This is a genomic window from Microbacterium sp. SLBN-111 (assembly GCF_049739645.1).
Lineage (GTDB): Bacteria > Actinomycetota > Actinomycetes > Actinomycetales > Microbacteriaceae > Microbacterium.
The window spans coordinates 2,447,590-2,562,932 of sequence record NZ_JBMGQH010000001.1 but is presented as its reverse complement, the minus strand read 5'-3'; the positions used below and the strand labels follow the sequence as shown (position 1 = coordinate 2,562,932).

97 protein-coding genes, 3 tRNA genes and 2 pseudogenes (2 of these 102 only partly in view) are annotated in these 115,343 nt (G+C 69.4%); 43 read left to right on the top strand and 59 right to left on the bottom strand.

Features of this window, described 5'->3' with window-relative positions; genetic code table 11:
• The 3 genes from RKD05_RS11830 to RKD05_RS11820 all read left to right on the top strand — a co-directional run.
• On the top strand, nucleotides 1–304 hold the 3' end of the coding sequence (locus RKD05_RS11830; protein ID WP_424710243.1) for a FecCD family ABC transporter permease. 746 nt of this gene lie to the left of the window's left edge; the window shows 304 of its 1,050 coding nt (coding positions 747–1,050); the start codon falls outside the window, past its left edge; the stop codon is at nucleotides 302–304.
• Nucleotides 301–1,308 (top strand): FecCD family ABC transporter permease, encoded by a 1,008-nt coding sequence (locus tag RKD05_RS11825; protein ID WP_424710242.1) that lies wholly within the window; start codon nucleotides 301–303, stop codon nucleotides 1,306–1,308. The genes RKD05_RS11830 and RKD05_RS11825 overlap by 4 nt, the downstream gene beginning before the upstream one ends.
• 73 nt (nucleotides 1,309–1,381) lie before the next feature.
• Nucleotides 1,382–1,454, top strand: a tRNA-Lys gene (locus tag RKD05_RS11820).
• Nucleotides 1,455–1,838: 384 nt separating this feature from the next.
• Here RKD05_RS11820 and RKD05_RS11815 read toward each other — a convergent pair.
• The 3 genes from RKD05_RS11815 to RKD05_RS11805 form a co-directional block, all read right to left on the bottom strand.
• On the bottom strand, nucleotides 1,839–2,246 hold the full coding sequence (locus RKD05_RS11815; protein WP_424710241.1) for a hypothetical protein: 408 nt from the start codon (nucleotides 2,244–2,246) through the stop codon (nucleotides 1,839–1,841).
• Between the two features lie 179 nt (nucleotides 2,247–2,425).
• A complete protein-coding gene (locus RKD05_RS11810; RefSeq protein WP_424710240.1) occupies nucleotides 2,426–8,599 on the bottom strand; it encodes an RHS repeat-associated core domain-containing protein in 6,174 nt (2,057 codons plus the stop codon).
• A gap of 204 nt (nucleotides 8,600–8,803) precedes the next feature.
• A complete protein-coding gene (locus tag RKD05_RS11805; protein ID WP_424710238.1) occupies nucleotides 8,804–12,133 on the bottom strand; it encodes a LamG-like jellyroll fold domain-containing protein in 3,330 nt (1,109 codons plus the stop codon).
• A 287-nt stretch (nucleotides 12,134–12,420) separates the two neighbouring features.
• Between RKD05_RS11805 and RKD05_RS11800 the strand changes: the two genes are divergently transcribed.
• Together RKD05_RS11800 and RKD05_RS11795 are read left to right on the top strand one after the other, a co-directional pair.
• Nucleotides 12,421–14,319 carry an AAA family ATPase gene (locus RKD05_RS11800; protein ID WP_424710236.1) on the top strand — a complete coding sequence of 633 codons (1,899 nt, stop codon included), beginning with the start codon at nucleotides 12,421–12,423 and terminating at the stop codon, nucleotides 14,317–14,319.
• A 202-nt stretch (nucleotides 14,320–14,521) separates the two neighbouring features.
• Complete coding sequence (locus tag RKD05_RS11795) at nucleotides 14,522–14,881, top strand: KTSC domain-containing protein (protein ID WP_424710234.1); 360 nt, start codon at nucleotides 14,522–14,524, stop codon at nucleotides 14,879–14,881.
• A 674-nt stretch (nucleotides 14,882–15,555) separates the two neighbouring features.
• Here the strand turns inward: RKD05_RS11795 and RKD05_RS11790 are convergent.
• Complete coding sequence (locus RKD05_RS11790; RefSeq protein ID WP_424710233.1) at nucleotides 15,556–16,680, bottom strand: DUF5677 domain-containing protein; 1,125 nt, start codon at nucleotides 16,678–16,680, stop codon at nucleotides 15,556–15,558.
• Between the two features lie 167 nt (nucleotides 16,681–16,847).
• On the opposite strand from RKD05_RS11790, the gene RKD05_RS11785 reads away from it, so the two are divergent.
• From RKD05_RS11785 to panB, 3 genes are read left to right on the top strand one after another with little or no spacing between them, the layout of a single operon-like run.
• Nucleotides 16,848–17,609, top strand: coding sequence for a DUF2520 domain-containing protein (locus tag RKD05_RS11785; RefSeq protein WP_424710231.1), 762 nt, complete (start codon nucleotides 16,848–16,850; stop codon nucleotides 17,607–17,609).
• Nucleotides 17,606–18,496, top strand: a complete 891-nt coding sequence (panC, locus tag RKD05_RS11780; RefSeq protein ID WP_424710229.1) for a pantoate--beta-alanine ligase — start codon at nucleotides 17,606–17,608, stop codon at nucleotides 18,494–18,496. Before RKD05_RS11785 ends, panC begins: the two co-directional genes overlap by 4 nt.
• Nucleotides 18,493–19,356 carry a 3-methyl-2-oxobutanoate hydroxymethyltransferase gene (panB, locus tag RKD05_RS11775; protein ID WP_424710228.1) on the top strand — a complete coding sequence of 288 codons (864 nt, stop codon included), beginning with the start codon at nucleotides 18,493–18,495 and terminating at the stop codon, nucleotides 19,354–19,356. Before panC ends, panB begins: the two co-directional genes overlap by 4 nt.
• Before the next feature lie 286 nt (nucleotides 19,357–19,642).
• Here the strand turns inward: panB and RKD05_RS11770 are convergent, their stop codons facing one another.
• A complete protein-coding gene (locus tag RKD05_RS11770) occupies nucleotides 19,643–19,906 on the bottom strand; it encodes a ribbon-helix-helix domain-containing protein (protein WP_424710227.1) in 264 nt (87 codons plus the stop codon).
• A 71-nt stretch (nucleotides 19,907–19,977) separates the two neighbouring features.
• A complete protein-coding gene (locus tag RKD05_RS11765; RefSeq protein WP_424710225.1) occupies nucleotides 19,978–20,415 on the bottom strand; it encodes a VOC family protein in 438 nt (145 codons plus the stop codon).
• A gap of 181 nt (nucleotides 20,416–20,596) precedes the next feature.
• Here RKD05_RS11765 and RKD05_RS11760 point away from each other — a divergent pair, with 181 nt between their 5' ends.
• Nucleotides 20,597–21,535, top strand: a complete 939-nt coding sequence (locus RKD05_RS11760) for a 3,4-dioxygenase subunit beta (protein WP_424710224.1) — start codon at nucleotides 20,597–20,599, stop codon at nucleotides 21,533–21,535.
• A gap of 68 nt (nucleotides 21,536–21,603) precedes the next feature.
• On the top strand, nucleotides 21,604–22,314 hold the full coding sequence (locus RKD05_RS11755; RefSeq protein ID WP_424710222.1) for a TetR/AcrR family transcriptional regulator: 711 nt from the start codon (nucleotides 21,604–21,606) through the stop codon (nucleotides 22,312–22,314).
• 59 nt (nucleotides 22,315–22,373) lie between these two features.
• Here the strand turns inward: RKD05_RS11755 and RKD05_RS11750 are convergent, their stop codons facing one another.
• Nucleotides 22,374–23,756 (bottom strand): MFS transporter, encoded by a 1,383-nt coding sequence (locus tag RKD05_RS11750; protein WP_424710220.1) that lies wholly within the window; start codon nucleotides 23,754–23,756, stop codon nucleotides 22,374–22,376.
• Nucleotides 23,757–23,914: 158 nt separating this feature from the next.
• On the bottom strand, nucleotides 23,915–24,907 hold the full coding sequence (locus RKD05_RS11745) for an MBL fold metallo-hydrolase (protein ID WP_424710218.1): 993 nt from the start codon (nucleotides 24,905–24,907) through the stop codon (nucleotides 23,915–23,917).
• Between the two features lie 63 nt (nucleotides 24,908–24,970).
• On the opposite strand from RKD05_RS11745, the gene RKD05_RS11740 reads away from it, so the two are divergent.
• Nucleotides 24,971–25,795: an acyl-CoA thioesterase gene (locus RKD05_RS11740; RefSeq protein ID WP_424710216.1), complete on the top strand. Its 825-nt coding sequence runs from the start codon at nucleotides 24,971–24,973 to the stop codon at nucleotides 25,793–25,795.
• A 48-nt stretch (nucleotides 25,796–25,843) separates the two neighbouring features.
• A complete protein-coding gene (locus RKD05_RS11735) occupies nucleotides 25,844–26,659 on the top strand; it encodes an enoyl-CoA hydratase/isomerase family protein (RefSeq protein ID WP_424710214.1) in 816 nt (271 codons plus the stop codon).
• A gap of 57 nt (nucleotides 26,660–26,716) precedes the next feature.
• Here the strand turns inward: RKD05_RS11735 and RKD05_RS11730 are convergent, their stop codons facing one another.
• Genes RKD05_RS11730 through RKD05_RS11720 form a run of 3 tightly spaced genes read right to left on the bottom strand, consistent with a single transcriptional unit; the run spans nucleotide 26,717 to nucleotide 30,966 of the window.
• Nucleotides 26,717–28,837, bottom strand: coding sequence for an acetate--CoA ligase family protein (locus RKD05_RS11730; protein ID WP_424710213.1), 2,121 nt, complete (start codon nucleotides 28,835–28,837; stop codon nucleotides 26,717–26,719).
• Nucleotides 28,838–28,864: 27 nt separating this feature from the next.
• Complete coding sequence (locus RKD05_RS11725) at nucleotides 28,865–29,836, bottom strand: acyl-CoA dehydrogenase family protein (protein WP_424710211.1); 972 nt, start codon at nucleotides 29,834–29,836, stop codon at nucleotides 28,865–28,867.
• Nucleotides 29,833–30,966 (bottom strand): acyl-CoA dehydrogenase family protein, encoded by a 1,134-nt coding sequence (locus tag RKD05_RS11720; protein WP_424710210.1) that lies wholly within the window; start codon nucleotides 30,964–30,966, stop codon nucleotides 29,833–29,835. The genes RKD05_RS11725 and RKD05_RS11720 overlap by 4 nt, the downstream gene beginning before the upstream one ends.
• Nucleotides 30,967–31,141: 175 nt before the next feature.
• On the opposite strand from RKD05_RS11720, the gene RKD05_RS11715 reads away from it, so the two are divergent.
• The 3 genes from RKD05_RS11715 to RKD05_RS11705 are packed head-to-tail and all read left to right on the top strand — an operon-like array spanning nucleotide 31,142 to nucleotide 33,578.
• Nucleotides 31,142–31,918, top strand: a complete 777-nt coding sequence (locus tag RKD05_RS11715) for an enoyl-CoA hydratase/isomerase family protein (RefSeq protein WP_424710208.1) — start codon at nucleotides 31,142–31,144, stop codon at nucleotides 31,916–31,918.
• Between the two features lie 54 nt (nucleotides 31,919–31,972).
• On the top strand, nucleotides 31,973–33,160 hold the full coding sequence (locus tag RKD05_RS11710) for a thiolase C-terminal domain-containing protein (RefSeq protein ID WP_424710207.1): 1,188 nt from the start codon (nucleotides 31,973–31,975) through the stop codon (nucleotides 33,158–33,160).
• A 4-nt stretch (nucleotides 33,161–33,164) separates the two neighbouring features.
• A complete protein-coding gene (locus RKD05_RS11705) occupies nucleotides 33,165–33,578 on the top strand; it encodes a Zn-ribbon domain-containing OB-fold protein (protein ID WP_424710205.1) in 414 nt (137 codons plus the stop codon).
• 54 nt (nucleotides 33,579–33,632) lie between these two features.
• Here RKD05_RS11705 and RKD05_RS11700 read toward each other — a convergent pair whose 3' ends face one another.
• Genes RKD05_RS11700 through RKD05_RS11690 form a run of 3 tightly spaced genes read right to left on the bottom strand, consistent with a single transcriptional unit; the run spans nucleotide 33,633 to nucleotide 37,415 of the window.
• Entirely contained in the window at nucleotides 33,633–34,808 is a 1,176-nt protein-coding gene (locus tag RKD05_RS11700; RefSeq protein ID WP_424710203.1) for an acyl-CoA dehydrogenase family protein, read from the bottom strand.
• A gap of 52 nt (nucleotides 34,809–34,860) precedes the next feature.
• A complete protein-coding gene (locus RKD05_RS11695) occupies nucleotides 34,861–35,940 on the bottom strand; it encodes an acyl-CoA dehydrogenase family protein (RefSeq protein ID WP_424710202.1) in 1,080 nt (359 codons plus the stop codon).
• A 26-nt stretch (nucleotides 35,941–35,966) separates the two neighbouring features.
• Nucleotides 35,967–37,415 (bottom strand): NAD-dependent succinate-semialdehyde dehydrogenase, encoded by a 1,449-nt coding sequence (locus RKD05_RS11690; protein WP_424710200.1) that lies wholly within the window; start codon nucleotides 37,413–37,415, stop codon nucleotides 35,967–35,969.
• A gap of 87 nt (nucleotides 37,416–37,502) precedes the next feature.
• Between RKD05_RS11690 and RKD05_RS11685 the strand changes: the two genes are divergently transcribed.
• The 5 genes from RKD05_RS11685 to RKD05_RS11665 all read left to right on the top strand — a co-directional run bounded on the left by RKD05_RS11685 (nucleotide 37,503) and on the right by RKD05_RS11665 (nucleotide 42,209).
• Nucleotides 37,503–37,814 (top strand): hypothetical protein, encoded by a 312-nt coding sequence (locus RKD05_RS11685; RefSeq protein WP_424710199.1) that lies wholly within the window; start codon nucleotides 37,503–37,505, stop codon nucleotides 37,812–37,814.
• 8 nt (nucleotides 37,815–37,822) lie between these two features.
• Nucleotides 37,823–38,488, top strand: coding sequence for an alpha/beta fold hydrolase (locus RKD05_RS11680; protein ID WP_424710197.1), 666 nt, complete (start codon nucleotides 37,823–37,825; stop codon nucleotides 38,486–38,488).
• A 79-nt stretch (nucleotides 38,489–38,567) separates the two neighbouring features.
• Nucleotides 38,568–39,443 (top strand): AAA family ATPase, encoded by an 876-nt coding sequence (locus RKD05_RS11675; RefSeq protein WP_424710196.1) that lies wholly within the window; start codon nucleotides 38,568–38,570, stop codon nucleotides 39,441–39,443.
• Nucleotides 39,440–40,786 carry a VWA domain-containing protein gene (locus RKD05_RS11670; RefSeq protein ID WP_424710195.1) on the top strand — a complete coding sequence of 449 codons (1,347 nt, stop codon included), beginning with the start codon at nucleotides 39,440–39,442 and terminating at the stop codon, nucleotides 40,784–40,786. Before RKD05_RS11675 ends, RKD05_RS11670 begins: the two co-directional genes overlap by 4 nt.
• 19 nt (nucleotides 40,787–40,805) lie before the next feature.
• Nucleotides 40,806–42,209, top strand: a complete 1,404-nt coding sequence (locus tag RKD05_RS11665) for a carboxyl transferase domain-containing protein (protein ID WP_424710193.1) — start codon at nucleotides 40,806–40,808, stop codon at nucleotides 42,207–42,209.
• Nucleotides 42,210–42,326: 117 nt separating this feature from the next.
• Here RKD05_RS11665 and RKD05_RS11660 read toward each other — a convergent pair whose 3' ends face one another.
• From RKD05_RS11660 to RKD05_RS11645, 4 genes are all read right to left on the bottom strand, one after another.
• Nucleotides 42,327–43,655 carry a cytochrome b/b6 domain-containing protein gene (locus RKD05_RS11660; protein WP_424710192.1) on the bottom strand — a complete coding sequence of 443 codons (1,329 nt, stop codon included), beginning with the start codon at nucleotides 43,653–43,655 and terminating at the stop codon, nucleotides 42,327–42,329.
• Nucleotides 43,656–43,783: 128 nt separating this feature from the next.
• Nucleotides 43,784–44,755: an electron transfer flavoprotein subunit alpha/FixB family protein gene (locus RKD05_RS11655; protein ID WP_424710190.1), complete on the bottom strand. Its 972-nt coding sequence runs from the start codon at nucleotides 44,753–44,755 to the stop codon at nucleotides 43,784–43,786.
• Between the two features lie 11 nt (nucleotides 44,756–44,766).
• Nucleotides 44,767–45,543 (bottom strand): electron transfer flavoprotein subunit beta/FixA family protein, encoded by a 777-nt coding sequence (locus tag RKD05_RS11650; RefSeq protein WP_424710189.1) that lies wholly within the window; start codon nucleotides 45,541–45,543, stop codon nucleotides 44,767–44,769.
• 133 nt (nucleotides 45,544–45,676) lie between these two features.
• Complete coding sequence (locus tag RKD05_RS11645; RefSeq protein ID WP_424710187.1) at nucleotides 45,677–46,162, bottom strand: MarR family winged helix-turn-helix transcriptional regulator; 486 nt, start codon at nucleotides 46,160–46,162, stop codon at nucleotides 45,677–45,679.
• Nucleotides 46,163–46,222: 60 nt separating this feature from the next.
• Here RKD05_RS11645 and RKD05_RS11640 point away from each other — a divergent pair, with 60 nt between their 5' ends.
• On the top strand, nucleotides 46,223–46,978 hold the full coding sequence (locus RKD05_RS11640; RefSeq protein WP_424710186.1) for an SDR family NAD(P)-dependent oxidoreductase: 756 nt from the start codon (nucleotides 46,223–46,225) through the stop codon (nucleotides 46,976–46,978).
• A 7-nt stretch (nucleotides 46,979–46,985) separates the two neighbouring features.
• Here RKD05_RS11640 and RKD05_RS11635 read toward each other — a convergent pair whose 3' ends face one another.
• Both RKD05_RS11635 and RKD05_RS11630 read right to left on the bottom strand, forming a co-directional pair.
• Nucleotides 46,986–48,476, bottom strand: a complete 1,491-nt coding sequence (locus RKD05_RS11635) for a sensor histidine kinase (RefSeq protein WP_424710184.1) — start codon at nucleotides 48,474–48,476, stop codon at nucleotides 46,986–46,988.
• Nucleotides 48,473–49,196 (bottom strand): annotated as a pseudogene (locus tag RKD05_RS11630) (response regulator transcription factor). Before RKD05_RS11630 ends, RKD05_RS11635 begins: the two are co-directional and overlap by 4 nt.
• 154 nt (nucleotides 49,197–49,350) lie before the next feature.
• Between RKD05_RS11630 and RKD05_RS11625 the strand changes: the two are divergent.
• The 4 genes from RKD05_RS11625 (at nucleotide 49,351) to RKD05_RS11610 (ending at nucleotide 53,376) form a co-directional block, all read left to right on the top strand.
• Nucleotides 49,351–50,814, top strand: a complete 1,464-nt coding sequence (locus RKD05_RS11625) for an ABC transporter permease (protein ID WP_424710182.1) — start codon at nucleotides 49,351–49,353, stop codon at nucleotides 50,812–50,814.
• A gap of 35 nt (nucleotides 50,815–50,849) precedes the next feature.
• Nucleotides 50,850–51,569 carry an ABC transporter ATP-binding protein gene (locus tag RKD05_RS11620; protein ID WP_424711834.1) on the top strand — a complete coding sequence of 240 codons (720 nt, stop codon included), beginning with the start codon at nucleotides 50,850–50,852 and terminating at the stop codon, nucleotides 51,567–51,569.
• A gap of 109 nt (nucleotides 51,570–51,678) precedes the next feature.
• Nucleotides 51,679–52,656 carry a MauE/DoxX family redox-associated membrane protein gene (locus RKD05_RS11615; RefSeq protein ID WP_424710181.1) on the top strand — a complete coding sequence of 326 codons (978 nt, stop codon included), beginning with the start codon at nucleotides 51,679–51,681 and terminating at the stop codon, nucleotides 52,654–52,656.
• A gap of 105 nt (nucleotides 52,657–52,761) precedes the next feature.
• Nucleotides 52,762–53,376, top strand: a complete 615-nt coding sequence (locus RKD05_RS11610) for a hypothetical protein (protein ID WP_424710179.1) — start codon at nucleotides 52,762–52,764, stop codon at nucleotides 53,374–53,376.
• Between the two features lie 327 nt (nucleotides 53,377–53,703).
• On the opposite strand, the gene RKD05_RS11605 is transcribed toward RKD05_RS11610, so the two are convergent.
• Nucleotides 53,704–54,336 (bottom strand): hypothetical protein, encoded by a 633-nt coding sequence (locus RKD05_RS11605; protein ID WP_424710178.1) that lies wholly within the window; start codon nucleotides 54,334–54,336, stop codon nucleotides 53,704–53,706.
• 165 nt (nucleotides 54,337–54,501) lie between these two features.
• Between RKD05_RS11605 and RKD05_RS11600 the strand changes: the two genes are divergently transcribed.
• From RKD05_RS11600 to RKD05_RS11585, 4 genes are all read left to right on the top strand, one after another.
• Nucleotides 54,502–55,002 carry a LuxR C-terminal-related transcriptional regulator gene (locus RKD05_RS11600; protein WP_424710177.1) on the top strand — a complete coding sequence of 167 codons (501 nt, stop codon included), beginning with the start codon at nucleotides 54,502–54,504 and terminating at the stop codon, nucleotides 55,000–55,002.
• Nucleotides 55,003–55,044: 42 nt separating this feature from the next.
• Complete coding sequence (locus RKD05_RS11595; RefSeq protein WP_424710175.1) at nucleotides 55,045–55,983, top strand: helix-turn-helix domain-containing protein; 939 nt, start codon at nucleotides 55,045–55,047, stop codon at nucleotides 55,981–55,983.
• Nucleotides 55,984–56,069: 86 nt separating this feature from the next.
• Nucleotides 56,070–57,656 carry a molybdopterin-dependent oxidoreductase gene (locus tag RKD05_RS11590; protein WP_424711832.1) on the top strand — a complete coding sequence of 529 codons (1,587 nt, stop codon included), beginning with the start codon at nucleotides 56,070–56,072 and terminating at the stop codon, nucleotides 57,654–57,656.
• A gap of 117 nt (nucleotides 57,657–57,773) precedes the next feature.
• On the top strand, nucleotides 57,774–58,895 hold the full coding sequence (locus RKD05_RS11585; RefSeq protein ID WP_424710173.1) for a sensor histidine kinase: 1,122 nt from the start codon (nucleotides 57,774–57,776) through the stop codon (nucleotides 58,893–58,895).
• A 12-nt stretch (nucleotides 58,896–58,907) separates the two neighbouring features.
• Here the strand turns inward: RKD05_RS11585 and RKD05_RS11580 are convergent, their stop codons facing one another.
• The 12 genes from RKD05_RS11580 to RKD05_RS11525 all read right to left on the bottom strand — a co-directional run bounded on the left by RKD05_RS11580 (nucleotide 58,908) and on the right by RKD05_RS11525 (nucleotide 69,942).
• Nucleotides 58,908–59,483 (bottom strand): isochorismatase family protein, encoded by a 576-nt coding sequence (locus tag RKD05_RS11580; RefSeq protein WP_424710172.1) that lies wholly within the window; start codon nucleotides 59,481–59,483, stop codon nucleotides 58,908–58,910.
• A 37-nt stretch (nucleotides 59,484–59,520) separates the two neighbouring features.
• A complete protein-coding gene (locus tag RKD05_RS11575; RefSeq protein WP_424710171.1) occupies nucleotides 59,521–59,916 on the bottom strand; it encodes a hypothetical protein in 396 nt (131 codons plus the stop codon).
• A 160-nt stretch (nucleotides 59,917–60,076) separates the two neighbouring features.
• Nucleotides 60,077–60,152 (bottom strand) — tRNA-Thr (locus RKD05_RS11570).
• A 70-nt stretch (nucleotides 60,153–60,222) separates the two neighbouring features.
• Complete coding sequence (gene deoC, locus RKD05_RS11565; protein WP_424710169.1) at nucleotides 60,223–60,888, bottom strand: deoxyribose-phosphate aldolase; 666 nt, start codon at nucleotides 60,886–60,888, stop codon at nucleotides 60,223–60,225.
• A 74-nt stretch (nucleotides 60,889–60,962) separates the two neighbouring features.
• A complete protein-coding gene (locus RKD05_RS11560; protein WP_424710167.1) occupies nucleotides 60,963–62,510 on the bottom strand; it encodes an alpha/beta hydrolase in 1,548 nt (515 codons plus the stop codon).
• Nucleotides 62,507–63,682 (bottom strand): DNA polymerase III subunit delta', encoded by a 1,176-nt coding sequence (locus tag RKD05_RS11555; RefSeq protein WP_022877764.1) that lies wholly within the window; start codon nucleotides 63,680–63,682, stop codon nucleotides 62,507–62,509. The genes RKD05_RS11560 and RKD05_RS11555 overlap by 4 nt, the downstream gene beginning before the upstream one ends.
• 75 nt (nucleotides 63,683–63,757) lie before the next feature.
• Nucleotides 63,758–64,432 carry a dTMP kinase gene (gene tmk / locus RKD05_RS11550; RefSeq protein ID WP_424710165.1) on the bottom strand — a complete coding sequence of 225 codons (675 nt, stop codon included), beginning with the start codon at nucleotides 64,430–64,432 and terminating at the stop codon, nucleotides 63,758–63,760.
• Nucleotides 64,429–67,137, bottom strand: coding sequence for a type I DNA topoisomerase (gene topA / locus RKD05_RS11545; RefSeq protein WP_424711830.1), 2,709 nt, complete (start codon nucleotides 67,135–67,137; stop codon nucleotides 64,429–64,431). Before topA ends, tmk begins: the two co-directional genes overlap by 4 nt.
• A 389-nt stretch (nucleotides 67,138–67,526) precedes the next feature.
• Nucleotides 67,527–67,859 (bottom strand): TadE family type IV pilus minor pilin, encoded by a 333-nt coding sequence (locus tag RKD05_RS11540; protein ID WP_424710164.1) that lies wholly within the window; start codon nucleotides 67,857–67,859, stop codon nucleotides 67,527–67,529.
• Complete coding sequence (locus RKD05_RS11535) at nucleotides 67,856–68,086, bottom strand: DUF4244 domain-containing protein (RefSeq protein WP_424710162.1); 231 nt, start codon at nucleotides 68,084–68,086, stop codon at nucleotides 67,856–67,858. The genes RKD05_RS11540 and RKD05_RS11535 overlap by 4 nt, the downstream gene beginning before the upstream one ends.
• A 30-nt stretch (nucleotides 68,087–68,116) precedes the next feature.
• Nucleotides 68,117–69,001 (bottom strand): type II secretion system F family protein, encoded by an 885-nt coding sequence (locus RKD05_RS11530; protein WP_424710160.1) that lies wholly within the window; start codon nucleotides 68,999–69,001, stop codon nucleotides 68,117–68,119.
• Entirely contained in the window at nucleotides 68,998–69,942 is a 945-nt protein-coding gene (locus tag RKD05_RS11525; protein WP_424711829.1) for a TadA family conjugal transfer-associated ATPase, read from the bottom strand. Before RKD05_RS11525 ends, RKD05_RS11530 begins: the two co-directional genes overlap by 4 nt.
• Nucleotides 69,943–70,416: 474 nt before the next feature.
• On the opposite strand from RKD05_RS11525, the gene acs reads away from it, so the two are divergent.
• The 6 genes from acs to RKD05_RS11495 all read left to right on the top strand — a co-directional run bounded on the left by acs (nucleotide 70,417) and on the right by RKD05_RS11495 (nucleotide 77,638).
• Entirely contained in the window at nucleotides 70,417–72,384 is a 1,968-nt protein-coding gene (acs, locus tag RKD05_RS11520; protein WP_424710159.1) for an acetate--CoA ligase, read from the top strand.
• Between the two features lie 156 nt (nucleotides 72,385–72,540).
• Nucleotides 72,541–73,182 (top strand): MIP/aquaporin family protein, encoded by a 642-nt coding sequence (locus RKD05_RS11515; RefSeq protein ID WP_424710157.1) that lies wholly within the window; start codon nucleotides 72,541–72,543, stop codon nucleotides 73,180–73,182.
• Nucleotides 73,183–73,343: 161 nt separating this feature from the next.
• Nucleotides 73,344–74,006, top strand: coding sequence for a GntR family transcriptional regulator (locus tag RKD05_RS11510; protein WP_424710155.1), 663 nt, complete (start codon nucleotides 73,344–73,346; stop codon nucleotides 74,004–74,006).
• Nucleotides 74,003–75,529 (top strand): MmgE/PrpD family protein, encoded by a 1,527-nt coding sequence (locus tag RKD05_RS11505; RefSeq protein WP_424710153.1) that lies wholly within the window; start codon nucleotides 74,003–74,005, stop codon nucleotides 75,527–75,529. Before RKD05_RS11510 ends, RKD05_RS11505 begins: the two co-directional genes overlap by 4 nt.
• A complete protein-coding gene (gene prpB / locus RKD05_RS11500) occupies nucleotides 75,529–76,428 on the top strand; it encodes a methylisocitrate lyase (protein WP_424710151.1) in 900 nt (299 codons plus the stop codon). Before RKD05_RS11505 ends, prpB begins: the two co-directional genes overlap by 1 nt.
• 34 nt (nucleotides 76,429–76,462) lie before the next feature.
• Nucleotides 76,463–77,638, top strand: coding sequence for a bifunctional 2-methylcitrate synthase/citrate synthase (locus tag RKD05_RS11495; protein ID WP_424710149.1), 1,176 nt, complete (start codon nucleotides 76,463–76,465; stop codon nucleotides 77,636–77,638).
• Nucleotides 77,639–77,661: 23 nt separating this feature from the next.
• Here the strand turns inward: RKD05_RS11495 and RKD05_RS11490 are convergent, their stop codons facing one another.
• Together RKD05_RS11490 and RKD05_RS11485 are read right to left on the bottom strand one after the other, a co-directional pair.
• Nucleotides 77,662–78,129 carry a RidA family protein gene (locus RKD05_RS11490; protein WP_424710147.1) on the bottom strand — a complete coding sequence of 156 codons (468 nt, stop codon included), beginning with the start codon at nucleotides 78,127–78,129 and terminating at the stop codon, nucleotides 77,662–77,664.
• On the bottom strand, nucleotides 78,126–78,344 hold the full coding sequence (locus RKD05_RS11485) for a hypothetical protein (RefSeq protein ID WP_026095616.1): 219 nt from the start codon (nucleotides 78,342–78,344) through the stop codon (nucleotides 78,126–78,128). The genes RKD05_RS11490 and RKD05_RS11485 overlap by 4 nt, the downstream gene beginning before the upstream one ends.
• 109 nt (nucleotides 78,345–78,453) lie before the next feature.
• Here RKD05_RS11485 and RKD05_RS11480 point away from each other — a divergent pair, with 109 nt between their 5' ends.
• The 5 genes from RKD05_RS11480 to RKD05_RS11460 all read left to right on the top strand — a co-directional run bounded on the left by RKD05_RS11480 (nucleotide 78,454) and on the right by RKD05_RS11460 (nucleotide 84,256).
• Nucleotides 78,454–81,171, top strand: a complete 2,718-nt coding sequence (locus tag RKD05_RS11480; RefSeq protein ID WP_424710146.1) for a transglycosylase domain-containing protein — start codon at nucleotides 78,454–78,456, stop codon at nucleotides 81,169–81,171.
• Nucleotides 81,168–82,091 carry a metallophosphoesterase gene (locus RKD05_RS11475; RefSeq protein WP_424710144.1) on the top strand — a complete coding sequence of 308 codons (924 nt, stop codon included), beginning with the start codon at nucleotides 81,168–81,170 and terminating at the stop codon, nucleotides 82,089–82,091. The genes RKD05_RS11480 and RKD05_RS11475 overlap by 4 nt, the downstream gene beginning before the upstream one ends.
• A 114-nt stretch (nucleotides 82,092–82,205) precedes the next feature.
• Nucleotides 82,206–83,729, top strand: a complete 1,524-nt coding sequence (locus RKD05_RS11470; protein ID WP_424710142.1) for a hypothetical protein — start codon at nucleotides 82,206–82,208, stop codon at nucleotides 83,727–83,729.
• A 98-nt stretch (nucleotides 83,730–83,827) separates the two neighbouring features.
• A tRNA-Pro gene (locus RKD05_RS11465) sits at nucleotides 83,828–83,904 on the top strand.
• A 115-nt stretch (nucleotides 83,905–84,019) separates the two neighbouring features.
• On the top strand, nucleotides 84,020–84,256 hold the full coding sequence (locus RKD05_RS11460; protein ID WP_424710141.1) for a hypothetical protein: 237 nt from the start codon (nucleotides 84,020–84,022) through the stop codon (nucleotides 84,254–84,256).
• Nucleotides 84,257–84,264: 8 nt separating this feature from the next.
• Here the strand turns inward: RKD05_RS11460 and RKD05_RS11455 are convergent, their stop codons facing one another.
• Together RKD05_RS11455 and RKD05_RS11450 are read right to left on the bottom strand one after the other, a co-directional pair.
• Nucleotides 84,265–84,960 (bottom strand): SDR family NAD(P)-dependent oxidoreductase, encoded by a 696-nt coding sequence (locus tag RKD05_RS11455; RefSeq protein WP_424710139.1) that lies wholly within the window; start codon nucleotides 84,958–84,960, stop codon nucleotides 84,265–84,267.
• A gap of 49 nt (nucleotides 84,961–85,009) precedes the next feature.
• A pseudogene (locus RKD05_RS11450) lies at nucleotides 85,010–85,102 on the bottom strand (SDR family NAD(P)-dependent oxidoreductase); the annotation flags it as partial.
• 84 nt (nucleotides 85,103–85,186) lie between these two features.
• Here RKD05_RS11450 and RKD05_RS11445 point away from each other — a divergent pair.
• Both RKD05_RS11445 and RKD05_RS11440 read left to right on the top strand, forming a co-directional pair.
• Nucleotides 85,187–85,771: a TetR/AcrR family transcriptional regulator gene (locus RKD05_RS11445; RefSeq protein ID WP_424710137.1), complete on the top strand. Its 585-nt coding sequence runs from the start codon at nucleotides 85,187–85,189 to the stop codon at nucleotides 85,769–85,771.
• A 169-nt stretch (nucleotides 85,772–85,940) separates the two neighbouring features.
• Nucleotides 85,941–86,714 carry an HAD-IIB family hydrolase gene (locus tag RKD05_RS11440; protein WP_424710136.1) on the top strand — a complete coding sequence of 258 codons (774 nt, stop codon included), beginning with the start codon at nucleotides 85,941–85,943 and terminating at the stop codon, nucleotides 86,712–86,714.
• Between the two features lie 19 nt (nucleotides 86,715–86,733).
• Here the strand turns inward: RKD05_RS11440 and RKD05_RS11435 are convergent, their stop codons facing one another.
• The 7 genes from RKD05_RS11435 to RKD05_RS11405 form a co-directional block, all read right to left on the bottom strand.
• Nucleotides 86,734–87,555 carry a siderophore-interacting protein gene (locus RKD05_RS11435; RefSeq protein ID WP_424710135.1) on the bottom strand — a complete coding sequence of 274 codons (822 nt, stop codon included), beginning with the start codon at nucleotides 87,553–87,555 and terminating at the stop codon, nucleotides 86,734–86,736.
• Nucleotides 87,552–88,286, bottom strand: coding sequence for a FadR/GntR family transcriptional regulator (locus RKD05_RS11430; protein WP_424710133.1), 735 nt, complete (start codon nucleotides 88,284–88,286; stop codon nucleotides 87,552–87,554). Before RKD05_RS11430 ends, RKD05_RS11435 begins: the two co-directional genes overlap by 4 nt.
• 66 nt (nucleotides 88,287–88,352) lie before the next feature.
• Nucleotides 88,353–89,381, bottom strand: coding sequence for a UDP-glucose 4-epimerase GalE (gene galE, locus RKD05_RS11425; protein WP_424710132.1), 1,029 nt, complete (start codon nucleotides 89,379–89,381; stop codon nucleotides 88,353–88,355).
• Nucleotides 89,382–89,421: 40 nt separating this feature from the next.
• Nucleotides 89,422–90,027: a thymidine kinase gene (locus tag RKD05_RS11420; RefSeq protein ID WP_424710130.1), complete on the bottom strand. Its 606-nt coding sequence runs from the start codon at nucleotides 90,025–90,027 to the stop codon at nucleotides 89,422–89,424.
• A gap of 7 nt (nucleotides 90,028–90,034) precedes the next feature.
• Complete coding sequence (locus tag RKD05_RS11415) at nucleotides 90,035–91,507, bottom strand: malate:quinone oxidoreductase (RefSeq protein ID WP_424710128.1); 1,473 nt, start codon at nucleotides 91,505–91,507, stop codon at nucleotides 90,035–90,037.
• Nucleotides 91,508–91,610: 103 nt separating this feature from the next.
• Entirely contained in the window at nucleotides 91,611–92,681 is a 1,071-nt protein-coding gene (locus tag RKD05_RS11410; protein ID WP_424710127.1) for an aspartate-semialdehyde dehydrogenase, read from the bottom strand.
• Nucleotides 92,682–92,904: 223 nt separating this feature from the next.
• A complete protein-coding gene (locus RKD05_RS11405) occupies nucleotides 92,905–94,191 on the bottom strand; it encodes an aspartate kinase (RefSeq protein WP_063256287.1) in 1,287 nt (428 codons plus the stop codon).
• Between the two features lie 172 nt (nucleotides 94,192–94,363).
• On the opposite strand from RKD05_RS11405, the gene RKD05_RS11400 reads away from it, so the two are divergent.
• Nucleotides 94,364–95,761: a threonine/serine ThrE exporter family protein gene (locus tag RKD05_RS11400; protein ID WP_424710125.1), complete on the top strand. Its 1,398-nt coding sequence runs from the start codon at nucleotides 94,364–94,366 to the stop codon at nucleotides 95,759–95,761.
• Between the two features lie 44 nt (nucleotides 95,762–95,805).
• On the opposite strand, the gene RKD05_RS11395 is transcribed toward RKD05_RS11400, so the two are convergent.
• From RKD05_RS11395 to recR, 15 genes are all read right to left on the bottom strand, one after another.
• Nucleotides 95,806–96,627, bottom strand: a complete 822-nt coding sequence (locus RKD05_RS11395; RefSeq protein ID WP_424710123.1) for a hypothetical protein — start codon at nucleotides 96,625–96,627, stop codon at nucleotides 95,806–95,808.
• Between the two features lie 37 nt (nucleotides 96,628–96,664).
• Entirely contained in the window at nucleotides 96,665–98,362 is a 1,698-nt protein-coding gene (locus RKD05_RS11390) for a phosphate ABC transporter substrate-binding protein PstS (RefSeq protein WP_424710121.1), read from the bottom strand.
• The gene (locus RKD05_RS11385) at nucleotides 98,359–99,132 is read right to left on the bottom strand and encodes a phosphate ABC transporter ATP-binding protein (RefSeq protein ID WP_424711827.1); all 774 of its coding nucleotides are present in this window, start codon (nucleotides 99,130–99,132) and stop codon (nucleotides 98,359–98,361) included. The genes RKD05_RS11390 and RKD05_RS11385 overlap by 4 nt, the downstream gene beginning before the upstream one ends.
• 470 nt (nucleotides 99,133–99,602) lie before the next feature.
• Nucleotides 99,603–100,568 (bottom strand): sortase, encoded by a 966-nt coding sequence (locus RKD05_RS11380; RefSeq protein ID WP_424710119.1) that lies wholly within the window; start codon nucleotides 100,566–100,568, stop codon nucleotides 99,603–99,605.
• Complete coding sequence (locus tag RKD05_RS11375; protein WP_424710117.1) at nucleotides 100,565–101,350, bottom strand: hypothetical protein; 786 nt, start codon at nucleotides 101,348–101,350, stop codon at nucleotides 100,565–100,567. Before RKD05_RS11375 ends, RKD05_RS11380 begins: the two co-directional genes overlap by 4 nt.
• Nucleotides 101,347–102,450: a hypothetical protein gene (locus tag RKD05_RS11370; RefSeq protein ID WP_424710115.1), complete on the bottom strand. Its 1,104-nt coding sequence runs from the start codon at nucleotides 102,448–102,450 to the stop codon at nucleotides 101,347–101,349. Before RKD05_RS11370 ends, RKD05_RS11375 begins: the two co-directional genes overlap by 4 nt.
• Before the next feature lie 169 nt (nucleotides 102,451–102,619).
• A complete protein-coding gene (locus RKD05_RS11365) occupies nucleotides 102,620–104,206 on the bottom strand; it encodes a putative Ig domain-containing protein (RefSeq protein ID WP_424710114.1) in 1,587 nt (528 codons plus the stop codon).
• A gap of 29 nt (nucleotides 104,207–104,235) precedes the next feature.
• Entirely contained in the window at nucleotides 104,236–105,393 is a 1,158-nt protein-coding gene (locus tag RKD05_RS11360; protein WP_424710112.1) for a hypothetical protein, read from the bottom strand.
• Between the two features lie 64 nt (nucleotides 105,394–105,457).
• Nucleotides 105,458–108,046 carry a hypothetical protein gene (locus RKD05_RS11355; RefSeq protein ID WP_424710111.1) on the bottom strand — a complete coding sequence of 863 codons (2,589 nt, stop codon included), beginning with the start codon at nucleotides 108,044–108,046 and terminating at the stop codon, nucleotides 105,458–105,460.
• A 147-nt stretch (nucleotides 108,047–108,193) separates the two neighbouring features.
• Entirely contained in the window at nucleotides 108,194–109,780 is a 1,587-nt protein-coding gene (pstS, locus tag RKD05_RS11350) for a phosphate ABC transporter substrate-binding protein PstS (protein WP_424710110.1), read from the bottom strand.
• Nucleotides 109,777–111,117, bottom strand: coding sequence for a phosphate ABC transporter permease PstA (pstA, locus tag RKD05_RS11345; RefSeq protein WP_424710108.1), 1,341 nt, complete (start codon nucleotides 111,115–111,117; stop codon nucleotides 109,777–109,779). The genes pstS and pstA overlap by 4 nt, the downstream gene beginning before the upstream one ends.
• The gene (pstC, locus tag RKD05_RS11340) at nucleotides 111,117–112,136 is read right to left on the bottom strand and encodes a phosphate ABC transporter permease subunit PstC (RefSeq protein WP_424710106.1); all 1,020 of its coding nucleotides are present in this window, start codon (nucleotides 112,134–112,136) and stop codon (nucleotides 111,117–111,119) included. Before pstC ends, pstA begins: the two co-directional genes overlap by 1 nt.
• A gap of 250 nt (nucleotides 112,137–112,386) precedes the next feature.
• A complete protein-coding gene (locus RKD05_RS11335; protein WP_424710104.1) occupies nucleotides 112,387–114,033 on the bottom strand; it encodes a serine/threonine protein kinase in 1,647 nt (548 codons plus the stop codon).
• A 7-nt stretch (nucleotides 114,034–114,040) separates the two neighbouring features.
• Nucleotides 114,041–114,577 carry a hypothetical protein gene (locus RKD05_RS11330; protein ID WP_134128348.1) on the bottom strand — a complete coding sequence of 179 codons (537 nt, stop codon included), beginning with the start codon at nucleotides 114,575–114,577 and terminating at the stop codon, nucleotides 114,041–114,043.
• Nucleotides 114,578–114,762: 185 nt separating this feature from the next.
• A protein-coding gene (gene recR / locus RKD05_RS11325) for a recombination mediator RecR (protein WP_022877805.1) crosses the window boundary here: on the bottom strand, nucleotides 114,763–115,343 show its 3' portion. It continues 13 nt past the right edge of the window; the window shows 581 of its 594 coding nt (coding positions 14–594); its start codon lies off the right edge, out of view; it ends in the stop codon at nucleotides 114,763–114,765.

Below are 115,343 nucleotides of genomic sequence, written 5' to 3'. Positions count from 1 at the left end.
CCCTGCGCTCGTTTTGGCGGCATCCGGGGCCGCGATCACGCTGCTGTGCGCGACGGCGACCTCGGCGGCCGGCCCTCTCGCCTTCATAGGCCTGCTCGTCGCCCATGTCGTCCGCCGCGCGGGTCCGCCGGGTCTTCGCGCCCAGCTTCCCCTGGCTGCACTGAGTGGCGCGACGTTGACGCTCGCGAGCGATGTGATCGGACGCGTCATCGCCGTCCCCGCCGAGGTCGAGGCCGGGATCGTCGCGGCGTTCCTCGGCGCACCCCTGCTCCTGTGGCTCGTGCTGCGGAGGACGGCGTCGTGATTTCCGCCGTCCCGCGCGTGCGGTCCCGTCGCCGCGCGCGCTACGCCGTCGCCGTGGCGGCGACGCTCGCGGTCGCGCTCGCGGCGGCGGTCGTCGGCGTGCTGACCGGTTCGTTCCAGGCGTCGCCGGGCGAGGTGGCATCCGCTCTCCAGGGCAACGGCGATGCGCGCACGTCGCTGGTCGTTCTCGGGATGCGGATGCCACGCATCGCGGCCGCCCTGCTGATCGGCGCCGCGCTGGGCTTGGCGGGCGCGGTGTTCCAGACGCTCGCGCGGAACCCGCTCGCGAGCCCCGACATCGTGGGATTCAGCGCCGGATCGGCCACGGGCGCGCTCGTCGGGCTCACGCTCATCGCCCCGGCCGCCTCCCCCGCGCCCGGCGCCTGGATCGGCGGGCTGCTGACGGTCGCGATCGTGATGCTCATCGCACGGAGCGCGGGGATTTCGAAGGAGCGCACGATCCTCGCGGGCATCGCCCTCGCGATCCTGCTGGCCGCGGTGAACGACTACCTCCTCACCCGCGCGCCGCTCGAGATCGCCCGGAACGCCAGCCAGTGGGTGTACGGGAGTCTCGCGGCCACGTCGGGCAGCGACGTGCTGACCCTCGCGGTGTCGATCGGCGTGCTCGCGATCGGCATCGCGGCGGTGCACCGGGACTTCCGCGCGATCGAGCTCGGCGACGACACGGCGCGGGCGCTGGGCGTGCGGCTGGGGCGGGTCCGGCTGTTCCTCATCGTCGTCGCCGCACTGCTCACCGGCACGGCGACCGCCGTCGCCGGGCCGATCGGCTTCGTGGCGCTGGCCGCGCCGCAGCTGGCGCGACGCGTGACGGGGGCCAGTGGCATCCCGCTTCTCGCGTCGGCGGTGACCGGCGCGACGGTGCTGCTCGTCGCCGACGTGATCGCGCAGCGCGCGCTGGCACCCTTGCAGATCCCGGTAGGGCTGCTCACCGGCGTGGTGGGCGGGGCGTACCTGTTCTGGGTCGTGTCGCGGGGGCGGCGGTGAGGGGGTCTCTGCGCGGGGTTGATGCCGCACGCGGACGCGGGCACCCGGCTACCGCCGGTAGGGTGGATGCCACGGGCCTCTAGCTCAGTCGGTAGAGCATCGGACTTTTAATCCGCGGGTCGTGGGTTCGAGCCCCACGGGGCCCACAGTTGTGGCGGCTACTCGATTGGAAGTTCGCACGTCAGCAATACTCGGCGCGGATGTTGAATTCAGGCTGGGGTCGGCTTATAGCACTGGCGTTCTGACGAGATCCCGACCTCCACGCCAGCCATTGCCGGGCCGCCTACCGGTGCCTGCTGGATCTGGGCACCGAGACGATTCCCATCTGGTGGCGCCATCACCGCGGCTGACCCATGAGCCCACGTGCGGCAACGACACCCCGCCAATTGTGGAGCAAAGGGCGATGTCGTTCGATCGTTCGCGCGTCGAACTCTTAACACAGTTAGGAAGCCTGGCGTGGTCGTGCCTCTTGGGCTGAGTGCGATCGCTATCACTGTCCCCTCGAGTCACCATCGAGGGTCAAGGACAGCTCATCCGGTGAAGAGCAACGCCCATATAATTGAATCGCCGATGACGCGCGCACGCAGTTCGCTTGCGCTGGCCCCATTCGCTACCGCTTGAACATCTGCACGGATACCTGAGATCGAAACTTGCACGACCTCAGTTGAGAGCGCAGCTACGCGACCCCGTTCCGTATTGAGGTCGAGGTCCGGATCTTGCCGAAGTGCCTCAAAGTAGGCAAGTTCGAATACCTGCGTAACGCTCCAGAATGCGTCCTGCGCGCGCCCCTTTAGAGCGACGTCCAACGCGAAGGCGGTCGCCGCCGCCGCGTTCTGCAGGTACGCGGTAGCTGGGGACCAATCACCACCTTCGTCGTCCGGCACGAGCTTCTCAGCAAAATCTCGATCGTTCGGCGAGATGTCGACCTCCGAAGACATCGAGTTCCACAACCTATCTATAAGTCCTGAGAGAGCCTCCACTGTCTTAGCACCAAGGCGGTCAGTGCGCCGCTCAATCACTGCAAAAGTGCGTTGAGCGCTCGCCGCGGAAATTGCCAGGAGCTGTTGAGCGGAGCACCTTTCGAGCTCTAGACGGAAGGTGTCAGTATCAAATTTGATCATTTATCCCACCGGGCCGTGCGAGGGCCCACAATCGTCGCACCCTCGGATTCAAGAAAAGACGTACAGCGATCACAGAAGTTTCGTGTGGCAACTATAACTTGAGGAGTCAACCCCTTGTCCCTCGCATATTCCACCACGGTAACCTCAGCGTGTGCGCCAGAGGATCGTGCGACCTGCGCGCCATCTTGTGTCGCGACCGTGACCTGAGCTGGATTCAGATCTCGGGCGCCTCCACCGACTATTGTCGTGCCCTCTTTCGTCGACAAGGCGGCGGTTGTTCGTTGCTTTGACGCAATCGGATCCAGCACCGCGTGTACATCGTCCGCCTTGGCGGTCAGCTTGGCGGTGGTTTCGACAACAGCCACACGCTCCAGGTTGGCTGCCGCGGTGGTGACCGATTTGACAGCGATGCCTGTTCCTCCGCCGACGAGGCCCAATGCGGCTCCCGTGAGCTGCGCCCCGAACGCGCCCTCCGCGGTCTTCGGGCCTGGCTCAAGTTGGTAGAGCGCGGCTGAAGTTGATGCCCCAACTACTGCGCCAGCAACTGCACCGATCCCCACCCCCACGGCAGCGCAGATACCCGCGGTGGCTACTACGCACGCCCCAATCGCCACAGTGGCGACGACGGAGCCCACGACAACGGCGACGGTTCCGACGCCGCGCCAGGTCTCTTCGTTCCAGGACCAGGGGTTCCACCATTGCTGTTCCGTTTGGGATGCAGCCGGCGGGTTCCCGCCGCCGGTATTGCCAGCGGCGGGTGCGGCTGCGGGGCTCTTGGACCCTGGCTGCGTGTTGTTGGAGGATCCGACGATGATGCCCTTGTGCCCGGGACGTGGCTCGAGGCCGTCCGCGTCGGAGTAGGAGATCGGTGAGTTGAAGGCATAAGCGAAGGGGTTGGTGTGCCGCGGGTTGGACGTGTCCATCAACGGGTCGACGGTGATGAATTGTCCGAGTTCGGCGTCGTAGGCGCGTGCCCCGAGTTGGGTGAGTCCGGTGGAGCTGCGGGGCTGGTTGAGGTATCCGAGGTTGGAGGACCAGGCGGTGCCGCTTCCCCGGGTGAGTCCGAACGGGTCGGTCCATCGGCGGGTGACCGTGCCAGTGGAGGCGTTGATTTCGAGGTTGACGGTGCCGACAGGGTCGGGGGAGGACCACCACAGCCCGCCTGTCGAGCCGGAAACCCGCTCGGCGACCGTGATGCCGGCGACCGCGTAGGTCCGGATCCCGGTCTTCACGCCGGATTTGTCTCTGAGGGTGGTGTCGCCGATGAACAGCGAGGCTCCGTCTGCCGCTCCCCAGCGCATGAGGAGTGCACCGTCCGCGCCGTACAGTGATTTTTCGGTTGTCGAGCCGGTGGCGACGGACGAGAGTCGTCCGGCTTCGTCGTACGCGAGGGTTTGCGCTCCGCGCGTGGTCATGGATCCGCCGGCGTCGTGGGCGTAGCTCGTTACCGTGGTCTGGGTTCCGCTGACCGTCGTGGTTTGCGCGACCGCGTGCGGACGGGTGCCGCCAGCGGCGGGGTAGGTGTAGGTCGCGGTGGTGGTTGTCGACCCCGTCCATGTCTTGACCGAGAGCCTGTTGCCGGTGTCGCGGTCGACGCTGTAGGCGACCCGGTAGGGTGCTGGTCCTCCGCGGGTGGCGGTCGGCCCGGTCGTGCAGTCTCCGGAGGCGGGTGTCCACCCGTTGGAGAGGTTCTGGTTGGCGTCGTATTGGAAGCACTGCGTGTCCGCAGACTGTGAGTCCGACGTCGTGACGGCCTTGGTGATCAGCCCGGCGGCGTTGCGGGTGTACTCACGGTGGGCTTCCTGGGTGAAGACCGTGTTGTTGCGACGGGTGGTTTCATCGAGACTGCTCAACTGTCTCGTTGCCGGGTCATACCCGAGGGTCAGCGCGCTCCATACCGTGCCGGGGCGAACGATCTGCCCGACTTCTCCGGTCGGTTGGTAGCTCACCGCCGACGCGTATGAGGTGCCGAACTGCGCAAGAAGTCCCGCCTGCCGCCCCAGGATGTCGTACGTGGAGATGAGTGTTTCCGCAGGTAGGCCCCCGACTGCCGGTCGGGTGGTGGCATACAGAGTGCCGTCTTCGTTGTAGTAGTTGTTGGTCGCGTACGACGTGCCCCCGAATGCCGGAGCACCCTGCGGGATCGTCAGCGTGGAGCCGGTCGGACGATATCCCGTGTCATAGCCCTTGATCGCAGTTTTGTACTCCAGGCCGCCGTCGAATCGGGACGACGAGCTGACAAGCCCCTTGGCCAGGGTGTCGTAGGTCCACGAAGCAAGGATGGAACCAGATGTGCCACCGGCACGCTCGGTGGTCTTGCGGTTCAGCTTGTCGTACGTGAAGCCGCGGGTGATGCCGCGTCCGTCGGTGGATGTGGTGACGTTGCCGAGTGCGTCGTAGGTGTAGCTCGTCGTCCCGGAGTCGGGGTCAGTCGTGGCAGTGGGAAGTCCCTGCAGAGAGTAGGTCCAGGTCCACTGGTTTCCCTCGCCGTCCGTCAGCCGGGTCCGTTCCCCGCGGCCGTTGTACTGGTAGCTCAGGGACGTCGACGCGACGCCCGTACCGTCGATCGCGCCCATCCAGTCCGTGACGCGGGTGGTCTGACCCCACGCGTCGGTGAAGGTCGATCGGGGGATGCCGCCGGAGGGCGGGGTCTCGTCGATACGGTCACTTCCGCGGTAGACCTGGGTCGTGCGCCGGATCTCTGCACCGAAGGATCGGAGCACCTCGGCGGTGGCGAATCCCGCACCGTCGTAGGTGGTCTCTGTCCTCGACGCGATCTGATTCACGGCCGAAGGAACGAACAGAGCCGTTCCAGGAGTGACGGCCGGTGCGTAATACGCGTCGTTCGTCGCCACTTCGCGGCCTGCGGCGTCGTATTCGGTGTCGGTGATCACGGCACCTCCACCGACGACGGGGCCCTGGGTCTGCACGGGCCGGCCGAGTCCGTCATAGAGCGCGTAGCTTGTCGAGAATCCGTCACCGACGATCGTCGTCGTCTTCACGTACGACGGCTTGTCGGAGAACACACCGTATTCGTAGGCGACGGAGGGCTCGGGGTGCGACCCCTTCGGGCGGTCCGTTCGCCAAAGAGCCGTGAGGCGACCCAGCCCGTCATAAGCCGTGCTGATGACGTTGCCGTTTTCGTCGGTCACTGTCTGCGGGAGACCGCGGAAGGCATCCACAGTTGTCGAGGTGGTCCACCCCAGCGGGTTGGTGACCGTGGTCGTAAGCAGAGGTCCGGATCCGGCCGCGGCCGCGGCGGAGGGTGAGTAAGTCGTAGATACCGTGCGATTGCCGGCATCCGTGGAACTGGTGGGGCGGCCCATCGCGTCGTAGGCATACGTGTTCGAGCGGATCATCGTTGCCGACGCCAGGGTGTTACCCGCGAAACCCGAGGCCTCCTTCGTCTCGCTTGGAAGACCCTTTGACGCTGCAGCGCCCACGGCGCCACCGTCATAAGCGAAGGTCTTGTGCGACGTAACGTTCGTCGGGACAACGGCGCTTCCCAGTTGCGAGCAGGGCAGGTCGTAGTCAGTGACCACGCTCGGAAGACCAATGACCCATGACGAGGTGTTGTCAGCGGCATAGCTTGTGGTGGTGCAGGTCGCGCGCTGACCGGAGCCAGCCTCGGACGACACCTGCGTGACGAACCCTCGGGCGTCCATCGTGCTGATGGTGCTCGTCGTGCGCGTCCCACCCGTAGACAGCGGAGTAGTGATGTTCTGACGCGACACTCCGAGGATCCGCGCCTGCCTCAGGCCGTCGTCCGCCGTGACCGCGGAGGCCCAGGGTGTCGTGGTGGTTTCGCTGACCGTCGCCCCGCCGACTCCACGAAGAACCTTCTCCGAGCGGGTGAGCCCCCCGAACCAGCGGTCATCAGGCACCGACGTTCCTGTCACGGTGACCGACTTTGTGCCGCCCGACGCATTCGCCCGGTCTCCGTTCAGTCCGCGGTAGAACGTGTACTGGGTCGTCTGCTGCGTCGCGGGGTAGTCGGGGTCGCCGACGCGGACTTCAACTTTGTCGTACCCGGCGTACTCGGACCAGGAACGACGGTCGCTGGGGACGAGGGGGTCGTCCACGTATCGCCAGCCGGGTGTCCCGGTGTAAAGGTATTGCGTGCGCTGCGCGGGTGATCCGCCTCCGCCGGTATACGGGTCCTCGATCATCGACGTGACGACGTACTTGTGGAACAGGTCCTGGCGTGCGGGTGCGGCGATGCTGAGATCCGGGGTCCACCACATGGGGAAGCATCGACGGGTGTTGTTCCACGGTGCAGCCAAGATGGTCGGTGCCATGGCTTCCGTGCATTCTTGCGCGGAGTAGTTCACGGAAATCCGGGCACCGGAGGGAAGAGCGATCGAGGAAACTCGGAATTTGTCGAGGGGTGCCAGGCCGTCCACGACCCACACCCGGTTTTGCAGGGACGTCTTGAGGAACGTCGTGGGGTTCTCGACGATCTCACGGTCGGTTCCTCGTGCGCCGGTGCGCTGGACGCTGTCGAGCCAGAGCGCGGCGGCTTGTCCGTCGCCGGGATCCGGGAAGGAATGTGTGAGCGCGTACCTGTCCGCTGCCTGATAGCCGGACGGCGTGTACACCTGAGGGGTGATCGTGGTCAGCCGCGCTGTCGTCCAGAACGACGGCGACGTCTGCCCGGAACACGTGCCAGTCGTGCAATTCAGGTCGAACGGGACGTCCGGGTAGGCGGAAGGCGTTGTCGGGGTGGTCGCGTCGCCACCGAGCGTGACACTCGAGCAGGCGCTCGCATTCGCCGGATTGCATCGGCCTTTAGCGTCATAGCCGAAGAGAACGCGGCCGGTCGCGGCGTTCGCTGCGTACACCGTGCTGCTCTTGAGCCCATACTCGACTCTTATGAGCTGGCCCCCGCGGACGTAGCTCGTGACCGTGCTGTCGTTGGCGCGGTACTTGTTCGTCTCAGCGGCGTAGTAGAAGGCCTGAGCGTTGCCGTTGACGTCGACGACGTAGTCCAGGTTCCATCTCCACCCCTGCTGACACGACGAGGCGGCAAACGTGGAAGCCTTACACGGGTCTCCGTTGTCATTTCCGAACACCGGTACTGTCCACGCCGAGTTCGTGACGGACTTCCCGCTACTCCACCCGGGTAGACGGTTCAGACCGAAGTAGTACTGCGTCCCGTTCGTCGTCGTCAGTCGCCAGCACTCCTGGTTGTACGTCCCGTTGGTGGCGCACCCCTGCGCCTGCCCCGTCAGCCGCTCCACACGAGAATTGTCATCGCCCTGGAGTTTCCAAACCCCCGAGGAGGAATCCTTCACCAGCGCGCCCGACCGTCCCCCGAACGAGATCGTCGCGTTATCAGTGGCCCAGCACAGGTCCGCTTTACCCGCCACCGGGGATCCCGGCGCCTGTTCCTGCGCACACGGAACATAGCGCCGTTCGATAAACCCGCCTCCCGTGAGCGTCCACCCCTCTCCCACCGCGGAGGGCTGATTGTTGGTCGAGGCTGTGGCCCCGTCGACGAGCTGCGAGTTGTACTGCAGAGCGATAGTGGGCGTATCCCCCGCGGGCGCAGCAGGCAGCGCAATGGGGTATGACCACGCGAACGCGCCCGTCTGCGCGGACACGTCCCACGTGCTCGACGGCTTCAACGGCGTCGCCGCATAAGACCCGGTCCCCGAGGACGACGTCGTGGACGATGTCGCCATCAGCACCGACGTTCGGGAGGCAGACATCGTCAACGTCTGCGTGTCTCCCGAACGTGCCTCTGGCACCGCCGTGGGCTTCGATGTCGACTTTCCCGCTTCGTCAGTGGGCACCTGCACCCAGCGCGCCCGACCCGCATAGTCCCCACCAAACCCACCGTCCACGACAGCGTCCGGGATAGTGAAAGACACATCCCCCAGCTCGCCCGTGCGGGGGGTGATCTTCAGAGCAAGGTCGGTGTTTCCCAGTGCGGCCCGGCTCGGCCCATCCAGAACCTCCACAGACAGTTCGCGGCTGTCGGCTTCTCCGGCCGCGACCACCTTGATTCCGGTGTCCCCGACCGTGACGGGGTCAGCGCCGCTCGCCAAGGCCAGATCTTGCTTCTGTGGTGCGACCGGCGCCGTCGTGGAAACTGTCGCCGTCTGGTCAACGGAAGGTTGTTCCTTGACGCCCGCGAGATCGCCAGTGACTTCCGCGATCGTTTGCATCCCCGGAAACCCAGAACGACGCTCCGCTGCCACGGCAGCGGGTACACCCGCAGGCAACGCGTGCCCAATGATCAGGGCGACAACCGTGAGAAGGGGTGCCCCACCCCACCGAATGGGGCGACGACCGAGCACCAAGGAACGGCGTCCGCGGCGGTGACGGGCGGTGGATCGACGCATGAAAGCACTCATTTCGGCGGCCGACGTTCAGCCGTTAAGGGGGTCTTGACCAGTCCGCAGCACACTGAGCTGACTAGACGTCGCGACACCAGCGAACACAGCAGGATCCGCAATCTGACCCGTCCAACGGGACACGACCGAGGAGCCGTCCAAGGTTGCTCCCACATCGAGCGCGGCGCTTCCCAGAGTGGTTCCTGAAGGCCAGGAGTACGAGACCGTGGCAGCCTTTTGACCGTTGATGAACAATCGCATCTCGTTGTTGCCGGCGTCCCACACACCCGCAACGTGCGTCCACACCGAGGTGCTCTGTCGAGCTGTTGTGACGCACTTCTGCGTACCTGACGGGGATGGTCGGAGACAGAAGCGCCATGACGTGGAACTGGATCCCAGGCTCATCCCGGCACCACTGACACTGGTGCTCAGCGCTGCCGCGGTGCCCGAGCCAGGTTTCAGCCATGCCGCTGCCGTGAATGACGCGTTGAAGTTCACGGCGGAAGCGCTGTCTGAGCGAGTGGTGGGTCCCGCGGTGCGCGCCGACGGACTGACGTAACCCAACTGTTCCACGAAGAACACCCTTGCTGCCGCGATACTCTCCGGGCACGGTGTGAAGCTGGTCATGTAGACGTCCCCGCCTCGCCGGGCGGCACGGCACACGATGAGTGGCACCCCGCGCCCGGGCGTCAACTCGGCACTCGTCCACGTGTACCCGAGCAGAGTCGAGTTGCTGGCGCCTGACAGCTCGGTACAGAGCGCAGCGGATCCGACAATCTGTGCCCCGTTGTATACGCACGACCACACTTCTGCGGCACCGCTGCCCGTCGACGCGACCGAAATCACAGCGCTGACATCGTCATCAAGAACCTTGAGACCAGACGGGTCATGGAATCCTAGGACCGGGTTCTTGAGAGGGCTGGTCGGAGAGAGTGGATTAGCCGACAACCGCCGGGACGCGTCCAGCCCAAGGATGAGCGATGAATTGTCCCAGCCTTTGGTGCTCGGGATCCTGGAGTCCAGCGGCCCTTCTTGCGCCTGCGTGAGCCAGACGTTCCCGGAGGCGAAACTCACCTGCGGGTCGTTAGAGGCCGTGAGGCGGTAGGACGCTCCTACTGTGCCGGCCTGACCGGCCGGGGCCCCGGGGACCACACCAGGGTTTCCCGCTACGTCATAAGGAATAGCTACGAGCGTGGAAACTGATTCGGTGGGCGTGACGGAGATGGTTGTCACACCGCTGGCGTTCGGACAGGCGATACGCACGGTGCCCACCGTGCTTCCACAGGCTGGCGGCGATGCGAAGACGTCAAACACGAACCCGCTCGAAGACCCCGCCGGCAGCAAAGCGTATGCAACGAATGCCACCCGATCTGAGGCCGGATTAGCGAGCGTCACGGACGCCGACTTGCCGACAACGAGTGCTGTTGTCGGTGGCGTCAACGTGGGGACGCTCGGCCCTGTGCGATCGATCTCGAACCCGCACCAGGCAGAGAATGACGTTCCGTCGATTATCCAATCGCTACCTCGGGCGATCCAGGCGTACGACTGGCCATCCTGAAGATCGGTAAAGGTGACGGACTTTGCCCCCTGGGCACCCAAGCCCGGCGAGCGCTGCTGGACCGGGGTGGATTCTCCCGTGCGGTAAAGGTAGACGTTCGTGTCCACGTTGCCCGGGTCTGGGTCTGTCTGATTGAACCCGACCGTCACACTCGTCGCCGAGATGTACGCCTGCGCCTGGCTCGTACCGCAGGACCTATTCGGCGAAACAAACCGGAGATTGGTCGGCGTGTCCGGCGGGGTGTTATAGCTCACGTACAGGGTGGCCGCGCGGCTGAAGTGCCGGCGCGATTGAGACGCGTTCGGGTCCTCTGCGGACAGCCCGAATTGCACCCACTCGCCGCCCACCCGCGCTCGAACGCCATCGGTCACTCCCCAGCCGACCGTTACTGCGGGGCCTTGCCATGTGCCTGGGCTCTGTGAGCCGCCCTGTTGAGGTCCCCACAGACTGTTGTTCTGCTGGTAACGATTGAATCCGGCGTCTTGGTGCCCGAAGAGCCGTACGCGAACGGGATTGTTGGGCCATGCTGCGACGGCCAATTGGGTGGTGGACATCTGAGCGTTCAGGATCTGCTTGCCCGCGAGAGCCGCGATCCTGAACTCGAAGAACGCGTCGCCGTTGTACTGGCCGTATCGCCCCATGCCAAGGGTGTCCTGATTGAGGTAGTGCTCCCCCGGGTACGCATCATCGGTGTACCATCCAGCGTTCTGTCCCGTGTTCCAGTCCGGATCGATGAAGACCGGGTATTGCGGCGCTGTCCCCTCGACCGTTGCGCCCACGTCGAGGCTGATGCTGGTCGCATCGGCGCTGTGGTCAACGCCCATAGCTCCGGCTGTGAGGCCCGGGCCCTCCGCCGTTCCCCCGCCCGAGGAATCCCACCAGAGCGGAGACGCCGCCGTGATGGTGTCGCCAGTAGCCGTTTCGGCGATGTATTCACCGGTCGACTCGCGTGTGATCGCGGCGCCTTCGAGCTCGACTGCAAGATCTGTGAGTTCGTGGCTGGCCGCCGCCTGAGGAGTCCGCACGACGTAGACGGAGGCCATGCCTAGTTCGGTCGCGGTGAGACGCAGATCGACGTCCTCGAAGACGTTCGGATACGTCGCGTTACTTCCATCGATGACCGGCTCGGGGAGAGCGCCGTGGGCCCACGTCTCGGTCAGCCACTCCCCGCCCTCCGTACGTATCTGGGTCAGCTCATCTGTCCCTCCGGCGGAAAAGCGCACAGGTCTAGCCGAATCTTGCGGTTCCCACCAGCCATCACGTAGCACCAGATTGGTGTCAATCGGAACCCATTCACCTTCGGACCGCTCCGTACGCACCGGTACGGTGGAGACTTCGTACCCCATCGACCCATTCGGCAATGCCTTCGTCTGCTCCGTGGCTGTCGTCAGCTCCTCGACAACCACCGGAGTATTTGTCACGGCGGCCTCGTCACGAGCGGCCTCGATCGCCTCGCCCTGCTTGTAGCGCGCGACGATCTCGCGAAGCCGCTCGCTCGTCACCGCTCGCTTCCTCGGTCCACGAGCTCGGATCGGCTCCCTCGCCGCTACCAGCAACCGCTGCACCTTGTTCGAGCTGAAGCCATGCCTGCCACCGACGCTTGCAAGCGTCTCCCCCGCTCGGTACGACGCAACGATCTCGTCCCTGACCGCCGGCGGGACGGCGTCCGGATCCTCGCGGGTGAGCTCGAGCCGCCTGATCAAGTTGTCGAGCGTCGTTCGATGAACACCGAGCTTCGTGGCTAGATCCGCGATCGGTTCACCCCGTTCGTAACCCTCAACGAACGCCATCTTCTCGTCGTCAGTCAACTGCCGAGCCTTACGTGGCATGGTTCGCTGCATATCCGGACGCCGGCCAGGTCCTGCTGCGGCTAGCTTACGGAGGTGGGAAGCCCTTCCCGATTTATTCGAGTACCACTGAACGAGCCCCACCCGACGGGACTTAGCCAAGCATCTTCAGCACCGCGGGCATCTGCTGCATTCGTTGGCGGTGGCTGCTCTCGACCGGCGCGAGATGTGCCTGCGTCGCGCGCGGCCGGCGGACACAGCGCTGCGAGGATGGCATCGGCCACGCAGCCCCGATCTAAGGTGTGGAGATGCGCATCAAATCTGTCAGAATCAGGAATTTCCGATGTCTCGAAGACGTCCGCGTCGATATGGATGCGCTGACATCATTTGTCGGACCCAACGGCGCGGGAAAATCGACAGTTCTCCGCGCACTGGACTGGTTCTTCAACGGCGAACCACGCCTAGCCGATGAGGATGTTTACTCTGGGGCCGCCCAGGACCGCCGGATCAGCGTCGAGGTGAACTTCACTGACCTCAACGACAAGGACCGCGAGGCCTTAGGCCCGACCTACGCTCCCCCTGGCTCCACGACCTTCACAGCCTGGCGGATCTGGGACGGCGGTAACGACAAGATGACCGCGCGAGCGCGGTCGTTCCCAGCCTTCGAAGAAATCCGGGCTGCTGGGTCAGCGAAGGACAAGAAGGCCCTCTGGGACGCTCTGATCAATAGCGGTGAAGCGGCGGAACTTCCGAAGTGGACAAACCTCGGCGCTGCTGACCAAGCGATGACGCTATGGGAGAGCGAGAACCCGGATCGGCTTGAAGAAACGGAGAGCGGCGTGACGCATCTGTTCGGCTTCAACGGGCAAAACAAGCTTTCGGGGCTCTTCGACTACGTGCTTGTTTCGGCCGACCTTCGAGCCGGCGAAGAGAGCGTGGAGGGTAAGAAGACGATTATCGGACGCATCCTTGAGCGCGCGATCAACCGCGAGAGTGCGAACGTCGCGTTCGAAGCCCTCGCCCGAGAGGTGGGCGAGAAGCAGACTGCAATCAACGAGGAACACCTCGGACAGCAGCTCAAGGACCTGGCAGAGGCGCTGACGGCCGAGGTGGGTGTCTTCGCCGCTGGCCGAGCTGTTCGGCTCCACCCCCGAACCCCGGACATGCGCCCAAGTCCGGCATCTATCAGCGTCGCCATCAGCGACGCTCTGAGCGAAACTAGCGTGGATCGGCAGGGACACGGCTTTCAGCGCGCGCTCCTTATCTCCTCGCTTAAGTTGCTCGCTGCTCGCGGTGCGCAAGATGACGACGGCAGCGTAATCTGTCTCGCCATTGAGGAACCTGAGCTGTTTCAACACCCCACCCAGGCTCGTGTCTTCTCAAGGGTTCTGCGTGATCTGTCCGAGAGCACGACGGGTGGGCTCCAGGTCATGTACGCGACGCATTCGCCGTACTTCGTCGACCCGAGGTTCTTCGATCAGGTCCGCCGTGTCACTCGTCGTCAGCCTGCCTCGGGCGAACATCCGTCGGTCACCATCCACTTCGCATCCATAGATGCTGTCGCAAAGCGGCTCGATGGCTCGGGCGTGACTGACGCAGCTCTTCGGTCAAGGTGGGATCAGGTCTGCACCAAGAACCTAGCCGAGGCCTTCTTCGCGGCCGCCGTAGTCTTGGTGGAGGGCGACACCGATAAGGGTATCCTCGATGGAATCTCGGCGCGTAAGAGCCAGACGGCCCTGGAGACGGAGGGCGTCACCGTCGCTTACTCTGGTGGGAAACAACACCTATTCACGCCTCACGCAATTCTCGCGGAGTTGTCCATCCCGACGCTCGTCGTATTCGACAATGACAAGGGTTGCGGCGCGAGGCAGCGGGCTGACGGGAAGCCCGAGAAAGAGGCCGCTGCCACTGAGCAGAACGAGATCGGTACGAACCAACGGCTGCTTTCCTATCTGGGTGAGACCGTAGTCGATAACCCTGAAGGACGGGTAAGCGCCAATGTTTACGTTTGGGCAGACCGACTGGAGGACGTGATCGAGAACGAGTGGAGCGGCTGGAACACGACTCGTCAGTCGATCGTGGACAGCGGGCGTGGCGCAGCGGGGAAGAACGCAGCGACATATGCCCTTGCCGCTCAGGAATGCCCTGTTGACCCCACTGGTGCACTGATAGGTGTACTCAATGCTGCTCGCGCACTGGTGACCTGAACGCGCTGACGCCCACGTTTTTGTACCCAGCGTCGGTGAGCTGAAGATGTGCACCGTTCAGGTCGACGAAGATAATCGGGGCCACTTCCGCCTCCTCGGTCGAGTTGACCCGGTCTAGCGATACGGGCGGCGGGGGTCTCGACGCCATCGTCATGCTTGTGGGCGATAGAGCCCCCTCCGCTCTTCGCTCGATAAACCGCTCATGGTAACCAAGGGGGCTGGCTCACGTCCCGACCCCTCACCTCCGGCGCCCGAAGACAGGAGTCCTAGACTGCTATGGACTCAATGGACCACTGTCCGCCATCACGGCCGGGTGGCGAGATGGTTGGGTGACTTAGATGCACTAGGGGGAATTATGCAGATGCAACCAGTCGTCTCCACGAATGTCGCAGCAGTAGGCTACGACGCTATGTCCAACACTCTGCGGGTTCAGTTCCAGAATGGAGGCATCTACGACTACCACGACGTCGATCCAAGCCTCTACGAAAGTATGCTGCAGCCAAATCCCTGGCGGAGAGTCGGAAGCATCGTGCGGCGGCACCGCTACAGAAAACTTGCTTGACCTCCCGGCGATGACGAGGCCAGCGTTCGCAGCTTCGCTCACCTCGTTCGGACCGAATCCGTGCCGACGGCCGATGACCGCGAGCGTCTCGCGGAGTCGGTATGACGCGACGATGACGTCCCTGATCCCAGGACGAACGTCATCGGCACTCTCGCGCAGGTCCGCGTCTGCTCCACGCTCGCGGCGTTGAACGAACACGATCTTTTCTGCGTCCGTGAGCCGCCGCGCCTTGCTGGGCACTCGACGCTGCACTAGTGGAACTCGCCGCCGGGGCGGTGCTGTCATTTTGTGGAGGTGGGCAACTCATCCTGAGTATCCGAGTATGACCGAGCGAGACTCAGAATTGTGGCGGCTACTTGATGGGCGAGTGCGTGCGGAAGCCTTTGTCGAGATGAACGTTCAGTTCCGGATGGTTCGACGGAAATCGTTGGACTTTGGCGAAGGGATCGAGACCGTGCCTGTGCCGACAAGCGAATCGGTCTCGGTCGGACTGAAAGTCGCTGCGCCAAGACACTGCGTTTCGTCGATCCGCAGCGAGAATCGACTCGCGCAGCGGCGTCAGAGCCCTTCGCCAGGGAACGGCACGGTTTTCGCAGAGGTCGATCATGTTCACTGCGCGATGGCCCGAGCCGCGACCCGTCTGGACCGACTGCCTGACGGAGACTCCGGCGAACCTAGTTGACTGTCGTCCCGGAGATCGAGAAACGTTCTCGAAGGTGGCCGGTATCGACCGTATACGGCGAACGCCAAGTATCGGTTGCGGCATCCAGCGCGAACATGTGGGCCGCGTAGGACCAGTAGATCGCCTCCGGGACCCCCTGTCGCCTGTAGACAAGGCTGGCAAGCACATCGTTGATGGCTTGCAGGGTCCACACCGTATCGACTTGAACAATTGAGGCATCAAGGGGCCCACCCACAAATAGTGAGCTAGCTGCTTTACCACGTCTCAGCGTCTTTATCGACGAGAGTCTCTGCGCGTGGACGTGCTGCGAAGCCTCCATGTAGCGCAATCTGCTCGCCTTGGTTTGCACGCGCTCTTCAAGATCACGGAAAGTGACGCGCTTCTGCTTCAGCTGTTTTGCCGCCCATCCGTACGGGTGGATGATCGAAGCATCGTGCCGTTTGACTAGGCGCTCACAGGCGTCGTCGAGCTCACGCAGGCCGTCCTCCGCGGCGACACGGCGCTTTCGATCCTTACGACCGATCGCCTCTATGCGAAGTCGAGTCTCCTTCCTCAGCTCGAACAAGTGACTGCTCTGATACCGGTCGGCCACGTCGTTTGGTGACCGCGCGATGAACTTAGCGATTGTTGACAGTTCGTAGAGGCTGCGCCATCGAGCAGAAGCTCCAGCTGGCGAACCGGCGAGAATCAGCGACACCACATCCTGCGTAACGCCGAGCGCTTGACTATGAAGCTCACACAGCACATCCAGCTTGTGCCTTGAGGCATTGGGCCTCAACCGCCACGCGCCCGAAGCCTCACTGTTGATATGTTCGCTAACCGTCAACAGCGCGAAGGCATTTGTGGCGAAACCGCCAGCCATCGAGTCGAGTTGCTTACTCAGCTCCAGCGTGGCAGCCCGCCGAACGACGCCAAGGTTCCAACCGAGGTCCTCGTTACGCCACTCGAGTGTTTCCCCGAATGCAGCTGTGTATTCCTCGAAGCCGTGCAAGCTACCCAGGCGTCGCCGCGTCAGCGCCACGCTCGAGCGGATGCTCCGTCGCAAGGTCTTCATCATTCGACGCGCGCAGTCCGCGTAGTGATCGATACTGCCGTCTTCCTCGCTGCAACTGTCCACCTAACGATCATGCGCCAGCTAATGCGCCAGTGGTCGGCGAACAACCCCCTGCGTACACGCCAACACTCGCGTCAGATCGTGTGGCCGGATAGCGCAGCCTCTCCCCACCCCCGCCGCGATACCCTGGAATCCGGCGCAGCCGCCCGTGCGGGCCCCGCCCTCACACTATGCAGACCTCCTCGCTCTCCGCCCTGCGTCGCGACGCACCGGTGCTCGTCGTCGGCGACGGCCGCATGGGCCGTGCGCTCGCAGCGTCGCTCGAAACCGCCGGCGTCGACATCATCGGCCCGGCGGGCCGGGGCGAGAACGGCGCGGATGCCGGAATCGTTCTCCTGGCCGTGCCGGATGCCGCGATCGCCGACGCGGCACGTGTGATCGCGCCCGGCCGGCTCGTCGGACACCTGTCGGGCGCGCTCGACCTTTCGGTGCTCGCGCCGCACGAGGCATTCGGCATCCATCCGCTCATGACCGTCACGGGCGCCGGAGCGACCTTCGCGGGGGTGACCGCAGCCCTCGCCGGTACGACCCCGCGCGCGCACGCCGCGGCGGAAGCGCTCGCGGACGTGCTCGGGATGACGGGTGTCACGGTGCGCGACGAGGATCGCGCCGCCTACCACGCGGCCGCCTCGATCGCCGCGAACTTCCTGGTCACGCTCGAGGGCCTGGCCGAAGACCTGGCCGCGACGGCGGGCGTCGACCGGGACGCTCTGGTTCCGCTCGTCCGCGCCGCCGTCGAGAACTGGGCCGAGCGCGGGGCGGCATCCGCCCTCACCGGGCCCGTCTCGCGCGGCGACGACGTCACCGTCGCGCGACAGCGCGCCGCGATCGCCGAGCGACTCCCCGACCGCCTCGCGCTCTTCGACGCCCTCGTCGACGCGACGCGCGACCTGGCCGCAACGCAGCGCGCCGGAACGACGGCCGCCCCGTGAGCCCCCGGATCGTCCGCACCGTCGCCGAACTGCGCGCGGCGCTCGCCCCGCACAGAGCGGACGGCGTCGGGTTCGTCCCCACCATGGGCGCCCTCCACGAGGGGCACCTGTCGCTCCTGCGCGCCGCGCGCGACGACAACGGCACCGTGGTCCTCTCGATCTTTGTCAACCCGACGCAGTTCGGCGAAGCCGCCGACCTCGACGCCTACCCGCGCACCGAAGCGGCCGACGTCGCCCTCGCCGCGGAGGCGGGCGTCGACGTCGTCTTCGCACCGTCCGTCGCCGAGATGTACCCGGCCGGTTTCGCCACGATGGTGTCGGTGGGTGGAGCCATCACCAGCACGCTCGAGGGTGCGAAGCGCGGCCGCTCGCACTTCGACGGGGTCGCCACGGTGGTCGCGAAGCTGCTGCTCGCCGTCCAGCCCGACCGCGCCTACTTCGGCGCGAAGGACGCCCAGCAGGTCGTCGTCGTCCGCCGTATGGTGGCGGACCTCGGCATCCCGGTCGAGATCGTCGCGCGTCCCACGTCCCGCGACGCGGACGGCCTCGCCCGTTCCAGCCGCAACACGCGCCTCTCCCCCGGCGACCGCGCGGTCGCGGCGGCGATTCCGCGAGCGCTCCGGGCGGCACAGGATGCCTTCGCCCATGGCATCCGGGATCCTCGGTCCCTCACGGACACGGTGCGTGCCGCGCTCGCCCGTCTCGACCCCGAGTACGTCGAGATCGTGGATGCCGACAGCCTCGCGCCGATCACGGAGGTCGAGCGGCCCGCGCTCCTCGCGCTCGCCGTGCGCGTGGGTCCGGTGCGCCTCATCGACAACGTGGTGCTGGTCCCGGGTCAGGACGACCGCATCCCCCTTGGCCCGGACGGGAGCACTCACTCATGACGCGTTCGAAAGTCACCCTGCGCTCGCTGCGCGAGCTCGCCGATGCGGGAACACCCCTCGTGATGGTCACGGCCTACGACTTCGTGACGGGCCGCGTCGCGGAGCGCGCGGGCGTCGACATCGTGCTGGTCGGAGACTCCGGCGCGCAGGTCGTGCTGGGCCTCCCGGACACGACCTCGGTGACGCTCGAGGAGATGCTGACGCTCGCCAAGGCCGTGCGCCGCGCGGTGCAGACACCACTTATCGTGTGCGACCTCCCGTTCGGCACGACCGAGCTGAGCGATGAGCAGGCCGTGGCGACCTCGGTGCGGTTCGTGCAGGAGGCCGGTGCCGAGGCGGTCAAGCTCGAGGGAGCGAACCCCGCCCGGCTCTCGCGTCTGCGGGCCATCGTGGACGCCGGCATCCCCGTCGTCGGCCACGTCGGTCTCACCCCGCAGACGGCGACGGCGCTCGGCGGACTCCGCGCGCAGGGCCGCACGACCGACGACGCGATCCGCGTCGCGCGCGACGCTCTCGCGGTTCAGGATGCCGGCGCGTTCGCGCTCGTCATCGAGGCCGTCCCCGCCGACGTGGTCGACGCGATCCGTCAGGCGCTGCGCATCCCGGTGATCGGGATCGGGGCGGGCCCGGCGGACGGGCAGGTGCTCGTGCAGCACGACCTGCTCGGGATCACGGAGGGGCGCACGCCGGTGTTCGTGAAGCGGTACGCCGCGGTCGGCGACGCGATGGTCGAGGCCGTCGAGGCGTACGCGCGCGAGGTCCGCGAGGGCGCGTTCCCCGCCGCGGAGCACGTGTACCCGGCATCCGCCGAGGTCGCCGCGGCCGTGCGCGAGTACGTCGAGGGCCTGGGCGACAGCTGAGGCACGCGCGACCGCGCCGCGCTCCTCGGTTGCCCCGTTCGGTTTGGCTCCTAGGGCAGAAGATCGAGCATCTGCGGGCGAGCTTTCATCGCGTGAATGACGAGTTCGTTGCCACTGTCGAAGACGAGAACCACAGTCTCAAGGAACCGCCCTTGCGTGTCGAAGCCAAGGCGAAGTTGTCTTGCCGGCGAGTCGTCATCGAGGTAGTCAATCCAAACGGGAGAACTCGCCGCCCGCTCCGCATCCTCTGACGAAATGCCGTGCTTCAACGCCGACGCATGAACCCTCACGCAGCGTAAGCCGCGAGCGCGGCCCGGATGAGCTCCGAACGACTCTGGTGGGTCCGAGCTGCCAGTGCGTCCAGCGCCGAGAGTTCCTCGGCGGTCAATCGCAGCGCGACGACCTGACCAGGCTCGGCGCCCCGACCGGGTCGACCTCTCCCCCGCTTCTTGATCGTCGCGATGTCGTAGCCCGCCTCCGCCTCGTCAGCCCATTCCTGGATCTGAGCCTCGGTAACCGGGAGCCCATCAATTGTCTCGCCCATGCTCATGCGAATATCGTAAAACGAAATTGGGGCATTGTGAAGGCCTCACGCCGGGGGCAACAACGCAGCCCGCGGACTCAGTCGGCGGAGCCGCTCTTCGCCCAGCCGTCGGGGGCGGCGATGTTGAACATCCAGGCCACGCCCCACGGGTCGACGAGTTCGCCGTAGAAGTCGCCCCAGACCTGCTTCTCCAGGGCCTGCACGACCTCCGAGCCCTGTTCGACGAACCGGTCGTAGAACCCGGCGACGCGATCGATCTCGTCGCTCATGAACGCGGCGTGCACGCGGTTCTTTCCCCATCCCTCGGCCGGCTCGCCGAAGGCATCCGCTCCCATGACCGTGAACCCCTCGGCGCGGAGCTCCGAGTGCATGACCCCGTCGGCGGGGGCGTCGGGCATTCCGAAGTCGGCGAACGTCGCGATCTGCAGGTCACCGCCGAACACCGACTGGTAGAAGGTCATCGCCTCACGGGCGTGGCCGGCGAACGAGATGTAGACGACGAGCGACGTGGACATGACGGCATCCTTCGCGGAGAGGAGCTATTCGTTCTCACCGTAGACCGGAGAGGGTGCGGTGAGAAGGCCGTGAGCGCATCCGCACCTCTCATAGACCGGACATAGGAACGGTGAGGATGCCATGAGGGCGCGGCCGTGATGCTGACGGAGTCCCCGACCGACCGGCATCCAGGAGTCCGATATGAACCGCATCCCCGAACCCGAGCAGACGCCCTCCGGCCCGGCGTACGAGGGGCGCCCGCTCGACCGGCCCGACGACGAAGTGGTGGACCAGGGCGCCGGGTTCGACCTGCGGACGATGGTGGGCCGCCGCGGACTCCTGGGGCTCGTCGGCCTGGGCGCGGGTGCGACGATCCTCGCCGCGTGCACGCCGCAGAGCGAGGCCGCTGTCACCACAACGCCTTCACCCACGGCCAGCGCCACACCGACGGCCTCGGCATCCCCCGCATCCTTCGCGACGGAGGAGATCCCCAAGGAGACGAACGGCCCCTACCCCGCCGACGGAACCGCGAACGTGAACGTGCTCGAGCGCTCGGGCATGCTGCGCAGCGACATCCGCTCGAGCCTCGACGGGGGTGCGACCGCCGAGGGCATCCCGCTCACCTTCACCTTCACGTTGAGCGATCTCGCGAACGGCAACGCCGCGTACGCCGGGGCGGCCGTATACGTCTGGCACTGCGACGCCGGAGGGCTGTACTCGATGTACTCCGAGGCCATCGTGAACGAGACCTACCTCCGTGGCATCCAGGTCGCCGATGCGCAGGGGCGCGTGACGTTCACGACGATCGTTCCCGGCTGCTACCGCGGGCGCTGGACCCACATCCATTTCGAGGTGTACCCGGATGCCGCGTTGGCGACGAACGTCTCGAATCAGATCGCGACGTCGCAGGTGGCGTTCCCGAAGGACATGCTCGACGCGGTCTATCGCGACTCCGCGTACACCGGCTCGGCCGAGAACCTCGCCGACCTCGGGAGCATCGACAACGACAACGTGTTCTCCGACGGGTACGCCCTGGAGATGGCGAGCTTCGTCGGCGACGCGAGCAACGGCTACGTCGGAACCCTCGCGGTAGCGGTGGATGCCACGACCTCGGCGGCGGTGTCCTCGCGCAAGCCCTGACGCCGCGGTGCGGCCCGACGCTACCGTTACCCCTACTGTTGGAGGGGAATTCGAGCGAAAGGTCCCGCATGGCTGCAACCGCCCCGAGAAAGCGACGCGCGCGAGGCTCCGTCGAGCCCGAGAAGATCCTCGACGGGGCCTTCGAGATCGCCGCCGAGAAGGGTCTCGACGGGCTGTCGATGCCGGACCTGGCGGCGCAGCTCGACGTCGGCGTGACCAGCATCTACTGGTACTTCCGCAGCAAGGACGAGCTGTTGCGGCAGATGAGCGCCCGCGCGATGAGCCAGATGCAGCAAGAGCTGCCCCGGCCCGACGGACGCGACCCGCAGACGTGGCGTCAGTTCATGGAGGAATACACCCTCGCCCAGCGAGAGCTCCACCGCGACCACAACCTGCTCACCGAGCTGCTCATCATCCGGCTGAACACCTACGGCCGCCGGGCGACGATCGCGGCCTTCGAGCGCATCGAATCCATCCTCGGGTTCCTCGTGGAGGCCGGCTTCACTCGCGCCGCCGCGTGGCACGTGATCTCGTCCTACTCCCTGTACATCCGCGGGTTCATCCTCACCGAGTACCACCGCGACGTGAACAAGACCCCGCCCGAGGGCCCCGCCCAGCTGAGCCTGCTCGCCCCCGAGGGCATGCCGCTCATGAGCGAGCTCATCACCGAGGACGACATCCTCCTCGACATGTCGGGCGAGGAATCGCTCAGCGCAGGCATGGCCATGCTGGGCGACGGCGCGGAAGCCCTCCTGCACCGGCTCTCGACGTCGGCCTGACGCGGCTCGGGGCGCCGCCCCCGAAGGAACGGCGCCCCGAGCCCGGTCGGCGACCTCGCTCACGGAGTGTCGAGCTGCCTTCTCATCGCCTCGTTCGCGGGAGAGGCCGCGGTCTCCTGCAGGAGCGCCGCGGTGGCGGCTTCGTCCTCCGCCTTCGTCCCCTTCGGCAGCGTCAGCACGACGATGACGCCGACGACGCACGCTGCGGCGACGAGGTAGGCCGGTGACGCCTGATCGCCGGTCGTCGTCAGCATCAGCTGCGAGAAGTAGGGGGACAGACCGCCACCCAGCACCACGCCGATGTTGAAGCCCAGGGCGGCACCGGTGTAACGGATGGCCGGGGGGAAGATGGCGGCGAAGGTGCCGAACGACGGCGGGCTCTGCGCGTTGGCGAAGAGGTTCCAGATCGCCAGCGCGATCAGCACGACCAGGATGCTCTTGGTGTCCCGCAGGATGATGAAGGCGGGAATCGCGTAGACCCCCAGGAGAATCAGGGACGCGAGAAGCGTTCGCCGTCGGCCGATGCGCTGACTGAGCAGCCCCGAGCCGATCATCGCGGCGAAGGACACGATCGCCGCCCCCGCCGTCACGAAGTACACCTGTCCGGCGGGGAATCCCGCGTTCGCGATCAGCGCCGTCGTGATGTAGGTGGAGCCGACACCGCCGACGATGTTGATCACCATCGCCACCGCGAGCACCTGGAGCACCGGCTTCTTGTAGGAGCGGAGGACCGTCCGGATCGGGGTCTTCTCGATCGCCGAGTTCTCCACGAGAAGCTTGAACTCGGGCGAGTCCTCGAGCTTCAGCCGGATGAGGATCGTCACGACCATGAGGGGCAGGCACAGCAGGAACGGGATGCGCCATCCCCACTCGGTCATCTGTTGCGGGCTCGTGGTGCTGGTCACGATCGCCGCGGTGAGCGCCGCGAGCCCCACCCCGACGGTGGAACCGGCGGGCGTGATGGCGCTGAAGAGACCCGAGTACTTCTTCGGGGCCGCCTCGGCCAGGTACGTGACCGACCCGATGATCTCGCCGCCGGCGGAAAACCCCTGTACGAGGCGCACCACGATGAGCAGGATCGGCGCGAGGACCCCCACCGCCGCGTACGTCGGGAGAAGACCGAGCGCGACGGAGGACAGACCCATCACGAGGACGGTCACCATCAGCGCGGTCCGGCGACCCCGCTTGTCGCCGAGACGCCCGAAGAAGAGGCCGCCGAGCGGTCGGACGAAATAGCCCGTGGCGAAGACCAGGAACGCCGACAGGATGCTGAGCGACTTGTTCTCCGCGGGGAAGAACAGGGGCGCGATGATCACGGCCAGGTAGCCGTAGGAGAGGAATTCGAAATACTCGATGACCGTGCCGAAGAAGCCCGCGAATGCGATGCGCGTCGCAGTTCGCCGGGATACGAGGTCGGTTTCGAGGGGAGGCGTCATTGCCATCTTCCACCTTCTATTTCGCACGTCGATGTGCGGGACCAAGGAACGAGGTTGTCGCTCAGCCGCTTTGGCTGACCGGGTCTGGAGCGGCGTCGGGTGAGACGATGGTTCACTTTACCGTACTTGATTCGGTACGCAATCCCGACTTTGGTTCCTGGTGCCTACTTCCCCGCTCCGGGGTGAGTTCGGGCGGCGTGCCGGACGTACAACTCGACCTGCATCAGGGCGGACGGAAGGTTCACGCTCACGCGGAGGTTCTCCCACCCCGCCGACCAGGTGAGTCGCGGGGCCAGCTCCCACACGGTGAGGGAACCCTCCCGCCGCAGCACGTCCGCGACCTCTCTCGCCCTGCGACGAACGTGACGATCGGTCTGCAGCCGGCGCTCACGCAATCCGCGGAACCGATAGCCGTGGCCGGGGACGACCTCGAAGGCGTCGTACTCGCTCATGGCATCCAGCGAGACGAGGAAGTCCTCGACCGGATCCTCTCCGGGATCGGGAGCCAGACCGATGCCCGGGAACACCGTGGGGAGAATGTGATCCCCCGAGAGCAGGAGTCGATGACTCGGCTCCACGAGGCACAGATGACCCGGCGTGTGTCCGGGCGTCACCAGCGCGCGGAACTCGTGCGGACCGACGGCGACGAGATCGCCGTCCTCGAGCACGCGGTCCGCCCGCGCCGGAACGCCCGGTTCGGGCGCCCGGGACATGGACGTGAGCACGGCGTTCAGCTCGGCGGGCGGAAGCCCCCAGCCGCGCGCACGCTCGGCGAAACCGCGCTGCGGCGCGACCATCGATTCCTGTTCGCGCCGGCTCCACGCCAGCTGCGCGCCCACCGCATCCCGCAGATCGACGGCAAGACCGGCGTGGTCGGGGTGACCGTGGGTCACCACGACCGATCGAACATCCGACAGCGAGAGTCCCTGGCCACGCAGGAACGCATCCCACCATTCGAGCGCCCCCTCGCTCGCCCACCCCGGGTCCACGATCGTGACGGCACCCCGCCCACCCAGATGCACGACGCTGAGCGAATATCGCAGGGATCCGTACGGCATGGACACCGGGACGCACCACAACCCCGCCGCGAACTCCTCCGGCTGCGGCACGACTCCGGCTTGATAGGCCGCATACTCCTGCGCACTGACAACGTCCACGTCGCCTCCTCACCACCCGCGGCACCCGGCGCTCCGAGGAGGCGCCTGCTAACATACTGAAACATGAACGGTAACAATGTCGATATCGAGACATTGCTCACGCTGTCACCCTCGGCGGACCCGTTCCGCACCTCGGGCGCTTCGCAGGGGCGCGACGCCGGGTGGCTCTACGGTGGCCAACTCCTTGGGCAGGCCGTCGCGGCCGCCGGACGGACGGTGCCGAACAAGCAGCCGCACTCCCTGCACGCCTACTTCCTGACACCGGGGCGCTTCGATCGCTCCGTGGACTACGTCGTCGAGGACGTGCGAGACGGCCGCTCCTTCGCGAACAGGCGAGTCGAGGCATTCCAAGGCACGGACGACCCGATCCTGCACGCGAGCGTCTCCTTCCACGCCCGCGAGACCGGCGCCTCGCATCAACGCGGCGCTCCCCCACGGATCCCGGCACCCGAGAGCCTGGACCCCGCGCACGGGAGCACGTATCGATCCGGGCTGGAGTCCTCCTTCGACATCCGCCGCATCCCCGCCGACCTGCTGTCCGATCCGGACACGGCGCGCCGCGGCGTCTGGTTGCGGGCCACCTCTCCGATGCCGGACGATCCGCTCTTCCACGCGGCTGCGCTCGCCTATCTGAGCGACTTCGAGCTCTTCCTCCCCGCACTCCTGCGGCACGACCTCCTCGGTGAGGGCGTGATGGCCACGAGCCTGGATCATGCACTGTGGTGGCACGTCCCCGCCCGCGTGGACGACTGGCTGCTGTACATCTGCGAGAGCCCGCGCACCTCGGGCAGCCGAGGTCTCGCGTACGGGTACTTCTACACGCCCGACGGCACGCTCGTGGCGTCGTCGGTCCAGGAGGGCCTCATGCGTGTGCAGAGGCCGAGGTAGAGCGATATGGTTGGGCTTTCGGTATCAATGACGATATAGGAGGCTCCCATGGCCGGTTCCGACATACTCCGCTACGAGAAATCGAGGCGCGTCGTCACGATCACCCTCGACCGGCCGGAGGCCATGAACGCACTGAGCGTGCGCCTGCGGCACGAACTCGACGAAGCGATGGGCGAGTTCACCCGGGACGACGACGCGCTGGTCGCCATCCTGACCGGCGCAGGAGGACGCGCCTTCTCGGCGGGCGCAGATCTGAAGGAGATGTCGCAGACCGCGGCAACGGCCGACGCGACCACGAGCCCGTGGACGCCCGACCCGGAGACGGCCGTGCGACGGGACATCCCGGGGTTCATCGGCATCGACCGCACGCCCAAGCCCGTGATCGCCGCGATCGACGGCTACTGCCTCGCGGGCGGGTTCGAACTCGCGTTGTACAGCGACATCCGCCTCGCCACGACCTCTTCCAGTTTCGGGCTCCCCGAACCCCGCCGGAGCCTGCTCGCCGGCCCCGGGCTGATCAACCTGTCGCGGATGATCCCGCTCGGCGAGGCCCTCCGGATGCAACTCACGGGCACCCCGATCACGGCCGAGCGTGCGCACCAGATCGGACTGGTGCAGGAGCTGGTGCCCGATCGTGAGGCACTGTTCGACCGCGCGACCGCCATCGCGGAGGAGATCCTCGCGTGTGCGCCTCTGGCGGTGCAGTTCATCAAGCGCATCGTCCGCGGTGGACGCGACCTCCCCGTGGATGCACAGTGGCAGCTCTCCGACATGTACACCCGTGCGATCGCCCAGACGGACGACATGCGCGAGGGTCCGCGGGCATTCGCCGAGAAGCGCGCTCCCCGGTGGACCATGAGCTGAGCGCAGGAGAAGGGGTGGGTGGCCGCACGTTCGCGGCCACCCGCCCCTTCTCGCGGGTCAGTCCTCCTCGTGCAGCAGTGCCAGGCCGTCGACGGCCACCGGGCCGTCCGGCGTGATGATGAGCGGGTTGATGTCGATCGAATCGATCCACTCCCGGCCCGAGGCCGCCAGAGCGCTGGCGGACAGGAGCGTGGCGACGATGGCATCCCGATCCCAGGCCGCCTTCCCGCGATGACCGTCCAGCACCCCGAGATCGTCGAACTCGGCGAGCAACTCCCGCGCGTCCTGCTCGGTGAACGGCGCCATGCGACCGCCCACCCTCTTGAACACCTCGACGAAGACGCCGCCCAGCCCGAAGACCACGACGGGGCCCAGCTCGGAGCGGCCCGTGATGCCGATGAACGCCTCGCCGTGCCCGTCCACCATCGCCTGGATGGCGATCGTCGGCGGGAGACCGTCCGCGGCCGCTATCCGCTGCAGATCGGCGATGGCGTCGGCGATGCCCTCACGGGACACCCGCACGCGCACGGCGTTGTGCTCCGTGCGATGCGCGACGTCCGCGAGCTTGACGACATAGGGACCATCGAACGACGGATCCGCCTCGGCAGCGCTCTCCACGATCTGGTAGGGCGCGACAGCGATTCCCGCCTCCGTCAGCATCCGCATCGTCGCGTCGAAGCCCAGCATGGCCCCCTCGGCGACGGACAGCCGGGTGCCCGCCGGCGCAGCGCTCGGCGCGACCGCGGATGCGGCCGCGACTCGAGCGTCACGGCGGGTGCGCGCGACCGCGCCCATGGTGTGAAGCCCTCGCATGAACCCGCGCGGCCCGTTCGTGACCACGAGGTTGTCGCTCTCGAACGCCTCGAGCCACGCGCCCGGACGTCCCGCGACGGGGGCGACGACGAACAACTTGTCCGACGTGGCGGCGACATCCGCAAGAACGCGCACGGACGGAGGTCCGGCGTACTCGTCCCAGTCCGCGAACTGACTGGGATAGACGAGCGCGTCCACATCATCCTCCGCGGAATAGGTGCGCAGGATCGTCTCCCACAGGCCCGGCTGCATGAGCCCGAAGACGGTCGTGTCCAGGGGGTTCGCCGCATCGCCCCCGGGGATGTTCTCCTTCACGAAGGGCTCGAGCTGCGTGAGCTCCGGCATGTCGACCTGCTCGACCTCGGCGAGGTCGGCCGCCATCTGGGCGAACCCGCCCGTCGCGGTCAGCACGGTCACGCCCTTGACCGGAATCCACCGCTGCGGGGGAACGCGCTCCAGGAGCTGCGCCCGGTCGATCGCCTCATCGATGTCGCCGGCCAGCTGGATCCCGGCCTGGCGGAAGGCGACGTCGTACGTCCACGTGTCGCCCACGATCGCCCCCGTGTGGGAGGCGGCGAGGCGCTGCGCGCGGGCACTGCGCCCGAGCTTGACGGCGATGATCGCCTTCCCGTTCTCCCGCGCGAGCGCCGCAGCTGCGAAGAACTCTTCGGGCCGACGGATCTTCTCCACCACCAGGACGATGACCTTCGTGAGCGGGTCCTCCGCGAGAAAACGGGTGTAGTCGGCCATGTCCGTGACCGGCTCGTTCCCGGCCGAGAACATGAGGTTGAAGCCCGGCCCGCCGGGGCGGGCGGCCGCGCCGCCGAGAGCCTCGATGGTGCCGCCGCTGTGCGTGACCGCGGAGATCCCTCCGGCGCGTGCCGGCCATCGGGGCAGCATCGTCAGCCAATTGCCCTCGTTGACGTTGATCATGCCGACGCCGTTCGGACCGACGATCGGGAAACCGCCCGCGCGAGCGGCATCCACCAGCTGGCGACTGAGCTCGATCCCCTCCCCGCCGATCTCGGCGAATCCGGCGGCGAGCGTCGCGATGCCGCCGATGCCCAGTTCGGCACCCTCGATCGCCGTCTGCACCAACGGCCTCGCGGACGTCGCGCTGAAGACGACATCGATCGGCACACCGATCTCCCGCAGGCTGCGGTACACGGGGTGCCCGAACGCCTGGTCGACCTTGGGGTGCACGAAGAAGAGTTCTGCCGAGGACTCGGCCAGGGTGGCTCGCACGCCCGCCGCGTAGGCGGACGTATCGCTCACACCGACCACCGCGACCGTCCGCGGATGCGCGATCCGGTTCAGGTCGAGATAGCCGGTGCGCGGCTGCTCGGGGATGTTTCCGTCGGACAACGCTGTCCCTTTCGTCGAAAGCGGGAATCAGATGAAGTCGTTGCGCGGGGGCTCCAGGACCACCTCGTAGGTGTCGCGGAGAACGCCGAGCAGCCGGCTGAGGAGGTGGGCGCGCTTGAGGAACAGGTGGCTGTCCTGCTCCCAGGTGAACCCGATGCCGCCGTGATTCTGGATGTTGTCGGCGGTGGACTTCTGTGCGTGGCGAGCGGCGAGAGCGTAGGCGGACGCCGCCTGGAACGACGCGTCCGGCTCACCGGCGTCGAACTTCACGGCGGCGAACGCGACCTGCGAGCGCACGGCGTAGGCGGCGACCGCCATGTCGGCGCAGCGGTGCTTCACAGCCTGGAACGTCCCGATGGGCACACCGAACTGCTGCCGGGTCTGCGCATAGAACGCGGACATGTCGCGCACCGCCTCGATGACGCCGAGCAACTCGGCGGCCGCGTGGATGCGGGCGATGGTCAGGAACGGCCCGTCCACCTCCACGGCGGTCGCGCCTCGCGTCGCACGCGCGACGCGAGTGGTCGGGTCGACGCCGTCGACCGGTTCGGTCGCGGCCACCTCGACGAGGGAGCCGGTCGTCTCGGTCAGGACGACCAGGAGATCTCCGGGCCGAGCGTCGACGACGAGGTCACCCACGGCGATACCGGCGCGGCGCTCCCCCGACACGAGCTCCGCGACGAGGTCCTCCCGCCCGGCCGCGGCGGCGATGCGCGCGGCCAGGATGGTCGTGCGCAGCGGCCCCGGCGCCAGGCGACGGCCGAGTTCGACGAACAGGAGCATCTCCTCGGCGACACCGAGTCCGACCCCGCCCACCTCCTCGGGCACACCGAGGGCCAGCCAGCCGAGGTCGGCATAGCTCGCCCACAGGTCCTCGCTCACGCCGTCGGGCGTCAGCGATTGCTCGCGCACCGTCGCGATCGTCACCGACTTCTCCAGGAAGTCGGAGACGGACTTCGCGATCTCGCGCTGTTCTTCGTCAGGTACCAGGGTGATCATCGCGGCAGTCCCATCACTCGTTCGCCGATGACGTTTCGTTGGATGTCGATCGTGCCGCCGGCGATCGTCGCACTGAAGTCCGCGAGCCACTCGCGGGTGGTGTGCGACCACTCCAGGACGGCGGTGTCGACGATGTCGAGCGCCAGGCGGGCGACCTCTTGCTGCACCTGCACGAAGAAGGTACGGATGGCGGTCGTCTCCGGCCCCGGCTGCGCTCCCTTCGTGGTCGACGTCACCTGGTAGTAGGCCATCGACCTCAGCGCGGCGGTCGCGGCACGCGCTTGCGCGAGCCGATCGGCGATGGCGGGGTCTCGGAGCCGCCCGTTGTCGCGCGCCACCTCGATGAGATCATCGACGGCACGGATGTAGGAGAGACGGTGGTCGAGGAATCCCGGCCCCCGCTCGGCGGAGAGAGTGGACATCGCGACCGACCAGCCGTTGTCCACCCGATCGACCACGTTGGCCAGGGGGACGCGCACTTCGTCGTAGAAGACCTCGCAGTTGTGCGGGAAGCCGTCGATCGAGCGGATCGGCCGGATGTCGATCCCCGGCAGGTGCATCGGCATGATGAGCCACGTGATTCCCTTGTGCTTCTGCGCCTCGGGATTGGTGCGCACCAGCACCTCGCCATAGTCGCCGTATTCGCCGTAGCTCGTCCAGATCTTCGACCCGGTGACCACCAGTTCGTCGCCGTCGACGACGGCCCGCGTGGAGAGCGAGGCCAGGTCGGAGCCGGAACCCGGCTCCGAGAAGCCCTGACTCCACGGCGTCTCGCCGCGGAGGATCCGGGGAAGGTAGAACTCCTTCTGCTGCTCGTTGCCGCGCATGATCAACGTCGGCCCCGCATGCCCGAACGCGACCGCGAAGACGGACTCGCGGGGAGCACCGGCCCGTACGAGCTCTTCGTACCAGACGACCTGCTCCAGGAGCGAGAGGCCACGACCGCCGTACTCGACGTCCCAGTCGATGCCCGCCCAGCCCCCGGCGAACTGTCGTCGCTGCCACTCCTGGTCGAACTCTTTGAGCGCCTCACCTCCGGAAGGGCGCGGCTCGCGAGGGACGTTCTCCTCCAGCCAGGTGCGCGCCTCCTCACGGAAGCGTGCGGAGTCCGCATCGGGAATCAACTTCATCGTCTTCTCCAGTCGTCGGCGTCGTCTCTGACGCCTGCTTCGCGGTGATGCTTATCTAATCATATCCCGTAAGCATTACGATAAGGGTACTATGAGCCGACGCAGGGTTCCACCTGCGGCGCACATGCCGACGTCAACGACGACACAGGGAGAACTGCAGATGTCCGAAATAGTCGTGGATAAGCAGGAGAGCACGACGATCATCACGCTCAACCGCCCCGAGGCGATGAACTCCATGAGCAGCGGTCTGATCAGCGAACTCACGGCCGCGATGAAGGAGTTCCGGGAGGATGCCGCCCAGCGGGTCGCCATCATCACGGGCGCCGGCGATCGTGCCTTCTGCGCGGGAGCAGACCTGAAGGAGATGGCCTCGAGCGCCGCCTCGGGCGGCGGGTTGCCCGTCTCACCCGGCCCCGACATCGCGGGCATCGCCGCGACGGAGAAGCCGGTCATCGCCGCCGTCAACGGCCTCGCGGTCGCCGGCGGCATGGAACTCTCGCTCTGCTGCGACATCCGCATCGCCACCCCCGAGGCCTGGTTCGGCGTGTTCGAGGTCAAACGCGGCATCCTGGCGGGAATCGCCGTCAACGTCCTCCCCCGGGTGCTCCCCTACGGCGTCGCCGCTGACCTGCTCCTGGCCGCGGAACGCCTGCCCGCCGAGCGCGCCTACGCCCTGGGACTGGTGCAACGGATCGTGCCGCGTGAGGAACTGCTCGACGCGGCCCTCGCCAAGGCGCGGGCGATCGCGCAAAGTTCGCCGGCAGCCGTGTGGGGCAGCAAGCAGGTCCTGAAGTACTGGCGCAACCTGCAGCAGGCGGAACAGCAGGCCTACTACGAGGCGGTGGTCCACCGCGTGCTGCTCTCGGGCGACGTCCTGGAGGGGCCGCGGGCCTTCGCCGAGAAGCGAGAGGCGACGTTCTCGGACGGGTGGCCGAAGGTCCCCGGGTTCTGAGGCGCCGGCTCGGTCGCATCCATCACCGCACGATCACGAGAAGAAGGAGAGAGAATGCCATTCCAGAACCGCAGAGCCGCGGTCGCCGGCGTCTATCAGTCGAAGCAGGGGGATCTGTCCGATCAGATCCAGCCGATCGCCTGGATGGAGGCGGCGAAAGCCGCGTGCGTTGACGCCGGCCTCACGCTCGCCGACATCGACGGCCTGATAGGCGACGGCCCCGAGGGCGTCGGCATCCGCGAACAGCTGCCCGGAGCAGCGTTCGGGTACGACCTGCTCGGGAAGCCGCTGCGCTTCCACGCCCGCAACAGCATCGGAGCCGCCGCCGCGGGCGGCGCGATCAACCTCGCCGCCTACGCGGTGTCGGCCGGGCTCGCCGAGGCGGTTCTCGTCGTCACGGCCGCCGCCGGCCAGGCCGAGGGGTACGCCAGCGCGAATCGCGATGAGGCCATCAAGATGATGGCGATGCTCAGCGGGACCTACGAGTTCATCTACGGAACCACGCGGGTGTCGGACTACGCCCAGCTCGCGACGCGTCACATGCACGAGTTCGGCACGACCCCTGCCCAACTCGCGGAAGTGGCGGTCGCGCAACGCCAGGGCGCCGTGCGCCACCCGCTGTCGTTCCACGGCCACCGCGGCGAGATCACCGTCGACGACGTGGTCAACTCCCGACTGATCGCCGATCCGCTGCACATGCTCGACTGCTGCGCGATCAACCAGGGGGCGGGCGCGTACGTCGTCACGACGCTCGAGCGTGCGCGCGACGGGCGGCACGTTCCGATCGAGCTCCTCGGATACGGCGAGGGACACAGTCACATCGACCCGAACGCCTCGCCATCGCTGGCGGTGTTCCCGGCCGCGAAGGTCGCGGCGGACACGGCGTTCGATCTCGCCGGCGTCGGTCGCGACGACATCGACGTCGCCGGCATCGGCGACCACTTCACGATCAACGTGCTGTTCGGACTCGAGGCGGCGGGCTTCTGCGGCGTGGGCGAGTCCGGTCCCTTCGTCGAGACCGGTGCCCTGCGCCTCGACGGTGCCCTGCCCACCAACACAGCGGGCGGATTCCTGTCGTTCAGCCACGCCGGGATGGCGGGCCTCTTCACCCTCATCGAGGTCGTCGAGCAGCTGCGCGGCGAGGCGGGCGACCGTCAGGTCGCCGGTGCCGAACTCGGCTACGTGAACGGCGTCGGCGGCGCCATGCAGAACAACTACTCCGCGATCCTGGGAAGGGCGTGATCTCATGACCGATGCAACGACAGACAAGCTGCTGCCCACCGGTATCCCCAGCTGGCACATGCCCTACTGGGACTCGCTGCGCGAGCACGCCGTAAAGGTGCAGAAGTGCGCGCAGTGCGGCACGTTCCGCTACATCCCGAAGGAGATCTGCAATCGCTGCTTCTCGGGAGAGTGGACCTGGGAACCGATCGAGGGCACCGGCACCGTTTACACCCACACCACCATCCGGCGGGCCCCCACCCCGGCGTATCAGCCGGACGCGCCCTACACGATCGTGCACGTCACGATGTCCGAGGGCTTCCGCATGATCGGTCGTCTGCACGGGGTCGCCCCCGAGGACGTCCGCATCGACATGCCCGTCCGGGTACGGTACGACGAACTCGGCGACTGGACCGTGCTGAACTTCGAAGTGGCCTGACGCCAACGGTGAAGCGCCCGGGGCCGAGGCCCCGGGCGCTTCACTGCGCATCCGTCACTTCGTGAGGAACGCGCGACTCCCCGGCAGCTCCATGCGGGGCAGACCCAGCTCGTGCTGGGCGATCACCGTGCGGAACACCCCGATGGCACCGCCGTAGGTCTTCGTGCCCTGCGCGTAGCGATACGCGAAGTCCGCCATCCCCCCGTCGGCGGCCTCGTCCTCGAGAAGCGCCTCCGGTCCGATCAGCGAGATCAGCTCGGCGCCGATGCGGTCGAGGGCCTCGGCGCCCAGCACGCGCCCACTGGCGCCGTCGGTCGCGTAGGCCGCTTCCGACAGAGCGATGGCATCCGCCAGGCGATCCACGACGGCGCCGTCCCCGATCGACCCCGTCGCCTCGGCCCAGTCGAGCGCGGCATCCAGCGCGTCCCGCGCCTCGTAGAGGAAGGCCGGCCCCATCGGCAGCGCGTCGAGCCCGTCGTTGACCATTCCGCCCAGGCCGTGCTCCGCGTCGAGGGGACCGCGCAGCACCGACCAGCCGCCGTTGACCTCCCCGAGACGGTGCACATCGGAGATGCGCGCATCGTCGTAGAACATCATGTTGGTGCGCTCACCGCTGAACGTGAAGATCCCCTGCGCCTCCACGCCCGGGATCTTCAGGGGCATGAGGAACATCGTCAGCCCCTTGTGCTTGCCGACGGTGGGGTCGGTGCGGGTGAGCAGGAAGCAGTAGTCCGCCTGGTGACCGTTCGTCGTGAACATCTTGGAGCCCGAGATCGTCCACTCGTCGCCGTCCCGCGTGGCACGCAGCCGGGCACTCGCGACATCGGAGCCGCCCTGGGGTTCGGTGAAGCCGAGCGAGAGGCACACCTCGCCCCGCGCGATCCCGTCCAGCACCTGCTCCCGCAAGGGGCTCTGCCCGTACTGCTCGATGGCCGGGCTCACCAGGCGGATCGTGCTCAACTGACGGGTCGGGGCCTTCGCGCGCTCCAACTCGGCCCGCAGGATCGCCACCTCCGAGCGGTCGAGGCCGGCACCACCCCGTTCGCGGGGAAGCTCGGGCCGGATCCAGCCGCGCGAGCCCAAGGCACGGTAGAACTCGCGGTTGTAGCCGTCGCCCGTACGCCGTTCGGTCTCGCGCACCTCCTCGGTGACGTGCTCGGCGAGGAACGCTCGCACGTCCTCGACGAAGGCCCGATGACGACCGTCCGGGTCGAGAGAGCTGAAATCCATGAGGGTCTCCTGGGTGCTGTGCGGTGGGAACGGATCGGTGCGGAGCTGCGCGTCAGTGCGCGAGAACCGCCGGGTCGGGCGCGAGGGCGCGCGCGGCCCGCCGTGCCGCGAGTTCGCTCTCGACGATGTGGCGTCGTTCGGCGCGCAGATCTCCGCCGGCCAGCGCCCACCCGTGCGCACGGAGGAAGTAGGGGGTGGTGGGCGCCTCGTTGGTGAAGCCCAGTCCCCCCTGCACGTGCGCCGAGACGTTGGTGCCGCGGACCGCGACGTCGTGCGCGTATACGAGCGCGGCGGCCGGAAGGTGGGTCTCGGCGTCGGGCTCGTGGTCGAGGAACCAGGCGGCACGCAGCGCGAGGCTGCGAGCACTCACGGCGCCGATGTGGGCGTCGACGAGCGGGAACGCGACGCCCTGGAGCATCCCCAGGGGCACTCCCATGGTCTCGCGGGTCTTCGTCGACTCGGCCCCCAGCGCGAGGCTCCCCGCCGTGAGGCCGGCGAGCGCGGCCGCCGTCAGCACGTTCCACTCGTCGCGCGCCCGACGGTAGGCCGTCGGTGCATCCGGGGACGCCAGACGCAGGTTCCGCTCCGCCGCCGGATCGACCCAGGCCGAGGGGAGATGCGCGCGGTTGCGGACGCGCGCACGCGGCTCGTCCGCGGAGACGACGACGATGTCCGTGCCGTCGAATCCGACCGTGTACGTGGCGATCGCAGCACCGGCGACGAGACGACGGGCGTCGAGCGACCGCGCCGCGAAGGCGAGGATGGTCTCCCCTGCGGCGGCGGCCGCGATGAGCGGCGCCGCGGCGGGGTCGCCGGTTGCGACGAGGAGCCGGGTCGCGACGACGTGGTCGATGAACGGGATCGGTGCGAGGACGCGCCCCGCTTCCCCGGCGACGAGGGCGAGCGCGAAGACGCCGGCGTCGTCGCCGCCGAGGTGTTCCGGCAGCGCCATGGACGTCACGCCCATCTCGACCGCCCGCTGCCAGAGGTCACGGTCGATGCCCTCGGCCTCCGCCTGCCGGACGGAGTCGGCCGACACGACCGACCCGAAGAAGTCGGCGAACGCCTCTGCGATCGTCTGGTCGTCCTCGTCGAGGGACACGTTGCGACGACGGTGTTCGTAAGGGTTCATGCATTCCTCCGCTTCGTCTTCGGGTTTCAGATGGCGATGCCGACGAGCTTGGTGTCGAGGTATTCGTCGATGCCCTCGTAGCCGCCTTCCCGGCCGAGTCCGCTCGACTTGACACCGCCGAACGGCGCCGCCGCCGAGGTCGGGTTGATGTCGTTGACGCCGACCATGCCGAACTTGAGGCGCTCGGTGACGCGGATCGCGGTCGACAGGTCCCGCGTGTACACGTAGGCCGCGAGCCCGTACTCCGTGTCGTTCGCGCGCCGGATGACCTCGTCCTCGTCGTCGAACGGCGTGACCGCCGCGATGGGGCCGAACGTCTCCTCGACCGAGATGAGCATTTCGGGAGTGACGTCGGCCAGGACGGTGGGGGCGTAGAAGGTCGTACCGGCCATGCCGTCGACCGCGACGCGATCACCGCCGACCAGGACGCGCGCACCCTTGTCCCGCGCGTCGCCCACCTGCTCCTGCATCTTCGCGACCGCGCGCTCATCGATGAGCGGGCCGATCGAGACGCCCTCCTGCTCGCCCTGTCCCACCTTCAGCGCGCGGACCCGCTTCTCCAGGGTTTCGAGGAAGGCGTCGTAGAGGGAGCGGTGGACGTAGATGCGGTTCGGGCTGATGCACGCCTGCCCCGTGTTGAGGAACTTGACCAGTGCCGCCCCCTTCGCGGCGTGTTCGGGATCGGCATCCGGGAAGACGATGAACGGCGCGTGCCCGCCCAGCTCGACGGACACCCTCTTGAGAGTCGGCGCGGCCTTATGCACGAGCATCTTGCCGATCGCGGTCGAGCCGGTGAAGGTGAGTTTGCGCACCTCGGGCGATTCCAGCAGCGCATCGCCGACTTCTGCGGCCCGGCGGCTGGTGACCATGTTGATGACTCCCGCGGGCAGCCCGGCGTCGAGGAAGAGCTTCAGCGTCTCCACGGCGAGCAGCGGCGTCTGCGCCGCCGGCTTGAGGATGGCCGTGCAGCCTGCCGCGACGGCCGGGGCGAGCTTGCGCGTGATCATCGAGATCGGGTAGTTCCACGGGGTGATGGCGGCGACGACTCCGACCGGCTGGCGCATCGTGAGGAAGCGCTGATCCGCGCGCGCCGAGGGAATGGTCACGCCGCTGATGCGCTTGGCCTCCTCGGCGAACCAGGCGAGGAAGTCGCCCGCATAGGTGACCTCGGTGCGCGCCGCGCGCAGGGGCTTGCCCTGCTCGCGCGTGAGCAGACGGGCCAGTTCCTCGTGCCGTTCCTGCAGGAGCCGATGGGCCCGCGTGAGGACGGCCGCGCGCTCATAGGCGGTCGTCCGCGACCACGTCTCGAAGGCGGTGGATGCCGAGGCGATGGCATCCTGCACGTCCTGAGCGTCGCCATCCGACGCGTGACCGATGACGTCCGCCGAGGCGGGGTCGGTCACCGGAAACGTCGCTCCGGATCGCGCGGGCCGCCAGACCCCGTCGATCAGAATGGTCGATGCTTCAATTCCCATGGCAGTTCTCCCAAGTGTGCGCACGTCGCTGTATCGCGTTCCGGTAAGCGATACAGTAACACCGTTTCCAATCCTGAGGAGGATGCCATGTCTGCAATCTGGGTCGCCCGTACTCGCCCACGCACCCCCGGCGACGAGGCGGATCTCATCCGCTTCCTGAACACCACGCACACCGACGAGCTGCACGCCGGCCTCCCGGAACTGGCGGAATACCGCACCTTTCGGCGCCAGGACCCCGACGGTCGCATTCAGCTGGTGTCGATCGGACGCTGCCCGAGCCTCTCCGGTGCGGAGTTGATCGAACGCATGGCCGCCCTCGCACCGGGCCTCACCCAGAGCGCCGCCATGTCGTTCGAGCCGGGCGAGGCCCCGTCCCTCGAGTTCGCCGAAGAGGTGTGAGGCGAGACATGCCCTCGCCGCGCCGCGCCCTCATGACGCACGGCTTCGCGTCCTCGTGGGAACACGGCTGGGTCCAGCACGGATGGCCCGACCTCCTCGCCGAGATCGACATCCTGCCCGTCCCGTTCGGACTTCCCGGTCACGTCGACTCGCCGCTTCCCCCCACCGCCGACATCGAGCTCGTGCGGTCCACCGCGCTGGACGAGGCGGCCGGAGCCGACACGGCGATCGGATTCTCCCTCGGCGCGGCGCTCACGCTGCATCTCGCCGCGCAGGAGCCCGAGCGGTTCGAGAGGATCGTGCTCCTGGGGTTCGGCGACCGCGCCTGGCCGAGGCCGGGCGAGAACGCCCGATTGGCCGATCGCCTCGCCGACCCCGCCCGCGACGACGCGGACATCGCGCAATTGCGCCGGGCGGCGCGGACCGCGGGGAACGACCTCTCGCGCATCGAGGCGTTCTTGCGGCACTTCCCCGGACCTCCACCCCCCAGCCGGCTGCGCGCGATCACGGCCGACGTGCTCATCATCCTGGGCGAGAGGGACGACCTGGGGCCGGCGACCATGGCCGCCACCTCGATGACGAACACCCAGCTGCGACTCCTCCCGGACGTCGACCACTGGCGCACCCCCTCGAGCCCGGCGGCCATGCGTGCCGCGGTGGAATTCCTGTCGTGAGCGCAGCCGCCGGCGGGTATTTATGGTATGCCTTACGGTAAGCAATCTCACACGGTAGTGGCCGAGCGATGGAGCAGTGATGATCGACGCAGATCTCCCCCACGGATTCACGTCCCCGGACGACGTGGCGACCGGACTGCGCGCCACCGGGTACCTCCCCGACGCCGACATCTCGACGACGGTGTTCCTCGCCTCCGCGCTGGAGAAGCCCCTTCTCCTCGAGGGGCCGGCCGGGACGGGGAAGACCGACCTCGCGGCATCCATCGCACGCACGACAGGCGCACGCCTGATCCGCCTGCAGTGCTATCACGGGATCGACGAGGCTCGGGCGCTGTACGAATGGGACTACCGCAAGCAGCTCCTCGCGCTCCAGGCCGCGGGGACGGGACCCGACGCGAGCCTCGACGGGGTCTTCTCGGAGGACTTCCTCCTCTCCCGCCCGCTGCTGGAGGCGGTCAGAGCCGAAGACCGCGTCGTTCTCCTCATCGACGAGGTCGACCAACTCGACATGGAGACGGAAGCGCTGCTGCTGGAGTTCCTCGCCGACTTCCAGGTCACGATCCCCGAACTCGGCACCATGCGCGCGGCGCGGGCCCCGCTCGTCTTCCTCACGTCCAACGACAACCGACGCCTGTCCGACGCTCTCAAGCGCCGCTGCCTCTACCTGCACATCTCGTACCCGGACGCCGAGCGCGAGAGCGAGATCATCCGATCGAGGGTGCCCGGGATCGACGAGCGCCTGTCGATGAAGATCGCCGAGACGGTGGCGATGCTGCGCGGACTCGACCTCAAGAAGCGACCGAGCATCTCCGAGAGCATCGACTGGGCTCGCACACTCCTCCTCCTCGGGGCCACGGACATCGACGAGGACCTGCTCGTCGCGCACGCGAACGTCCTGCTCAAGTACGCGTCCGACATCGATCTGGCGCGAGAGACCCTCGGCGTGCGGACATGATCGATGCGGTGCGGGCGCTCGCCGCCGAACTCCGTCGCGTCAACGTCCCCATCGTCACCAGCGACCTCATCCTGGCCGCCGAGGCGCTCGACGCGATCGATCTGACGCAGCGCGAGACCGTCCGCAGCGCCCTCGCCTCCTGCCTGGCCAAGGGAGCGGAGTACCGGGACACGTTCAACGCTCTCTTCGATCTGTACTTCACCGGGACGCCCGTCGACGGCGCGGGCCTGAGCGCTCTGAGCGACGACGCGCTCCGCGCGGCGACGTCGACCGCCCTGCGTCATGGCAATCGGAGCTTGCTCCGCGAGATCGCCGCAGAGGCGGTGCGGCGGTTCGCGAAGATGGAGCCCGGTCGTGCGGTGGCCGGTACCTATTACATCTTCCGGACGCTGCGCGAACTCCACGTCGAGGAGATCCGCGCCACTCTCACGGCTCCGCGCGACGTGGTCCTGCACGGCGGCATGGCGGGCGTCGCGGATCGGTTGCGCGATGCCCGCGCGGACCGTGCGGTCGCGGAGTTCGAACGCACGGTGGAGAGCGAGGTGCGACGTCGCCTCGTGGCCGATCGCGGAGCGGACGCCGTCGCCGCCGTCCTCCGCGCGCCGCTCCCGACGGATGCCGACTTCCTCACCGCATCGACAGCGACGATCGCGAGAATGAACGAGGTCGTGGAGCCTCTGGCGCGTCGACTCTCGCGGGTGCTGGCCGAACAGTCACCCGCATCGGCGCGGTCTCGTCTCGACGTGCGAGCCACCATCCGCGCGTCGATGTCGACGGGCGGATCTCCGGTGTCGTTGCGTCATCTCCCCCCGGACCCCCTGAGACCGCGCCTGGTGGTTCTGGCGGACGTGTCCGGCTCGGTCGCGGCGTTCGCGGGTTTCGCCCTGCAACTGGCCTTCGCCCTCAAGAGCCGGTTCTCCTCCGTGCGCTCCTTCGTCTTCGTCGACGGCGTGGACGAAGTGACCTCGCTCATCGGACGCGCAGGCTCCATCACCGAGACGACGCGGTTGATCAACACCCGCGGCCTGGGCGTCTGGGGGGACGGGCACTCCGACTACGGCAACGTCCTCGCGACCTTCTCGGGACGCCATCTGGATGCCATCGACTTCCGGACGACCGTCCTCATCCTCGGGGACGCGCGGACCAACTACCGCGACCCGAGGCTGGACGTGGTCGAGGAGATCTGCCGCGTCGCCTCCCGCGTCTACTGGCTCAATCCCGAGCGACGGGCGCTGTGGAGCGACGGGGATTCCGCGATGTCGGAGTACGCACCGCTCGTCACCGCCGCGGTGGAATGCCGCACGGTGCGGCAGTTGGAAAGTTTTGTCGAGACGCTGAAATGAGCGACGGAGGAACCGAACGATGACCGATCAGACCATCAGGATCGCGGAGCCGCGGGTCGACCTCCCGTTCGACGGCGCCTGGCGATCGACCGATCCTCTCGGCTTCCCCGGCTACCTCCCACCGGCCACCTCCGATGAGTCCATCCGCGCCGGAATCGTCCACGCTCCGCTGGGCGACTACGTCCTCATCGAGTGCGACTTCCATCGGATGGGCGGAACCATGGGCGTGGTCGCGGGCGAATCCACCGCAGCGGCATTCCTGCGCGCGGCGGACCTCCGCCTCCCGGTCGCGGCCATCATCAGCTCCGGCGGAGCACGCCTGCAGGAGGGCGTCCTGGCGCTGATGCAGATGGGACGGACCACGGAAGCGGTGGCGGTGCATCGACGGGCCGGTCTCCGCTCCGCCGCCGCCTTCCGCAGCCCGAGCACGGGCGGCGTCTTCGCATCGTGGGGGAACGCCGTCGACATGCGCGCCGTCGCGCCGGGAGCCGTGATCGGCTTCGGCGGCCCGCGCGTCGTGGAGGTCGTCACGGGAGAGCGTCCGGATGCCACGTCGCACAACGCCGAGGCCGCCTACCACGACGGCAACGTGGACGCCCTCGTTCCCGAGGAGCAGCAGCAGGAGTGGCTCGAGTGCGCGATCGGCGTCCGTCACGCACCCGAACCGCTGCGGCTGGCCCGCCCGACCGCGCCGCGCCCGTCCGCCACACCCTGGGAGGCAGTCCTGGCGGTCCGCACGGCAGAGCACCCAAGCGGCATGGATTGGGTGAGCTGGCTCGCGGACGAATGGATGGAGCTGCGCGGAGCGGGTCGTTGCTTCCGTGCGGGGATCGCGCGCATCGGCGGTATCGAGACGGCCGTGGTCGCGATGCAGCGCGACAAGACCGGACGACGGAACGCGGGCCCGGTGCCCGCGGACTTCCGGCTCGCGCAGAGAACCATCCGGCTGGCCGATCGCGTCGGACTCCCGGTGCTGACCGTGATCGACACTCCCGGCGCCGACCCCTCCCCCGCCTCGGAGACGGAGGGGCTCGCGCGCGAAATCTCCCACACCCTCGTGGCTCTGAGCGACCTGTCGACCCCCAGCGTCGGACTGTGCGTGGGCGAGGGCGGGAGCGGCGGGGCGATGGGGCTCGCCTGGACCGACACCCTGCTGTTGAGCGAGGGATCGGTCTTCTCGGTCATCGGCCCCGAACCCGGCGCGGCCGTGCTCTACCGGGACGCGGCGCGTGCACCGGAATTGGCGACCGCCTTCCGTTTGCGCGCGGAGGACGTGGTGGCGACGGGCTTCGCCGATGCGATCGTCCCGAACGATGTGGATGCCACGCGGGCCGCCGTCGTCGACGCGCTCCGGCTCGAGAACGCCGGTCGGCGCGTGGTGCGGGCGGATGCCGCAAGCCGCGCCGCGATGCGGATCGGCTGACGCCCGAGTCGACCCCGCGCCTCATCGTCGCCGCTCGGCGGGCGAGGCGGCGGGGTCTCTTCGCGGGCCCTCGGGAACGACGCGCGTGCGAGCGTCCGCCGCGACGACCCGCCGGGGTCAGCGTCCGACGCGACCGAACAGGGATGCCACCTGCGTGGTGACGACCGGACGCAACGCCACAGCGGCGCCGACGATGGCGACCATTCCTATCGCGAACACCGTGAAGCCGGCCCAGCTGCCGTCGTCCTGCGTGCCCCAGTACATGTGATTCAGGTTGCGCAGCGCACCGGTGGCGAACACGAGGAAGACGTGGACGAGGACGAAGAGGACGAAGTAGAGCATCACGGGGAAGTGGACCTTTCGAGCCACCTCGACGGGGAAGATCCGGCTGAGACGCTCGGCGCGAGCCGGCCACAGGGCCGACATCCGCAGACCCGTGATCGCCGCGAGCGGGGCAGCGAGGAAGATCGTCGTGAAGTAGGCCAGCACCTGGAGCGCGTTGTAGTTGACCCAGCCGTCCTCGGTCGGCCACGACAAGGACACGTACTGCAGCGCCGAGGACACCGCGTTGGGAAGGAACTCCCACGAGAACGGAACGACGCGGATCCACTGCCCCGTGCTGAACAACAGGACCACGAACACGATGCCGTTCGCGAGCCAGAACATGTCGAGGAAGACGTGGATGAATTGCTCGATGGGGATCTTCCGTCCGCCGCGACGCGACTGCCAGGATGCCATCGGGCGAGACGTCCGGCGAATGGTCCAGCCCGTCTTGATGACGAGGACCATGAAGAAGGCGTTGAGCCAGTGCTGCCACATCACCCAGGCGGGGAAGCCCTCGGGAGCCCACGCGGGAAGGGGGACCTCGCCGGGGTAGCGCGCGACGAAGTCGCGGCCCGCGGGCGTGCCCCAGAGCAGCACCCGCACGATGAGGACGACGCTGGCCACCAGGACGACGGCGAGCGTGCCGCCGACGATGACCGCGGTCACGGCATCCACCCCGAAGATCCGCCGCCGAGCCGGGCGGACCTCTCGTTCGGCGGCGGCGGGCACGGGTGGGGCCGCGCGGCGATCCTCACGCGGGGCGGGGACGCTCGGCTGTGGATCCGTGTGATCGACCGCGGGCGACTCCTGGAGAGCGCCGCCGGCCGCGGCGATCCACCCCGGCACAGCGGCCTCGAGGAGAGTCCCGGCCGGCGGCCACCCCTCCGCGCCGAGCTGCCGCGGCAGACCGCGACGAGCGGAGGAACGGCGAAGAGTGCGGGCGACCGCCGCGTCGGCATCCCTCCGGGGCGGGGTCGAGGCCGCCCCCGCCGACGCGGCCCGCGCCGACACCACCGGCGGTCGGACGTCGGCCGCGGGCCACGGCGCACCCCCGGACGTCCGGGGCAGGCCACGGCGCACCCGCGGCGCGTCCGCGATCGTCGGCGCGGACCCGGCGGACACGGCCGGGGACGCGGAGGCATCGCTCCCGCCGGGGAGGACGACGGCGACTTCGAGACGATCTGCTGGCCAGGGGTCGCCGCCCGGCGTCCGCGGAAGGCCCCGTCGGACGGGAACCGAATGCGCCACCATCACCGCTGCTTCAGGGTCTCGATCGCCTGCGGGACGATGGTGAACAGGTCACCGACGACACCGAAGTCCGCGATCGCGAAGATGGGAGCGTCCGCGTCCTTGTTGATCGCGACGATGCGCTTGGATGCCTGCATCCCGGCGCGATGCTGGATCGCCCCCGAGATGCCGACCGCGACATAGAGCTCCGGGGTCACCGTCACGCCGGTCTGTCCGACCTGGTGGGCGTAGGGGATGTACCCCGAGTCCACGGCGGCGCGGGAGGCGCCGACGGCCGCGCCCAGCGCGTCGGCCAGCTCTTCGACGAGAGCGAACTTCTCCTTCGACGCGAGCCCTCGGCCCCCGGAGACGACCTTCTTCGCCCGGCGGAGATCGGGGCGGGAACTGCTGATCTCGGCGAGGACGAACGCGTCCGCGCGTGCCGACCGACGCGCCGACGGCTCGATCGACAGCGTGTGCACGGTGGGTGAGTCCACCGCGACCGCGCGCTCGTCCACGGCGCCCTGACGGAGCGTGATGACGGGAGCGCCGGCGGTGGCTGCGGCATCCACCAGGTAGTTGCTCCCGAAGACGGAGTGGTGCGCGATGATGCCTTCTTCATCCACGCCGACCCCCACGGTGTCGATGAGCAGGGCCCGATGAGTCCGCACGGCGAAGCGCGCGGCGGCCTCCCGCCCGTCGATCGAATGCGCGACGAGAACGGCCGCCGGGACGACGAGCCCCTCGGCGGCGGCGAGGGCGTCCACCAGAGGGGTGACGACGCTTCCCTCCGGGATCGACACGCGGATCACCTGCGCGGCGCCCGCGGCGCCCGCGGCCGCGGTCAGCGCGTCCGCATCCGCCCCCGGAGGCACGGGAACAACGGCGACGGGTTCGCCGATCGTGGCGGCCGCGCCCAGAACTTCGGCGGCACTCGGGGCGAGCACGCCCGCGGGAGTCACGTCGAGAAGGGCGAGGATCGGTTCGGCATTCATCGGCGCACTCCTCAGACGAGCTTCTCGGCGATCAGGTATTCGGCGAGGCGACGTCCGCCCTCGCCGTCGTCGGTGATCGTGGTCCCCGCCGCCCGCGGGGGACGCGCCGCAGCGGAGATCACGATGGCCCGCGGCGCGCGCGCACCCTCGGTGTCGGCGCCCAGTTCCTCCGCGCCCAGTCGGGTGAGCGGCTTCTTCTTCGCCGCCATGATGCCCTTGAAGGCGGGAAAGCGAGGGTCCGGCAGAGCGTCCGTGATGCTCGCGACGGCGGGAAGCTCCGCCGCGAGTCGGACCGTACCGCTCTCCGTCATCCGCGTACCGCTCACCATGTCGCCGGCGATCTCGATCTCGGAGAGGTTCGTCAGGTGCGGCAGCTCCAGGTGCTCGGCGAGCATCGCCCCCAGAACACCTCCGCCGCCGTCGGTGGAGACGTTGCCGGTGAGGACGAGGTCGGGGCTCTCGCGCCGAACGGCAGCCGCCAGGACTTCCGCGGTCAGGGTCAGATCGGCGCCGACCAGGCCGTCGTCGCTGATGAGCACCGCGCTGTCGGCTCCCATGGCCAGCGCCTTCCGCACCGCCGTCTCGGCGCTCGCCGGGCCCATGCAGATCACCGTCACGGTCGATCCCTCGCTCGCCGCCTGCAGGGTGAGCGCCGCCTCGACGGCCCGTTCGCCGATCTCATCGGCGACGCGCTCGCTGCCTTCGCGGTCGACGAGTCCGGTCTCCAGGGAGATCCGGCGGTCACCGTAGGTGTCCGGCACCTCTTTGATCAGCACGACGATGTGCACGTGGCGTCCTCTCCTCGACGTCGGCGTCACCGCCGACCGACATACTGAGAGTATTACCGTATCTAATTCAGGTCAATCGGAGCACGCGCGACGACCGTGTCTCCTCGCGACGAACCGCAGCGACGCGGAGGGATCACTCCGGCCCCCGCTCGACCATCCCGCGGGCGGCGGCCGCGAGACGCGTGAGCAGGTGGGCGGCGCGGCGGGCATCGGCATCCGACCAGTCCGCGGTGAGGCGCGCGATCAGGTCGTCCCCGACGCGGTACAGCTCTCGCGCGACGACGCGCCCCTCCCCCGTCAACCCGACGAGGCTCGCTCGCGCGTCGACCGGGTCGGGGACCACCTCGATGAAGCCGCGGTCCGTCAGACGCGCGATCGCCTTGCTGATGCTCGGCGCGCCGATACCCATCACCCGCGCAAGGACTCCCGGTCGCACCCGGCCGCGGAATCCGAGCTCCCACAGCACGCGACCGTCCGTCCCGCCCAGGCCGTCCAGCGCGTCGTTGCTGAGACGGGAACGGAACTCCGCGGCGCTCCAGAGTTCGACCAGCGTCGCCAGCGGGAGGGCGATCGGATTGCGGTAGCCCAGGTCACCGGCATCCTCGATATTCGCGCTCACGGGATCACGCTACCGGGCGTACTGTTTCCTGCAGATAGTTTCCAAAGGAAAGGAAATTCCATGTCATTCGATGGCAAAGTCGCGATCGTCACGGGTGGGGCCTCGGGGATCGGTGAAGCGACGGCGAAGCTGCTGGCCGCGAAGGGCGCGCACGTCCTCATCGCGGATGTGACGGATGCCGCGGGCGCGCGGGTCGTCGGCGAGATCGAGGCGGCGGGCGGATCCGCGCGCTTCCGACACGTCGACGTGTCGCGACCGGGCGATGCCCACGAGATGGTCGCCGAGGCGGTCGCGACGTGGGGCGGCCTGCACTACGCCGCCAATGTCGCGGGCATCGGTCAGGTTCCCTCCCGCCTCCACGACATGGAGGAGGGCACGTGGGATCTCATCATGAACATCGACCTCAAGGGCATGTGGCGCTGCATGGTGGCCGAGATCGAGCACTTCCTCACCAGCGGCGGCGGGGCGATCGTGAACGTCGCGTCCGGCGCGGGGATGCGCGCGACCGTCGGGCAACCGGCCTACGGCATCGCGAAGGCGGGTGTGATCCAGATGACCCGCCAGGGCGCGCTCGAGTACGCCAAGGACGGCATCCGGGTGAACTCCGTCGCCCCCGGCCTCATCGACACGCCCGCCGTGAAGGCGCTGCCGGACGACATCCGCGCCATGTACGCCGCGGGACAGCCCGGCGGACGCATGGGCGAACCCGAGGAGATCGCGGCCACGATCGCGTGGCTCCTCTCCGACGAGGCGTCCTTCGTCTCGGGCCTGAACCACCTGACGGACGGCGGCTGGTTCCAGATGTCGCCGGCGTAGCGCCCACTCAGCCGCGCGGCGAGGGGTGTCCGGCCTCCCTCGCCGCGGGCAGACGCACCTCGAACGTCGTCTCCCCCGGGCGGCTCTCGACCGTGATCGTCCCCCCGTGCGCGAGGACGATCGCCTGCGCGATCGACAACCCGAGGCCCGTGCTCCCCGCGTCGCGGTTGCGCGATTCGTCGCCGCGCGCGAACCGCTCGAAGAGGCGCTCCACCACCGCCGTCTCGATCCCCGGTCCGGTGTCGGACACCCGCAGGACGACGTGCCCTCCGTCGGGGAACACCGATGTCGTGACCACCGTGCCGGGCGGGGTGTGGGTGTGGGCGTTCCGCAGCAGGTTCGCGATGACCTGGCGCAGGCGGTCCTCGTCGCCGGGGACGGTGAGCGGGGCGTCCGGGGCGATCTCGAGACGCCACTCCCGGTCGCGGTCGACGGCCTGCGCGTCGCTCACGGCATCCACCGCGAGGAGAGGCAGCTCGACGTCGTCGTCGCGCAGGCGCTGGCCCGCGTCGAGGCGCGCGAGGAGCAGCAGGTCCTCGACGAGCGTCCCCATCCGTCGGGCTTCGGACTCGATGCGCTCGAGCGAACGGCGCTGGGATGCCGTCATCGGTTCGGTGTCCGCGAGCGACAGCTGCGCGTAGCCGCGGACGCTCGCGAGGGGCGTGCGCAGTTCGTGACTGGCATCCGCAATGAACCGGCGCAGCTCGCTCTCGCTGTGCTCGCGCGCGGCGAGCGCGGACTGCACCCTCCCGAGGAGGTCGTTGAGCGAGGCGCCGACGCGGCCCACCTCGGTGCGGACGTCGGTGTCGGCGGCATCCACTCGATCGGGGATGTCGACGTCACCGCGTTCGAGGGAGCGTTCCGAGACGCGTTGCGCGACACCCGCGACGCGCTCCAGCGGACGCAGGCTCCGACGGACGAAGAGCGACAGACCCGCGACCGCGACGATCAGCGTCACCGCGCCGACGGCGACGAGGATCGCGGTGAGCGCGCGCGTGGTCGCGTCGACATCCGCGAGCGACAGACCCGCGAAGACCGTGGTCCCGCTCGAGAGCGAGCGCGCGACCACCCGGAAGGAGCCCAGGTCACCGCCGAGGTCGACGGTGGTCGGGGCGTCCCCGGGCCGCACCGCACCGGTCAACGCCGACACCTGCGCGTCGGAGAGCGCGACCTCGCTGCCGTCCGCGGCGACGTAGCCGGAGAACCGGGTCGTGCCGTCGCCCGCGACCACCGCCTGCAACGATCCCGCGCGCGGCGCCGGCCGCCCGCTCGGCGCGACGGAACCGGGGGCCGGGGTCGGCTCCGACCTGACGGGCGTCCCGCCGTCGCGCTGCGCCGCGAACTGCAGCGCCGACGTCACCTGCTCGTCAAGCCGGTCGTACACGAACGCGCGGAGCGCCGTCAGGGTCGCGACCGCCATCACCACGATCGCGAGTGCGACGAGCCCGCTCGCCCCGAGGACGAGCACGCGCTGGAGGGTCGGCGGACGGCGGGTCATGACGGCTTGATCGTGTAGCCGACCCCGCGCACCGTGTGGATCAGGGGCTCCCGCCCCGCGTCGATCTTCCGCCGCAGGTACGAGATGTAGATCTCGACGACGCCGCTGTCGCCGCCGAAGTCGTACCCCCACACCGTGTCGAGGATCTGCGCCTTGCTCACCACGCGACGCGCGTTCTGCATGAGGTAGCGCAGCAGCTCGAACTCCTTCGCCGTGAGCTTGACCGGGATGCCACCCCGCTCGACCTCGTACGCCTCCTCGTCGAGCGCGAGGTCCCCGACGCGCAGCACGGTGTCGGCGATCGCGGCCGCGGCGACGTGCCGCCGGGCCATCCCGCGCAGGCGGAGGATGACCTCCTCGAGGTTGAAGGGCTTCGTGACGTAGTCGTCGCCGCCCGCGGCGATCCCGGCGATGCGGTCCTCCACGGCATCCTTCGCCGTCAAGAACAGGACGGGGACGTCGTTCCCGGCGGAGCGGACGCGCGGTGAGCAGCTCGACGCCGTCGATGCCGGGCATCATGACGTCGAGGACCAGCAGGTCGGGGCCGAAATCGCGGATGACCTCCAGCGCCGCGCGCGCGTCGGTGGTCGCGCGCGCCTCCCATCCCTCGTTGCTCATCGCCATGCGCAGCAGTTCGCCGAGGTTCAGCTCGTCGTCGACGACGAGCGCGCGGATGGGCGTTCCGTCGGGACGGGTCAGCGGCGGCCGGGAAGCGGGCATGTGCCTCAGCATGCCGTGTCCGGAGCCGCTCGGCATCCCTTCGGGCCGCTCCCGGCACCGCCCATAACCGCTTCATAGCAACGGTGAGGAATCGGTGAGGGTGCCGTCCCTAACTTCGTGGCCACGGCCGCACCCCGCGCCCGGAAGGAGAACCATGTACTGGACGTACCTGCGGCGCGAACTCGGCGGCCGCAAACGACAGACCGTCATCGTGGCGGTCGGCCTCGCCGTCGCGATCGCGCTCGTCATCGTCGTCAACGCGCTCTCGGCGGGCGTCCGCGACGCGCAATCGGAGGCCCTCGCCTCGGTCTACGGCGTGGGCACGGACCTCACGGTGACGGGAGCCCAGGCCGAGCCCGGGTCGGGCACCGGGCCGCGCTTCGACTTCGGCGCCGACGCCGGCTCGAGCCAGGACGGCACGACCTCCCTCAGCCAGTCCCGCCTGATCACCGACTTCCGACGCCAGACGCTCGACGCCTCGACGGTGTCGACGGTCGCGGGACTCGACGGCGTCGCCTCGGCGACCGGTGCGCTCTCCCTCACCAACACGACCTTCTCCGGACAGGTACCCGACCGCAGCGCGGCCGAGTCCGGCGAACGCGGCGAGCGCAACGGCGGTGGACCCGGCGGCAACGGCGGGAGCAACTTCAACGTCGACGCCTTCAGTGTCCTCGGCGTCGACCCCGCCGCCACGGTCGGCCCGCTCTCCGCGGTGACCGTCTCCGAGGGCCGCGCGCTCGCCGCCTCCGACGCGGGCACGGACGTCGCCGTCCTCGACTCCACCTACGCCGCGAGCAAGAGCCTCGCCGTGGGCGGGACGATCGACGTCGGCGGCACGGCGATGCAGATCGTCGGCATCGTGACCTCGGCCGCGGCCACCGCCGACACGGCCGCGAACGTCTACCTCCCCCTCGACGTGGCGCAGACGCTGTCCGGTGCCGGCGACGTCGTGTCGACCGTGTACGTGCAGGCCACCTCGTCGGATGCCATCGGCACGGTGCAGAGCGAGCTCACCGCCGCGCTGCCGAACGCCACCGTGAGTTCCGAGTCCGAGCTGGCATCCACCGTCTCCGGCTCGCTCTCCAGCGCGTCGTCGCTCATCACCAACCTCGGCACCTGGCTGTCGATCGTCGTGCTCGCCGTCGCCGTCGCCCTCGCGGTCCTCTTTACCCTGTCGGGCGTCGCCCGCCGCACCCGCGAGTTCGGCACGCTCAAGGCGATCGGCTGGTCCAACGGCCGCGTCGTCGGCCAGGTCGCGGGCGAGTCGCTCGTGCAGGGGCTCATCGGCGGCGCCGCGGGTCTGATCCTCGGGCTCGGCGGCATCCTGATCGTCAACATCATCTCCCCGACCATCGCGGTCACCGCCTCTGGCCGGGGCGCCGGCGGGCAGGGCGGGGGCGGGGGCTTCGGCGGCGGGGGCGGCGGATACGGCGGCGGCGGCGGATTCGGCCGCGCGGCGGCGCAGGCCTCGGACGTCGTCCTGCACGCCCCGCTCACCCCGACCATCATCGTCGCCGCGGTCGGCATCGCGATCCTCGGCGGCGTGCTCGCGGGAGCCTTCGGCGGCTGGCGCGCCGCACGACTCAGCCCCGCCGCCGCCCTCCGCGCCGTCGGCTGACCGGCATCCCTCACCCACCAGGAGACATCGTGACCATGACAACTGCATCCACCACCGAAGCCGCAGCTGCGAACGCGGTCGGCTACCGGCTCGAGAACGTCACCCGCACGTACCGTCAGCGCGAGCGCACCGTGACCGCGCTCGCGGGGATCGACCTGGAGATCGCCGCCGGCGACTTCGTCACCATCCAGGGACCCACGGGGGGCGGCAAGTCGACGCTCCTCCAGATGCTCGGGGCGCTCGACCGACCGACGTCGGGGAGCGTGCGCCTCGGCGACCTCGACATCGCGCAGGCCTCGAACGGGAGGCTCAGCCGCATCCGGGCGAGCGATATCGGCTTCGTGTTCCAGGGGTTCAACCTCATCCCCACCCTGACCGCGGCCGAGAACGTCGACATGGGACTCGAGCCCCTCGGGCTCTCCCGCGACGAACGGAAGCACCGCGTCCACGAGGCGCTGGGCCGCGTCGGGCTCGCCGAGCGCCACGACCACCGACCGGGCGAACTGTCGGGCGGTCAGCAGCAGCGTGTCGCGATCGCCCGGGCGGTCGCCAAACAGCCCACGGTGCTTCTCGCCGACGAACCGACCGGCAACCTCGACGAGCACATGCGCGACGAGATCCTCGATGTCCTGGACGCGCTGAACGCCGAGGGACTCACCCTCGTCGTCGTCACGCACGACTCCGCCGTCGCCCGCCGCGCCCGCCGTCGGCTGCGTCTCGCGGACGGGAAGATCACCGAAATCGCCCACGGATGACGCGGGCCGCTGCCGGTGCAGAAGACACCGGCAGCGGTCCGTCGGCTTCTCGAGCCGCCTCCTCGGTCCCTCCCCCGCGGAAAAGTCCGCGTCTAGGCTTCCAGACGTGATGACTTGGACCACCGTGCACCTCGTCGCGACGATCATCGTCAGCGCAGCGTTCCTCGCCAGCGGCATCCTGAAGCTGCGAGCCGCGGAGAGCACCCGTGACACGATCCGCGCTCTGGGTCTCCCCTCGATCCTGCAGCGCGACGGTGTGGCGCGCGCCTACCCGATCGTCGAGATCGCCCTCGGGGTCGGGCTGTTGGTTCTGCCCGCACCCCTCTGGTGGCTCGCCTCCCTCGCGGGGCTGCTCCTGATGGCGGTGTTGACGTTCCTCGTCGTGCGGGTGATCCGATCGGGGGACGCCGTCGCGTGCAACTGCTTCGGGTCCACGCAGCCCATCACCGGCCGGACGGTCGTCCGAAACAGCATCCTCACGGCGCTGGCCCTCCTCACCGTCGTCGTCGATCCAGCGACGACGGCCCCGATTCCAGATGCCATCCGGTCCTGGCCCGACGTGCTCTTCGGGGTCGTGCTGGCAGCCGTGCTCTCCGCCGGAGTCACCGCAGCGATCCTCCTGGGCCCGTCACGGCCACGCGACGCCGAGACGTACGAGGATCGACCGCTCGTCCTCCCCGACCTCCTCCTGCGGGATGGTTCTGGATCCCCCGTGCCCCTCCCGGGCCTCACCGCCGACGGCGCGGTGCTGCTCATCAACGTCAAGTCGGGCTGCGGACCCTGCACCTCGGTCATCGAGGCGTTCTCCGACGGAGACCTCATCGGCGACCGCGTGAGGGTACGGGTGATGGAACGTACGCCGGTGAACGGGATCGCACCCGATGCCGCTCGGCTGTGGGACGACGACGGAGAGGTTGCACGCGTCCTCGGGCTCGCCGCCACGCCCTCGGCCCTGCTCCTGGCCGCTGACGGCACCATTCCAGCGGATCCGGTGCGCGGCAGCGATCAGATCTTCGATCTCGCGCGCGGCATCGAGGAAGCGGTCGCTGCGCTGCGCCCTCGCGGGCTCGACGATGTCGACCTGTGAACTAATCATCGTGTAGACATCCGCGGAGCCTGATCCTCCCCCTCCCTAGCGTCGCGATACCGGTCGAGTTCGGCCGGATCAGACGCACCCCTGGGGGAGAACGTGGTGAACGAGAAATCCGGCATCGACCGTCGAACCGTCCTGAAGGGAGCTGCCTGGTCGACACCGCTCGTCGCGATGGCCGTGGCAGCTCCGGCGCACGCGGCGTCGGGTCCGACGTGTCCGCCGTGTCTGACCGCCGGGGTCCTCGGCGCCGTCACGACGCAGGCCGTCGTCGTAGGCAACAAGGGAGCACTCGCCTTCGCCGGCGCTCTCGGTCTGGACTCGCGCGGGTGCGATCTGACCCTGTTCAAGCCGCTCTACACGATCATCCCCACGAGCGCGACGCTCACGATGAGCGACGGCTCGACGCACAGCGGCACCGGACTCGCCGCCGGTGCCGGCACATTCGGCCAGTTGGGCGCTCTCCCCGGCACGATCCTGTTCAGCAACCTCTCCTTCCCGAGCGGCACGTATGTCCTCAACAGCAACCCGGCACGCCCGACGAAGATCACGGTCAACGCGAACGTCGTCCTCGTCGGTCTCCCGTCGCTCATCGAGATCACGTGCCCGGTCACGCTCACGTACGACCTGAACGTCTGGGGTGCCGGGGTCGTCACTCCGAGCTTCCTCGGCGGAGCCGGGACCATCAACTACACCGGCACGGCGACTCCGGCCTGATCCGCGTGGGGCCCACGCGCTGCATCAGCGTGACGGGCTCCACGCCCGTCCGCGCACCTCACCACCCGTGGAGCATCGAGCGCCCCGCGGCACGCTGCCGCCGCACGCGACAGTTCGCGCCAGACGGCGCAACCAATTCGTGCCAGAAAAGCAGCCGGTCGATGTGGCGGCGATGATCTCCTCACCCTGACGAATCCTGCAGGGAAATGCCTCGAACAGTCGCGGGGCAAGGGATTCTTCAGCGATTCCAAATTCCGGGGGGAATGATGAATCACGTCGTATCGGCGACCCGGGGCAGCGAATGACCGATGCCCGCGATCAATCGTGCTACGCGTCGGCGGCCATCCATCCGCCCTCGATCAGCCGCGCACGCAACTGCTCCCGATTGGTGGCGCCGAGGGCACGTCGCGCCCGCTGGAGATGGGTTCGCACGGAGGACACCGGCAGACCCAGCCACCGTGCGATGCGCTCGGACGACGGGGCGGTGCGACCCGCGAACAGGCACGCCACCTGCAACTGCCGGTCCGAGAGATGGACGTCGGGCAGAATCGGCAGCTCGGGATCGGCGTCCCTCCGCGTCGGCGACCCCCCGCCCACGGCTCGCAGGAGCGCGTCGAGGTCGTCCGACCGCGTGAGCACGACGTACGCACCTGTCGACGTCAAGCGGGCGCGATGCTGCCGGCTGGGACGGTCGGCGACGACGATCGTGCGGGCGCCCGCGGCGCGCAGGGCCCGGACCTTCAGTGCTGACGGCACATGGTCGACCAACTCTGCGCGGAAGACGACGACATCGGCGACCGCTCGGATACGCGCCGCGTACTCGGTCCACGTCGAGGCGATCTCGCGCAGCTCGACATCGGTCCGGCCGCGCGCGATCGCCGCCTGCAGCGCGGGACCGATCGCAAGAAGGTCGTCGACGACATCGATACTCGGGATACCCACGGAACGCCCCACACCCACGGCGCGAGCGTAACAGCGATGCCGTTCCACACAGGTCCGCCCGTCGATGACGTCTGGGCGGCCACATCCAGCCGCATGGCCGGCTCGCTCCTCGCCGAGTACCTTCAGGCGGTCCTGCGTCGCCCCGTCGTCACCGGACCACCGGCAGACCTCCGCCCCGCCCGCGTGACCGTTCTGCTGGCGGCGATGGAAGAGCCGAACACACTCCCGCGCGCCCTGCGTTCCCTGACGGCCGGGTCTTCTCGCGTCATCCTCAGCTACGACGGCACCGGGCGCACCACCGAGCTTCTGGACGCGGCGGATCGGTTCGGGGTGTGGGCCGTCTTCGACGCGCGTTCCGACGTCCGCGGGCTCGTCGACCTCGTGCGGCGGGCATTGTCCGCTCCCGCCTCCTCCTCCCGCCACGCGGCCTCGTCCCTCGGCCGCTGGCACCTGGCAGCCGGTCCCGATAGGTCGGGGCTCACCTCCCGCGAGCAGGAGGTGGTCCAGCTGCTGTGCGCGGACGATCCGGTCGAGACCATGCGTGCAGCCGAACTGCTCGGCATCAGCGTCCACACCATGAACGTGCATTTGAGAAACGTGCGACGGAAACTCGACGGCCACTACACGGGTAACAGGCAGGCGCTGCGAAACGCGTTGATCGAGGTCGGATGGTTGGAATGTTGAACCCATTCATGCGGATTCGAATACTCGCCCGGAATGAGGCGCATGACCTCCTTTGGTAGAAAGGAAGACTGTGCCATCACCGCTGGATCGGAGGATGCAATGCCGAAACAGACGGAGCGCGTTTCCTACATCGACGACATCGTCGTCCGACGACGCGATGGAGGTGAGCCGCGCCCGAGCCGTCTGACGATCCGGCATACCCAGGTGTACCGACTCCGGAACGTGCGGTCAGCGTCGATCGCACACCTCGAACCCGATTTCGATGATCTCTTCCTGCTCGGGTCCATCACCGGCCCCGTCGATGTCGGCGCGGGCTCGGAGACGATGGCGGTCCGGCCCGCAGAGCTCGGGGTGGTCAGTGGCCCGGAGGTCACCTTCTCCGCCACCGAACCCGCCGACATCGTGCTCGCCGTCTCACAGGGCACGGTGATCCGCGAAATGGGCCTCGGCCCGGGTACCGGCCGGGCCATCACCCGCATCCCGGTCAACCGCATGCTGGCGAGCACACTCAACAGCGCGCTGATCCTCGCCTTCGAGCTGGTCGACGCGGACAGCCGCAAGCTGGACCCGCGCGTGATCGACTTTCTGCACCTGATGGCGCGGGGCCTGCTCCAGTTGCCCCGCGACCCGCAGGCGAGCGAGGAGTTCGAAGTCGGGGCGACGGAACGCGCGCGCGTGCTCATCGCCGGTGCACACACGTCTCCCCGCACGAGTCCGACGACCATCGCCGACGCTCTCGGGATACCTCTGCGGACATTGCAACGCGCTTTCGCCGCCGAGGGGTCGTCGTTGGCCCGAGAACTGCGCACGGCGCGAGCCCGAACGGCACATGCGCTCCTCACCTCGGGATCCGCGGTCGCCGGTGGGGCGACCGCGATAGCCCGGGACTCGGGCTTCGGAAGCACCGTCAGCATGCGAAGAGCCCTGTCGGAACTGCACGCGGAAACCGGGCCGACGGACCCGCCACCGCCGGCCGGATGAGGGCCGCGGCATCCATTCGCCCTCCCGCTCCGAATAAGCGGATGACGGCGACGCTTCGCGTCATCGTCGACAGGGAGAGGGATGCCATGACCACCGACACCGCCACCCGTACCGACGAGCCGACCACCGTTCGGCGCCCGCGGGGCTGGTTCTGGGCCGCCCTGGCCGGGCTCGTCTCGGCCGCCGCGCTCCTCGCCGTCGCCGAACTGTTCGCGCTCCTCGTCGCGCGCGCCGCGAGCCCCGTCCTCGCCGTCGGGTCGTTCATCGTCGACATCGTGCCCCGCCCCCTGAAGGAACTGGCGATCACGGTCTTCGGCGAGTCCGACAAGATCGCCCTGCTCGTGGGCGTCGGACTCGGCGCGGCCGTCGCCGCCGCCGTCGCGGGCGTCCTCGAGTACCGGTTCCGCCCGGTCGGCGCGATCCTCCTCGGCGTCGGCGGCGCCCTCGCCACCGCGGCGATCCTCACGCGCGCCGGCGCGGGTGCCCTGGCGTGGCTCCCGCCCGTCCTCGGAACCGTCGCGGGCGTCGTGCTCCTCGTCCTGCTCACCCGGCGCCTGCGGCGCTGGTCGACGGCTGCGGCCGCCGACGACGCCCCCGCCGCCGGGCTCAACCGCCGCGGATTCTTCCTCTTGTCCGGCATCGCCGCGGCGAGCGCGGTCGTGATCGGCGTCGGCTCGCGCGTCCTCAACGCGGCCACGAACTCCGTCGCCGCCGCCCGCGACGCCCTGCGTCTGCCGTCAGCCCGCAGCACCGTCACCGTTCCGCAGGGCGCCTCGCTCGATGTTCCCGGCCTCTCGCCGATCATCACGCCGAACGCCGATTTCTACCGCGTCGACACCGCCCTCACGGTCCCGAACGTCGATCCCTCGACGTGGCGCCTGAGCATCGAGGGGATGGTCGACAAGCCGATCGAGCTCTCGTTCGACGACCTCGTCAACATGGGCCTCGACGAGTACGGCGTGACACTCACGTGCGTCTCGAACGAGGTCGGCGGCAACCTCGTCGGCAACGCGATCTGGCAGGGCGTGCCGATCCGCGACGTGCTGCGCCTGGCGTCCCCCCAGGGCGACGCCGACATGGTGCTCTCCGAGAGCGTCGACGGGTTCACGGCATCCACCCCCCTGTCGTCGCTGACGGACGACGGACTGGATGCCATCTTCGCGGTGGCCATGAACGGCGAACCGCTGCCCTTCGAGCACGGCTTCCCCGTGCGCATGGTCGTGCCGGGCCTATACGGCTACGTCTCGGCGACGAAGTGGGTCACGAAGCTGACGGTCACGCGCTTCGACCAGATGGAGGCGTACTGGACGCCGCGCGGATACTCCGCCGAGGCGCCGATCAAGATGTCGTCGCGCGTGGACACCCCGAAGATCGGCACCCCGGTCTCGGCGGGCAAGGTCCCCATCGCCGGGATGGCGTGGGCGCAGCCGGTCGGAGTGAAGACCGTCGAGGTCAGCATCGACGACGGCGACTGGCAGCAGGCAACGCTCTCCGCCCCCATCAACGACCAGTCCTGGGTGCAGTGGGTGCTCGAATGGGATGCGCAGCCCGGCTCGCACTACATCACGGTGCGCGCGACGGACAAGCAGGGCAACGTCCAGATCCAGGAGGCGGCGGCGATCGCCCCGAACGGCTCGAGCGGGTGGCAGCGCACGCTGGTCACCGTCCGGTGACCTTGCGCATAACGGCCAGCGCACGATGCGTGTCAAGACCTGTTCACGGTGCGGACCCGCGGGGCATGATCGGCTCATGCCTTCAGCAAGCAGCCCGACGTCCCGCGGCTTCACCGCATGAGTGTGGCCGAGGACGACTCCTCCCTGCTCCCCTCCGCCGAGGCGGACACCGCGCCCGACGAAGGGCGACCGATCGCTAGCCTGCGGCGCGCCCTGCCGCCGGACTGGGACGGTCAGGTCGACCAGTTCGCGATCGTGAAGCTCGACAGCGGCGGAGTGGTACGCGGATGGAATCTCGGCGCCGAGCTGATCAAGGGGTACGCCGAGCACGAGATCGTCGGCGAGCACTTCTCGCGCTTCTACCGTGAGGAGGACCGACGGCGCGGCCTGCCGAACCGTCTGCTCGCCGCGGCTCAGCGCGACGGGCACGTCGAGGACACGGGGTGGCGCGTCCGCAAGGACGGCAGCGAATTCTGGGCGCGCGTCACGATCTCGGCGATCCGCAGCGAGTCGGGTCAGGTGCTCGGGTTCGTCAAGATCGTGCGTGACCTGACCAGCGAGAAGGAGGTCCTCGACGAGCAGGCCGCGCTCCAGCGGACCTTCGCCCACGACCTCCTCTCCCCCGTCACCGCGCTCCGCGGATACCTGGATCTCCTGGCGGACGAACTTCCCGCCGATCACCGCCTCCTCCGGCTCGCGGGCGAGGCCAGCGACCACCTCGTCGCGATGGCCCAGGCGCTCCTGGCCGACGCGGCTTCCCGATCCGAACCGGGGCGGCGCCGCGTGACGATGGACCTCGTCGCGCGCGGCGCGGTCGCCCTCGTGCTGCCGGGCGACGCGCCCGATCGGGTGGCCTTCGGACAGATGGATGCCGTTCCCGTCGAGGGAGACGTTCTGGGCCTGCGCCGCGCGGTCGCGAACGTCCTCGAGAACGCGGCGAAGTACTCGGACGACGTCATCGACGTCGAGGTCTACGAAACCGACGAGGGCGCGACCGTGTCGGTGAGCGACCGGGGACGCGGCATCCATCCCGACGATCTCGCCGTCATCCTTGATGAGGGCGAACGCGGGCGGCTCGCCGACCCGCGCGACGGCGGGAACGGGATCGGACTGGCGAGCGTACGCCGCATCGCCGCGCAGCACGGCGGTACCGTGCGACTCTCCAGCGAACTGGGCGTCGGAACGACCGTGCGGCTGACGATCCCGCGGGCCGACGACGAGTTCATCCCGAGCGAGTGACCTCCGCGGCCGTCACTCCGAGCGCGTGACCTCGGCTCCGGCCGCCGCGATCTCGGTGAGCGCCTTGGCGCTGGAGTCGGGGTGCACGCCCGCGACGAGGTCGGTGAACACGCGCACGCCGCGGCCGGCCTTCAGCGCGTCGAGGGCGGACGCGCGGACGCAGTAGTCGGTCGCGATCCCGACCACGTCGATGTCGCTGATGCCATTCTCGTCCAGGATGCCATCGGCCGTGACGCCGTCGTCCGTCACTCCCTCGAAGAGCGAGTAGGCGGGCTTGCCCTGCCCCTTCTTGAGGTGGTGGGTGACGCGGCTCGTGTCGAAGACCTCGTCGTAGTCGGCGCCGTACGTGCCGCCGACGCAGTGCGCGGGCCACGTGTCGATGAAATCGGGCTCCGCCGCGAAGTGACCGCCGTTGTCGTCGTCGCCGTGGTGCCAATCGCGGGAGGCGACGATCACGGCGTAGTCGTCGGCGTGCGCGTCGAGGAAGCGCGAGATGCGCTCGGCGACCGCGTCGCCGCCGGCGACGCCGAGGGCCCCGCGCTCCGTGAAATCGTTCTGGACGTCGACGATGAACAATGCCCGGCTCATGCGTCGAGCCTACGCGCGGGCGCCGACACCGGGTCCGTCATCCCCGGGTGAACAGCAGGACGATCGAGAGCACGAACGCGAGCGCGCCCAGACCCAGCACCCCGGTGGCGAGCAACGTCAGGAACCGCACGTGCGGCGACGACCGGGTCAGCCGCATGCGGTGCCGGGATCCGCGGCGCGCGAAGATGTCGGCCATGTCGGCGTCGCCGATCCGCGCGTCGTCCTGCGGTGAGAGCGGCGCCTCATTGACGCCCCCGTGCTCGTCGAACCAGCGCACCACGCGGTGGTCGTCGATGTCCTCGACCACGGCCCGCACCGGCACCCACGTGCCGTCCGCGACGTAGACGATCATCGCGACGATGGCGAGCAGGAGACCGACTCCCAAGCCCACCCACGTGAAGAGCTCGATGACGACATCTACGACGTTCGACACGGGGGCTCCTGCGGGCGGCGACGTTCTCCACGCCGAAGGGCGGCGGGCGGGGCTCTCAGCCTATCGGGCCGTTCCCTCTCGGGCGGTTTCGCGGTGTGCGGCGGGGGCGACGACCGGGAGAACACGAAAGGCCCGGGGAAACCCGGGCCTTTCGTCGTGCTGGAGCCGCCTAAGGGAATCGAACCCTTGACCTATTCATTACGAGTGAATCGCTCTGCCGTCTGAGCTAAGGCGGCGCGCGCCGCTGTGGCGTGCACGATCATCGATCTTACATGGTCAGCGGGCGGGCTGACGAATCGTGCCGGCTCAGTAGTCGCCGGTCGCGGAACGGTCGGCGAGGATGTCGCGGCTCGACGACAAGCCCAGGCGGGTCGCACCGGCGGCGATCATCTCCTCCGCCGCGGCGCGCGTGCGGATGCCCCCGGATGCCTTGACCTCGGCGCGGTCGCCGACGGTGCGCTTCATGAGCTCGACGGCGTGGACGCTGGCTCCGCCCGCGGGGTGGAAACCCGTGGAGGTCTTCACGAAGTCGGCACCCGCGGCGACCGCGGCCTCGCAGACGGCGACGATCGCGTCGTCGGAGAGCGCGGCGGCCTCGATGATGACCTTGAGGACGGTCGGGGCGGGGACGGCGGTCCGCACCGCGCGGATCTCGGCCTCGACGACCTCGTAGCGGCCCTCGATGGCGGCACCGATGTCGATGACCATGTCGATCTCGTCGGCGCCCTGGGCGACCGACAGCGCCGCCTCGGCGGCCTTGACCTCGGCGTGGTGCTTCCCGCTCGGGAAGCCGCAGACGACGGCGACCTTGAGCCCCTCGGGCACCTCGACGGGGAGGAACGACGGCGACAGGCACACGCTGTATGTTCCGAGTTCGGCCGCGTCGGCGATCGTGCGCTCGACGTCGGCGCGGGTGGCCTCGGGCTTGAGCAGCGTGTGGTCGATGTAGGTGGCCAGGTCGGGCGTGGTCATGGTGCTCCTTCGGGCGGGGACGACCACAAGCCTACGTTCCACGGGTGTTCGCGCGCTCGGCGGGGCGGCGCCTCTCAGCCGCAACGGTGCCCGTCGTCGGGCACCGTTCCGTCGATGAGGTAGGCGTCGACGGCGTCGGTGACGCACGCGTTGCCCTTGTTGTAACCGAGGTGCCCCTCGCCGACGTTCGTGATCAGGACGCCCTGGGACAGCTGCGATGCGAGGCTCTGCGCGCCCTCGTAGGGTGTGGCGGGATCGCCCGTCGTCCCGACCACGAGGATCGGCGGCGACCCGGGTGCGGTGATCTGCTCCCGCTTCCCCGTCGGCGGCGCGGGCCACGTCTTGCACGGGTCACCGCCCGAGCCGCTCCAGTACGGCGCGATGACGGGAGCCGCGGCGTCCAGCTTCTGCTGCAGCTCCGCGACCGCGGCATCCGTCCCCTGATCGGGGTAGTCCATGCAGTTGTAGGCGATGAACGCCTCCATGGTGTTGCCGTCGTAGTGATCGCCCACGCGGCCGTTGTAGAAGTCGGCGAGCTGGAAGGCGACGTCGGCGCGGCCGTTGCTCACGTCGGTCAGGGCGGATCGCAGGTAAGGCCAGCTCTCCTCGCTGTAGAGAGCGGCCGTGATCGCGGTCATGAGCGTGTCGCCACCGAGGCGGCGGCCGTCGGCCGCGGTGATCGGACGCGCGTCGACACGCGCGAGCAGGGACGCCACGTCGGCCATCGCGTCGTCGACGGTTCCGGCGAACGGGCAATCCTTCGTCTTCAGGCAGTCGGCCATGAACGACCGAAGCGACTGCTCGAATCCGACGGCCTGCTGGAGCGAGGTGTCGGAGCCCGAAACGCTCGGGTCGATGCCACCGTCGAGCACCATGCGATCGACCCGCTCGGGGAACAGCCCCGCGTAGGTCGCGCCGAGGAACGTGCCGTACGAGAAGCCGAGGTAGTTGAGCTTGGCGTCACCGAGCACGGCCCGGAGCACGTCCATGTCGCGCGCGGAGTTCTCGGTCGTGATGTACGGCAGGATGCCGTCGCTGTGGTCCTGGCAGGCATTCGCGAAGTCCGCGGCGCGCTGGTCGAGGGCCGCCTTCCGTTCGTCGCTCCCCCGTGCTCCCGGCGGGATGTCGTACAGGAAGGCATCGAGCTGGGCCGGTTCGTAGCAGGTGACCGCGGTGGACTCTCCGACTCCGCGCGGGTCGAAACCGATGACGTCGTAGTCCTGGGTGAGCTTGTCGTCGACGAGGATCGACAGCGCCTGCTTCATCAGCGAGACGCCGGCCGCACCGGGTCCGCCCGGGTTGGTGAGCAGGGAGCCGATCGGCTTGCCGGACGTCGCGCGGTGCCGGACGACGGCGAGGTCGAGGTCGCCCACGCTCGGGTCCGCGTAGTCGCGGGGAACGGTGACCGTGGTGCAGTCGAGGCCCGTTCCGCAGGGCTGCCAGTCCAGCGTCTGCCCGTAGTACGGCAGGAGTTCGGCGGGGACGCCGTCGGTCTGCGGCGCGAGGGACGCACCGTCGGTCGGCGGCACGGGCGGGATCTGGGCGTAGAGGCATCCGGAGAGCGCGACGGCGAGGGCCGCGACTCCCGCCACGACGGTGGCGAGACGCCGACGCAGGCTCACGGCGCGGATCCGTTCGCGACGGTGATCAGGAGGCTCTCGAGCGCGAGCAGCGGAGCCGCGTTCTGCTCGAGATTGCGGCGGGTCTCGGTGATGCGGTCGAGCACCCCGAGGGTGCGGGCCGGGGTCCACTCGGCGGCGAGAGAGCGCAGGTCGTCGATCCTTTCGGCGTTGACGAGATCGCCGTCGCGCCCGTACTGGAGCATGACGACGTCGCGGAAGAGCGATTGCAGGTCGGTGAGCACGCGGTCGATGCCGTCGCGGAGACTTCGGGTGGCGCGGCGCTTCTGATCGTCTTCGAGGGCGTTCAGCTGGCTGCGCACGCTGGGCGGCACCGCCGCGCCCTCGGCGATCCCGAGGGTGCGCAGCAGGGTGCGGCGCTCCTCCTCGTCGCGCGAGGCGGTGAGGGCTTTGGCGTCATCGGTGGCGAGGCGGACGATCTGCCCCGCGACCTCGACGGCGTCGCTGATGCCGCGGACGGCGAGGACCGCGGACAGCGTCTCGGCGCGGCGCGCGCGGGCGTCGTCGTCGGTGGCGAGGCGCTGCGCCATGCCGATGTGCCGCTGCGCGTGGCGCGCGGACTCTTCGGCGACGTCGGCGGGCACGCCCGTGCGCTCGACGATCAGAGACGCCACGTCGGCGACGGAGGGCTCGCGCAGCCGCAGCACCCGGACCCGCGAGCGGATCGTCGGCAGGAGGTCGGCGTCGCTCGGGGCGCACAGCACCCACACGGTCTGCTCGGGCGGCTCTTCGAGGGCCTTGAGCAGGACGTTCGACGTGCGCTCGGCCATACGGTCGGCGTCCTCGACGACGATGACGCGGTGGCGACCCAGCGACGGCGCGAACGACGCGCGCTCGACGAGACGGCGGGCCTCGTCGATGCGGATGACGACCTGCTCGGTGCGCAGGGCCGTAAGGTCGGGGTGGGTGCGGGCGAGCACCTGCCGCTGCGCGGCCTCGTCACCGGGGTCGGCGATGAGCGCGGCAGCGAAGGCGTAGGCGAGCGTCGAGCGCCCCGATCCGGGCGGACCCGTGATGAGCCACGCGTGCGCGAGGGCGGCGGGATCGGCGGCGGCGGCACGGAGCGTCTCGACGGCCTCGGCCTGTCCCCACACCGCATCCCAGGGGAACGGCGCGGCGATCGTCGACGGGGGCGGCTCCACGGCGGTCGACATGGGTTCCACCCTAATCGCGGCCACCGACACCACCACTGCCGATCCGCTGGGTGTCGACGGTGTGAGGGCGGGCTCTCAGACGAGTCGGGATGCCACGGCGGCACGCACCCGTTCGGCGAGCGCGGGCGCCGGCTGGGTGGCATCCAGGACGAGGAAGCGCTCGGGCTCGGCCGCGGCGAGGCCGAGGAAGGCGGCCCGAACGCGTTCGTGGAACTCGGCCTTCTCGGCTTCGAGGCGGTCGAACGGCTTGTCGTCGGCATCGAGCCGGGCCCGCGCGGCGGCGGGGTCGAGGTCGAGCAGCACGGTGAGGTCGGGCAGGAGGCCCCCGGTGGCCCATAGCGACAGTTCCCGCACGTCGTCGGCGTCGAGCACGCGCCCGGCGCCCTGGTATGCGACGGAGGAGTCGAGGTAGCGGTCCTGGATCACGACGTCGCCGCGCGCGATCGCGGGCTGCACGACGGTCTCGACGTGGTGGGCGCGGTCGGCGGCGTAGAGGAGCGCCTCGGCGCGCGGGGCGATGTGCCCGCGGTGGTGGAGCACGATGTCGCGGATGCGCACGCCGACGTCGGTGCCACCGGGTTCGCGGGTGCGCACCACCTCGCGGCCCTGGCCGCGCAGCCAGTCCTCGAGCAGTGCCGCCTGTGTGGTCTTGCCGGCACCGTCGCCTCCCTCAAAGGTGAGGAAGAGGCCGGGTCCCCCGGCCGTCGCCGCGCGGGGGGCGTGCGGGGGGCGGGGGGCGTCGGCGGTCACGACTTCTTCGCCGGGGCCTTGCGCGTGGTCGTCGTCTTCTTCGCCGCGGTGCGCTTGGGGGCGGGGCCCTTCGCGCGCTTGTCGGCGATGAGTTCGACGGCCCGCTCGAACGTCACGGCCATGGCGTCCTCGCCGCGCGGCACCGTGGCGTTGGTCTCGCCGTCGGTGACGTACGGACCGAACCGGCCGTCCTTGAGCTTGATCGGCTTGCCGCTGACGGGGTCGGCCGGGAACTCCTTGAGCGCGCTGGACGCGCGGCGGGCGCCGTACTTGGGCTCGGCGTACTTGGCGAGGGCGTCTTCGAGGGTGATGTCGAAGATCTGGGACTCGGAGTCGAGCGACCGCGAGTCTGTGCCCTTCTTGAGGTACGGGCCGAACCGGCCGTTCTGCGCGGTGATCTCCTCGCCCGTGGCGGGGTCGGTGCCGACGACGCGCGGGAGCGAGAGCAACTGCAGCGCGGTGTCGAGGTCGATCGTGTCGACCGACATCGAGTGGAAGAGCGACGCCGTGCGGGGCTTCGGCGCGGCTTCCTTCTTGGCGCCGCGCTTCTTCGGGGCCTCGACGACTTCACCCGTGGCCTGGTCGACCTCTTCGGGCTCTTCAACCTCGACCTCTTGCACGTAGGGGCCGAAGCGACCGTCCTTCACCACGACGAGCTTGCCGTTCTCGGGGTTCTCACCCAGCACCCGGTCCCCGGCGACGGGCGCATCGATGAGCTCCTGCGCCTTCTCGGGCGTCAGCTCGTCGGGCGCGAGGTCTTCGGGGATGTTGACGATGCGCGGCTTCGCGTCCTCGGGGGCACCGGGCTGGACGACCTCGAGGTAGGGGCCGTACTTGCCGAAGCGGAGGGTCGCGGTGTCAGTGATGCGCGTGGAGTTCAGCTCGCGCGCGTCGATCTCGCCGAGGTTCTCGACGATGTGGCGGAGACCCACCTGCTTCTCGGACCCGAAGTAGAAGGCCTTGAGCCACTCGGTGCGGCGTTGCTCGCCGCGGGCGATGGCATCCAGGTCGTCTTCCAGGGCCGCCGTGAAGTCGTAATCGACGAGGTCGGCGAAGTGCTGTTCGAGCAGCCGCACGACACTGAAGGCGAGCCAGCTCGGAACGAGCGCCTGGCCGCGCTTCGTGACGTAGCCGCGGTCGAGGATCACGCCGATGATGCTGGCGAAGGTCGACGGGCGACCGATGCCCTTCTCTTCGAGCGCCTTGACGAGGCTGGCCTCGGTGTAGCGCGGCTTCGGGGACGTGCTGTGCCCCTTGGGCTCGACGTCGCTGATCGCGAGCTCGTCGCCGACGGCGACGGGGGGCAGCGACTGGTCGGCGTCCTCGTCGTTGCGCTTCTCGTCGTTGCCCTCTTCGTACGCCTCGAGGAAGCCCTTGAAGGTGTACACGGTGCCGGAGGCGGTGAACTCGGCGTTCTTCTCCCCGGCCTTCACCGCGAGGGTGACCGTGGTGGTCTCGTACTTGGCATCCGACATCTGGCTGGCGACGGTGCGCTTCCAGATGAGGTCGTACAGCTTCTGCTCGTCGCGGTCGAGCGACGAGGCGAGCGACGCGGGCGTGCGGAAGTGCTCGCCCGAGGGACGGATCGCCTCGTGCGCCTCCTGTGCGTTCTTGGAGTTGTTGCGGTAGACGCGCGGGTTGGCCGGCACCGCCTTGTCGCCGTACAGCGCCACCGCCTGCTCGCGCGCGGCCTTCACGGCCTGCGTCGAGAGAGCGGTGGAGTCGGTACGCATATACGTGATGAAGCCCTTCTCGTAGAGACGCTGAGCGACACCCATGGCGTGCTTGGCGCTCATCGAGAGCTTGCGTCCGGCCTCCTGCTGGAGCGTGGAGGTCGTGAAGGGGGCGCGGGGGCTGCGGGTGCCGGGCTTGGCCTCGACCTTGGCGACCGTGGCCTTGGCCGCGGCGACGATGTCGGCGGCGAGCGCGCGGGCCTGGGCCTCGTCGAGGACGACGACGGCCTTCTTGAGCTTTCCGTTGTCGTCGTAGTCGCCACCGCGGGCGAGCGGGGCGCCGTCGAGACGGTTGAGGCGCGTCGTGAACGAGGACCCGGACTTGGATGCCAGCGCCTCGACGTCCCAGTACGAAGCCGACACGAACGCCATGCGCTCGCGCTCGCGCTCGACGACCATGCGGGTCGCGGCGGACTGCACGCGGCCGGCGCTGAGCGCTGTGCCCTCGCGGCCGGAGCCGACCTTGCGCCACAGCACGGGCGAGACGTCCCACCCGTACAGACGGTCGAGGACGCGACGGGTCTCCTGGGCGTCGACGAGCGACTCGTCGAGGTCGCGCGTGTGGTGGACGGCATCCTGGATGGCGTCCTTGGTGATCTCGTGGAACACCATGCGGCGGACGGGGACCTTGGGCTTGAGGACCTCGCGGAGGTGCCACGCGATGGCTTCGCCTTCGCGGTCACCATCGGTGGCGAGCAGGACTTCGTCGGCGGACTTCAGGGCGCGCTTGAGCTCGGCGACCGTCTTCGTCTTGCGGTCGTTGACGACGTAGTAGGGGTCGAAGTCGTTCTCGACGTCGATGGAGTACTTGCCGTACGCCGCCTTCTTGTCGGCCGGGATCTCCTTCTTGGAAGCGAGGTCGCGGATGTGACCGACCGAGCTGAGCACCTCGTAGCCATCGCCGAGGTATCCCTGGATCGACTTCATCTTCGTCGGGGACTCGACGATGACGAGCTTCTTGCCGTTTGCCACTGGGGTCCTTTCTTCGTTGCACACCATACACACGCCTTCCTGGTCGGGATCCGGGAGGTCGTGCGCCGTCGAGACATCGGGTGGTCCGGCTCGGGAGCGTGCAGCGAACGGAATCCCACCGTACGCGCTGCCGACCGTCACCGTGGCGACGAGGCCGTCGACATCGCAATCGTTCAGGTTCACGCCACCCGCTTCGGAGACTGCGGCGGCTGCTCCGCACGGCACCCCGGGGACCGCGCCGCTGACGGTGTCGGCGGCGGCGAGGGCCGCGGCATCCGCAATTCCGGCGAGGCGCTGGGCCTGCACCGCGCCGCCGCCCGCGAAGCCGAGGCCGAGGACCGCGAGCGCGATCGCCGCCACGACGCCCACGGCCGAGACGCTCCCGGCCATCACCCACCCCCACCGAGGGCGCACGCGTGAGCCCGAAGCGGTTCGAGCGCGATCGGGAGCGGAACCGGGGCCGAGACATCGACGCACACGAGCGTGTCGGTCCGGTCGAAGGAGAGGTCCGCCCCGGCATCCGCGACCACCGCCCGGGCGCGCTGCTCATCTCCGCGCCCGAGCAGCCGCGCGGATTCGGCCGCAGTGTGCTCGAGTCGCACGGACGCCGCCGCCGCGACCAGGGCGCCCAGGGCCAGCGCGAGCACCAGGATGATCGCGGGGAGGGCCACGGCGAACTCCGCCGTGACCGCTCCACGGTCGTCGAGGAACGGCCGCCTCATTGCACGGAGAGAGCACGCCGGACGAGGTCGGTGAGAATGCCGCGCACCTCATCGGACCGCATGATGACGACGAGGAGACCGGCGAAGGCCACGGCGGCCATCGTGGCGATCGCGTATTCAGCCGTCGCGGCGCCGCGGTCGTCCAGGAACAGGGCCGATGCACGGCGGCCCGTGAGCGGACGAAACGACGCGTGGGGTCGGGCGGGTGTGAGGGAGGGAATGGACATCGGACTCTTCTTTCTAGGGGGAACGGGCGGTCAGAGAGGGATGGACGTGGAGCGGACGACACCGAGGACGGCTGGTACCACCGCGAGAAGGAGGAAGGCGGGGAGCGTGCAGATGCCGAGCGGGATCAACAGCCGGGTCGACAACCGGGCCGCCGCCTCCCGACCGGTCGCCCGGGCGCGGTGACGAGCGAGCCACGCTTCGCCGCGGAGGAGTTCCACGGCGGGAGCGCCGGCCCGCGCCGAGAGCTCCAGCGCCGTCGCGATGTCGGCCGTCGGTTCCGCGTCGACTCCTCGGGCCGCCGCGCTGAGCGCCCACGCTCGTTCGATCGACGCTCCCGACGCCAGCGCCATCGCCACGAGCTCGGCATCCCAGCCCGGGATGCCGTCATCGGGTCGAGCGCGCCGCGCGAGGTGTCGGGTCCAGATCACGCTCGCCCCGAGCAGGACCAGCCCCGCGAGCAGCGCGCACGCGCCGAGCGGTTCGGCGATGACGTGCAGCGGGTCCAGTCCGAGGAAGGAGCCGAGCGGCAGGCCGAGCACAGGGAGCCAGGTCAGCAGCCGCGCCGTGGCAACGGGCTCGGCGAGCGCCACCGCGATCTCGGCCTTCACCTCGCGCGCCTCCCGCAGGGCGATGACCGCGGATCGCAGGGATTCGGCGAGCGGCGCGCCGACGGCCGTCGCGACCGACCACGCGGCTGCGATGTCGCCCCACGCCCCTCCTCCGGAGCGCAGAACCTCCGCGACGTCGCCGCCGTCCTCCGCGGCTCGGGCGGCCTGGACCAGGAGTGTGTCACCCTGCCCGGCGAGGTGCCGCCACGCCGCCGGGGCGGGAACACCCGCGCCCAGGAGCACGGCCAGTCGCATCGCGGTCTCGATCGCGACGTCGTCGCGCGCGCCGCGCGCCGGCGTCCTCACGCGATCGCCTCGACGTCGACTCCGAGCCGATCGCCACGCAGCACCGGCCGACCGATGCCGACGACCCGACGGTGACCCTCCCGACGCTCGACGTGCACGATCGCGTGCACGGCGCTCACGGCCTGGCGCGCGAGGGCAGCGGCATCCATTCCTGCGAGAGCCCCGAGCGCTTCCAGGCGCGCGGGCACCTCCGCGAGGCCGCCCGCATGGAGGGTGCCCGCTCCGCCGTCGTGCCCGGTGTTCAACGCGAGGAGCAGCTCCCGGATCTCGGCGCCTCGGCACTCCCCCAGTACGAGGCGGTCGGGGCGCATGCGCAACGCCTCACGGACGAGTCTCGGCACCTCGATGCCACCGGCCCCCTCCAGGTTGGCCTGTCGGGCTTCCAGGGCGACGTGATGCGGATGGCGCGGGCGGAGTTCGGCGACCTCCTCGATCGTCACGATCCGCTCCGTCACGGGGACGGAGGACAGGAGGGCCGAGAGCAGAGTCGTCTTACCCGCACCCGTGCCGCCGGTGATGAGGACGTTGGATCGCTGGCTGACGAGAGCACCCAGTGCGTCGCGGATCGCCTCCGAGAACATGCCCGCTCGATGCAGATCGTCGAGGTCCGGCGAGCTCCAGCGCGGGACGCGAATCGAGATGGCCGTCCCGCGGGCGGCCACCGGCGCGAGGACGGCGTGCACGCGTACACCGCGCTCCCAGCGCACGTCGACGCACGGGGACGCGTCGTCGAGGTGACGCCCGCCCCGCGCGATCAACCGGACGGCCAGCCGCCGGACCTCCGCCTCGGTCGCGCACCACGACGGCACCCGTTCCGCGCCGCTCCCCCGGTCGACGAACATTCCCTCGTCGCCGTTCACGAAGACGTCGCTGACATCGGGGTCGTCGAGGAACGGCTGGAGGAACGCGAGGGCGGGATCGTCCCACGCGGACGAGAGCAAGGCGAGCGGTGCCGGCGCGGGAGCGGGAAGGGGGAAGAGGCGGGGGGAGGTCACGCCGATGACGGTACGGAGGATCACCCAGCCCGCGCGGCGCCGATGCCACGATCCGTGGATGATTCCGCCGATTCACCGTCTGGGGAGGGCAGGTGCTCTTCGGGGAGAGTCGGGCGCGGAACCGCCCGGAAAAAAGAGAGGGCGGCATCCCATCAATGGGGGGCGAGGGATGCCGCCACGCGCCGGGGAAAAATTGGGGGGCTCCCCCCGACGCGCTTGCCGGAAGCGATGTTCGGGCAGATACAAGAGTACGCACACGAGCGCGCCACGCCAACCCGAATCGCTAGATGATCGAGCGATATATCAGGCGTTTCGCCCAGAGCGGATCCCAACTATCGGAGGTAACCGCCGTTCGCGGCGGAGGGATAGCGTGACCGTGGCGCGAGGACGCGCCGTGCCTCGACCGCGAAGGAGCGCCAGATGAGCAGCCAGATCGATCATCTCCTCAACGAAACCCGCCGTTTCGCCCCGTCGGCGGAGTTCGCCGCGAACGCCGTCGCCGACGCGAGTCTGTACGAGCGCGCGGCCGCCGATCGCGAGGGTTTCTGGGCAGATCAGGCGCGCGAGCTCCACTGGCACACCCCGTTCACGAAGGTGCTCGACTGGTCGAACCCGCCGTTCGCCGAGTGGTTCGCCGACGGCGAGCTGAACGTCGCCTACAACTGCCTCGACCGGCACGTCGAGGCCGGCAACGGCGACCGCATCGCGCTCCGGTGGGAGGGCGAACCCGGCGACCGGCGCAACGTCACCTACGCCGAACTCACCGACGAGGTGAAGCGCCTCTCGAACGTGCTGATCGACCTGGGCATCGAGCGCGGCGACCGCGTCGCGATCTACCTGCCGATGATCCCCGAGGCGATCGCCTCGATGCTCGCCGTCGCCCGCATCGGCGCCGTCCACTCGGTGGTCTTCGGCGGCTTCTCGGCCGACAGCCTCCGCTCCCGCATCGACGACGCCGGAGCCAAGCTCGTCATCACCGCCGACGGCGGCTGGCGCAAGGGCAAGGTCTCCCCCCTCAAGCCCGCGGTCGACCAAGCCCTCGCGGACCGCAACGGGTCCGGCATCCAGGAGACCGTCGAACACGTCCTCGTCGTCAAGCGCGGCGAGAACGACGTCGAGTGGACCGACGACCGCGACATCTGGTGGCATGACGTCGTGCCGCAGGCCTCGGCCGAGCACGAGGCCGAGGCGTTCCCCGCCGAGAACCCCCTGTTCATCCTCTATACCTCGGGCACGACCGGGAAGCCGAAGGGCATCCTCCACACGTCGGGCGGCTACCTCACGCAGGCGGCGTTCACGAACCGGGTCGTCCACGACGTGCACCCCGAGACCGACGTCTACTGGTGCACCGCCGACATCGGCTGGATCACCGGCCACACCTACGTCACCTACGGCCCGCTCGCCAACGGCGCGACGCAGCTCCTCTTCGAGGGCACCCCCGACACCCCGCACCCGGGCCGCTGGTGGGAGCTCATCCAGAACCACGGCGTCACCGTCTTCTACACCGCGCCGACCGCGATCCGGTCGTTCATGAAGATCGGCCGCGACGTGCCGCAGAGCTTCGACCTGTCGTCCCTCCGCCTGCTCGGATCGGTCGGCGAACCCATCAACCCCGAGGCGTGGATCTGGTACCGCGACATCATCGGCGCCGATCGCGCCCCGATCGTCGACACGTGGTGGCAGACCGAGACCGGGGCGATCATGATCTCGGCCCTCCCCGGTGTCACCGAGACGAAGCCCGGCTCGGCGCAGGTGCCGCTCCCCGGAATCTCGATCGACGTCGTCGACGACGCCGGCGAACCCGTCGGACACGGCAACGGCGGACTCCTCGTCATCACCGAGCCCTGGCCGTCGATGCTGCGCGGAATCTGGGGCGACCCCGACCGCTTCGTCGAGACGTACTGGGAGAAGTTCGCCGACAAGGGCTACTACTTCGCCGGCGACGGCGCCCGACTCGACGACGACGGCGACGTGTGGCTGCTCGGTCGCGTCGACGACGTCATGAACGTCTCGGGCCACCGCCTGTCGACCGCCGAGATCGAGTCGGCCCTCGTCGGCCACGAGGGCGTCGCCGAGGCCGCGGTCGTCGGCGCCTCCGACGAGACCACCGGTCAGGCCGTCGTCGCCTTCGTCATCATCAAGAGCCGCTACATGAAGAAGAACGGCGTCGACGGACTCGGCGACGTCCTCCGCAAGTGGGTCGGCGAGCAGATCGGCCCGATCGCGCGTCCGCGAGACGTCTACATCGTGGGCGAGCTGCCCAAGACCCGGTCCGGCAAGATCATGCGCCGTCTTCTCCGCGACGTCGCCGAGGGTCGCGAGGTCGGCGACACGACGACCCTCGCCGACACCGCCGTGATGAGTGTGATCAGCGCCCAGGTGAAGTGACGGGGGGATCGTGGATGCCGCGCCCCTCGGCATCCACGATCCGAGGTGCCGCGCTCAGCCGCGTGACGCGGTGGGGTGAAAACCGGGGTGGGTCGGCCGGACGCGCCGATACGGTCTCGATGGCGGGTCCGCCTGCCCGCCGTCAAGGAGACCTGCATGCCCATCATCGTCCGCACCGGGATCGCCGAATTCGTCGGCACCTTCGTGTTCGTGTTCGCCATCATCGGAGCCGTCGCCAGCGGTAGCCCGCTCACCCCGCTGGCCATCGGTTTCGCGCTGATGATCATGGTGTTCGCGACCGGCCACATCTCCGGCGCCCACCTGAATCCCGCCGTTTCGCTCGGCGCCCTGCTGCGCGGAGCGATCGACCTCCCGCGCTTCGGCGTGTACGTCGTCGCGCAGCTGCTCGCCGGCGCCCTGGCCGGGGTGGCGAGCCTCGCGCTCTTCCCCGTCGCCACGCCCGTCGAGATCCAGACCGGACCGGCGTTCCTCGTCGAGGCGCTCTGGACCTTCGTCCTCGTCTACGTCGTGCTGAACGTCGCGACCACCAAGAGCAACGTCAACAACTCCTTCTACGGTCTGGCGATCGGCTCGACGGTCTTCGTCGGCGCGGTCGCGTTCGGCTCGATCTCGGGCGGCGGCTTCAACCCGGCCGTCGCGCTCGGTCTCGCCGTCACCGGCAACTTCGCCCTCGGCGCCTACTGGCTGTACGCACTGGCGCCGCTCATCGGTGCCGCGGTGGCCGCGGGGGTGTTCCGCGTCCTCAACGCGGACGACCGCCTCCCGGCCCTCGAATGAGTCGCGCCTGACCCCGAAGGTCCCGGATGCCGTACGCGTGGCATCCGGGACCTTCGTCGTTTCGCGCATCTGTATACGCTGCGCGCAACGGCGAGACCGCGAGAGCGCCCAGGCGCCCTTTGTGTATACACTGAAGGAATCAACGGCGAGGGAGGGATGCCATGCGGGCCAGCGACCGCGCGTACTCCGCCCTCCTCGACGACATCCAGACGGGCGTGCTCGCGCCGGGCACCGTCCTCGGTGAGGTCGAGCAGTCCGCCCGCCTCGGCGTGAGCCGGACGCCCCTACGCGCGGCGCTCGCGCGCCTCACCTCGGACGGACTGGTCGCCCAGACCTCCCCGCGCGTCACGGTCGTCACCGCGGTCGACGCGGGTGACATCCGGTCGCTGTTCGTCGCGCGGCGCGCGCTCGAGGAGACGGCGGTGCGCCTGGCCGCCGTGTCCCCTCGCGCAGCCGACTTCGCCGACCTGGCCGCGGCGTTCGACGACGTGCACCTCGACCGCGAGGAGGCCCGCGACGACTACTACCGCCTCATCGCCGACTTCGACGCGGCACTCGACACCGCCGCGGCGAACGATTACCTCACCGCGGCTCTCCGCACGGTCCGCACCCACCTGGTGCGCGTGCGCCGCCTCGCCCGCGACCAGCCCGAGCGGCTGTCGGCCTCGGTCGCGGAGCACCGGCTCATCGCGGCCGCGATCGCCGCGGGCGACGCCGACCTCGCCGCGCACGCCACCCACGTGCACCTGCACAACGCCCTGACGAGCATCCTCGAGTCCCTCGACGACGCCGCGCCCTCGCCCCACCGAAAGGCCCTCGCATGACGATCACCCACCACCTCCGCGTCCACCGCAGCGACGAGAACCTCGCGCGCGAGGGGCAGCTCGCGTGGGCACTGGCGCGCATCGCCGTCGACCCGGTCGCGGTCGACCAGGACGTCGTCGACATGATCATCAACCGCGTCATCGACAACGCCGCGGTCGCCGCCGCTTCGCTCACCCGCCGGCCCGTGAGCGCGGCGCGCCAGCAGGCGCTCGACCACGCCGTCTCGATCGGCGGCGTCGGAGCCACGGTGTTCGGCTGCGCGCTCGAGCGCCGGTCCAGCCCCGAGTGGGCCGCCTGGGCCAACGGCGTCGCGGTCCGCGAACTGGACTACCACGACACGTTCCTCGCCGCGGAGTACTCGCACCCGGGCGACAACATCCCGCCGGTGGTCGCGGTCGCCCAGCACACCGGACGCGACGGCGCCGCCGTGGTCCGCGCGCTCGCGACGGCCTACGAGGTGCAGATCGACCTCGTCCGCGCGATCTCGCTGCACAAGCACAAGATCGACCACGTTGCGCATCTCGGCCCCTCCGCCGCCGCGGGCATCGGCACCCTGCTCGACCTCGACCAGGAGACGATCTACCAGGCGATCGGCCAGGCCCTCCACACCACCACCGCCACGCGGCAGTCCCGCAAGGGCGAGATCTCGACGTGGAAGGCGCACGCCCCCGCCTTCGCCGGGAAGATGGCGGTCGAAGCCGTCGACCGCGCGATGCGCGGCGAGACCAGCCCCTCCCCCATCTACGAGGGCGAGGACGGGGTCATCGCGTGGCTGCTGGGCGGCCCGGATGCCACCTACGACGTGCCGCTCCCCGCGGAGGGCGAGTCCAAGCGCGCGATCCTCGACTCGTACACGAAGGAGCACTCCGCCGAGTACCAGGCGCAGGCGTGGATCGACCTCGCCCGCCGCCTCGGCACGGAACGCCCCGAACTGCGCGACCCGGAGAACGTGGCATCCATCGTCCTGCACACCAGCCACCACACGCACTACGTGATCGGCTCGGGCTCGGGCGACCCGCAGAAGTACGACCCGACGGCGTCGCGCGAGACGCTCGACCACTCGATCCCGTACATCTTCGCGGTGGCGCTGCAGGACGGCGCCTGGCACCACGTCGACTCGTACACGCCCGAGCGGGCCGGCCGCGAGGACACCGTCGCGCTGTGGCACAAGATCACCACGGCCGAGGATGCCGAGTGGACGCGCCGCTACCACTCCGAGGACCCGAACGAGAAGGCCTTCGGGGGTCGCGTGGTCATCACGCTGACGGACGGCTCCGTGGTCGAGGACGAGATCGCCGTCGCCGACGCGCACCCGCTCGGCGCCCGACCGTTCGCCCGCGAGGACTACGTGCGCAAGTTCCGGCTGCTCGCCGAGCCCGTGCTGACGCCCGAGGAGATCGAGCGCTTCCTCGACCTCGCCGAGCGGCTGCCCGAGCTCACCCCGGCCGAAGTCCAGCAGCTCACGATCGTCGCGAAGCCCGGCGTCCTGGCTCTCGCGCCGGCCCCGAAGGGCCTGTTCTGATGCTGTACGCCCAGACCACCCCGGCGCAGAAGCGCCGCGCGCTGCGCGAGAAGCTGGCATCCGGCGAACTCGTCCGCTTCCCGGGGGCGTTCAACCCCCTCTCGGCACGTCTGATCGAGCGGAAGGGCTTCGAGGGCGTCTACATCTCGGGCGCCGTGATCTCGGCGGATCTGGGGCTCCCCGACATCGGCCTCACGACCCTCACCGAGGTCGCCGGCCGCGGGCAGCAGATCGCGCGCATGACCGAACTCCCGGCCATCATCGACGCCGACACGGGCTTCGGCGAACCGATGAACGTCGCCCGCACGATCCAGACGCTGGAGGACGCGGGACTCGCCGGCGCCCACATCGAGGACCAGGTCAACCCGAAGCGCTGCGGCCACCTCGACGGCAAGAGCGTCGTGGATGCCGACACCGCGATCAAGCGCATCCGTGCGGCCGTGGACGCCCGGCGCGACCCCGACTTCCTCGTCATCGCGCGGACCGACGTGCGGGCGGTGGAGGGCCTGGATGCCGCGATCGACCGCGCGAAGGCCCTCGTCGACGCCGGCGCGGACGTGGTGTTCCCCGAGGCGATGCGCGACCTCGGCGAGTTCGCCGCCATGCGCGAAGCCCTCGGCGTGCCGATCCTCGCGAACATGACCGAGTTCGGGAAGTCCGACCTCTTCTCCACCGATCAGCTGCGGGACGTCGGCGTGAACATGGTCATCTGGCCCGTCTCGCTCCTGCGCCTCGCGATGGGCGCCGCCGAGCGGGGCCTCGACGCGCTGGCATCCGCGGGTCATCTCCGCGACCACCTCGGCGAGATGCAGCACCGCGCCGACCTGTACGACCTCATCGACTACGAGCACTACACGCGGTTCGACGCGAACGTGTTCGATTTCACCGTCGAACGCTGACGCCCGACCCTGCCCGAGACTCAAAGGAGAGACGATGACCGACGTCGAGATCAAGAAAGGCCTGGCCGGGGTGACGGTGGACTACACCGCCGTCAGCAAGGTCAATCCCGAGACCAACAGCCTCCTCTACCGCGGGTACCCCGTGCAGGAGCTCGCCGCGACGCAGTCGTTCGAGGCTGTGGCCCTGCTGCTGTGGAACGGTGAGCTGCCGACCGCCGCGGAGCTGCGCGAGTTCGAGGCGTTCGAGCGGTCCCACCGCGCGCTCGACGACGCCGTCCGGACGACCATCGACCTCCTCCCCCTCGACGCGCACCCCATGGACGTCGTGCGGACAGCGGTGTCGGCGGTCGGGGCGCTCGCGCCCGCGGCCGAGGTCGCCGACAACTCCGCGGCCTCCGATCTCGCGAAGGCGAAGCTGCTGTTCGCGAAGATCCCCGCGATCGTGGCCTACGACCAGCGGCGCCGCCGCGGCGAGGCGATCGTCGAGCCGCGAGCCGACCTCGACTACTCGCGCAACTTTCTCTGGATGACGTTCGGCGAGGAAGCCGACGAGGTCGTCGCCCGCGCGTTCGCGGTGTCGATGGTGCTGTACGCCGAGCACTCGTTCAACGCCTCGACCTTTACCGCGCGCGTGATCACGTCGACCACCGCCGACCTCTACTCCGCCGTCGTCGGCGCGATCGGCGCGCTCAAGGGCGCTCTGCACGGCGGCGCCAACGAAGCCGTGATGCACATCCTCGACGAGATCGGTTCCGCGGAGAACGTCGGACCGTGGCTCGACACCGCCCTCGCCGAGAAGCGCAAGATCATGGGCTTCGGCCACCGCGTCTACAAGAAGGGCGACTCGCGCGTCCCCACGATGAAGGCGGCGCTCGACACGCTCGTCGAGCACTACGACGCCCACGACCTCGCCGCACTGTACGACGCGCTCGAAGCGGAGTTCGTGGGACGCAAGGGCATCTACCCGAACCTCGACTACCCGTCGGGTCCGGCGTACCACCTCATCGGCTTCGACACCCCCACCTTCACGCCGCTCTTCGTCGCCGCCCGCATCACGGGGTGGACGGCGCACATCATCGAGCAAGCGGCATCCAATGCCCTCATCCGTCCACTGTCCGCCTACTCAGGCGTGGACGAACGGCACATCGAGGGGTACGTCGCCACCGACGCCGAGCGGGAGGTCGCCGAGCGCGAGGCGGAGGCGCAGTAGCACTCCGCCCGCGCGGCGGGCCGTCAGGCGACGGTGAAGACGACCTCGACCTCGACCGGGCTGTCCAGCGGCAGCACGGGCACGCCGACGGCGGAGCGCGCGTGCGCCCCGGCCTCGCCGAAGACCTCGCCGAGGAACTCGCTCGCACCGTTGATCACGCCGGGCTGGCCGGTGAATTCGGGAACGGATGCCACGAACCCGGTGATCTTCAGGACACCGGTGATGTTGTCGACGCCGCCGACGAGCGATGCGGCGGCCGCGAGGGCGTTGAGGGCGCTCTGACGGGCGTAGGTCTTGGCATCCGCCGGGGACACCAGGCCTTCGCCCTCGCCGACCTTGCCGGTCGCGGGCAGCGACCCGTTCACCATCGGCAGCTGACCGGACGTGTAGACGAGGTCGCCGTGGCGCTTCGCGGGAATGTAGGCGGCGACCGGGGGAACGACACCGGGAACCTCGACGCCGAGCGCGGCGAGGCGCTCCGCGACGCTCACTGCTGACCCTCGAACTGGCGCGCGGCGGTCGCGGCGGCACCGAGGCCCGCGTTGGCCTCTCCCCCGCCGACGGGGCGCTTGAAGTACGCGACCAGGCCACCTTCGGGGCCGGTCACGACCTGGACGAGCTCCCACCCCTGCTTGCCCCAGTTGTTGAGGATTGCGGCGGTGTTATGGATCAGCAGCGGCGTGGTGAGGTATTCCCACGTGGTCATCGGGGCTCCCGGCGGGTCGGCTCGGCGGTCGAGCGAGAGGGTGGACGCGGACGCGTGCGAGCGCACGCCTTCGAGGCATCGCCCAGCAACGTCGCTTAGCATCAAGCCTATGCCTGAGAACAAACGTACGGCCAGCGGCGCCCTCGGCGGCATCGTCGGTCTCGTCGGCCTGAGCGCGGCCGCCGGCGTCCTCGTGACCGCGGCAGTGACCCCGGCGATCGCCGTTTCGGGCCTGGCCGCGTCGAGCGCGATCACGATCTTCGACAACATGCCGAGCTACCTGCAGCCCGACCAGCTCATGCTGCCCACGACGATCACGGCCGGCGATCAGGTGCTCGCCAAGTTCTACGACCAGAACCGCTCGCCCGTGACGTTCGACCAGATCAACCCGGTGATGTACGACGCGATCCTCTCGTCCGAGGATCCGCGCTACTACCAGCACGGTGGCGTCGACCTCATCGGCACCACGCGCGCCCTTCTCAGCAACGCCGCGGGCGGCGAGACCCAGGGCGGTTCCTCGATCAGCCAGCAGTACGTCAAGAACGTGCTCGTCCAGCGCTGCGAGCGCGACGCCAAGGCGACCGACGCCGTCGAGGCCACCGACACCACTCCCGCCAAGCCCGCGATGACCCGTGACGAGGCGCTTCGGGCGTGTGCGGACGAGGCCATCCAGGCACAGGGGGCGGCGGGATACCAGCGCAAGCTGCAGGAGATGCGCTACGCGGTGCAGCTCGAGAAGCAGTACACCAAGGATCAGATCCTCCTCGGCTACCTCAACATCGCGAACTTCGGCGGCGTGACGTACGGCATCGACGCCGCTGCGCGCTACTACTTCAACGTCCCGGCCTCGCAGCTGAACATCGGCCAGGCGGCGATCCTCGCGGGAATGGTGCAGAACCCCAACCGCTTCCGCATCGACCGCGAGGGCGGGTCCATCGTCTACGACGACGGCACCACCGAGAACAAGAAGGCCGACGGGTCCATCGACGACGTCGCGCAGGACACGATCCAGGGCCTCTACACGCTCCGCGACAACGGCGAGATCACTCAGGAGCAGCTCGTGAACGCCGCCGACGGCTACAGCGAGACCAAGGGTCGTCAGCTGTATGTCCTGAGCCGCATGGAGGCCGACGGCAAGATCACGCACGAGCAGTATGTGCAGTACGCGATCGAGCCGATCACGCCGCAGATCACACCGACCGAACAGGGCTGCGGCGCCTCCAAGGCCCCGTACTTCTGCCAGCTGGTGGTCGGGCAGATCCTCAGCGACCCCGCGTTCGGCGCCGAAGACGACGACCGCGTGCGCGCGCTCCGCCAGGACGGTCTGACGATTCAGACGACCCTCGATTGGCGCGTGCAGGATGCCGCGCAGTCGACGATGAACGACATCGTCCCGGCGAGCACCGACGGTCTGGCCCTCGGATCGACCGCTCTGACGCTCGAGGCGAAGACGGGTCGCGTTCTCGCGCTGACGCAGAACACGAAGTTCACGCAGGACCCGACGCAGGCGGCGAGCGACCCGTCCTACAACTCGATCGTCTTCGCCGGAGACAAGGACAATGGCGGGTCCATCGGCTTCAACGCGGGATCGACGTTCAAGATCTTCACGCTCGTCGACTGGCTGGAGAAGGGGAACTCCCTCAACGCACAGCTCAACGGGCGGCTGGGTCCGGTCCCCAACATGAAGAACTCGTGCTTCGGCGACTGGATCAACACGACCAACTACAAGATCAACAACTTCGCCAACAACCCCGGCTATTACGGAACGCCCTTGCGGTTCACGAAGGACTCCCTGAACACGGGGTACCTCGCGATGGCTGCCCAGCTCGACCTCTGCGACGTCGCCAATGTCGCGAAGAAGATGGGCGTCGGCACCACCGGCGATGGCAACCCGATCAAGATGAACGTCGCGAACGAGGTCATCGGTAGCGACAACGTGTCGCCGCTGGCGATGGCGGGTGCGTTCGCGACCGTCGCCAACGGCGGGTCGCACTGCCAGCCGAAGCTGATCGACAAGGTGACGGATGCCGATGGCGCGGAGCGCCCGATCCCCGCGCGGACGTGCGAGACGGTGCTGACCCCCGAGATCGCGGCCACAGCGGCCTACGCGCTGCAAGGCGTCATGTCCGGAGGCGGCACCGGTCAGGCTGCGAACCCCAACGACGGCACCCCGGTCCTGGGTAAGACGGGAACGCACGAAGCGCACGAGACCTGGATGATCGAATCCTCGACCAACGCCACGACCGCCGTATGGGTCGGCAACTGGGACGGTGGACAGGAGACGCTGTTCGGCAAGTACGCCAACGGCTACCAGCTGAGCGACATGCGCTATGCCGTGGCGAAGGGGGTCCAGTCCGCGGCGGACGAGTTCTACGGCGGCGACCGTTTCCCCGACCCCGCGCAGAACCTGCTGCGCACGCAATCGAAGGACGTCCCGAACGTCGTGGGGCGCAGCATCGACGACGCTTGGAACACCCTCCAGAACGCCGGCTTCAGCGTGACGGTCGGCGATCCGGTCGACGCCGAGTTCGGCGGCGACCGCGTGGCCGCGCAGAACCCCAGCGGTTCGGCCCCGGCCGGCGGGAACATCACGATCAACCCGGGCAACGGCCAGGGCGGGACGGTTCCCGACGTGACCGGCCAGAACCTGAACGCCGCTCAAGCCGCGCTGAAGTCGGCCGGCTACAACACCCTGTCGGTCAGTTGTAAGGAAGATGGCGGGGCGCCCGATGACGGTCGCGTCACGGCCACGAACCCCGCGGGCGGCACGTCCGCCAACAAGAGCACCGCCATCGTGCTCGAGGTCGCGAAGAAGAAGTGCCAGTGACCGGTCCGCTCGTGAAGGCCGCCCTCGCGCCCCTCGGGGTCGCGGGGGCGGCCGCCGTCGGGGCCGCGGTGTGGGGCGTGGGTATCGAGCGGTACCTGTTCACCGTCCGCTACCACGCTCTCCGCGTGCTTCCGAAGGGGTCGGACGCGATCCGCGTGCTGCACGTCTCGGACGCCCACATGGCGCCCTGGCAGCACCGGAAGCAGGAGTGGATGGCTCGGCTCGCCGAGCTCTCGCCCGACCTCGTCATCAACACGGGTGACAATCTCGGCCACCGCGACGGGCTCAGCGGCATCCGTGAGGCTTTCGCCCCCCTGCGCGGAGTGCCCGGGTTCGTGGTGCACGGGTCGAACGACTATCAGGGTCCGACACCGCGCAACCCGCTGCGCTACTTCACGGGACCGTCCGGCAACCTGCCCGCGTACACGCACCTCGACGTCGGTGCGCTCGACCGCTTCTTCACCGACGACCTGGGGTGGAATCTGCTCGACGACACCGCGGCATCCGTCGAGGTGAAGGGCATGCGGATCACGGGGTTCGGCGTCGACGACGCCCACCGCAACTGGGACAAGCCCGAGCTCATTCCGCCGGTGCTGTCGACGCTCCCGGATGCCGACGTGACGCTGGGCGTGATGCACGCGCCGTACCGCCGCACGCTCGATCGGTTCATCGACCTGGGCGCCCACGTCCTGCTCGCGGGGCACACCCACGGCGGACAGGTGCGAGTCCCCTTCAGTCGCAAGGCCCTGGTGTCGAACTGCGACCTGCCGCTGGACCAGGCGCGGGGCCTCAGCGAGTGGACGCACGGCGGGCGCACGGTGCCGCTGAACGTGAGCGCCGGCCTCGGACACTCGATCTACGCGCCCGTGCGCTTCGCGTGCCGCCCCGAAGCGACGCTGCTCACGCTGCTGCCTGTCTGACTCCTCCTCCCCCGCCTGCGAAAGGGTCGATCCATCCACGGATCGGCCCTTTCGCCCGTTCTGCGGGCATCACGAAATCGCATGATCGAGTCTCCTCGACCGAAGGGACACTCGATGCATCACCCTCCCCCACACCGACGCCGCGCTTCGCGGGTCTTCCTCGCCCTCCTCGTCTCGTCCGCGGCGCTCCTCGCCGGAACGACGGCCGTCGCGACCCCGGCCGAGGCGGCCGACCGCGGTACCGGATTCGGCACCTGGGCCCCGCTCTCCTCCACCGGGTGGCACGGTTCCATGCGGGTCGGCGACATCGAGACGTACTGCATCCATCCGGGGCTGCCCGTCGCCACCGGCCCGACGACCGACCAGGGTGTGCAGACGGATGCCAGGGGCCTGACGCCGCAGCAGCTCGTCTCGATCAACTACCTCGTCACGACCTATGGACAGACCGACGACCCCGTGCAGGCGGCGAGCGTCGGGTGGGCCGTGAAGGCGACCGCGGACCGCGACACGACGCTGCACTCGTGGGGCTACGAGGGAGACTCGCTGCGCGAGGCGATCGACTACGTCATGCGTCGTGCCAGCCCCGAGAACAGCGCGGCCGTGCAGGAGCGCGCGGAACGTTACCTCGCGGAAGCTTCCGCGATCCGCGTGCCGCGCGTCGGCGGAACCCTCACCCTCACAACAAGCCCGGACGACCCGACCCGCGGGACGGTCACCGCCGACGTCGACCCGGATGCCACGGGCGGCCTGCATCTCGACGGCGCAGTGTTCGCCGACACCGGCACGGCCGACCACGCGGCCGTCGCACCGGGCCGGGCTTACCCGATCCTCGCGTCGCCTCCGCGCGACACCGACGGGCGCCCCTATGCCGTTCGTGCCCGCGGCGCGTTCACGGTCCGGGCCGCCGCCGTGCGCCTGTTCACCACACCGGGCCAGCAGGAATCGGCGGGCCCCGCCGACCCCCAGCGATTCGAGCTGACGGCGGAGGATGCCATCGCGCGTCCGATCGTGTTCTCGCCGCGCATCCACACGGAGGCGCGTATCCAGGACGGTCGCTTCATCGACGCCGTCACGCTGACCTCCGGCGAGAACGTCTGGCCCCGCGCGGCCGATGGATCCTTCGTGCGCCTTCGCGCCCGAGCCGACGTGTATCGCACGGGCGACTTCCCCGTCGAAGCGCCCGTCGTCCCCGACGGCCTGACGCCGGTCGCCCGGCTCGAGGTGACCACCGATCCGGCTGTGGGGCCGGGTACTTACACCGTCTCGACACCCGACCCGCTTCCGGGGCCCGGCGTCTACACCGCGGTGTGGCGGATCGAACGCGCTGACCAGAGTCCTGAGACCGTCCTGCACCTGCCCCTGCGGTACGTCTGGGTGGAGCGGTTCGCCACCCCGACGCAGACGCGGCAACTCGTGTCGCCTCCACCGTCGGACACGCCTACGCCCAGCCCGACGCCGACCCCTGTCGCCACCGTGGCAGCTCCGTCCGCCGGGGAACCGCCGACCGCTCTCGCGACCACCGGAATCTCGTCCGCCGGTCTGGCACCCGCGGGAGTGCTCGCGGCCGCGACGGTGACCGCCGGGGTCGGACTGATCCTCATGGCTCGCCGTCGCCGTTTCCCCGCCGCACGGGCCTGACCCGAACCGAACGGGGCGGGCGCGCCCTCGCGACGCGCCCGCCCGACGGCCCGGTTCGAACCACGCCCGCGGACAGGGTAGACTTACAGGGTTGGCCACGGGGTGTGGCGCAGCTTGGTAGCGCGCGTCGTTCGGGACGACGAGGCCGCAGGTTCAAATCCTGTCACCCCGACCAATCTGAGAGAGCCTTCCGCTGATCCGCGGGAGGCTCTCTTCCTTTCTCCTCCGTGCGGGTTGACCCGCACCGCCCCGCGTCGGATCATTTTCGTCTACGGCGAAGGGAGTGGGTCGTGAACGTGGAGATCGACGAGAACGACCTCAAGGTCCTGATCGGTATCGCGGCGAACCTGACGGCTCACCTCGCCACGGGTCGCAGCGGAGCGGTGACGATGGACAAGATCGACGAACGGCTTGCTCGCGACCTGCGCCGATTCGGCTTGGCGGAAGACGACTCCGCCGAGACGATGGAAGCGGCCATGTCCCACCTCACGAGTCGCCTCCACGCAGCACTCGGCGACCGCGCCTGAGTGGGACGTCATCCCGCCTGGGATCTCGAACGGGAGGCTTCGGCCCGTCGCGCGGGGTCCGTGACGCGCTCCATCAGAGCCGCGACGACGCGCCGGGGCAGCAGCCCCAGCAGCGCAGCCGACCACCGGTTCCCCGTGCCGTCGATCACGCTCGGTCCCGGCTTCCGCCGCGCCAGGTGACCGAGGGCGGTGCGCACGACATCGTCCGCCGACCGCATCGCCGCACCCGAGGTGGCATCCTCCGTGCCGACGACGCTGTTGAACTCCGTCTGGGTCGCGCCGGGAGACACCGCGAACACCACGACATCGGTCTTCCTCGTCTCGGCCCACAACGCCTCGGTGAAGCTCAGGACGAACGCCTTCGCCGCGCCGTACACCGCCATGCGCGGTGTCGGAGCATACGCGGCCATGCTCGCGACGTTGATGAGGAATCCCGGTCCCCCTGCCAGGAGGTCGGGAAGGAAGGCGCGAGTGATCAGCACGGGCGCGGAGACGTCGACCGCGATCTCCTGGGCGAGCCGCTCGGGATCGTCGCCGACGAACTCCCCGAACGTTCCAAAGCCCGCGTTGTTGATCACGCCGGTGACCCGCACGCCTGCGCTGCGGACCTGATCGCGCAGAGCCGCGGTCGCCGTCGGCGACGCGAGGTCCGCCACGATCGGCGTCGCCTCGACGCCGTGTCGCGCGCGGACCGATCGCGGCAAGATCCTCGAGCCTGTCGCCACGGCGCGCGACCAGGACGAGGTTCGCCCCGCGCGAAGCCAGCGCCTCGACGAAGGCGGCGCCGATCCCGGACGATGCGCCGGTGACGAGGACGGTGTGGGCGGGGAAATCGAGGCGTGGCATGGGGTGTCCTTCGTTCGTGGATGCCGACACGCTATGCCTGCCTGGCACTCAGTGTCAACTAGGCACGTGAGCTAAACTACCGAGATGGATGCCGAAGCCTCACTGTGGGAGCGATCGCGCCGCGCCGCCTACGCCGAGATCTCCGGAGTCGCGATGCGCCTGTTCCTCGATCAGGGGTTCGAGCAGACGACCATCGACCAGATCGCCGCGGCCGCCGGCATCTCGCGCCGTTCCTTCTTCCGTTACTTCGGCACCAAGGAGGACGTCCTCCTCGGCGACCTCGCCCGTGACGGCGAGCGCCTCCGCGACGCACTCGACGAAATACCCACCGACGTCGGTCCATGGGAGGCACTGCGTCGCGCTCTCGACTCGGTGCATGCGCTCGAACGCGATTCGGGCGACCTCCTCAAGATCGCTCGAATGATGTACGACACGCCTTCGCTCCTCAGCCGCAGCGCGGAGAAGCATCGACACTGGCAGGCGCTGCTGCTGCCCGGCATCCGCGCCCGCCTGGGACCGGATGCCGACGACGTCTCGGCAGCCGCGATCATCGCCAGCGCCATCGCGTGCCTCGACACGGCGGGGGAAGCGTGGGCGCGCAGCCACGGTGAGCTCGACCTCGCCGAGCTGTACGACCGGGCCGTCGCCGCCGTCCGCGGCAGCACCTGACCTGCGCGACCGGGGATCCCGCCCGCCTCGGATACCATTGCAGTCAACCTCGTCCCGCGCGCGGGCATCGGCCCCACGGCCGGCCGAGGCCGATCGCAGCGAGGCTCCCCCACCGGGCGGAGCCTGTGTTGTGTCGAGATACCGCCCTCACCCCGCCCTCAGGAGCCTCGTGTCCGATACCTCGCCCCGCCTCGTCGCCTTCGACCTCGACGACACACTCGCCCCCTCGAAGACCGCGATCGACCCGCGGATGGGCGACCTGCTGCTCGCGCTCGCCGAGCACGTCGAGGTCGCGATCATCTCGGGCGGTCAGCTCCAGCAGTTCCGGTCGCAGGTCGTGGACCGCCTGCCCGCGGCGGATCCGGCCCTGCTGTCGCACCTGCACCTCATGCCGACGTGCGGCACGCAGTACTACCGCCTGAGCGGCGACGGGATCGAGACCGTGTACGCGCACTCGCTCACCGACGACGAGAAGACGCGCGCCCTCACCGCGGTCCGCGAAGAAGCCGAGCGTCTGGGTCTCTGGGAGGCCGAGCCGTGGGGCGAGATCCTCGAGGACCGCGGATCGCAGATCACGTTCTCGGCGCTCGGCCAGACCGCTCCGCTCGACGCGAAGATGGCATGGGACCCGACCGGCGAGAAGAAGAACGCACTGCGCGAAGCCGTCGCGGCCCGGATCCCCGACCTCGAGGTACGCTCGGGCGGCTCGACCTCCGTCGACATCACCCACCGCGGCATCGACAAGGCCTACGGCATGCAGCAGCTCGCCGACGCGACCGGCATCCCGCTCGACGACATGCTCTTCGTCGGCGACCGCCTCGACCCCGACGGCAACGACTACCCGGTGCTGGCCATGGGTGTCGAGTGCCACGCGGTGCACGGCTGGGAAGACACCGCCGACTACCTCGACGCGCTGATCCCCACGCTCCCCGCCCGCGCCTGACCCGGCGTCAGACGACGCGTCAGAGGATCTGGCCGATGGGTTCGCGCTTCTCGGCCTGGAATCGATCCTCGGTGCGGCCGTAGGCCCAGTAGCCGGACAGCGACACCTGGGCCCGCTCCAGGCCCCACACGCGGAAGAACACCTCGCGCAGCGCCTTCATCGCCTCGCGCTCCCCGTGCGCGAACACCTGGCCCCGCCCGTCGGGCACGGTCCACGCCGCGACCGCGTCTGCGAGCAGCGCCGTCGTCCCCGCGGGCGCCTCGCCGCGGTGCAGCCACACGAGCTCGACTCCCGCGGGCGCCCGCAGGGCCAGCTCGTCGTCCGCCCCCGCAACCTCGACGAAGGCGACACCGCGCGCGTCGGGGGCGAGGGCGTCGAGCCCCGCCGCGATCGCCGGGAGCGCCGACTCGTCCCCCGCGAACAGGTGCCAGGATGCCGAGGGGTCGGGAGCATATCCGCCACCGGGCGAGCTGACCACGAGCCGCTCCCCCGGCCGCGCTCCCGCCGCCCAGGGACCCGCGAGTCCCTCGTCGCCGTGGACGACGAAGTCGATCGCGAGCTCGTCCCCCTCGACCGCACGCACGGTGTACGTGCGGGTCACGGGCAGGTCTCCGGGGGCCAGGGTCTCCCGGAGAGCCGCGACGTCGTACGGCGGCTCGAGGCCCAGTTCCGGCTTGACGAACGTGATCTTCACGTAGCGGTCCGTGTACGGGCTCTCGCGGAACGCCGTCAGATCGGTGCCCCGCGCGCGCAAGCGCACCAGGTGGGGCGTCAGCCGCTCCGTCGCGACGACTTCGAGCACGTACTGCGGGCGCGGTGGCCGCGCGGGACGTTCGTTCATGCGGCATCCGCCTCTCTCGTGCCCGATGCGCCCAGCGCCTCGGCGACCTGCGCGGAGTACCCCGCGATGTGCGCCCGAATGCGGTCGCGTGCGGTCGATGCGTTCCCCTCCGCCACCGCCGCGACGATCGCCCGGTGCTCGGCGCGGAGGCGCTCGGAGGTCGCCTCCCAGTCGTCCAGGAGCGCCGCTCCCGACTGCGTGTACGATTCGATGGAGCTGCGGAGCCCCGCCATCATCGCCGCGACGACCGCGTTGCCCGACGCCTCGGCGAGCGCCTGATGGAAGCGGGCGTCGAGGGCGAGGAACTCGTCGCGTCGCAGGGTGTCGGCATCCATGGCATCCAGGATGTCGTTCACCTCCGCGAGATCGGCGTGGGAGCCGGCGAGTGTCTCGGCGACGTCGGCCTCCAGCACGATGCGGGTGCGGACGACGTCGGTGAGGGGGAAGCCGCTGGCGGCGACCTGCAGCCGCAGGAAGGCCGCGAGACCGCCCCGCGGGGTCGTCACGATCATGGCGCCCGCCGACGGGCCGGAGCCGGTCGCGGTGCGGACCACGCCGAGCACCTCGAGCACGCGGATGGCCTCACGGACGCTCGAGCGCCCCACACCGAGCTGAGCGGCGAGTTCCCGCTCCGGGGTGAGCCGGTCACCGGGCGTGAGCCGCCCGTCGCGAAGATCGCCCTCGATACGTTCGAGCACGACCTGCCATGCCCGCAGCTCGGAATCCGGCACGCCCGTCCCCTTCGTCGCGTCAGGCGCCGCGATGTGGCCTGACCACACCACTGTACGCGCGCCGGATCAGGCGTCCGCGGGGGTTGCGTACCCCGCGGGGTTCCGGGTCTGCCAGTTCCAGTAGTCGCGGCACGCGTCGTCGATCGTGAGGCGCGTGCGCCACCCGAGCACCTCGGCAGCCTTGGTGGGGTCGCAGTAGGTCGCGGCGACGTCGCCGGGTCGCCGCGCCAGGATCTTCTTGGGCAGCTCGTGCCCGACGGCCTTCTCGAACGACGCGACCAGTTCGAGCACGCTGACCGGACGACCGGTGCCGAGGTTGAACACCTGGTGGCCCGGCTGCGCCTGCTCGAGCGCGATGACGTGGCCTTCGGCGAGGTCGACGACGTGGATGTAGTCGCGCAGGCCCGTGCCGTCGGGGGTGTCGTAGTCGTCGCCGAAGACACCGATCTCGTCGAGCGTTCCGATCGCGACCCGCGAGACGAACGGCATCAGGTTGTTCGGGATGCCGGCGGGGTCCTCGCCGATCAGGCCGGACGGGTGCGCGCCGACCGGGTTGAAGTACCGCAGCACCGTGACGTTGAGGTCCGGGTTCACGCGCGCCACGTCGGCGAGCACGACCTCGTTCATGCGCTTGGACTTGCTGTAGGCGTTCGAGAGGTCGATGCTCGTCGTCGACTCCTCGGTGAACGGCAGGTCGGCGGGGTCGGAGTACACCGTGCCCGTGCTCGAGAACACGAACGAGCGGATGCCACGGGCGATGCCGACGCGCAGCAGCGCGAACGTCGTGTCGAGGTTGTTGGAGTAGTACTCCAGGGGCTTCTGCGTGGACTCCCCCACGGCCTTGAAGGCGGCGAGGTGGATGATCGCGTCGATCGGACCGTACTCGTCGAACACGGCGGTGACGACCGCGTCGTCGGCGGCATCCCCCACGACGAGCGGTGCCGGCTTGCCGGTGATCCGCTCGACCCGCTCCGCGGCGACCGCGTGGGTGCCGGACAGGTCGTCGAGGAGGACGACGTCATGACCGGCCTCGAGGAGGGCGACGGCCGTGTGGGCTCCGATGTAGCCGGCACCGCCGGCCAGAAGTACGCGCATGGATCCAGGCTATCGGCCGCGGCCGCTCCGCTTCGCCGCGTCAGCGCCCGTCGAGCCGCCCGCCGGACTCGCGCAGGTAGCACGAGGCGCACATCGACTCGTACGTCACCTCGCCCGCGATCTGGGCTTCGTCGATGGCCACCTGGTCGCCGTCGAAGACGAAGCGTCCGCCCACGAGCCGCGCGTTGAAGATCGCCTTGCGGCCGCACCGGCAGATGGTCTTGAGCTCCTCGAGGCTGTGCGCGATCTCGAGCAGCCGCGCCGACCCGGGGAAGGCCTCGGTGCGGAAATCGGTGCGGATGCCGTACGCGAGGACCGGGATGCCGTCGAGCACCGCGATGCGGAGGAGGTCGTCGACCTGACCGGCGGTGAAGAACTGCGCCTCGTCGACGAGCAGGCACGCGACGGGCGCCTTGCCCGCGGCCACGTGGAAGGCGGCGCGGAGGTCGTCCCCGGGTCCGACGAGGAAGTCGACCGGGCGGGTGACACCCAGCCGGCTGTCGATCTGGTCGGCGCCCTTGGTGTCGATCTCGGGCTTGGCCAGCAGGACCCGCTGCCCGCGCTCCTCGTAGTTGTACGCGGCCTGCAGCAGCGCCGTCGACTTGCCGGAGTTCATCGCCCCGTAGCGGAAGTACAGCTTCGCCATGGACGCCTCAGGCGTTGATCGCGAGCGCCTGGGCCGTGGCATCCAGTTCGGCGCGTGCCGCGTCGGGACGCGTGTTCAGCGTCTCGCCGTAGCTCGGGATGAGCTGGCGCAGACGCGGCTCCCACTCGGGCATGCGCTCGGGGAAGCAGGTCTTGATCAGCCCGAGCATGATCGACACGGCCGTCGAGGCGCCCGGCGAGGCGCCGAGGAGGCCCGCGATGGAGTGGTCGGCCGAGGTCACGACCTCGGTGCCGAACTGCAGCACGCCGCCCTTGTCCTTATCGCGCTTCATGACCTGCGCGCGCTGGCCGGCGTCGAGCAGCTCCCAGTCCTCGGCCTTGGCCGTGGGCATGAACTCGCGCAGGCTGTCGACCTTCTTCGCGTGGCTCTTGAGCAGCTCGCTGATGAGGTACTTCAACAGGCTCGGGTTGTCGATCGCGACCTTCAACATCGGGAAGATGTTGTGCGGGCGCACCTGGGTGACGATGTCGAGCATCGAGCCGTTCTTGAGGAACTTCGGGCTGAAGGTCGCGAACGGTCCGAAGAGCAGCGAGGTCTCGCCGTCGACGACACGGGTGTCGAGGTGCGGCACCGACATCGGGGGCGCACCCACCGAGGCCTGCGAGTAGACCTTGGCCTTGTGCTGCGCGACGATCGCGGGGTTGGAGGTCTTGAGCCACTGTCCGCCGATGGGGAAGACGCCGTAGCCCTTGATCTCGTCGATGCGCGAGCGCTGCAGGAGCTTGAGCGCCCAGCCACCGGCACCGACGAAGACGAACTTCGCGGTGATGGTGCCCGGGGTGCCGCCGATGGTGTGGCGGTACGCGACCTGCCAGCGGCCGTCCTTCAGCTTCTTGAGCTTCTTGACCTCGTGATTGGTGACGACCTCGACGCCCTTCTCGCGCAGCCCGGCGAAGAGCTGGCGCGTCAGCGAACCGAAGTCCACGTCGGTGCCGGCGGGCACGCGGGTGGCCGCGAACGGCTCGCCCTTCCGACGCTTCTGCATGAGCAGCGGCGCCCATTGGTTGATGACCCGGGAGTCCTCGCTGTACTCGATGCCCGCGAACAGCGGCTGCTGCTTGAGCACCTCGTACCGCTTGCGGAGGTACGCGACATCCTTCTCACCGCGGACGAACGTCATGTGCGGGGTCGGGTTGATGAAGGTCGACGGCTCGTCGAGGACGCCCTCCGCTACCAGCGACGCCCAGAACTGCCGGCTCTGCTGGAACTGCTCGTTGATCGCGACGGCCTTCGACGGGTCGAGATCACCGTCGGGGTTGTCGGGCATGTAGTTCAGCTCGCACAGTGCCGCGTGACCGGTGCCCGCGTTGTTCCAGGCATTGGAGCTCTCCTGCGCCACGTCGCTCAGTCGCTCGAGGACCGCGATCTTCAGATCGGGCTGAAGATCCTTCAGCATCGTGCCGAGAGTGGCGGACATGATGCCGCCTCCGATGAGGAGAACGTCGACGTTTTCGGTCACCCGTCGATTCTAGGTGCGGGCTGCGAGGTGTCTCGACATCGAGAGATTCGACGGTTCGATATCGAGACAACCCCGCGCTTATGGCATCCCGGATGCCACGTGCTCAGGCGCGCGCGGACAGCTCCTGCGCGACGAGCTCGGCGATCTGCACGGCGTTGAGCGCGGCGCCCTTGCGCAGGTTGTCGTTACTGATGAACAGCACGAGGCCCTTGCCCTCGGGGGCGGACTGGTCGGCGCGGATGCGGCCGACGTAGCTGGGGTCGGTGCCGGCGGCCTGGAGCGGCGTCGGGACCTCCTCGAGGCGCACGCCGGGGGCGTCGGCGAGCAGCTCGCGCGCACGCTCGGGCGTGATGTCGCGCGCGAACTCGGCGTTGATGCTCAGCGAGTGACCGGTGAAGACGGGGACGCGCACGCACGTGCCCGCGACGCGGAGGTCGGGCAGCTCGAGGATCTTGCGGCTCTCGTTCCGGAGCTTCTTCTCTTCGTCGGTCTCGTTGAGGCCGTCGTCGACGAGGTTGCCGGCGAACGGGATGACGTCGAACGCGATGGGGGCGACGTACTTCTCCGGATGGGGGAAGTCGAGCGCGGAGCCGTCGCGCACGAGGCGCTCGACGTCGCCCTGCGCGAGGACGCCCTCGACCTGTCCGAGGAGCTCCTGGGCGCCGGCGAGACCGGAGCCCGAGACCGCCTGATACGTGCTCACGATGAGGCGCTCGAGGCCGGCCTCGGCGTCGAGGACCTTGAGGACCGGCATCGCGGCCATCGTGGTGCAGTTCGGGTTGGCGACGATGCCCTTCTGCGCCTGGGCGATCGCGTGCGGGTTGACCTCGCTCACGACGAGCGGGACCTCGGGGTCCATACGCCACGCGCTGGAGTTGTCGATGACGAGCGCGCCGGCCTCGGCGAAGCGCGGGGCGTGCGCGCGCGAGCCAGTGGCACCGGCCGAGAACAGGGCGACGTCGATGCCCGCGGGGTCGGCCGTCGCGACGTCTTCCACGATCACCGAGTGGCCGCCGAAATCGAGCGAGGTGCCCGCGGAGCGAGCCGTGGCGAACAGGCGCAGCTCACGAATCGGGAACGAACGCTCGGCGAGGATCTCCAGCATGACGGAGCCGACCTGGCCGGTGGCGCCGACGACGGCGATCGAGATTCCGGAATCGGAGATGCGGGTCATGCGAGTACCTCGGTGGTTCGGGTGATGGATGCCGAGACGACGGCGTTCGGGACAGGGTAGCGCGCGTAGCACTGCCCGGAGGACGGTGGCGACACAACGAAGGAGAACTGTCGCTCCCGCTCCGCAGATCGGCGGAAATACGCCGTCGGTCTCTCCCGGGCGGCCGGATTTCCTTCGTTGTGTCCGCGGGGCGCGGGGACCGGTGCGGGGCCGGGCCCGCGGGTCAGCGGCCGGTGCCGGCGTGGACCGTCGCCTCGATGTCGCTGTCGAGGCCGAACGCCGTGTGCACCAGACGCGCTGCCTCCGCGAGGTCGACGCCGCGGACGACGACCGAGATGCGGATCTCGGACGTCGAGATCATCTCGATGTTCACGCCCGCGAGGCTCAGCGCCTCGAACAGGGTGGCGGAGACGCCGGAGTGCGTGCGCATGCCCGCACCGACGACCGAGAGCTTGCCGATCTGGTCGTCGTGCACGAGGCTCTCGAACCCGACCTCGGACTGCTCACCGGCGAGCGCCTTCAGGGCGGTCGCGGCATCGGTCTTGGGAAGCGTGAAGGAGATGTCGGTGCGGCCGGTCGCGGCGGCGGAGACGTTCTGCACGATCATGTCGACGTTGGCGCCGGACTTCGCGACGATCTTGAAGATGTCGGCGGCCTTGCCCGGGACGTCGGGGACGCCGATGACGGTGATCTTCGCCTGGCTGAGGTCGGTGGCGACGCCGGCGACGATGGGCTCTTCCATGGTGGCTCCCTCGGGGACGAGCGGGGACTTCTTCGAAGCGTCGAGCACCCACGTGCCCTCGCCCGAGCTGAACGTGGATCGGGCGTGGATGAGGACGCCGTGGCGGCGGGCGTACTCGACCGCGCGGATGTAGAGGACCTTGGCGCCGTTGGCGGCGAGCTCCAGCATCTCTTCGCTGGAGACACGGTCGAGCTTGCGCGCGAGCGGCACGACGCGCGGGTCGGCGGTGAAGATGCCGTCGACGTCGCTGTAGATCTCGCACACGTCGGCGTTCAACGCCGCGGCGAGCGCCACGGCCGTCGTGTCGGAGCCGCCGCGACCGAGGGTCGTGATGTCGCGGGTGTCGCGGTTGAAGCCCTGGAAGCCCGCGACGATGACGATCGCGCCCTCGTCGAGCGCTTCGCGCAGGCGCACCGGAGTGACGTCGACGATGCGCGCGGCGCCGTGCGTGGCATCCGTGATCATGCCGGCCTGGCTGCCGGTGAACGAGCGCGCCTCGAAGCCCATCGAGTGGATCGCCATGGCGAGCAGCGCCATCGAGATGCGCTCGCCGCTGGAGAGCAGCATGTCCAGCTCGCGCGGCGCGGGGATCGGGGCGACCTGACCCGCGAGGTCGAGGAGTTCGTCGGTGGTGTCGCCCATCGCGCTGACCGCGACGACGACCTCGTGACCGGCGCGGCGCGTGTCGACGATCCGCTTGGCGACGCGCTTGATGCTCTCGGCGTCGGCGACGGACGAACCGCCGTACTTCTGGACGATCAGCGCCATAAGAGGGAACTCCCGGGGAGGGACGGGCGTCGGGATGCCACGACGGGGCGCTCGGATACCACGCCCGAAGGATCATTCTAGAGGCGGGCGCATGCCGCCGACGTCATGCGGGCGAGCGCACGAGCCCCGCGGATAGGATCGTGGCGTTCCCCCTCCCCCGAGAGCGATCCGGATGCCCCCCACCTCCGCTCGATGGCTGACGTCGTTGCGTCGCCTCGTCCACGCCGAAGACGCCCTCGCCCCCGAGACCCAGCTCATCGCCGTGATCGACGAGACGCGGGCCACCCGCATCCTCGATCTCGCGATCCGCATCGGCGAGACGATGCTCGTCGTGGGCGCGTCCGCGAGCGACGTGACCGCCACGATCGTGCGGGTGAGCCGCGCGTACGGGCTGGACCCGGTGCACGTCGACGTCACCTACAACTCGATCACGGTCGCGCACAGCCTCCCCGGGGCGGCCCATCCGACCACGCTGCTGCGCGTGGTGCGCGGCGCGGCGCCCGACCACGCGAAGCTGCAGCGCCTGCAGGCGCTCGTGGGCGAGATCATCGACGGACTCGAACTGGATGCCGCCATCGCACGCTGCCGCGCGATCCGACGCCTGCCGTTCCGGTATCGCGCGACGGCCGTCGTCGTCGCGCAGGCGACACTCGCCCTCGGCGTCGCGATCATGTACGGCGCGAACTGGCTCGCCCTGCTGCTGTCGTTCGTGGCCGCCGCGCTCGCCGCGACCACCCAGCACGCGCTGGCTCGCGCGCGGGTGCCTTACTTCTTCGCGCAGATCGCCGGTGGCTTCGTCATCACCGTGGTCGCGGCGCTGTCTCCGCTGCTGCGGGACACCGGACTCGACGCCGCCCAGGCGGTACGTCCCTCCCTCATCGTGGCATCCGGGATCGTCCTGATGCTCGCGGGCCTGGCGGTCGTCGGGGCCGCCCAGGATGCCATCGACGGCTTCGCGCTCACCGCGACGGGTCGGATCCTGGAGCTCACGACGCAGACGCTCGGCGCGGTGCTCGGCATCCTCGCGGGGCTGGAGACCGTGCGGATGCTCGGGCTCGCGATGTCACCGCCGTCGATGGCTCTGCCGCTCGGTCCCCTTCCGCTGCAGTTCGTCGGGGCGGCGGTCATCGCCGTCGCCGTCGCGATCTCCAACGGCGCCGGGGCGCGGATCGTCCTCGTCAGCGCCGGGCTCAGCGTGGTCGCCTGGGTCGGCTACACCGGGGCCTCGGCGGTCGGGTTCGAGGTCGCCGCGGCCAGTGGCGTCGGGGCGTTCCTGGGCAGCTTCCTCGGCATGGTGGTGGCGTACCGCCTGCACGTGCCGTCGGTGGCCGTCACGACCGCGGCGATCCTCCCGATGGTCCCCGGCGCGGCCGTCTTCCGGGGGCTGCTCGGCATCGTCGAGTCCGGCGACGACGCGGCCGTGCTCATGACCGGTGTCACGACGCTCGCGGGTGCCGCAACGATCGGCATCGCCCTCGCCGTCGGCGCGTCGCTCGGCATCTATCTGGGACAGCCGGTGCGCGCGACGCTGTCGAGCGTCGTCCGGTCCCGGGCGCGGGCACGGCGTTAGGGCGCTGCACGGGTGCCCGCCTCGGGGGCGCAGCGGATCGAGACTCAGGGGCAGGAGCCGGGCTCGCGTCCCTCGGCGGTCTCGGCGGAGGGCAGGTCGACGTCGAAGATCATCTGCAGCCGATCGTCGGCGATGCGCACGTCGTTGAGGTGCAGCGCGCGCGGAATCACCTCCGCGAGACAGACCGGAGCGGGCTGCATCGTCGAGAGGTCGACGCCCGTCAGCGCGGCCACCTCCTCGGACGAGAGCGTCTTGTCGTCGATCGTGACGGAGGCGGGCGAGGAGGTGAGCCGTCCGTTCTCGAACCGCGGTGTCGCGGCGACGCTCACGGTGTGAGCACCCGTCCCGACCGGCACGGACGTTCCGATGACCACATCGCCACCGGAGAAGCCGAGTCGCATCCTGCCCTGGAGCTCGGTCGGGAGGAACAGCGCGGTGGCCTGGGCGGCGGAGAGGGTGAGCGCCCCGGAGACCCGGTCCTCCGTCCATGTGCCGTCGATCTGCCTGCTCGCCGCCGCAATGAGAGTCAGATCCGCGTTGGCCCGTCCGGCCGGGAAGCTGTAGACCGTGACGCCGACGCTCTCGAACCGCCCGACGAGCTCCTGCAGAAGGACCGATCCCGCGATATCGACCTGGACGCGGTCGCTGTCGGCGATGCCGAGTTTGTTCCGCACCTGCTCGGCGACGGTCCGCTCGGCTTCCGCGCGAGAGACCGTCTCCGCGATCGCCCCGAGGGTCGCCAACAGGACGACCACGAGACCGGCGATCACGACGAGACGCCAGCCTCCGCGCGGTCGGGCGGGTTCGGGGTGCTCGGCGTGCGGTGCCGGGGGCAGCACGTCCGTACGATCGTCGAGCTGAGTCATGGTGCCGTGCCTTCTCCCCTGCGTCCGTGGTCCGGGGTCAGCGTCCGATCAACGTGAGCGTCACCGTCGAGCGGTAGTCGCCCACGGTGGCATCCCGAGGGATCCGCAGGGTCAGGTCGGCGTCGAAAGCGACACCGGCGAGAGTCGTGCTCGTGCTCGGCTCCCCCGTGGCGAGCACCATCGGGTAGACGGCCGTGCCCGCTTCCTGCGGCGCGCCCACCGTCACGCCGTCCTGGTGCTCGACCTCGCGCGGGGCGATGCCCAGCGAGGCCGATGAGAACCGGAGCGTCGGATCCGTGCTCCCCACGAAGTCGCTGACCGAGACCTGCATCGTCCAACCGCCCAGGCGGGCGCGGTCGTCGACGACGCTGAATCGCCCGAGGGCTCGCGCGACCTCGGCGCCCCCGCGACCGAGGTCGCCGAAGTCGATCGACGTCGAGGTCGGCGCGGTGAGCTGGAACAGATCGGATGCCGTGACCGTGGCGGAGAGATTCTCGCCGTCGACCTCGTCCGGTCGCGGCGCCGTTCCCGGGTAGCGATCGCTCTCGGGAGGCATCGGCGCGGTGCGGAGGAGGACGTTGTCGGATGCGGTGTCACCGGGCGCGAACGTCGGGTTATGGCATCCGCTCAGGTCGATCGGGCCGGACGAGCCCGGGATCCGCGAGACCCGATCCGCCACGACCTGGGCGAGCGGGAGCGGCAGGGCGCCGTACCCGAGGCCCGGCAGCTCCTGCTGCCCTTCGCAGGCCGCGTACTCGATGAACCGGGAGAGGGTGCGGCCCTTGTCGGCGGTGAAGATCCGGTTGGTCGCGGTCGGGGCGATCAGGTACGACACCGACGAGATCGGGTAGGCGCGGGGGTCGGCGCTGCGATGCACGCGGCGCAGATCGAGGGTTCCGTCCGAGCCCGGCGTTGCCGCCAGGAGCGCGATCGACGCCGCGGTGGGAGTCGGCGCGACGTAGAACCCGGCGTCGTTGAGCACTTTCGCGACCGGGAGACCCGACTTCCACGCGTAGGACGCCTCGACATAGGTGATGGCGCCTCGACCGTAGTCCTGCGAGACGTATCCGGCGACGCCGAGCGAGCCGTTCTGCGCCCGGAACGAATCGCTGATGCGCGGGAAGAGCGAGCGCTGTCCGTAGGTCCAGATGCTCGGATAGCGGTCGGCCATCCACCCGGTCAGCTGCGCACTCGACCCGGAGCCGTCCGCTCGCACGACCGGCGTGATCGCCTGGTCGGGCAAGGTCAACGCCGGGTTGTCCGTCTGAATCGCAGGGTCGTTCCACCGGGTGATCACCCCGGCGAAGATCTTGGCGACGACGGCGCCGGAGAGACGCAGATCGGTCACCGGGTGGCCGTCGACCCACAGGTTGTACGCGAGCGCCGTGCCGCCGCCGAGCATCGGCAGGTACTCGTACGGCGGCATCCCCGTCTCCGGGACGGGATTCTCCTCCGTCGCCTCGGTCGGGAACGGGATGTCGCTCATCGCGAAGTCGACCGTCTGGGCGATGAAGTCCGCCCGCCCGGCCGAGGAACCGGTGCCGGAGTAGTTCACGGTCAATCCGAGGTTCCGGGCGACGTCTCGTCGCCACGCATCCAGGCCGGTCTGGCTCCACGTCGAACCCGATCCGGAGATCGAGGGGAACGCCTCGGCCGCCTGGACGGGCACGGGTACGGCCAGGGCGGCCACGACCACCGCAGCCAGAGCGAGCGAGCGACGCGCCCCGCGGATCATCCGAAGCGGCCGTTCACGTAGTCGTAGGTGCGCGGGTCGATGGGCGAGTCGAACATCGCCTCCGTGTCACCGTGCTCGACGATGTGGCCGGGCTGACCCTGGGATGCCAGGAAGAACGCGCACTGCTGCGAGACACGCTGCGCCTGCTGCATGTTGTGCGTGACGATGACGATCGTCAGCTCCTTCTGCAACTCCCCCATGGTCTCCTCGATGACACGCGTGGAGGTCGGGTCGAGCGCGGAGCACGGCTCGTCCATGAGCAGCACCTTGGGCTTGATCGCGAGCGACCGCGCGATGCACAGACGCTGCTGCTGACCGCCGGAGAGCCCTCCGCCAGGCGCCCGGAGACGGTCCTTGACCTCTTTCCACAGGCCGGCGCTCTGCAGCGACGTCTCGACGAGGTGGTCCTTCTCGTCGCGGGACGCGCGCATGCCGGTGAGCTTCAACCCCGCGATGACGTTGTCGTAGATCGACATGGCCGGGAACGGGTTCGGCTTCTGGAACACCATCCCGATGTCCTTGCGCGCGTCGATGAGGCGGTGGCTCGAATCGTAGATGTCGTCGCCGTCGAGGCGCACCTCCCCGGCGAGGGATGCCGACGGCACGAGCTCGTGCATGCGGTTGAGGATGCGCAGGAACGTGGACTTGCCACAGCCCGAGGGGCCGATGAGGGCGGTGACCTGGCCGGCCGGCATCGTGAGCGAGACGTCCAGGAGCACCTGGTGGTCGCCGAACCACGCGGAGATCGACCGCGCGTCGAGTTCGGACAGCTCCTCCTGTCGAGCCGCGATGCGCTCGGCCTCGGCGAGGCGTTCGGCCGTGGCCGACGCGCCGCCGAGGAGCGAGACGGACGAGGCGCGCACGGACGCGGCGGGAACGGCGTACCCCGCCGACGAGGTGGCGTAGACGGGCGGCGTGGTCGGCGGCGGGAAGTCCGGCGCACTCGGCGTCGCGATCACGCTCGTGACGTCGTCCGCCCCCGCCGTCGGGACCTCGGCGCCGCGGCGGCCGAACAGCGCACCCCGACGAGCGCGGCGGTGCGAGATGCCGAGCGCCGCGCGGGTGGCATCCGGAACCGGCTCGGCGGTCGTCACGGGCGCCGCCTCGGCGTCCCGCAGGACGCTCGCGTCGCCCACGCTCATGACGTCGGTCATGTAGGGGTCGGCGGATTCCTCGGCCGGAGCGGGCGAAACACCCTCGAGTTCGGGATCGCGGCGATCGGTCATGTTCGGCTTTCGGGTCACAGGAGGTTCGGGAGGAGGCGGATGAGCTGGTCGGAGACGAAGACGCTCGCCAGCAGGAGGACGGGGGCGAAGACGATCCACGTCTTCTGCCACCCGACGCGACGGTAGGCCCACACCGCCAGGAACTCGGCGACGACGAGGAACTGGAGGGCGAACACCAGCGCCCACACCGTGGTCATGTCCGTCGCCATGGCCGTGGCCTGCGGCGGCAGTCCCATGGACGTGGTCTGACGGGCACCGGCCGCGAGTGCGGCACCGGTGGACTTGGCATCCACGTAGACGACACCGGTGGGCAGGTACGGGGCGCCGCGCGCGGCCATGAGGATGAGTCGGCTCTCGCCGCGCACCGGCGCGGGCGGAGTCGGATCGCCCGCGTAGCGGACGCCGAGCACCTCGAACGTCTGCTCCCCCTGGCCGGTGCGGACCGTGAACGTCTCCCCCGGCTGGAGGGTCTGGATTCTGCCGAACGGTCCGCCGAACGCCGCGGTCCGCCCCATGATGACGCTCACGCCCGCCTGCCCGGGGAGGACGGTGTCGCGGCGGTGCCCCGGTCCCTGCATGAGGGTGCCGGACGTCGTGCCCTCGGACACCACCTCGTCGACACCGAGCTGCGGGATCGACAGCATGGCGACCGGTGCGCCGTCGGCGAGCAGGTGGTCTTCGAAATCGCCCTCGCTGACGGGGGCGGTGCCCGCCGCCAGCTGCGCCCGATACGTGTCGCGCAACTCCTGCTGCGAGGCGAAATGGGTGATGTGGCTGACCAGCAGCAGGTTCCCGAGGAAGACCAGGATGAGCACCGAGACCGACACCAGCATCCCGCGCACGAACACCTGGACGGGAGTCAGGGGCGCGTACTGCGGGCGCCGCCGCGGCGGGCGACGCGGAGGCTTCGGCGGGCGCGGAGGCACCCCCTGGGCGGAGGGGACGGATGCCGCGCCGACGCGTTCGTCGTACAGCGTCATGTCGTCACCGCCTCGGGGACCGGCGGCAGGGCGTCGCGGACGACGCGCACGATGGCCCAGGCGACGACCGCGACGACGAGGAGCGAGAGGATCAGCCACGGGAACACCAGGAACAGCCCGTCGCGCGTCACGGGCGTGAGCGCGGTGCCGTCCACCGTGCCCGGCGGGGTCAGGGTGACATGGCCGGAAACCAGAGTCCACTGACCGGCACCGTGCAGCGACGCGGAGACGACCCGTGTCTCCCCCGGCTGCAGGCCCGCGATCGGCACCTCGCTCGCGGTATCCAGCCGGTTCGAGAACACCGCGCCGTCGATCCAGAACTGCGCGCTCGCGTCGACCACGGACGTCGACGCGTTGCGCACCGTGAACCACAGGTCGACCGTTCCGTCGGTGGGATTCAGGGACGGGAAGGTGTTGCCGTTCAGGCCGCCCACGTAGAGCATCCCCGCCACGCTCACCTCACCGGTCGGCGTGGTCTGGGGCGTGGTCGAGCCGCCTCCCGATGCGCCGCCCGCGCCGGCACCGCCGGACCCCGAGCCGCCCGGGCGCGACCCGCCGTTCGAACCTCCGACCTGCCCGCCACTCCCGCCTGCTCCCCCCGGAGTCGAGCCGCTGGGGCTCGCGCTGGGCGTGGGCGTCGACCCGTCGGTGATCGTCACGGAGAGAGGGGTGCCGTCCTCCGGGCTGTCGGACGCGACGGCCGGGGCGGTCACGCCGGCCGCGGCGACGACGAGGAAGACACCGACGACGACTCGCAGCGCGATCGTGCGGCGTCGACTCACGACGACGCCGTACTCGTGGCCCCGGCGAGTCCTCCCGCTTCGGCGGCCGTCGCGCGCTCCATGTAGTCGACCCACTCCTGCGCGCGCGCTTCGTCACGCCGACGGCGCCAGCGCAGCAGCAGGAAGATCGCGGCCGCGAGCGCGAGCAGGATCAGCAGCACCCACGGCACCGCGAACGTCACGGCGTCGCGCCGGACCGGGGCGACGATGAGCTGCTGCGCATTGTCGGGGGAATCGACGAACGGATTCAGGACCGTGGACGGGTTGAGGAAGAGCCACTGCCCGACGCCGCCGACGGTGAAGTCGTAGGTCGCGGTGTTGCCCGGGAGCAGGATCGGGATGCTGCCGCCCTGCACGCCGGTGGCGGGGATGCCGAACCACGTGTTCACGCCCGAGGTGAGGTTGCCCGCGAGCGCGACGTTGCCGGGGTTGGTGACGGTGTAGTGCAGCTTGACGCTCCCGCTGAACGGGTTCCACCAGTCGCCCTCGTACGAGGCGTCGTAGCTCGTGATGCTCAGGGAGGGCTGCAGGTCGCCCGACACGCGGGCGAAGATCGAGGTGGCCACACGGCGGTCCACGCTGACCTGCTGACCCTGCTCGATGACGGAGGCCACGAGTCCCCCGACGTGGTCTCCGGGAGTCGCCTCGGCGGGGAAGGTGATGGTGAAGGGCAGGAGCCGCACCTCATTGGGCTCGAGCGAGAACTTCACTCGGTCGCTGCCGTCCTCGAAGTGCAGCCAGGCACCGACCGACGTCGGGGTGTCGGCGGTGGCCAGGAGCGAGAAGGCGCCGTCGCCGCCGTTGAAGGCGTCCGTGGCGTAGACCGTGAAGTCCTGGCGCTGCGTGCCGGTGTTGCCGACGAGGACGCGGTCGCTGACCGTCTGGCCCGGGTCCGCCGTGTAGGTGAACCGTGAGCGGCCGTCGGGTCGACCGTCCTCGCCCGCCGGACGGGTCGCCACGCCGACGGTGGCGGGGTTCGCGGCATCCGCGTCATCCGCCCGCGCCGGAGCGGAGGGGGGCAGGACCACGAGCGTCGCCGCCAGGGCGAGCAGGGCGACGCCCAGAGCCGGGAGGCGGCGTCGCGAGGTGAAGGAGAGCACGGTATATCTCCGCAGACAGCGGCGACGTAGGGATGTCGCGCGGGTGAACGAGGGCTGATCCGAGGGGATCGGAGCTGTGTCGTCGCGGCCCGGGGGCCGGACGCACCGTGTGGGGAGACCGGTTACGGTCCCCCCACACGGGTTATTGCCGGATGATCCGGACGTCAGCTCACTTGGAGGTGAGGGTGACGGTCAGGGTCGAGGTGTACTCACCGGTCTGGGCGTCCTTCGGAGCCTGGAAGGTGAGGTCGGCGTCGAAGAGCGCACCGGTGGTGAGCGTCGAGACGGCCGACGAGGTGGCCAGCTGCGAGCCGGTACCGGTGGTGATGCCCGAAACCGGGGTGTAGCCGGCGTAGAAGCCGGGCGCCACGGTGAGGGCGGTGGAGGGGATGACGTCGTTGGCCGCGTTCTTGAAGTCGCTCACGGAGGCGGTGAGGTTCCAGCCCTTGAGGACGTTGCGGTCGTCGACGACGGTGACCTTGCCGAGCTTCTTGGTGACGCTCGCGTTGCGCGCGACGTTGCCGAAGTCGACCTTGGTGGCCTCGGCGTTGAGCGACCACAGGTCGCTCGCGGTCACGGCGGCGGTCAGGTCGACCGAGTCGGTGAGGGTGTCACCGGCCGCGGAGACCTTCGTGAACGTGCCCCACGCCTGGACGGCGAACGTGCCGTCACCCGGGAGGGTGAGGGCGACGGTGTGGTCACCGGCGGGGAGGCTCGTGATGTCGACCACGGCGTTGCCGTTGGCGTCGGTGGTGACGTTGCCGAGGTTGGTCGGGTCGGACCATGCCCACGCCGTCAGCGTCTTGTTGGCGTTGGCGATACCGGCCGGAACGGTGACGGTCGTGTCGCCCTTGGCGGGGGCGGCGATCGTGACCTGGTTGGCGTCCGAGCCCGCGGGCTTGGTCGGGGCGGTCGGCGCGGGAGCCGAGACGGTGCCCGAGAAGGCCTTCTCCGCGGAACCGGCGGTGTTGGTCGCGACGATCGTCACGTTGTAGGCACCGGCCGTGGTGGGCGTGCCCGAGATGACACCCGTGGAGGCGTCGATCGCGAGACCGGCGGGGAGCGCCGTGCCCGACTTGACCGACCACGTGATCGGCGAGGTGCCGTCAGCGGCCAGCGTCTGCGAGAACGCGGTGCCGACCGTCGCGGCGTTGAGCGCCGTGGTGGTGATCGACGGGGCGGTCGAGACCGACGGAACGTCGAACGTCCACGTCGCCTTGCTCGGGTTGGCGTTGGCGACCACCGTGATGAACGTGAAGTCCGCCTCGATGATCTGGTTGCCGTTGAAGAACGCGATGCCGAGCGAGTAGTCGCCACCCGCGTTGGCGACCGCGCCGCTACCCGACGGCGAACCCAGACCCGCGTTGGTGTTGCCGCTGGGCTTGAGGTTCGGGAGCAGGATGCCGGCGGGCGTCAGGTCGAGGGCGCCGTAGGCGTTCCACGATCCCTCGGTGGTCTCCTGGCCGCGCGGCGCGATGAAGGTCTTCACCGCGGTGGCGCCGGAGGGGATCGCGAACATGGCGTTCGCGTCCGGGTCGCCGGGCTCGGGGTCGCCGAGCACGTCGTCGTCCCAGGTGAGCACGGTGCCCGCGGGGATGAGGTTGGCCTGCTCGGGGTCGAGCAGGTAGAAGGGGTGCGTCGAGCCCACGGTGGGCACGACGGCGGCGCTGGCGGACAGCGCCGGAGTCACGATGAGCGCGGCCGCAGCAGCAACCGAGACGATGCCGACGCGGAGGCGCCGAGCGGTGATGGCCATTGTTGTTCTTTCCCTGTTTCTCTGAGTGCTCAGTTGTTGGCGGTGAAAGCGGAGTCCTGCGGAGCGCCGAAGCCGAACTTGATCTTCACGGCCTTGGTGGTGCTGGGGAGGTTCGAGGCGCCCCAGTAGGTGAGGCTCGTCGACGACGCGGGGTTGGTCAGCGCGGCGAGACCCTGGTCGTAGGCGGCGTTACCGCTGGAGATCTTCGCGGTGGGAACGACGATGAAGACCGTGCGGCCCCACTCGCCCGAGTAGAAGGTCGCGTTGGGCGTGAGGCTCGGAGCGGAACCCGTGGTCGGGTTGACGCCACCGATCGAACCGAGCGAGACACCGTTCATCGTGTTGATGCGCGCGGCGCCGTTGCTCTGGCCGATGTAGTTCGCGGCCGAGACGGGGATGATCTGCACCTCGTTCGCGGCGGGGTCGAGGACCGTGCCGTCGTTCTCGGGCGTGGTGGTGTTGGTGGCACCGCCGACGACGCCCGAACCGAGCGTGCTGGAGTTCACGCCGATCTTGCTGAGGAACGTGGTCCACGTGCCCGAGCTCGCCTGGAGCGAGAGCGGCTTGACGACGAAGCTCGTGCCGGGGACCGTCACGGGCGACGACGACGAGGAGGTGTAGATCGAGGCGAGCTCGTTCTTGTCCAGGTCGGAGATCCACGTCGCGGCGGTGGAGGCGTCCGAGCCCGAGCCGACCTTGTAGAGGAAGCTGATCGCGTCCTGGCCGAAGGGGACGTACGTCAGCACGCCGCCGGACACGGCGGTGCCCTTCGACGAGCTGCGGGACAGGTCGACCTGGTTCTTCACGTCCACACCGTTGTAGGTGAACGAGAGACCGTCGAGGCCACCGATCGACGCGAGGAGGGCCTTGCGTCCGGCACCGGAGCCGTTCGGGCGGTCGAAGATCTTGCCGAAGGGCTTGGTCTGGATCTTTCCGACACCGCCCGAGACACCGAGGGTGAAGGCGTCCCAGGAGGCGAGCGCCTTGCCTGCACCGGTCACCTTGACGGACGAGTTGGTGATGGACGTGCCGTTCGCCAGCGCGGCGACGGCGTCCTGCAGCGTGTCCGAGCCGACGATCGAGTAGCCGTCGCTCACCGGGTCGGCGTGAGCCGCGGTGGCCGCACCGATTCCGGCGAGAGCAACGCCGAGCGCCGTTCCCAGGGCGGCGAATCGCTTGAGTTTCATTTCTTCCTTCTTGTCGGGTACAGCTCTGGTGTGTTGAGGGGTGGAGAGATCCACGGCGTGGATCTCAGGTGACCCGTCTTCTCAGACGGGTGATCAGGGGCACGGCGAGGGCACCGGCCAGGCCCGCGAGGGCGCTGGCGGGCACGGCGGCCGTGATGGCGCCGATGTCCGGATCGTCGGGCGTCTTCCCTCCGGACAGCGCCGCGCTCGCGGCTCCCGACGCGGCCGTCGGGGTCTCCGCGGCCGGGGCGGCCGGGGCAGCGGCGGCGGGTGCCGACGCGGCAGCCGCCGCAGCCGGAGCCTTCACCGGGACGGATTGCGAAGGGATGTAGGACGACGGCTGCGGGGTCGGTGTGACCGGGCCGCTCTCGATGGCATCCGCCGCCTTTTGAGCCTGCGTCGTCCAATCGGCCGGCAACGGGACGTATCCGTCGGGGAGCTGGCCCGCATCGGGACCCCGCTTCTGCCCGGGTCCGACGGCGTAGCGGATGAACTGCGCGTAGGCGCGGCGGATGTTCGCGTCCTTCATCGACGGCCGGGCGGCGGCGTAGACGGGCATGGCGAGCGGGTAGGCGGCCGTGGCCGCGCGCGCCGCATCGGAGGTGAAGTCGAAGCTGTCCACCGACGGGTTCGCCTTCGATCCCGCCATGGCGGGGGCGGCTGCGGCGATGCCGGTGTCGTCGGGGGCGACGAACTTCCCCGCGGGGTTGCGCAGCGAGGCCGTCACGACCTGGTAGCGGCGCGCCGCGGCGGCACTGGTCAGACCGAGGAGGGCCTGGTTCCCCGGCAGCATTCGCGGGAGCTTCCCGTACTTCGGCGGGACGGAGTTGACATCCCAGAATCCGGGCCCCTGACCGTCGCCACGCAGCGTGAGGTAGGCGACGCTGCTCAGGTCGGCGGCGAACGGACGCCAGGTCACGAGGTTGATCACGCCGGCATTGGACGGCGTGAACTCGACCGGGTCGGCCTTGGGGAAGTCGTCGCGATCGACGGAGAACGCCGTCTTCGTCGGGTTGGTGTCGGCGTCGGTCGAGTACCACGGGTTGACGACCATGCCCCATGGATCCGGCTTCCCCGCGAGGAACGCCGCCGCTTCGGGGTCGGACGCGATGTACGCCCAGACCGCGCGCGCGGAGTCCGTACGGCCCTGCGGCACGATCACGTCGGCGATCGCGGGGCCCGTAAGGTTCTGGAATCCCCACTCGGGGTCGTTCACCGCGAGGAAATCGGGATCCTTCGTGATGTTGTCGGGATTCGTCTTGTTGAGGTAATCGATGTTCGCCCCGTTGGGGAGCGAAGACCGATACGAGTAGCTCAACAGTTTCGCCAGCAGTCGCGGGGTGAGATTCACGGACGTGAAGGGGGTCCGCGCCGCATCGACGTACTTCTGCGGAACGTCCTTGAACGGATCGGGATGTCGATCGATCGACAGCGATATGGTGACGCCGGTCAGCGCGATCGGTGCGTAGGTGAGCGGATCCGTGCCCGAGGCGTCCCGCGCATAGCTCGTCAACGCGAGCGGGGCGTCCTCGGTCGTCGCCGCGGCCGTGAGCGCGTCGGACTCCGGGACGGTCAAGACCGAGTACACGGCCGCACCCGCGGAGTTGCACACGACGGGCTGCCACGAGGCGATCGCGTTCGAGGTGAGCTCGCTTCCGGCCAGAAGACGCTCGGCCGTGCCCTCGGGGCATCGCGTTCCCAGGGGCGTGAAGTCCATGCGCACGGCGAGCGCGTGCCGCCACGATTCGATGAAGAGACCGGACTGGTTGATGCTCGACGACCCGTTGTCGGCCGTGCCGCGCGGGAGGACGACCAGCCAGCAGCTCGCGCCGGTCGTCGTCTTGCCGTCCTTAGACACCACGGGGTTCCCGCAGCCGAGCGCGGGCGCCTGAGCGGCCGTCTGCACTTCGAAGGACACCGCACCGGAGCCGTCGTCGCCCGACCCCACCCAGGAGATCTCGTTCGTGCTGTAGGAGGTGAAGAACGGGTTGACGTTGAGGTTGACGGACTCGTCCACGGTCTTCGCGCCGGTCTTCGGATCCGTCTTGATCCCGTCCACGCGAGCGCCGTCGCGGGCGACGAACGGGATGCCGGTGTACGGGGGCAGGAACGACACCGAGGTGAGCGCCGAATACGGCTGGTCCTCGGCGGGGATCTCGTCGAGCGAGTAGTTCCGGAAGGCGTCTCGCGTGGCACCGGGGCTGTTCGCACCGCCGTACATGCAGGTCGTGCGGTCGGGACGGGTCGGGTCGGTCGGGTCATCGCCCCAGCACATGAAGACCTGGAGGAAGTTCTGACCGCCGCTCGAGCTCGGCGCCACCGACTTCTTGCCGCCCGTCCAGCTGAGGCGGATGCCCTGCGCCAGCAGGTTCTTCGTCTGCGAGACCGTCACCGCCAGGTCGGGCATGGGAGCCGAGTCGAGCGCCTTGTCCTGCTGCGCCGCGGTGACCGTGACCGCGGACGAGGACGTGTCGTCCGCCGTCGCGGCGGGAGCGAAGACCGCGCCCGCACCGACGAACACACCGAAGACCGCGATCGCGCACACCGCCCCCGCCGTGATCGCGGAGACCGCACGGCGTGCCACCGACGGCCGTGCCGCCTTCCGGCGGTACGCACGCCGCGACGGGTGCTGTGAGACGCGTTCTTCGGACACGGTGTTCCTTCGCTGGATCGGCGCTCTTGACGCCTTCGTGAGTACTCAATTCGCCGCAGGTGGCTGCGGGATGAACGCGCCGGTAACGAGATACCGCCGCGAGGCAGTGAAGATACGAATTCGCTTAAACCCCAGATGAGGGTTTATTTATCGCTTCACGCCCGACTTGCCGGAACGACGTCCGACCAGGGGTGGGATGAGGATCGCCGCGACGACCAGGAGTCCGGCGGCGAGCATGATGAACTGCGGGGTCCCCCAGCCGTTGTCGGCCAGGGTGAACGGGAGCGACGCGGCTGCCGCTCCGCCGGCGGCGGCCGCCGAACCCGACACGAGGTTGCCGTTCGCGTCGTAGACCGGGGCGCCGGCGGCCGCCCCCGCCGCCGCGGCACCCGCGGCATCCGTCGAGCCACCCGCCCCACCCGCGGCGGCCGCAGCGTCCGCGCTGTTCGCCCCTCCGCTGACGCCGCCGGAGCCTGTCGCCGGAGTGGACTCCTGCGCGCCACCGGTTCCCTCCACGCATTGCGTGGATCCCTGCTTGTCGCAGTCCGGTGGATTCGGCGCGGTGGCCGCGAGCTGGTTGTTGGACGGCGAGTCGCCCGCCTTGAACGTGGGGTTGTTGCAGTTGTTGAAGTCGACGCCGCCCTCCGTGCCGGGCACGGACTTGATCACGTCGGAGCCGGCCTGCACGAGGTTCATCGGGAGCGGGGAGTACCCGAGGGCCGCCGCCTGCTGCTGCCCCTCGCAGAGCATGTAGTTGGCGAACCGGCTGAGGGTCTTCCCCTTCTCTGTGGTGAAGACCTTGTTCGTCTGCGTGGGGACGATCATGTACGAGTAGCTCGACATCGGGTACGTGCGCGGGTCCGTGTTGTTGTAGACGCCGTCGAGGTTCTGCGTCAGGTCCGGGTTGATCTGCGCCGCCATCAGCGCCACCGCCACGGACTGGTAGGTCGGCTCGACGTAGTAGCCCGCCTTGTTGAGCACCTTGACGACCGGGAAGCCGGACTTCATCGCGTAGGAGTACTCGACGTAGGTGATGGCGCCCTCGCCGTAGTCCTGGCTCACGTATCCCGCGACGCCGAGCGAGCCGTTCTGCCCCTTGAACGACGCGTTGATCTGCGGGAACTGCGACCGCATGCCCTGCGTCCAGATGTTCCCGAACTGCTTCGACATCCACAGGGTGAACTGCGCGCTGGTACCCGAGCCGTCCGACCGGTAGACGGGGGTGATGGAGCGGTCGGGCATCGCGAGGGCCGGGTTATCGGCCTGGATCGCCGGGTCGTTCCACTTGGAGATCTGACCGCTGAAGATCTTCGCGATCACCTCACCGGACAGGCGGAGGTTGGTGACGCGCTTCCCGCCGATCTTGAGGTTGTACATGAGCGAGGTGCCACCCGCGACGATGGGCATGTACGCGTAGCCCGTCGACGGACGTTCGGGCGGGGACCCGTCCTCGGGGTTGGCCTGGAACGGAATCTCGCTGATGGCGAAGTCGACCGTCTGGTTGATGAAGTCGTTGCGACCGGCCGACGAACCCGTGCCGGAGTAGTTCACGGTCATGCCGTAGTTGCTCGCGACGTTCTTGCGCCACTGGTCGAGCGCGTTCTGCGACCAGGTCGAACCGGACCCCGAGATCGGGACGTATCCGTCGGCGTGCGCCGGCACGGGCGTCAGCGCGACGAGCGAAACGACCGCGAGCGCCGCGGCGAGGCGGGCCCAGCGGGGACGGGATTTCACGACGGGTTCTCCTCGGACGGTGTATCGGTTCGTTTGGTGAGAGCGCGCTCGGCGAGCCGCCACTCGAGGTCGGTGGGCGGTTTGCCCTTCGGGGGACGGATCTTCCGCGCGCGGCGCGTGGTCGGCGGGGTCTGCGGACCCCGGTCCATGCGCTGGAGGTCGCGAGCGGATGCCGCCGCGGCCGCGCGACGCTGGCGATCAGACAGCTGACCGGGCCCGCGTCCGCCGATGAGTCGGGCGACGATGAACAGCGTGAGCACGAGCAGGACGAGGGTGGCGGCGGCACCGAAACCGCGCGCGATCATGTTCGGCTCCGGCGACTTGACGAAGTCGAACACCTGCAGCGGCAGCGAGATCATGGGCCCCGAGAACGGGTTCAGGTTCATCTCGGCGGTCACACCCGAGGTCAGGAGCACCGGCGAGGTCTCACCGATCCCGCGGGCGGTGCCCAGGATGACCGCCGTCACCAGGCCCGAACGCGAGGTCGGGAGGACGACACTCCACACCGTCTTCCACCGGCTCGTGCCCAGGGCGTACGAGGCCTCGCGCAGGTTGTTCGGGACGAGCCTCAGGACGACGTCGGAGGCGCGGATGATGATGGGCAGCATCATGACGCTGATCGCGAGGGCGGCGGCGAAGCCCGAGCGCTGGTTGGTGATGAGCGTCACGACGGCCGCGTAGACGAAGAGGCCCGCCACGATCGACGGCAGCGCGGTCATGGCATCCGAGATCGTCCGCACGAACCGGGCGAACGGGCCGCCGATCTCGTTGAGGAAGACGGCCGTGGTCACCCCGAGCGGGATCGTGATGACCAGCGCGATGCTGATCTGGATGAGCGTGCCCACGATGGCGTGTGCGATACCGCCCATGGTGAGGGGGTCGAGGGGACCGGCGAGCTTCATCGTCTCGACGAAGAAGTTCCCGTGGACCAGGGCGTCCGAGCCGCGCACCAGCGTGAAGATCACCACGAAGGCGAGCGCGCCGAGGAGGATCACGCCGGCCGAGTAGAACAGCGCCGTCATGATCCGCTCGCTGATCGCGAGCCGGTCCGCGCGCATGGCCGTCATCACCGCGTAGATGCCGAGGAACCCGATGAACGACAGGACGAGCCAGCCCACGACGCCCGTCATCGGCGTGAGCCACCCGAACATCAGGGTGGACAGCGCGATGCCGGCCGCCATGCTGCCGAGGAGATCGAACCGATCGCCGAACGGCACGGTGCGGAGATCGCGTCGCTCGCCGACGATTCCGAACCGCACCGGTACGGAGGTGCGGGCGGCGCTGGTCTCGTCGTCGTCGGGGGTGGACGGAGGGGCCTCCGGGGTGATGATGGCCATCAGTTGCTCTCCGCTCCCGACCGGCTGCGCGCGACGATCGTGGATGCCGTGAAGTTGACGATGAGCGTGATGATGAACAGCACGAGACCGGCGGCCATGAGCGCCGACAGGCCGAACTGGCTCGCCTCGCCGTAGCGGAGGGCGATCAGCGCCGACACCGAGTTCGTGCCCGTCTTCAGCACCTGCGGGTTGATCGTGAAGATCGGCGAGATGATCATGACGACCGCGATGGTCTCGCCGAGAGCCCGGCCGAGCCCGAGCATCGTGCCGCCGATGATGCCCCCTCGACCGAACGGCAGCACGACCGCCTTGATCATGCCCCACCGCGTCGAGCCGAGCGCGAGCGCGCCCTCGCGCTCACCGAGGGGGGCCTGCGAGAAGGCCTCGCGCATGACGGAGGTCTGCGTGGGCACCACCATCAGGGACACCACGATGCCGGCGATGAACGCCGACGACGTGTAGGCACCGGCCTCGGTGAGCCGGGCGCCGGACGGATCGGTGACCGCGAAGATCGGGATCCACGAGAAGTACGTCGAGATCCACTGGGCGACCGGGATCACGCCGGACTGCAGGAAGAACACGCCCCACAGGCCGAAGACGACACTGGGGACCGCGGCCATGAGGTCGACCATCGTGACCAGGAGCGAGCGCAAGCGCGGCGGAACGATCTCGCTGATGAGCAGCGCCGTCCCCATGGCGAGCGGGACCGAGATGCTCATCGCGATGAGCGCGATCGTCACCGTGCCGAACAGCACCGCGGCGACACCGAACGTCCCGGTCTCGGGCGACCAGTCCTGCGTGGTGAGGAACGCCGGACCGGCGACGCTCAGCGCGTTTCCGGCGCGGAGGCTGAGGAAGATGCCGACCGCGAGCATGATCGCGACGGTGATGGACCCCGCGGAGTACGCGGCGGCGCGGAAGACGCGGTCCGCCTGCACGGGGCGGCTCTTCAGCGAGCGTCGGACCGGTGCCGCTTTCTCGGGCCGAGGAGGGAGGACCTCCGTGGTCGTGTCCGTCATGCGCTCTCCGTCGGTCGCGTCGGGTAGGTCGGGCAGAGGCACCGTGTCGCCGTCCTCCGCGGGCGGGCCGACACCGGGGCGATGTCCGGACGACCGGCGACGCGAGGCGCCCGTAGTCCCTGATGCCGGCTCGGGTGGCCGACACTGGCGACGGTAGATCCGGGTCGTGAACGCCGCCGGGAGGGACCGCCCACGCCGACTGGCCGGGAGGTGAACGAGGGATGCCGAGGGCTCGGCGACTCCGTCCCGCTCACGGCGCACCCGGTGTCGGCGTGGGCGTCGGCGTCGGGACCGTCGTCGGCGTCGCTGTGGGCGTCGGCGTCGGCGCGGCGGCACGGCCGCTGGAGACGAGCAGGCGCACGGTGGAGCCGACCTGCGCCGACGCCCCGGCGGCCGGCGCGGAGCCGATGACGGTCCCCGCCGGCCGGTCGGAGATTGTCGGCACCGCCTCGGGCGTGAACCCCGCGGCACGGATCGCGGCGTCGGCGTCGGCAGCCGTCCACCCGTCGATCGGCGGGATCGCGTTCGTTCCGGATGCCACGACCAGACGCACCGTCGTGCCGCGCGGCACCGGGGTTCCAGCCGCGGGATCGGCCGACAGGACGGCGCCCGCGGGGAGCGGGGAGTCCTGCGTCGTCACGGGCCCCGCGACGAGACCCGCCGCCTGGATGGCCGCCAACGTGTCCTGCAGGGAACGGAGATCGGGGACGGCGACGTCGGCGTCCACCGTTGGCGTGGGAGATGCGCTCGACGTCGCGCTCGGGGCCGTGCTCGCGGACGGCGCCGTCGCGGTCGGCGCGGCCCCCGGCTCGGTGCGCCCGGCCGACGCCATGAGCGGAACCGCCACGGCGGCGAGGGCGAGGAGGGCGACCACAACGATCGCCGCGGCCCACCCGGGCCCTTCGCCGCGGGACCGACCGGGCGGGGCATCGTCGGCTGCGACCGCGGCGACCGCACCGGTCGACGTCGCGACGACCGGTGCCGGGACCGGCCGCAGGACGCGGGTCGCGGCGGCCGGAGCCGACGCGGGCGCGGTGGCCTCGAGCGCGGCACGCATCTCCGCGGCGTCGGCGAACCGTCCGGCGGGGTCCTTGAGCATCGCGCGCACGAGGACGCGATCGAGCGCCGGCGACACTCCCCTGGCGCGCACCGAGGCCACGGGAGGCGGCGCATGCAGCTGCGCCTGGACCACGGCATCCCGGTCTCCGCCCTCGAACGGCGCTCGCCCGGTCAGCGCGAAATACAGCAGGCCGCCCACCTGGTAGAGATCGCCGCGCACGCCGACCGGCTCGCCCCGCAGCTGTTCGGGCGAGGCGTACTGGGCGTTCCCGACCACGCCGGCGCTCGCGGATGCCGAGCTGCGCAGCACGTCGTCGCCGCGCGTCGTCCGGCCCGCGGCATCCGCCAGCCCGAAGTCGAGCAGCGTGGCCCGGGCGGGCTGCGGGCCGTCGAAGCGGACGAGCACGTTCGCGGGCGAGACGTCGCGGTGCACCAGCCCGACGGCGTGCGCCGCCTCGAGCGCCTGCAGGATCATCACGCCGATGCGCCGGGTCGCGGAGGCCCCGAGAGGGCCGTTCGCCTGCACGTGTTCCGCGAGGGTCGCGCCGTCGAGGCGTTCCTGGGCGATCCACGCGATCGTCACCGGACCGTCCTGGAACGTGCCGACGTCGACGACCTCGACGATCCCGGGGTGCGCGACCCCGGCCGTTCTGCGCGCTTCGTCGAGGAACGCCTCGCGCAGAGCCGCGCTCTCGGACAGGTGCGGGTGCAGCAGCTTGATCGCGACCGGGCGATCGAGCACGGTGTCGGTCGCGGCGAACACCGACGCGGTGCCGCCGGAACCCAGCAGTCCCTCGAGACGGAACCGACCGGCGATGAGTCCGGATGCCGCGGTCATCGGGCGGTCACGGGGTGTTCATCACGACGCGGGCGCGACGCCCGGAGGCGGTGCCGATGCTCACGCCCTGCGCGATCGTCGCCGTACCGAGCGCGTTGCTCGCGGCCCGCCCCGCCGCGGCCGCTTCGCTCGCCGACTCGTACCACCGCGCCGCGGTGAGGACCGGACGATCGCCGCGGCGGATGACCCACCCGTGCGTGGTGGACTGCGGGCCGCGCACCGCGGTCACCGTCATCTCGTCGACGCGCGCCTGCTCGGCGACGACGGCGTCGAAGGCGGCGCGCGGAGAGACGAAGATGCGGGCGCAGCGCCCGAGTTCGCGGTTGTTCGTGGCCAGCAGTCGCCACACGCCGAAGACGCCGAGCGGCGTGAGGGCGGCCTCGGGCGTGGTCTCACTGAGGCTGCTGGCGGTGATCGCCCACTCCGGCAGCAGGTGCGATCGGAAGAGCAGCCACGCGGCCAGGCGCGGATCGTGGACCGAGCGAAAGGTGTCGAACACGATCCGGCCACGCCGCGCCGCGCGATCGGAGAGCGTCTCGCTCACGGGCACCCCTGTCTGACGTCCGCAGAGCTCGTGGGTCGGGCACCCGTGCTGCGGTCCGTAGGCAAGAAAATGGCCGCACCCGGTGGCCGTCGATCCATCGGGGGATGAACGCGCGGTACACGAGGGGTCAACGCTCGGAGATCACCCTCTCGCGGACGGTTTTCGCCCGGGCGTGCGCTCGCGCGTCAGAGCGTGCGGCGGCCCTCGAACGCGCGTCCCAGGGTCACTTCGTCCGCGTATTCCAGGTCGCCGCCGACCGGGAGACCGGATGCCAGGCGGGTGACGCGGATCTCGAGGGTGTGCAGCAGACGGCTGAGGTACGTGGCCGTCGCCTCGCCCTCGAGGTTGGGGTTCGTCGCGAGGATGACCTCTTGCACGGTGCCGTCGGCGAGGCGCTGCATGAGCTGCGTGATGCGCAGATCGTCGGGACCGACGCCGGCGATGGGGCTGATGGCGCCGCCGAGCACGTGGTAGAGCCCACGGAACTCGCGCGTGCGCTCGATCGCCGCGACGTCCTTCGCATCCTCGACGACGCAGATGAGGGTCTCGTTGCGGCGGGGGTCGCGGCAGATGGAGCAGCGATCCTGCTCGGATACGTTCCCGCAGATCTCGCAGAAGCGCACCTTCTCGCGCACTTCGCCGAGGAGCTGCGACAGCCGCGACACGTCGAACGTCGGCGACTGCAGGATGTGGAAGGCGATGCGCTGCGCCGACTTCGGGCCGATGCCCGGGAGTCGGCCGAATTCGTCGATGAGGTCTTGGACGA

What these genes read in the sequence shown, in the direction of transcription:
- RKD05_RS11815 (WP_424710241.1), bottom strand. Translation starts at nt 2,246, where the DNA reads ATGTCTTCGGAGGTCGACATCTCGCCGAACGATCGAGATTTTGCTGAG.
- RKD05_RS11810 (WP_424710240.1), bottom strand. Translation starts at nt 8,599, where the DNA reads ATGCAAACGATCGCGGAAGTCACTGGCGATCTCGCGGGCGTCAAGGAA.
- RKD05_RS11800 (WP_424710236.1), top strand. Translation starts at nt 12,421, where the DNA reads ATGCGCATCAAATCTGTCAGAATCAGGAATTTCCGATGTCTCGAAGAC.
- RKD05_RS11795 (WP_424710234.1), top strand. Translation starts at nt 14,522, where the DNA reads ATGGTAACCAAGGGGGCTGGCTCACGTCCCGACCCCTCACCTCCGGCG.
- RKD05_RS11785 (WP_424710231.1), top strand. Translation starts at nt 16,848, where the DNA reads ATGCAGACCTCCTCGCTCTCCGCCCTGCGTCGCGACGCACCGGTGCTC.
- panB (WP_424710228.1), top strand. Translation starts at nt 18,493, where the DNA reads ATGACGCGTTCGAAAGTCACCCTGCGCTCGCTGCGCGAGCTCGCCGAT.
- RKD05_RS11770 (WP_424710227.1), bottom strand. Translation starts at nt 19,906, where the DNA reads ATGAGCATGGGCGAGACAATTGATGGGCTCCCGGTTACCGAGGCTCAG.
- RKD05_RS11765 (WP_424710225.1), bottom strand. Translation starts at nt 20,415, where the DNA reads ATGTCCACGTCGCTCGTCGTCTACATCTCGTTCGCCGGCCACGCCCGT.
- RKD05_RS11760 (WP_424710224.1), top strand. Translation starts at nt 20,597, where the DNA reads ATGAACCGCATCCCCGAACCCGAGCAGACGCCCTCCGGCCCGGCGTAC.
- RKD05_RS11755 (WP_424710222.1), top strand. Translation starts at nt 21,604, where the DNA reads ATGGCTGCAACCGCCCCGAGAAAGCGACGCGCGCGAGGCTCCGTCGAG.
- RKD05_RS11750 (WP_424710220.1), bottom strand. Translation starts at nt 23,756, where the DNA reads ATGGCAATGACGCCTCCCCTCGAAACCGACCTCGTATCCCGGCGAACT.
- RKD05_RS11740 (WP_424710216.1), top strand. Translation starts at nt 24,971, where the DNA reads ATGAACGGTAACAATGTCGATATCGAGACATTGCTCACGCTGTCACCC.
- RKD05_RS11735 (WP_424710214.1), top strand. Translation starts at nt 25,844, where the DNA reads ATGGCCGGTTCCGACATACTCCGCTACGAGAAATCGAGGCGCGTCGTC.
- RKD05_RS11725 (WP_424710211.1), bottom strand. Translation starts at nt 29,836, where the DNA reads ATGATCACCCTGGTACCTGACGAAGAACAGCGCGAGATCGCGAAGTCC.
- RKD05_RS11720 (WP_424710210.1), bottom strand. Translation starts at nt 30,966, where the DNA reads ATGAAGTTGATTCCCGATGCGGACTCCGCACGCTTCCGTGAGGAGGCG.
- RKD05_RS11710 (WP_424710207.1), top strand. Translation starts at nt 31,973, where the DNA reads ATGCCATTCCAGAACCGCAGAGCCGCGGTCGCCGGCGTCTATCAGTCG.
- RKD05_RS11705 (WP_424710205.1), top strand. Translation starts at nt 33,165, where the DNA reads ATGACCGATGCAACGACAGACAAGCTGCTGCCCACCGGTATCCCCAGC.
- RKD05_RS11700 (WP_424710203.1), bottom strand. Translation starts at nt 34,808, where the DNA reads ATGGATTTCAGCTCTCTCGACCCGGACGGTCGTCATCGGGCCTTCGTC.
- RKD05_RS11695 (WP_424710202.1), bottom strand. Translation starts at nt 35,940, where the DNA reads ATGAACCCTTACGAACACCGTCGTCGCAACGTGTCCCTCGACGAGGAC.
- RKD05_RS11690 (WP_424710200.1), bottom strand. Translation starts at nt 37,415, where the DNA reads ATGGGAATTGAAGCATCGACCATTCTGATCGACGGGGTCTGGCGGCCC.
- RKD05_RS11685 (WP_424710199.1), top strand. Translation starts at nt 37,503, where the DNA reads ATGTCTGCAATCTGGGTCGCCCGTACTCGCCCACGCACCCCCGGCGAC.
- RKD05_RS11680 (WP_424710197.1), top strand. Translation starts at nt 37,823, where the DNA reads ATGCCCTCGCCGCGCCGCGCCCTCATGACGCACGGCTTCGCGTCCTCG.
- RKD05_RS11675 (WP_424710196.1), top strand. Translation starts at nt 38,568, where the DNA reads ATGATCGACGCAGATCTCCCCCACGGATTCACGTCCCCGGACGACGTG.
- RKD05_RS11670 (WP_424710195.1), top strand. Translation starts at nt 39,440, where the DNA reads ATGATCGATGCGGTGCGGGCGCTCGCCGCCGAACTCCGTCGCGTCAAC.
- RKD05_RS11665 (WP_424710193.1), top strand. Translation starts at nt 40,806, where the DNA reads ATGACCGATCAGACCATCAGGATCGCGGAGCCGCGGGTCGACCTCCCG.
- RKD05_RS11655 (WP_424710190.1), bottom strand. Translation starts at nt 44,755, where the DNA reads ATGAATGCCGAACCGATCCTCGCCCTTCTCGACGTGACTCCCGCGGGC.
- RKD05_RS11640 (WP_424710186.1), top strand. Translation starts at nt 46,223, where the DNA reads ATGTCATTCGATGGCAAAGTCGCGATCGTCACGGGTGGGGCCTCGGGG.
- RKD05_RS11635 (WP_424710184.1), bottom strand. Translation starts at nt 48,476, where the DNA reads ATGACCCGCCGTCCGCCGACCCTCCAGCGCGTGCTCGTCCTCGGGGCG.
- RKD05_RS11625 (WP_424710182.1), top strand. Translation starts at nt 49,351, where the DNA reads ATGTACTGGACGTACCTGCGGCGCGAACTCGGCGGCCGCAAACGACAG.
- RKD05_RS11620 (WP_424711834.1), top strand. Translation starts at nt 50,850, where the DNA reads ATGACAACTGCATCCACCACCGAAGCCGCAGCTGCGAACGCGGTCGGC.
- RKD05_RS11615 (WP_424710181.1), top strand. Translation starts at nt 51,679, where the DNA reads ATGACTTGGACCACCGTGCACCTCGTCGCGACGATCATCGTCAGCGCA.
- RKD05_RS11595 (WP_424710175.1), top strand. Translation starts at nt 55,045, where the DNA reads ATGACCTCCTTTGGTAGAAAGGAAGACTGTGCCATCACCGCTGGATCG.
- RKD05_RS11590 (WP_424711832.1), top strand. Translation starts at nt 56,070, where the DNA reads ATGACCACCGACACCGCCACCCGTACCGACGAGCCGACCACCGTTCGG.
- RKD05_RS11585 (WP_424710173.1), top strand. Translation starts at nt 57,774, where the DNA reads ATGAGTGTGGCCGAGGACGACTCCTCCCTGCTCCCCTCCGCCGAGGCG.
- RKD05_RS11580 (WP_424710172.1), bottom strand. Translation starts at nt 59,483, where the DNA reads ATGAGCCGGGCATTGTTCATCGTCGACGTCCAGAACGATTTCACGGAG.
- deoC (WP_424710169.1), bottom strand. Translation starts at nt 60,888, where the DNA reads ATGACCACGCCCGACCTGGCCACCTACATCGACCACACGCTGCTCAAG.
- RKD05_RS11555 (WP_022877764.1), bottom strand. Translation starts at nt 63,682, where the DNA reads ATGTCGACCGCCGTGGAGCCGCCCCCGTCGACGATCGCCGCGCCGTTC.
- RKD05_RS11540 (WP_424710164.1), bottom strand. Translation starts at nt 67,859, where the DNA reads ATGAGGCGGCCGTTCCTCGACGACCGTGGAGCGGTCACGGCGGAGTTC.
- RKD05_RS11535 (WP_424710162.1), bottom strand. Translation starts at nt 68,086, where the DNA reads ATGTCCATTCCCTCCCTCACACCCGCCCGACCCCACGCGTCGTTTCGT.
- acs (WP_424710159.1), top strand. Translation starts at nt 70,417, where the DNA reads ATGAGCAGCCAGATCGATCATCTCCTCAACGAAACCCGCCGTTTCGCC.
- RKD05_RS11515 (WP_424710157.1), top strand. Translation starts at nt 72,541, where the DNA reads ATGCCCATCATCGTCCGCACCGGGATCGCCGAATTCGTCGGCACCTTC.
- RKD05_RS11510 (WP_424710155.1), top strand. Translation starts at nt 73,344, where the DNA reads ATGCGGGCCAGCGACCGCGCGTACTCCGCCCTCCTCGACGACATCCAG.
- RKD05_RS11505 (WP_424710153.1), top strand. Translation starts at nt 74,003, where the DNA reads ATGACGATCACCCACCACCTCCGCGTCCACCGCAGCGACGAGAACCTC.
- prpB (WP_424710151.1), top strand. Translation starts at nt 75,529, where the DNA reads ATGCTGTACGCCCAGACCACCCCGGCGCAGAAGCGCCGCGCGCTGCGC.
- RKD05_RS11495 (WP_424710149.1), top strand. Translation starts at nt 76,463, where the DNA reads ATGACCGACGTCGAGATCAAGAAAGGCCTGGCCGGGGTGACGGTGGAC.
- RKD05_RS11485 (WP_026095616.1), bottom strand. Translation starts at nt 78,344, where the DNA reads ATGACCACGTGGGAATACCTCACCACGCCGCTGCTGATCCATAACACC.
- RKD05_RS11480 (WP_424710146.1), top strand. Translation starts at nt 78,454, where the DNA reads ATGCCTGAGAACAAACGTACGGCCAGCGGCGCCCTCGGCGGCATCGTC.
- RKD05_RS11470 (WP_424710142.1), top strand. Translation starts at nt 82,206, where the DNA reads ATGCATCACCCTCCCCCACACCGACGCCGCGCTTCGCGGGTCTTCCTC.
- RKD05_RS11445 (WP_424710137.1), top strand. Translation starts at nt 85,187, where the DNA reads ATGGATGCCGAAGCCTCACTGTGGGAGCGATCGCGCCGCGCCGCCTAC.
- RKD05_RS11435 (WP_424710135.1), bottom strand. Translation starts at nt 87,555, where the DNA reads ATGAACGAACGTCCCGCGCGGCCACCGCGCCCGCAGTACGTGCTCGAA.
- galE (WP_424710132.1), bottom strand. Translation starts at nt 89,381, where the DNA reads ATGCGCGTACTTCTGGCCGGCGGTGCCGGCTACATCGGAGCCCACACG.
- RKD05_RS11420 (WP_424710130.1), bottom strand. Translation starts at nt 90,027, where the DNA reads ATGGCGAAGCTGTACTTCCGCTACGGGGCGATGAACTCCGGCAAGTCG.
- RKD05_RS11410 (WP_424710127.1), bottom strand. Translation starts at nt 92,681, where the DNA reads ATGACCCGCATCTCCGATTCCGGAATCTCGATCGCCGTCGTCGGCGCC.
- RKD05_RS11405 (WP_063256287.1), bottom strand. Translation starts at nt 94,191, where the DNA reads ATGGCGCTGATCGTCCAGAAGTACGGCGGTTCGTCCGTCGCCGACGCC.
- RKD05_RS11400 (WP_424710125.1), top strand. Translation starts at nt 94,364, where the DNA reads ATGCCCCCCACCTCCGCTCGATGGCTGACGTCGTTGCGTCGCCTCGTC.
- RKD05_RS11395 (WP_424710123.1), bottom strand. Translation starts at nt 96,627, where the DNA reads ATGACTCAGCTCGACGATCGTACGGACGTGCTGCCCCCGGCACCGCAC.
- RKD05_RS11390 (WP_424710121.1), bottom strand. Translation starts at nt 98,362, where the DNA reads ATGATCCGCGGGGCGCGTCGCTCGCTCGCTCTGGCTGCGGTGGTCGTG.
- RKD05_RS11380 (WP_424710119.1), bottom strand. Translation starts at nt 100,568, where the DNA reads ATGACGCTGTACGACGAACGCGTCGGCGCGGCATCCGTCCCCTCCGCC.
- RKD05_RS11365 (WP_424710114.1), bottom strand. Translation starts at nt 104,206, where the DNA reads ATGGCCATCACCGCTCGGCGCCTCCGCGTCGGCATCGTCTCGGTTGCT.
- RKD05_RS11360 (WP_424710112.1), bottom strand. Translation starts at nt 105,393, where the DNA reads ATGAAACTCAAGCGATTCGCCGCCCTGGGAACGGCGCTCGGCGTTGCT.
- pstA (WP_424710108.1), bottom strand. Translation starts at nt 111,117, where the DNA reads ATGGCCATCATCACCCCGGAGGCCCCTCCGTCCACCCCCGACGACGAC.
- pstC (WP_424710106.1), bottom strand. Translation starts at nt 112,136, where the DNA reads ATGACGGACACGACCACGGAGGTCCTCCCTCCTCGGCCCGAGAAAGCG.
- RKD05_RS11335 (WP_424710104.1), bottom strand. Translation starts at nt 114,033, where the DNA reads ATGACCGCGGCATCCGGACTCATCGCCGGTCGGTTCCGTCTCGAGGGA.